General features: G+C 69.7%; 93 protein-coding genes and 4 pseudogenes (1 of these 97 running past the window's edge). 60 read left to right on the top strand and 37 right to left on the bottom strand.

All coding sequences use genetic code 11. The features are described from left to right. Positions 1-224 precede the first annotated feature (224 nt). Complete coding sequence (locus tag AAW14_RS21275) at positions 225-827, bottom strand: DUF2867 domain-containing protein (RefSeq protein WP_265565500.1); 603 nt, start codon at positions 825-827, stop codon at positions 225-227. Positions 828-925: 98 nt separating this feature from the next. Here AAW14_RS21275 and AAW14_RS21280 point away from each other — a divergent pair, with 98 nt between their 5' ends. Beyond that, the gene (locus AAW14_RS21280; RefSeq protein WP_265565501.1) at positions 926-1483 is read left to right on the top strand and encodes a TetR/AcrR family transcriptional regulator; all 558 of its coding nucleotides are present in this window, start codon (positions 926-928) and stop codon (positions 1481-1483) included. 599 nt (positions 1484-2082) lie between these two features. Here AAW14_RS21280 and AAW14_RS21285 read toward each other — a convergent pair. Then, positions 2083-2958, bottom strand: a pseudogene (locus tag AAW14_RS21285) (RNA repair domain-containing protein); the annotation flags it as partial. A gap of 377 nt (positions 2959-3335) precedes the next feature. Then, positions 3336-4055 (bottom strand): TetR/AcrR family transcriptional regulator, encoded by a 720-nt coding sequence (locus AAW14_RS21290; RefSeq protein WP_265565503.1) that lies wholly within the window; start codon positions 4053-4055, stop codon positions 3336-3338. A gap of 115 nt (positions 4056-4170) precedes the next feature. Between AAW14_RS21290 and AAW14_RS21295 the strand changes: the two genes are divergently transcribed. Then, entirely contained in the window at positions 4171-5385 is a 1215-nt protein-coding gene (locus AAW14_RS21295; RefSeq protein ID WP_265565504.1) for a saccharopine dehydrogenase family protein, read from the top strand. Positions 5386-5550: 165 nt separating this feature from the next. On the opposite strand, the gene AAW14_RS21300 is transcribed toward AAW14_RS21295, so the two are convergent. The 3 genes from AAW14_RS21300 to AAW14_RS21310 form a co-directional block, all read right to left on the bottom strand. After that, a complete protein-coding gene (locus AAW14_RS21300; RefSeq protein ID WP_265565505.1) occupies positions 5551-6669 on the bottom strand; it encodes a PP2C family protein-serine/threonine phosphatase in 1119 nt (372 codons plus the stop codon). Between the two features lie 425 nt (positions 6670-7094). Then, the gene (locus tag AAW14_RS21305; protein ID WP_265565506.1) at positions 7095-8297 is read right to left on the bottom strand and encodes a cytochrome P450 family protein; all 1203 of its coding nucleotides are present in this window, start codon (positions 8295-8297) and stop codon (positions 7095-7097) included. 495 nt (positions 8298-8792) lie between these two features. Further along, positions 8793-12113: a SpoIIE family protein phosphatase gene (locus tag AAW14_RS21310; protein ID WP_265565507.1), complete on the bottom strand. Its 3321-nt coding sequence runs from the start codon at positions 12111-12113 to the stop codon at positions 8793-8795. Between the two features lie 12 nt (positions 12114-12125). Here AAW14_RS21310 and AAW14_RS21315 point away from each other — a divergent pair, with 12 nt between their 5' ends. The 5 genes from AAW14_RS21315 to AAW14_RS21335 all read left to right on the top strand — a co-directional run bounded on the left by AAW14_RS21315 (position 12126) and on the right by AAW14_RS21335 (position 17613). After that, positions 12126-14636 (top strand): DUF4132 domain-containing protein, encoded by a 2511-nt coding sequence (locus AAW14_RS21315; RefSeq protein WP_265565605.1) that lies wholly within the window; start codon positions 12126-12128, stop codon positions 14634-14636. Beyond that, complete coding sequence (locus AAW14_RS21320; RefSeq protein WP_265565508.1) at positions 14636-15028, top strand: hypothetical protein; 393 nt, start codon at positions 14636-14638, stop codon at positions 15026-15028. Before AAW14_RS21315 ends, AAW14_RS21320 begins: the two co-directional genes overlap by 1 nt. A gap of 114 nt (positions 15029-15142) precedes the next feature. Further along, a complete protein-coding gene (locus AAW14_RS21325; RefSeq protein WP_265565509.1) occupies positions 15143-15316 on the top strand; it encodes a hypothetical protein in 174 nt (57 codons plus the stop codon). A 47-nt stretch (positions 15317-15363) separates the two neighbouring features. Next, complete coding sequence (sigJ, locus tag AAW14_RS21330) at positions 15364-16308, top strand: RNA polymerase sigma factor SigJ (protein WP_265565510.1); 945 nt, start codon at positions 15364-15366, stop codon at positions 16306-16308. Between the two features lie 93 nt (positions 16309-16401). Further along, the gene (locus tag AAW14_RS21335) at positions 16402-17613 is read left to right on the top strand and encodes an NAD(P)/FAD-dependent oxidoreductase (RefSeq protein WP_265565511.1); all 1212 of its coding nucleotides are present in this window, start codon (positions 16402-16404) and stop codon (positions 17611-17613) included. A gap of 266 nt (positions 17614-17879) precedes the next feature. Here AAW14_RS21335 and AAW14_RS21340 read toward each other — a convergent pair whose 3' ends face one another. The 7 genes from AAW14_RS21340 to AAW14_RS21370 form a co-directional block, all read right to left on the bottom strand. Next, positions 17880-19571 carry an LCP family protein gene (locus tag AAW14_RS21340; protein ID WP_265565512.1) on the bottom strand — a complete coding sequence of 564 codons (1692 nt, stop codon included), beginning with the start codon at positions 19569-19571 and terminating at the stop codon, positions 17880-17882. 255 nt (positions 19572-19826) lie between these two features. After that, positions 19827-20705 (bottom strand): STM4011 family radical SAM protein, encoded by an 879-nt coding sequence (locus AAW14_RS21345; protein ID WP_265565513.1) that lies wholly within the window; start codon positions 20703-20705, stop codon positions 19827-19829. A gap of 10 nt (positions 20706-20715) precedes the next feature. Further along, positions 20716-22074, bottom strand: coding sequence for an STM4012 family radical SAM protein (locus AAW14_RS21350; RefSeq protein ID WP_265565514.1), 1359 nt, complete (start codon positions 22072-22074; stop codon positions 20716-20718). After that, positions 22071-22877, bottom strand: coding sequence for an STM4013/SEN3800 family hydrolase (locus tag AAW14_RS21355; protein WP_265565606.1), 807 nt, complete (start codon positions 22875-22877; stop codon positions 22071-22073). The genes AAW14_RS21350 and AAW14_RS21355 overlap by 4 nt, the downstream gene beginning before the upstream one ends. 1 nt (position 22878) lies before the next feature. Next, positions 22879-24036, bottom strand: a complete 1158-nt coding sequence (locus tag AAW14_RS21360; RefSeq protein ID WP_265565515.1) for an STM4014 family protein — start codon at positions 24034-24036, stop codon at positions 22879-22881. Continuing rightward, a complete protein-coding gene (locus AAW14_RS21365; protein WP_265565516.1) occupies positions 24017-24982 on the bottom strand; it encodes an STM4015 family protein in 966 nt (321 codons plus the stop codon). The genes AAW14_RS21360 and AAW14_RS21365 overlap by 20 nt, the downstream gene beginning before the upstream one ends. A gap of 7 nt (positions 24983-24989) precedes the next feature. Next, positions 24990-25946 (bottom strand): STM4015 family protein, encoded by a 957-nt coding sequence (locus AAW14_RS21370; protein WP_265565517.1) that lies wholly within the window; start codon positions 25944-25946, stop codon positions 24990-24992. A gap of 174 nt (positions 25947-26120) precedes the next feature. Here AAW14_RS21370 and AAW14_RS21375 point away from each other — a divergent pair, with 174 nt between their 5' ends. Both AAW14_RS21375 and AAW14_RS21380 read left to right on the top strand, forming a co-directional pair. Continuing rightward, on the top strand, positions 26121-26447 hold the full coding sequence (locus AAW14_RS21375; RefSeq protein ID WP_265565518.1) for a hypothetical protein: 327 nt from the start codon (positions 26121-26123) through the stop codon (positions 26445-26447). Between the two features lie 32 nt (positions 26448-26479). Next, positions 26480-27511, top strand: a complete 1032-nt coding sequence (locus AAW14_RS21380; RefSeq protein ID WP_265565519.1) for a DUF6745 domain-containing protein — start codon at positions 26480-26482, stop codon at positions 27509-27511. Between the two features lie 626 nt (positions 27512-28137). On the opposite strand, the gene AAW14_RS21385 is transcribed toward AAW14_RS21380, so the two are convergent. Then, entirely contained in the window at positions 28138-28923 is a 786-nt protein-coding gene (locus AAW14_RS21385) for a hypothetical protein (protein ID WP_265565520.1), read from the bottom strand. A 571-nt stretch (positions 28924-29494) separates the two neighbouring features. Then, positions 29495-30289 (bottom strand): dienelactone hydrolase family protein, encoded by a 795-nt coding sequence (locus tag AAW14_RS21390; RefSeq protein WP_265565521.1) that lies wholly within the window; start codon positions 30287-30289, stop codon positions 29495-29497. Between the two features lie 129 nt (positions 30290-30418). Here AAW14_RS21390 and AAW14_RS21395 point away from each other — a divergent pair, with 129 nt between their 5' ends. Further along, positions 30419-31429 (top strand): GlxA family transcriptional regulator, encoded by a 1011-nt coding sequence (locus tag AAW14_RS21395; protein ID WP_265565522.1) that lies wholly within the window; start codon positions 30419-30421, stop codon positions 31427-31429. Positions 31430-31482: 53 nt separating this feature from the next. On the opposite strand, the gene AAW14_RS21400 is transcribed toward AAW14_RS21395, so the two are convergent. Continuing rightward, positions 31483-32382: an aminoglycoside phosphotransferase family protein gene (locus AAW14_RS21400; RefSeq protein WP_265565523.1), complete on the bottom strand. Its 900-nt coding sequence runs from the start codon at positions 32380-32382 to the stop codon at positions 31483-31485. A 193-nt stretch (positions 32383-32575) separates the two neighbouring features. Between AAW14_RS21400 and pflA the strand changes: the two are divergent. Next, positions 32576-33294 (top strand): annotated as a pseudogene (pflA, locus tag AAW14_RS21405) (pyruvate formate-lyase-activating protein). A 79-nt stretch (positions 33295-33373) separates the two neighbouring features. On the opposite strand, the gene AAW14_RS21410 reads toward pflA, so the two are convergent. Continuing rightward, on the bottom strand, positions 33374-33838 hold the full coding sequence (locus AAW14_RS21410; protein ID WP_265565524.1) for a pyridoxamine 5'-phosphate oxidase family protein: 465 nt from the start codon (positions 33836-33838) through the stop codon (positions 33374-33376). Between the two features lie 888 nt (positions 33839-34726). Between AAW14_RS21410 and AAW14_RS21415 the strand changes: the two genes are divergently transcribed. The 12 genes and pseudogenes from AAW14_RS21415 to AAW14_RS21475 all read left to right on the top strand — a co-directional run bounded on the left by AAW14_RS21415 (position 34727) and on the right by AAW14_RS21475 (position 49968). Next, positions 34727-36457, top strand: coding sequence for a GAF domain-containing protein (locus AAW14_RS21415; RefSeq protein ID WP_265565525.1), 1731 nt, complete (start codon positions 34727-34729; stop codon positions 36455-36457). Between the two features lie 526 nt (positions 36458-36983). Beyond that, positions 36984-37613 (top strand): hypothetical protein, encoded by a 630-nt coding sequence (locus AAW14_RS21420; RefSeq protein WP_265565526.1) that lies wholly within the window; start codon positions 36984-36986, stop codon positions 37611-37613. 155 nt (positions 37614-37768) lie between these two features. Continuing rightward, complete coding sequence (locus AAW14_RS21425; protein WP_265565527.1) at positions 37769-38677, top strand: universal stress protein; 909 nt, start codon at positions 37769-37771, stop codon at positions 38675-38677. A gap of 93 nt (positions 38678-38770) precedes the next feature. Next, positions 38771-38905: pseudogene (locus AAW14_RS21430) on the top strand (zinc-dependent alcohol dehydrogenase); the annotation flags it as partial. Between the two features lie 11 nt (positions 38906-38916). Next, positions 38917-39786 (top strand): universal stress protein, encoded by an 870-nt coding sequence (locus AAW14_RS21435; protein ID WP_265565528.1) that lies wholly within the window; start codon positions 38917-38919, stop codon positions 39784-39786. 319 nt (positions 39787-40105) lie between these two features. After that, entirely contained in the window at positions 40106-40837 is a 732-nt protein-coding gene (locus AAW14_RS21440; RefSeq protein WP_265565529.1) for a CBS domain-containing protein, read from the top strand. Between the two features lie 473 nt (positions 40838-41310). After that, the gene (locus AAW14_RS21450; RefSeq protein WP_265565530.1) at positions 41311-42213 is read left to right on the top strand and encodes a universal stress protein; all 903 of its coding nucleotides are present in this window, start codon (positions 41311-41313) and stop codon (positions 42211-42213) included. A gap of 14 nt (positions 42214-42227) precedes the next feature. Further along, entirely contained in the window at positions 42228-44912 is a 2685-nt protein-coding gene (gene ppdK / locus AAW14_RS21455; protein ID WP_265565531.1) for a pyruvate, phosphate dikinase, read from the top strand. Between the two features lie 313 nt (positions 44913-45225). Next, complete coding sequence (locus AAW14_RS21460) at positions 45226-46932, top strand: tetratricopeptide repeat protein (RefSeq protein WP_265565532.1); 1707 nt, start codon at positions 45226-45228, stop codon at positions 46930-46932. Positions 46933-47282: 350 nt separating this feature from the next. Continuing rightward, positions 47283-47636, top strand: coding sequence for a hypothetical protein (locus AAW14_RS21465; RefSeq protein WP_265565533.1), 354 nt, complete (start codon positions 47283-47285; stop codon positions 47634-47636). Then, positions 47636-48775: an MAB_1171c family putative transporter gene (locus AAW14_RS21470; RefSeq protein WP_265565534.1), complete on the top strand. Its 1140-nt coding sequence runs from the start codon at positions 47636-47638 to the stop codon at positions 48773-48775. Before AAW14_RS21465 ends, AAW14_RS21470 begins: the two co-directional genes overlap by 1 nt. Beyond that, a complete protein-coding gene (locus tag AAW14_RS21475) occupies positions 48772-49968 on the top strand; it encodes an amidohydrolase family protein (RefSeq protein WP_265565535.1) in 1197 nt (398 codons plus the stop codon). The genes AAW14_RS21470 and AAW14_RS21475 overlap by 4 nt, the downstream gene beginning before the upstream one ends. A gap of 127 nt (positions 49969-50095) precedes the next feature. Here AAW14_RS21475 and AAW14_RS21480 read toward each other — a convergent pair whose 3' ends face one another. The 3 genes from AAW14_RS21480 to AAW14_RS21490 all read right to left on the bottom strand — a co-directional run bounded on the left by AAW14_RS21480 (position 50096) and on the right by AAW14_RS21490 (position 53199). Next, a complete protein-coding gene (locus AAW14_RS21480) occupies positions 50096-51211 on the bottom strand; it encodes a methyltransferase (RefSeq protein WP_265565536.1) in 1116 nt (371 codons plus the stop codon). Between the two features lie 504 nt (positions 51212-51715). Then, positions 51716-52501, bottom strand: coding sequence for a YhjD/YihY/BrkB family envelope integrity protein (locus tag AAW14_RS21485; protein ID WP_265565537.1), 786 nt, complete (start codon positions 52499-52501; stop codon positions 51716-51718). Positions 52502-52800: 299 nt separating this feature from the next. After that, complete coding sequence (locus AAW14_RS21490) at positions 52801-53199, bottom strand: hypothetical protein (protein ID WP_265565538.1); 399 nt, start codon at positions 53197-53199, stop codon at positions 52801-52803. Between the two features lie 263 nt (positions 53200-53462). Between AAW14_RS21490 and AAW14_RS21495 the strand changes: the two genes are divergently transcribed. From AAW14_RS21495 to AAW14_RS21505, 3 genes are all read left to right on the top strand, one after another. Beyond that, on the top strand, positions 53463-55517 hold the full coding sequence (locus tag AAW14_RS21495; RefSeq protein WP_265565539.1) for an ATP-binding protein: 2055 nt from the start codon (positions 53463-53465) through the stop codon (positions 55515-55517). Positions 55518-55663: 146 nt separating this feature from the next. Continuing rightward, on the top strand, positions 55664-56011 hold the full coding sequence (locus AAW14_RS21500) for a CU044_2847 family protein (RefSeq protein ID WP_265565540.1): 348 nt from the start codon (positions 55664-55666) through the stop codon (positions 56009-56011). Next, positions 56004-60506: a trypsin-like peptidase domain-containing protein gene (locus AAW14_RS21505; RefSeq protein ID WP_265565541.1), complete on the top strand. Its 4503-nt coding sequence runs from the start codon at positions 56004-56006 to the stop codon at positions 60504-60506. Before AAW14_RS21500 ends, AAW14_RS21505 begins: the two co-directional genes overlap by 8 nt. On the opposite strand, the gene AAW14_RS21510 is transcribed toward AAW14_RS21505, so the two are convergent. Then, entirely contained in the window at positions 60472-60918 is a 447-nt protein-coding gene (locus tag AAW14_RS21510) for a sensor histidine kinase (RefSeq protein ID WP_322741089.1), read from the bottom strand. The genes AAW14_RS21505 and AAW14_RS21510 overlap by 35 nt on opposite strands. 123 nt (positions 60919-61041) lie before the next feature. Further along, a complete protein-coding gene (locus tag AAW14_RS21515) occupies positions 61042-61338 on the bottom strand; it encodes a hypothetical protein (protein ID WP_265565542.1) in 297 nt (98 codons plus the stop codon). Positions 61339-61728: 390 nt separating this feature from the next. Between AAW14_RS21515 and AAW14_RS21520 the strand changes: the two genes are divergently transcribed. Then, entirely contained in the window at positions 61729-63357 is a 1629-nt protein-coding gene (locus AAW14_RS21520) for an esterase-like activity of phytase family protein (RefSeq protein WP_265565543.1), read from the top strand. Positions 63358-63836: 479 nt separating this feature from the next. Then, positions 63837-64673 carry a PhzF family phenazine biosynthesis protein gene (locus tag AAW14_RS21525; RefSeq protein WP_265565607.1) on the top strand — a complete coding sequence of 279 codons (837 nt, stop codon included), beginning with the start codon at positions 63837-63839 and terminating at the stop codon, positions 64671-64673. Positions 64674-65166: 493 nt separating this feature from the next. Here the strand turns inward: AAW14_RS21525 and AAW14_RS21530 are convergent, their stop codons facing one another. Further along, positions 65167-65988: a thioesterase II family protein gene (locus AAW14_RS21530; RefSeq protein WP_265565544.1), complete on the bottom strand. Its 822-nt coding sequence runs from the start codon at positions 65986-65988 to the stop codon at positions 65167-65169. Between the two features lie 19 nt (positions 65989-66007). Next, complete coding sequence (locus AAW14_RS21535; protein ID WP_265565545.1) at positions 66008-66697, bottom strand: FadR/GntR family transcriptional regulator; 690 nt, start codon at positions 66695-66697, stop codon at positions 66008-66010. A 285-nt stretch (positions 66698-66982) separates the two neighbouring features. On the opposite strand from AAW14_RS21535, the gene leuA reads away from it, so the two are divergent. Beyond that, positions 66983-68695, top strand: coding sequence for a 2-isopropylmalate synthase (gene leuA / locus AAW14_RS21540; protein WP_265565608.1), 1713 nt, complete (start codon positions 66983-66985; stop codon positions 68693-68695). Further along, a complete protein-coding gene (locus tag AAW14_RS21545; RefSeq protein WP_265565546.1) occupies positions 68688-69488 on the top strand; it encodes an ABC transporter ATP-binding protein in 801 nt (266 codons plus the stop codon). The genes leuA and AAW14_RS21545 overlap by 8 nt, the downstream gene beginning before the upstream one ends. A gap of 475 nt (positions 69489-69963) precedes the next feature. Here AAW14_RS21545 and AAW14_RS21550 read toward each other — a convergent pair whose 3' ends face one another. Continuing rightward, the gene (locus tag AAW14_RS21550; protein WP_265565547.1) at positions 69964-70824 is read right to left on the bottom strand and encodes a hypothetical protein; all 861 of its coding nucleotides are present in this window, start codon (positions 70822-70824) and stop codon (positions 69964-69966) included. Between the two features lie 169 nt (positions 70825-70993). Here AAW14_RS21550 and AAW14_RS21555 point away from each other — a divergent pair, with 169 nt between their 5' ends. The 13 genes from AAW14_RS21555 to AAW14_RS21615 all read left to right on the top strand — a co-directional run bounded on the left by AAW14_RS21555 (position 70994) and on the right by AAW14_RS21615 (position 84416). Then, the gene (locus tag AAW14_RS21555; RefSeq protein ID WP_265565548.1) at positions 70994-72202 is read left to right on the top strand and encodes an MFS transporter; all 1209 of its coding nucleotides are present in this window, start codon (positions 70994-70996) and stop codon (positions 72200-72202) included. 137 nt (positions 72203-72339) lie between these two features. Further along, positions 72340-72711: a cupin domain-containing protein gene (locus tag AAW14_RS21560; RefSeq protein WP_265565549.1), complete on the top strand. Its 372-nt coding sequence runs from the start codon at positions 72340-72342 to the stop codon at positions 72709-72711. Positions 72712-72758: 47 nt separating this feature from the next. Continuing rightward, a complete protein-coding gene (locus AAW14_RS21565) occupies positions 72759-74309 on the top strand; it encodes an AMP-binding protein (RefSeq protein WP_265565550.1) in 1551 nt (516 codons plus the stop codon). Positions 74310-74311: 2 nt separating this feature from the next. Next, the gene (locus AAW14_RS21570) at positions 74312-74770 is read left to right on the top strand and encodes a hypothetical protein (protein ID WP_265565551.1); all 459 of its coding nucleotides are present in this window, start codon (positions 74312-74314) and stop codon (positions 74768-74770) included. Then, positions 74767-75918 (top strand): cytochrome P450, encoded by a 1152-nt coding sequence (locus AAW14_RS21575; RefSeq protein ID WP_265565552.1) that lies wholly within the window; start codon positions 74767-74769, stop codon positions 75916-75918. The genes AAW14_RS21570 and AAW14_RS21575 overlap by 4 nt, the downstream gene beginning before the upstream one ends. A gap of 37 nt (positions 75919-75955) precedes the next feature. Then, a complete protein-coding gene (locus AAW14_RS21580) occupies positions 75956-76204 on the top strand; it encodes an acyl carrier protein (protein ID WP_265565553.1) in 249 nt (82 codons plus the stop codon). Beyond that, the gene (locus tag AAW14_RS21585; RefSeq protein ID WP_265565554.1) at positions 76204-76944 is read left to right on the top strand and encodes an SDR family NAD(P)-dependent oxidoreductase; all 741 of its coding nucleotides are present in this window, start codon (positions 76204-76206) and stop codon (positions 76942-76944) included. Before AAW14_RS21580 ends, AAW14_RS21585 begins: the two co-directional genes overlap by 1 nt. Positions 76945-76970: 26 nt before the next feature. After that, positions 76971-77810: a hypothetical protein gene (locus AAW14_RS21590; RefSeq protein WP_265565555.1), complete on the top strand. Its 840-nt coding sequence runs from the start codon at positions 76971-76973 to the stop codon at positions 77808-77810. Between the two features lie 194 nt (positions 77811-78004). Continuing rightward, positions 78005-79363, top strand: a complete 1359-nt coding sequence (locus AAW14_RS21595) for an MFS transporter (protein WP_265565556.1) — start codon at positions 78005-78007, stop codon at positions 79361-79363. After that, entirely contained in the window at positions 79356-81449 is a 2094-nt protein-coding gene (locus AAW14_RS21600) for a molybdopterin oxidoreductase family protein (RefSeq protein WP_265565557.1), read from the top strand. The genes AAW14_RS21595 and AAW14_RS21600 overlap by 8 nt, the downstream gene beginning before the upstream one ends. Further along, positions 81446-82324: a (2Fe-2S)-binding protein gene (locus AAW14_RS21605; RefSeq protein WP_265565558.1), complete on the top strand. Its 879-nt coding sequence runs from the start codon at positions 81446-81448 to the stop codon at positions 82322-82324. Before AAW14_RS21600 ends, AAW14_RS21605 begins: the two co-directional genes overlap by 4 nt. After that, positions 82321-83517, top strand: coding sequence for an NAD(P)/FAD-dependent oxidoreductase (locus AAW14_RS21610; protein WP_265565559.1), 1197 nt, complete (start codon positions 82321-82323; stop codon positions 83515-83517). Before AAW14_RS21605 ends, AAW14_RS21610 begins: the two co-directional genes overlap by 4 nt. Before the next feature lie 14 nt (positions 83518-83531). Next, a complete protein-coding gene (locus AAW14_RS21615) occupies positions 83532-84416 on the top strand; it encodes a 2-hydroxy-3-oxopropionate reductase (protein WP_265565560.1) in 885 nt (294 codons plus the stop codon). 214 nt (positions 84417-84630) lie between these two features. On the opposite strand, the gene AAW14_RS21620 is transcribed toward AAW14_RS21615, so the two are convergent. Next, entirely contained in the window at positions 84631-84942 is a 312-nt protein-coding gene (locus AAW14_RS21620; RefSeq protein ID WP_265565561.1) for an AzlD domain-containing protein, read from the bottom strand. Next, positions 84939-85634 carry an AzlC family ABC transporter permease gene (locus AAW14_RS21625; protein ID WP_265565562.1) on the bottom strand — a complete coding sequence of 232 codons (696 nt, stop codon included), beginning with the start codon at positions 85632-85634 and terminating at the stop codon, positions 84939-84941. The genes AAW14_RS21620 and AAW14_RS21625 overlap by 4 nt, the downstream gene beginning before the upstream one ends. Before the next feature lie 164 nt (positions 85635-85798). Between AAW14_RS21625 and AAW14_RS21630 the strand changes: the two genes are divergently transcribed. The 5 genes from AAW14_RS21630 (at position 85799) to AAW14_RS21650 (ending at position 90862) form a co-directional block, all read left to right on the top strand. Continuing rightward, entirely contained in the window at positions 85799-86467 is a 669-nt protein-coding gene (locus AAW14_RS21630; protein WP_265565563.1) for a class I SAM-dependent methyltransferase, read from the top strand. Positions 86468-86520: 53 nt separating this feature from the next. Further along, positions 86521-87507 (top strand): pyridoxal-phosphate dependent enzyme, encoded by a 987-nt coding sequence (locus tag AAW14_RS21635; RefSeq protein WP_265565564.1) that lies wholly within the window; start codon positions 86521-86523, stop codon positions 87505-87507. Between the two features lie 63 nt (positions 87508-87570). Continuing rightward, positions 87571-89355, top strand: coding sequence for a hypothetical protein (locus tag AAW14_RS21640; RefSeq protein ID WP_265565565.1), 1785 nt, complete (start codon positions 87571-87573; stop codon positions 89353-89355). After that, complete coding sequence (locus tag AAW14_RS21645) at positions 89352-89822, top strand: DUF2000 domain-containing protein (protein ID WP_265565566.1); 471 nt, start codon at positions 89352-89354, stop codon at positions 89820-89822. The genes AAW14_RS21640 and AAW14_RS21645 overlap by 4 nt, the downstream gene beginning before the upstream one ends. Before the next feature lie 17 nt (positions 89823-89839). Beyond that, entirely contained in the window at positions 89840-90862 is a 1023-nt protein-coding gene (locus tag AAW14_RS21650) for a 2,3-diaminopropionate biosynthesis protein SbnB (protein ID WP_265565567.1), read from the top strand. Between the two features lie 17 nt (positions 90863-90879). Here AAW14_RS21650 and AAW14_RS21655 read toward each other — a convergent pair whose 3' ends face one another. Next, a complete protein-coding gene (locus AAW14_RS21655) occupies positions 90880-92106 on the bottom strand; it encodes an NAD(P)/FAD-dependent oxidoreductase (RefSeq protein WP_265565568.1) in 1227 nt (408 codons plus the stop codon). 385 nt (positions 92107-92491) lie between these two features. After that, complete coding sequence (locus tag AAW14_RS21660) at positions 92492-93565, bottom strand: aldose 1-epimerase family protein (RefSeq protein ID WP_265565569.1); 1074 nt, start codon at positions 93563-93565, stop codon at positions 92492-92494. A gap of 235 nt (positions 93566-93800) precedes the next feature. Between AAW14_RS21660 and AAW14_RS21665 the strand changes: the two genes are divergently transcribed. From AAW14_RS21665 to AAW14_RS21695, 7 genes are all read left to right on the top strand, one after another. Beyond that, entirely contained in the window at positions 93801-93923 is a 123-nt protein-coding gene (locus tag AAW14_RS21665; protein WP_265565570.1) for a hypothetical protein, read from the top strand. Between the two features lie 244 nt (positions 93924-94167). Then, positions 94168-95169, top strand: a complete 1002-nt coding sequence (locus tag AAW14_RS21670; protein WP_265565571.1) for a 3-oxoacyl-ACP synthase III family protein — start codon at positions 94168-94170, stop codon at positions 95167-95169. A gap of 3 nt (positions 95170-95172) precedes the next feature. Next, positions 95173-96090 carry a hypothetical protein gene (locus tag AAW14_RS21675; protein WP_265565572.1) on the top strand — a complete coding sequence of 306 codons (918 nt, stop codon included), beginning with the start codon at positions 95173-95175 and terminating at the stop codon, positions 96088-96090. Between the two features lie 10 nt (positions 96091-96100). Beyond that, positions 96101-98074 (top strand): fatty acid CoA ligase family protein, encoded by a 1974-nt coding sequence (locus AAW14_RS21680; protein WP_265565573.1) that lies wholly within the window; start codon positions 96101-96103, stop codon positions 98072-98074. Continuing rightward, positions 98071-99126: an NAD-dependent epimerase/dehydratase family protein gene (locus tag AAW14_RS21685; protein ID WP_265565574.1), complete on the top strand. Its 1056-nt coding sequence runs from the start codon at positions 98071-98073 to the stop codon at positions 99124-99126. Before AAW14_RS21680 ends, AAW14_RS21685 begins: the two co-directional genes overlap by 4 nt. Positions 99127-99176: 50 nt before the next feature. Next, on the top strand, positions 99177-102254 hold the full coding sequence (locus AAW14_RS21690) for a non-ribosomal peptide synthetase (RefSeq protein ID WP_265565575.1): 3078 nt from the start codon (positions 99177-99179) through the stop codon (positions 102252-102254). After that, positions 102251-102940 carry a formyltransferase family protein gene (locus AAW14_RS21695; RefSeq protein ID WP_265565576.1) on the top strand — a complete coding sequence of 230 codons (690 nt, stop codon included), beginning with the start codon at positions 102251-102253 and terminating at the stop codon, positions 102938-102940. Before AAW14_RS21690 ends, AAW14_RS21695 begins: the two co-directional genes overlap by 4 nt. Before the next feature lie 146 nt (positions 102941-103086). Here AAW14_RS21695 and AAW14_RS21700 read toward each other — a convergent pair. The 3 genes and pseudogenes from AAW14_RS21700 to AAW14_RS21710 form a co-directional block, all read right to left on the bottom strand. Further along, positions 103087-103434: pseudogene (locus tag AAW14_RS21700) on the bottom strand (zinc-binding dehydrogenase); the annotation flags it as partial. A 103-nt stretch (positions 103435-103537) separates the two neighbouring features. Beyond that, positions 103538-105127 carry a S8 family serine peptidase gene (locus tag AAW14_RS21705; RefSeq protein ID WP_265565577.1) on the bottom strand — a complete coding sequence of 530 codons (1590 nt, stop codon included), beginning with the start codon at positions 105125-105127 and terminating at the stop codon, positions 103538-103540. Positions 105128-105405: 278 nt separating this feature from the next. Then, positions 105406-105849 carry a hypothetical protein gene (locus AAW14_RS21710; RefSeq protein ID WP_265565578.1) on the bottom strand — a complete coding sequence of 148 codons (444 nt, stop codon included), beginning with the start codon at positions 105847-105849 and terminating at the stop codon, positions 105406-105408. 801 nt (positions 105850-106650) lie between these two features. Here AAW14_RS21710 and AAW14_RS21715 point away from each other — a divergent pair. After that, positions 106651-107097, top strand: a complete 447-nt coding sequence (locus AAW14_RS21715; RefSeq protein WP_265565579.1) for a hypothetical protein — start codon at positions 106651-106653, stop codon at positions 107095-107097. 116 nt (positions 107098-107213) lie between these two features. Here AAW14_RS21715 and AAW14_RS21720 read toward each other — a convergent pair whose 3' ends face one another. Then, complete coding sequence (locus tag AAW14_RS21720; protein WP_265565580.1) at positions 107214-107570, bottom strand: DoxX family protein; 357 nt, start codon at positions 107568-107570, stop codon at positions 107214-107216. A 105-nt stretch (positions 107571-107675) separates the two neighbouring features. Here AAW14_RS21720 and AAW14_RS21725 point away from each other — a divergent pair, with 105 nt between their 5' ends. Then, positions 107676-108299, top strand: coding sequence for a TetR/AcrR family transcriptional regulator (locus AAW14_RS21725; protein ID WP_265565581.1), 624 nt, complete (start codon positions 107676-107678; stop codon positions 108297-108299). Between the two features lie 66 nt (positions 108300-108365). Here the strand turns inward: AAW14_RS21725 and AAW14_RS21730 are convergent, their stop codons facing one another. Further along, the gene (locus AAW14_RS21730; RefSeq protein WP_265565582.1) at positions 108366-109172 is read right to left on the bottom strand and encodes an SDR family NAD(P)-dependent oxidoreductase; all 807 of its coding nucleotides are present in this window, start codon (positions 109170-109172) and stop codon (positions 108366-108368) included. Beyond that, on the bottom strand, positions 109165-109794 hold the full coding sequence (locus AAW14_RS21735) for a carboxymuconolactone decarboxylase family protein (protein WP_265565583.1): 630 nt from the start codon (positions 109792-109794) through the stop codon (positions 109165-109167). The genes AAW14_RS21730 and AAW14_RS21735 overlap by 8 nt, the downstream gene beginning before the upstream one ends. Positions 109795-110017: 223 nt before the next feature. Here AAW14_RS21735 and AAW14_RS21740 point away from each other — a divergent pair, with 223 nt between their 5' ends. Beyond that, on the top strand, positions 110018-111067 hold the full coding sequence (locus tag AAW14_RS21740; protein WP_322741090.1) for a PP2C family protein-serine/threonine phosphatase: 1050 nt from the start codon (positions 110018-110020) through the stop codon (positions 111065-111067). A 545-nt stretch (positions 111068-111612) separates the two neighbouring features. Next, on the top strand, positions 111613-112056 hold the full coding sequence (locus AAW14_RS21745) for an ATP-binding protein (RefSeq protein WP_265565585.1): 444 nt from the start codon (positions 111613-111615) through the stop codon (positions 112054-112056). 138 nt (positions 112057-112194) lie between these two features. Here the strand turns inward: AAW14_RS21745 and AAW14_RS21750 are convergent, their stop codons facing one another. Further along, a complete protein-coding gene (locus tag AAW14_RS21750; protein WP_265565586.1) occupies positions 112195-113079 on the bottom strand; it encodes an alkaline phosphatase family protein in 885 nt (294 codons plus the stop codon). A gap of 615 nt (positions 113080-113694) precedes the next feature. After that, positions 113695-114921: a S53 family peptidase gene (locus tag AAW14_RS21755; RefSeq protein WP_265565609.1), complete on the bottom strand. Its 1227-nt coding sequence runs from the start codon at positions 114919-114921 to the stop codon at positions 113695-113697. 274 nt (positions 114922-115195) lie between these two features. Between AAW14_RS21755 and AAW14_RS21760 the strand changes: the two genes are divergently transcribed. Continuing rightward, a protein-coding gene (locus AAW14_RS21760) for a TrmB family transcriptional regulator (RefSeq protein ID WP_265565587.1) crosses the window boundary here: on the top strand, positions 115196-115343 show its 5' portion. Its footprint extends 689 nt past the window's final position; only the first 148 of its 837 coding nucleotides appear in the window; its start codon is at positions 115196-115198; its stop codon lies beyond the right edge, outside the window.

A 115343-nucleotide genomic window follows, 5' to 3' on the forward strand; every position in this document is an offset into this window, starting at 1 on the left:
ATCCCCGGCGGGCGCACGACGACAGCTACGGCACCTCGCTGCGTTGTCGGATCGACCGAATACGCCCAGTATGAGGACGACCCTCCGCCTTGCGATGCACCGCATCTGACGCCGCGCGCTGATCCACCGGGGATTACGGGACAGCCCTTAGGCGGAGGTGCCGAGCTGAGGGGCGGCCGATTCGCGCTCCCCGAGGCGGCGGTTGCGCGCCGCGCTGGACCCGGTTATCCCGCGCTCCTTTCGTCGGCATTCGCCTGCCACGTACGTCCGATGGCTCGAAGCAGCGCCGGATACACCCCCAGGTACCGGAAGGGCTTGATAGCGGTCATGTATGCGACGCCGAACAGCCCGTTCGGCTTCACCAGGACGGCCATTTGGCCGCGATAGCCACCGGCCTTGTCCGGGACCCAGCCGATGTGCATCACCGCGTGCACGGTCCGGTTGGCCATTTCGGCCGCCCATTCGTCGTGCAGTTGGTAAACGGAGGTGAACGGACCCGAATGAACATCCGGCCCCCGGGGAGCGTCACGGAGATCCGCCGACAACCGGTCGCGCAGCGTCTGCACCCGGCTGCCTGTCCCGGTGCCGGCCTCATCCCAGCCGAGCAGCCCGCCGAGCTTCCAGCGAACCGCGAAGAGCAGGCGATACACGGGGGAGGAGATGGTGGCCCTGCCTCTCGCCCCATTCGCGATCTGGCGCACCAGGTGCGGGAAGTCGTCGGGACCGCCGGGTGTCGGGAGTGCCCACACATCCTCGATGCGGAAGTCACCGGCGATCTCGTGGATCCGCCAGGGGCGGGACGTGTGCTCGGTGCTGGGGAGTCTCATGAGCCAACCCCTTTCTATACGATGCCGTATAGAAACAAAGGCTAGCCCCACCTATACGGCACCGTATAGATGGGGGAGGCGTGAGGGGAGACACAACCATGGCCACGGCCCGCACGCCCCGCGGCAGGTGGATCGAGGAGGGACTGCGGGCGCTCACCGCCGGAGGCCCCGAGGCCGTCCGGATCGAGTCGCTGGCCCAGGCACTCGGCGTCAGCAAGGGCGGCTTCTACGGCTACTTCCGCAACCGAGACGCCCTGCTCACCGAGATGCTCGACACCTGGGAGCGCGAGGTCACCGACAACGTGATCGAGCAGGTAGAGAGCGGCGGAGGAGACGCCAGGGCCAAGCTGGAGCGGTTGTTCGCGATCGCCTCGTCGGACGAGGGGCCGGTGACAGGCATCACCGCCGAACTCGCCATCCGCGACTGGGCCCGGCGCGACGAGGCCGTAGCACAGCGGCTCCGGCGCGTCGACAACCGTCGCATGGACTACCTGCGTTCCCTGTTCGCGTCCTTCTGCCGCGACGAGGACGATATCGAGGTCCGCTGCATGCTCGCCTTCTCGGTGCGGGTTGGCCACCACTTCATTGCCGCCGACCACGGCTCACGCAGCCGTGCAGAAGTGATGGAGCTGACCCGCAGATGGCTCCTGAGGTAGCGCCTGTCGCCGACCCTGGCGAAGCTCGCTGCCGTAGGTGCTCTTGGCGGGAGAGCGGTCCGAAGTCCTTGGCTGACCGACGAACCGTTCCGCCTCGTGGTTCGTATGCCGTCGGTCGCCTGCGTGGTGCCGGCGGCGGTCACTACTCGGCCCACAGCTGTGCGGTATGGCTGGACTGCTTGATCACACAGTCCTCCCCCATGGGGGCCTGCCACACCTGGACCAGCAGGACCTCGGTCGGCTGGCTGTCATCCCGCGGGCCGCCGTCATAACGTTTACGGCCGACATCCGTATCCGGTAGCTGCCCGGGCCGGGCATCACCAGCTGCCGCGTCAGGTCCTCCCGGTCCCCGGTCGTGCCGAAGTCCAGCATCGGGGACTGCCAGGCGTGGTTCAGGATTCGACGCCGCAGCCGACGGGGCCGCGCAGCTGGTCGAGCTTCTGCGGGGTCAACGTCGCCGGGACGTTGATCACCTCGACGTAGAACGGGTCGTTCTCCAGGACACGCTGCCCGTTCAGCGACGCCTTGCGGTAGCTACCTCTTTGCCCACTTGGCCACCCTCACCTGTCGGTGATCTTGGAGAGCCATGCCGTGTCCTCCGGGCCCGGCTCTTCAAGGCCGAGAACGGGCAGCCAGCGGACCGCGCCCGACCGCAGGGCGACCGTGGCCCGTGGCTGCATCGGCCCGTCGCCCCTGCGTGAGAGCAGAACGAGTTCCCAGACCGTCGCCGTCATGGCGTCGAGCCGGGTGGCGCAGTCGGCGGTGACCCGCCGCGGATCCCGGGTCCGGCCCAGGGACAGATGGGGGGTGAAGTTCTTGGCGGGCCCACGGCAGCACGGGAACCGCTGCTGCAGTACGCGGTGCAGGTCCGCCCACGGCGCCTTGCCGGCCGCCGTCGGGTCGAGCCACACGGTGAAGTACGCCCTGTGCCGGAAGGTGCACACCCCGTCCAGCCGGGCGGTGAAGGGCGGCGCCCCGGCCGTCGCCGCGGCGAGCAGCGGGGCCGCCCGCTCGAAGTCGGACTCCGGTACGAAGCCGAAGAGCACATTGACGTGCGGCGGCCAGCGGTGGATCTGCGGATCGTAATCCCGGCGAATGTCCTGGATCGGCGGCCACAGCTCCGCCGGCGGGATCCAGGCCACCGCCGTGCGGGCCGTCGGGGACACGTCGAGGACGCCGACGGGCCCGCCCCCGCCGACGCTCCTGTCGAACCTCAGGTCCGCTTGCGGGTCACGCACCCGGCCGGCGCCCGACGCGTCGATGCGGTCCACACCCGTGGCCCGGTCCCAGACCACCTCGCCGTCCGCCTCGATGAACACCACCCGGTGCCATGGGATGTCGCCCCCGGGCACGAAGGAAGGCAGCGGGATGCGTTTGAAGGCATCCCCGCGCTGGCTGATCCCCAGCACGAACCTGGCCGGGTCGAACCGCGGGTCCCAGCGGACCCGGTGATAGATCTCGTCGCTGGTTCGCATCACGCCTCCTCTCCCGCCTTCACACCCTGTCTCCAGGGTGCCGCCCACCCCGTCCTCGACGGTTCTTCCGCTCGCACCGCGGCGCATCAGGTGCGGTGCGAGACGTTGCCGGGGTATGCCGAGGGGGGAGTCGTCTCGCCAGGAACTGCGATTCGGTGTGGGTAACGGGTGCAGCGGGCGACCGTTCGCGATCGGCGTGATCAGTCGTCGCCTCGAAGTGCCACTCATTGTCACGAAAGCGGTCGTGCAGCCCCCAGATCAACCGGATGCGCGATCCTGCGTGCTCGGCGGAAAGGGTCAGGTCACGCTCCTTGGCGAAGGGCGCAGAGCCGATGCCTTGATTCTGTCAGCCGCTGTAAGTGAGGGCTTGGTTTGGGTTATTCATTGGTCTTTGCGAGGGCCTGATGCTGCAGTTGGTGCGCGGCGTTGTCGAGGAGCATGTCCAGCGCGTCGGGGTAGGAGCTGGAGGCCATGCGAGCGGCGAGAAAGCCGGCGGTGGCGGCGATACCGGGGTGGGTCTTCGGAGGCAGGTGTGCGTAGGTGGTTCGCCACATGGCCTCATCCGCTCGGCGGCTCTGCGCCGGGAGGGCGGCGAACGCGGCGTCGAGGGCGGCGAAAGCCAGGCACTGATCGATGAATACGTGGTAGATCCTCGCGGCAGTCTCGTAGGAGAAGCCGGCTGAGAGCAGCAGGGAAAGGACGATCTCATCGGCGGCGATCTCATGGGGGCGGCCGCTTACCCGGCTGGCGGTCAGGACGGCGGCATGAGGGTGGGCCAGGTAGGCATGGTAGATACGCAAGCCCAAAAGGCGCAGGTCGGCGTACCAGTCGCCGGTCGTCTGCCAGTCCTGCAGGGCACGTGCGATGAGGGCGTCTCCGATGGCGAGGGTCAGGTCGTCCATGCTGCGGAAGTAGCGGTACACGGTGCTGGGGTCCGCGCCGAGTGCGGCGCCGAGTCTGCGGGCACTGAGTCCTTCGCGGCCGTGCTCGTGCAGCATGCGCAGTGCGGCCTCGACGATCATCTCTTCGGACAGGACGGTGCCTGCGCGGGTGCGGCGTCGCCGCCGGGGCTTCTCACCGATCATCTGTTTCGCCATCGCGCCTCTCCTCGAGCCCCAGACTTATGCCAACGCCCTTGACCTTACTCCGGAGGCGGCGGCTAGCGTCCCCGCACGAGCCGGAAAGACGGCACAGCACAAGAGGGAATGGAACATGCGTGTACTGCTTGTAGGGGCCGGTGGAGTAGGTGCCGCGATCGCCCGGATCGCCGCACGGCGGTCGTTCTTCGACCGCATGGTGGTTGCGGACCGGGACCTGGGGCGCGCCCGGGCAGCTGTGGAGGCCGTGGCCGACCCGCGCTTCACCATGGCCCAGGTCGATGCCTCCGACCAGGAGGCGGTGACCGCCCTGCTGGTCGGGCACGGCTGTGACGTCCTGCTGAACGCGACCGATCCCCGGTTCGTGATGCCCCTGTTCCAGGCGGCCCTCGCTGCGGGCACCCACTACGTGGACATGGCGATGTCGTTGTCCCGGCCTCATCCCGACCGGCCCTACCAGGAGTGCGGGGTGCGCCTGGGGGACGAGCAGTTCGAGCGGGACGATGCCTGGAAGGCATCCGGACGCCTTGCCCTGGTGGGGATGGGCGTAGAACCCGGGCTGTCGGACGTGTTCGCCCGTTACGCCGCCGAGGAGCTCTTCGACGAGATCGAGGAAATCGGCGTCCGCGACGGGGCCAACCTGCAGGTCGAAGGCTACGACTTCGCCCCGTCCTTCAGTATCTGGACGACCATCGAGGAATGCCTGAACCCGCCTGTGATCTACGAGTCTGATCGCGGCTGGTTCACCACCGCCCCGTTCAGTGAACCGGAGGTGTTCGACTTCCCCGAGGGCATCGGGCCGGTGGAGTGCGTGAACGTGGAGCACGAGGAGGTGTTGCTGATTCCTCGCTGGGTGCCCGCGCAGCGCGTCACCTTCAAGTACGGTCTGGGGAAGGAGTTCATCACCACCCTCGAGGTGCTGCGTCAGTTGGGCCTGGACCGCACCACCCCGGTGGAGGTGCCTGGCCCGAACGGCCCGGTCAGGGTCTCCCCGCGGGACGTCGTGGCCGCGTGCCTGCCCGACCCGGCCACGCTCGGTGAACTGATGCACGGCAAGACCTGCGCGGGGACCTGGGTCAAGGGCGTCAAGGACGGCAAGCCCCGCGAGGTGTACCTGTACCACGTGGTGGACAACCAGTGGTCCATGCGTGAGTACGGCAGCCAGGCCGTCGTGTGGCAGACCGCCATCAACCCGGTCGTCGCCCTGGAACTGCTCGCCGACGGCACCTGGAGCGGCAGCGGCGTCCTCGGCCCCGAGGCGCTGCCGCCACTGCCCTTCCTCAATCTCCTCACTGCATACGGCTCCCCGTGGGGCTGCCGCGAACAATAGCCCGGTGGCGCCGTGCCGTGACGGCACGGCGCCACGCACCGTCGGCAGATGCCGTGGAGGCCGATCCCCGCCGGTCGTGCGGAGCGAGGCCGCGGGTGACAGGGCGTCTCGAAGGTGCTGCCCGACCAGCCGCCCAGCAGTATGACATCCAGTTTCGGGACCCCGTCAGCGGTACGACACCGCTACCGCGGCGACGTCGTCGTCGAGGTGGCCTCCGCTGTAGGCAACCAGGTCCTGGCGCAGCCGGGTGAGCAGCGCTCCCGGGTCGGCGGTGGGCCACTGCCGGAGCCGGCGACTCAGGGGGTAGAACGTGCCGGCTTTGTCGCGAGTCTCGCTCACGCCGTCCGTGTACAGGAGCAGCAGGTCGCCCTTCTGGAACGGGACGGCATCGATCAGGTAGCCGTTGCCGATCAACCCGCCCAGCGCCAGGGGCGGCGAGGGGGCGGTGGCGTCGATCACCTGGACTTCGCCCCGGTGCAGCAGTATCGGCGGCGGATGGCCGCAGTTGACGAGCCTGACGGACCGCAGGTCGGACGGCACCTCGACCAGGACCGCGGTGGCGAAGCGCTCCTCGGACTCCTCGCCGGGGATGAGCTCGGAGTACCGAGTCAGTGCGAGTTCCAGCCGCGCGGCAACCTGGGCGAGGTCGGGGGCGTCGTAGGCGGCCTCCCGGAAGGCGCCGAGCGCGGCGGAGGCGACGCCCACCGCGGAGAGGCCCTTGCCTCGGACGTCCCCGACGATCAGCCGCACCCCGTGCGGGGTGAGCAGTGCCTCGTAGAAGTCGCCCCCGATCCGGGCCTCCGCCGCCGCGGCAACGTAGAGCACTCCGAGGTCGAGCGGGCCGAGGTGCTGCGGCATCGGTCGCAGCACCATCTGCTGCGCGGTCTCCGCGACGGTGCGAACCTGCGACAGGGTGCGTTCCCGCTCCTGCCGGGCGTGGCTGGCGTACGCTGCCGCCCCCGTGACCGAGGCAATCACCGCGATGGTGAACACCCGCACGGGGCTGCCGAACTCTCCGCTCGTCCAGGCGAGCAGCAGCTCCACGCAGCAGGCGACGATTCCGATGGCCACGGTGGCCGGCACCGACCAGACGGAGGCCGCCAGAGCAGGGGCGACCGAGAGCAGCCGGTAGAACTGCAGGTTGCGCGGGGAGAAGTGGTAGTCGGTGGAGACGTCCAGGGCCACCGCCAACACCAGGGTCACTACAGGGGCCCAGGACGCGAACCGGGACGGCCCACGCCGGGCCGTCTGCCGTTTCCGGATCCCCGAGAGAGGCCTGATCATTTCAGGTAGCGTAATTACCGCCCGGGTCCACAGAGGCGTGACGCGCCTATGGGGAGCAGCCTGCTGCGGGACGGCGATATTGCACACCCCCTCGGTCCAGTGAGGTCACACGACACGGTTGGCGCTTTTGCTTGGACCATCCGGGGGGTGCCGTTGCTGGGAACCTCATCCATCCTGGTGGGGGCAAGTGAGCGGGATCCAGGGGATCTTGGCGGCGCTCACTCGGTGCAGCGCTCCGGCGTGGTTGCCGCAGCCGCCGCGCGGCATTGCTTCTCCTGCTGCTTCGGGAGGTGTTGCACAGGTTCCGGCTGCTCGCGCGCCCAGACACGGTAATGCGATGGCACCGTGGCCTGATCGCACGTCGCCACGCGGCGCGCTCTCGGCCGAAGTGCCCGGGTCGGTTGCGAACATTCCTCGGGCGGAGGTCAGGACTTCCACCGGACCGGCAGCTGACGCGGGCCGCGGATGAGCATGCCGGTGCGCCAGGTCAGGGCGGCCGGGTGGGCGTCGAGGGCGAGGTCGGGGCAGCGTTCCAGCAGGGCACGGATCGCGATCCGAGCCTCCATGCGGGCGAGCGGCGCGCCGAGGCAGTAGTGGATGCCGTGGCCGAAGGCGACATGACCGTTGGCGGGCCGCCGGACGTCGAGACGGCCGGGGTCGGGGAAGCGCATCGGGTCGTGGTTTGCGTCCGCCAGGGCCACGAGGACCAGCTCACCACCGCCTGGGATGACCGTAGAGCCGATCTGGACCGGCTCGGTGGTGAACCTGTACGTCGGTGTCTCCACGGGCCCGTCGTAGCGCAGCATCTCCTCCACAGCGTTGTCAATGAGCGTCATGTCCTCGCGCAGTGCGGCGAGTTGGTCGGGATGGGTAAGCAGCGCCAAGACGCCGTTGGAGATCAGATTGACCGTGGTCTCATGCCCCGCGACCAGCAGCAGCCAGGCGGTTCCGCGCAGTTCGTCCGCAGAGAGCCGGTCGCCGTCCTCGTCGGTGGTGCGGATCAGGGCGCTAAGCAGGTCCTGGCCCGGCTCCAGGCGCTTGCGCTCCAGCAACTCGGTGAGATACGCGGTCACCTCCCTTGTCGCGGCCAGCCGCGCCCCCGGGTCGGGGTCGGTGAGGATGGTGCCGCTCCAGGCGCGGAAGGCGGCCCGGTCCAGCATCGGCACGCCGAGCAGCTCGCATATCACCGAGATCGGCAGTGGGAACGAGAGCGCCTCGACCAGTTCGGCCCGCCCTTCCGGAAGCGCGACCATCGCGTCGAGCAACTCGTCGGTGATCTGCCGCACGCGCGGTGCGAGCTGCTCGATCCGGCGTGGAGTGAACTCGCGGACGATCAGCTTGCGCAGCCGCTGATGGTCCGGCGGGTCGGAGTTGAGCATGTGCGGTCCCGCAGATGGACTGGGGATCGGAAAGGAGGGCGAGGCGTTCTTCCACTGCTTGGACAACCGAGGATCCACGAGCGCGGCGCGGCCGGCCTCGTACCCGACGACAAGCCAGGCCTCCGTACCCTCCGGAATCCGCACCTTGTGCACGGGTCCGCGTCGGCGTAACGCTGCGTAGACCGGATACGGATCGCGGACGAAGTCCTCGCCCATCGCCACCAGATCTATCACCTCGGCTGTCGCCATCGCCTGCCCCCGTCTCCTGATTCGCCCCGACGCTAGCAGTGGGCGGCGTTTCGGCGAAGGGCGCAACCAGCCGTACCGGCAGGGGAGAAGCCGGCACGGCGAAGGCGATAGCGGCGACCACCATGGCCCTGAAGACCACGGTGGCGTGGGGGACACTTTCGGGAACCGACCGTGCGCCTGGTGGATGGTGAACATTGGCTTTCTCGGCGGTCTCTTCATCATTCCCCCAACGCATCGGAGCCGAAGCCGTTGCCGTCACAAGGCGCGTGCTCCAAGGGAGTGCCTGTCGGAGCCGGCGTTGCGGCACTGCGGGTGCCGATGAACGGCGGCGGTGAACCCACGAGCGCAGGAGTGCAGGAGCGCCCGGGTGAGAACTGGCCGGAAGCACAGGGCCGCCTCCTTGCTCCTCACCGTCCGCGGTCACGGCGGGTGACTGCTGCCGCCGCCGGCGGGCGCGCGCTCCGACCGCACAGGGGCAGTAACCACGGGGCGTCGTCAGTGCCCCGCGGTGAAGTCGTGGTGGCGGTCGGCAGACGGTCTGCCCGAGGGGTCGCGGGGGCCGTGGCTGGAACCGTGCTCAGTGAGCAGCAGGGCGATGTCGTCGGCCCGGTAGGAGGAGCCGCGGGCCTGGTGCAGGAGCCGGTCGGCGAGTTCGTCCAGTGAGTCCGCGCGGGCGTGGGCCAGTGCCGCTCGCAGGCGGTCGATGCCCACGTCGATGTCGGTTCCGGGTTCCTCGACCAGGCCGTCGGTGTAGAGGGCGAGGACAGATCCCGGCGGGAGGGCGATACGGGTTTGGGTATAGGCGCTCGCGTGGTCCACTCCGAGAACCGGGCCGGCGTCGAGGTGAAGGGCATCGGTCGTGCCGTCGGGGCGGCGGAGCAGAGGCGGGGGGTGGCCTGCGGTGACGGCGTAGGCGTGCTGGCGGTGGGGTTCGAGGTGGATGTAGCAGCAACTGGCCAGCAGGTTGGAGTCGAGGTCGATGAGAGTGTCGTTGACGCCGGTCATCACGTCGCCGGGTGTATGGCCCGCGGCCGTGAACGCCCGGACCATGCTACGCAGTTGGGCCATCGTGGCCGCGGCGGCGATGCTGTGCCCCTCTACGTCGCCGATGACGAGGCAGGCTCCGCTCTCGGTGGGGATGACGTCGTACCAGTCGCCGCCGATGTCCATTTCGCTGGTGGCGGGCAGGTAGCGTGCGACGGTGCGGATGCCCGGGACCGTCGGCAGCCGGTGCGGAAGGAGCACCTGCTGAAGGCCGTGCGCTACGGCGAACTCCGAGTCGTACAGCCGTGCTCGTTCCAGAGCCTGGGCGACGAGGCCGGCGAGTGCGGTCAGGATGCCGCGGTCCTTTTCGGTGAAGTGATGGATGTCGTCGAAGCCGAGGACGCAGGTGCCGATGGGGCGGCCGGACGCGATCAGCGGTAGATACGCCCAGGAGTTCACCCGGCCCGTGGGGGTGCCAGGGTAGCCGCGGGACAGGTCCTGCTGGGACTCGATGAAGAGCGGAGCCCCGGATGTCAGGGTTTCCGTTCCGGGCAGGCGGGCGTGCAGTGGGACGCCCTGCAGCCAGTCGAGGAATTCTTCGTGGTGGCCGGTGTGATGGAGCAGCTGCATCGTTCCGTTGCGGACCACGTAGATCGCCATCTGCTGGCCTGCGAAGGCCGGCAGGAGCTGGTCGGAGACGACTTCGCAGACTTGCTGTGTGCTGACCGCCTCGGTCAGTGCGCTGCTGAGTTGCAGGACGTGGTAAATGACGCCCAGGCGCGCTGGTGCGGTGGCGGGGGCTGCAGTGGCCGGGGAGGCGGGGGCTGCAAGGTCCGACGGGGGACGGGCGGTGGGGACTACCCGGCCGGTCACCCCGTCCGCCTGAGGGTGCAGGGAGAAGTCGAGCCACTGGTCGGGCGGTCGGCTCGCCAGGAAGGAGGATGGTGTCTGCGAGATCACCGCGGACCGGTGCCGGTACTCGACGCTGGGGTCGGACAGCCATGGCAGCACCTCCCAGAGGACCCGGCCCAGTACCTCGTCGGCGGAAACGTTCAGCAGTTGCAGGGCGCTGTCGTTGGCGTAGGTGACCCGGCCGTCGGGCGTGAGGGAGAACAGCCCGTCCCGTAGTCGTGCGGCCGCTGCGACGGCCTCACCGCCGGCTTCGGCATCCACGACCGCGCCGACCAGGTGCGTGCGTGTGTGCGCCTCGTCGACCTCCGGTACGCGGCCCCACAGCTCGACCGTGCGGTACCTCTCGCCACCACCGCGGTGATCCCGTACGCGCAGGCGGCGGGCGATGATCTGACCCTCGCCGACTGCCTCCCGAACGCAGGCCCGAAAGGCGGCACGATCACCGGGGTGCAGGCACGACGCAAGCGTTTCCGTTCGTCCGTCGAAAGCACCGGGTTCGAGACCGAAGATCGCGCAGAGCCTGCCGTCCACACTGAGGGTTCCGGAGCTGAGGTTCCAGTCGAACAAGCCCACCTGCACTGCCGCTGCCGAGGGAGCCGGGGTCTCCACGGGGCCCGTCCCCGGGTCGCACTCCACGGGGTCACCTGTACGGGCGCGGAGTGTGGCCAGGCGGTTACCGAGCCGGCCGGCGACGCTCCGCAGGTGGCGACGCTGGGCCTTGGACAGCCCTTCGCCGCCCGCCGATGCCGACCACAGGATCGCCAGCGATCCGAAGGACTCCCCACCTGCGCGCACCGGCACCGAGCAGGAGCCGAAGGCATACGGCAGAGCCACAGAGAGCTGGGGGTACCGCCGCATCGTCTCCTCGGCGTTTGCCAGGTGCACCGTGCGTCCGGAGTTGTACGCCACGGCGACCGGGATGGGACTGCCCACCGGAATGAGCTCCCAGCCACCCAGCAGGGAGGGCGGTACCCCGTACGTCGCGGCGAGCACGAGCGACCGGCGGTCGCGAGAGCGGAGGAAGATGCTCCCCGCGTGCGCCCTCGATCCGTGGACGGCTTCCACGACGGCCGCAGCGAGCATGTCCTCACGCTCCGCCGCCTCGCCGCCGAAAACCCCGCGCATACGTCCAGTGTGCGCAGGTCGGCCCACCGGCGCCCAAGGCGGAAACCTCACGATGCACGTTCGATCATGTTGCGTCGCCGGTTGGTCTCCCGGTCGAATCCTGTTGGCCTGCCGCCGCGGCGGCCGCGGCCCGGCCGGTGCCGGGCCGACGGCGCCCCCGACCGGCAGCGCCGCTGTGATGCCCGCACCGAGGGCCGAGCCTCCGAGTGCGGCGAGGTCGTCGTCGGCGACGGAGTACGGCCACGGCTGGCCCTCGTCGTGGTCTCGAGGTGGGCGGGCCGTGCCGCGGCCGGCACTCCCCGTCGTGGAAGCCGGCCGGGTCGGGACTGGAGGGTGTGGCCGGGGATGACCAGGCCGCCTTCGGATGACCGGGCCGCCTTCGTAGGCGATGACCACGGCCTGGGCACGGCTGCTCAGCCCGAGTTTGACCATGGTGCGGTTGAGGTGGGTCTCGACCGTGGCCTCGCCGAGCACCAGCCGAGCGGCGTTCTCCGCGTTGGACATACCGGTGGCCACCAGGGCGAGGACCTGGCGCTCGCGGGGCGTGAGCATGCCGAGGTCGGCCTGCCGTTCGGTGAGGTTGTGCCGCAGGTACGCGTCGGCCCGGGTGCACGGACCGGCCGTTGGCGCGCCCCCGTCGTCGTTCGTGGTGTCGCCCATGGGAGGGGCGACGAGGGCCCGTTGGTCGTCGCGCGTCTCGTCCGAGGCGGACGTTCCCGGTCCAGGTGTGGCGGCCGATTGCGCCTCGGGCGTCGGGGTGCGCGAGTTGATCGTGTTGTCAGTCCCCTCTGCCATCATCCCGCCGTGATGTACGAAGCCTTGGTGGCCGAATCCCGTAGGAACGACTCGCTCGACGACGTGAGATCCGCCGCGCTCGACCGCGTCCGCTGGCTCGTCGACCTTTTGGAACGTCAGCGGACGGAGCCCCGTTGGGACGCCTCCGCGGCGTTGCGGGGACCGGAGGAATTCGAGCGAATCCATGCGATACGCGCAGCGAGCCAGGCCGAGATCGACGGGCGGCTCGCGGCCTGTTCGGAGGAGGAGGGCAGGGCGGCGGCCCTGTGCCTCGTGCTGGCCTCCCGCTTCGACAACACCGGATTCCGGCGGTACGACTCCGAGATCGGAACGGTGATCTCACGGGTGCACGGCTGGACGCCGGACGAGGTCGCGGTGATGCTGATCCACGTCACCGAGTTCCACATGGGCTTCTGGTCTGCGGGTTCCCTGGGGATGGCGCTGGATGCCGCCGAGCGGCTCGGCGCCGACGGCTGCCGAGCGGTCGCGCCCTGGCTGCGGCAAGCTCACGCGAAGCTCATGAGCGGCGATGCCCCTGCGCACCTGCGTGGACCGCTCGTCAAACGTCTCCGTGCGCTGCTCGCCGGCGTGGACGAGGCGCACATCCCCGAGGGGCTGATCCCGCCGTCCGCCCCCTGGGCCGCCGCGCTGCGCGACCGTGCGAACACATTGCCGACGCTGGAGCTGGCGGACTTCGTCCGGCACCTGTCGGGCCTGTCCGGTCCGCGTCCCACCCAGCGGTGGCGGCGGACATGCCTCGAACTCGCCGACTCTGCGTCGGCGCGGGACCTCGTGGCCGACGTTCTGCGGGCGTTGGCCGAGGACGATCCACTGTGCAGCAGGGAAAGTGGTGCGCACACCGGCTGGCTCCACGGCGAATACCACTACCACTACGTCGTCCACCAGAACGACGGGGACCTGGCGCGCGGCGTCGTCTGGGCGGCGGCGCTGACCGGCGGCCCGGCCACGGTGCAGCACCTCCGAGCGCTCGCTCTGCGGACCGGCGGCCCCGCAACCGGCGTGATGGAGGACCTCAAGCTCGCGGGCGCGGCGATCAACGCACTGGCCGAGACCGGCGATCCGGCCTCTCTTCAGGCCCTGTGGCGGCTGCAGTCCCGGATCAAGCACCGGGCACTGCGCAAGCAACTCGACACCGCCCTGGTGACGGCCGCCGGGAAGCAGGGCATCACGGCGGGGCAGCTCATCGAACGCAGCGTGCCGGACCACGGACTGGCGCCGGACGGCTCGCTGGAACGGAAGTTGGGCGGATACCGGGTACGCGTGGCGATCGAGGAAGCGGCGACCGTGCGGCTCACCTTCACGCGCCCCGACGGGGGGACGTCGCGCACGGCTCCGGCGGCAGTGAAGGACGGCTTCCCGGACGAGCTCCAGGAGTTGAAGGCCATGGCGAAGGAGGTGCGGGGGACACTGTCGGGTGAGCGGGCCCGCGTCGAGGCGCTGATGTCGGCCGGGCGGGAGTGGCCGTACGACGAGTGGTGCCGCTACTACCGCGACCATCCGGTCACCGGGGTTCTCGTCCGTGGCCTGATCTGGGAGTTCCAGGACGCGGACGGCGAGTGGCACGCGGTGGCACCGACGACCGAGCCACCCGGTCGGCCCGAGCGCGTCCGGTTGTGGCATCCGATCCGGGCGCAGGCGCACGACATCAGGGCGTGGCGGGAGCGGCTCGTCGCCTCGCGGCTGCGGCAGCCGTTCAAACAGGCCTTCCGGGAGATCTATCTGCTCACCCCGGCGGAAGAGGAGACCGGTGTCTACTCCAACCGGTTCGCGGCCCACATCGTCCACTACCGGCGGCTCTACGCGCTGTTCAAGGAGCGCGGCTGGCAGGCCAACTTCCTCGGCCGGTACGACGGCGGCTACGACGGGAAGGCACGGGCCGAGTTCGGTGACGGCCAGTGGCGGGCCTGCTTCCACCACGAGCCCGCCGCGGACGACGACGGCAGCTACGCGCCCGAACACGCCGCAACGGACCAGGTTCGCTTCGAGCGGCGGGACGGCCGGCGCTGGCGGGAGGCTCCGCTGCCGGAGGTGCCCCCGCTGGTGTTCAGCGAGGCGATGCGCGACGTGGACCTCTTCGTCGGCGTGACCTCGATCGCCGCCGATCCCGACTGGGCCGACCGGGGCGAGGACCGCCATGCCTTGTACTGGCGGACGGCCGCGTTCGGTGCGCTGACGGCGAGCGCCGAGGTCCGCCGCGAGGCGCTGGAACGGATTCTGCCGCGCCTGAAGATCGCCGGCCGGTGCTCGCTCGACGGCCGCTTCCTGGTGGTCCGCGGGGACTTGGGCACATACAAGATCCATCTGGGCTCGGCCAACATCCTTATGGAGCCCAACGACGCCTACCTGTGCATCGTCCCGTCACGCGGCAAGGGCGACGGCAGGGTCTTCCTGCCGTTCGAGGACGAACGGCTCTCCCTGATCCTCAGCAAGGCATTCATGCTCGCAGCCGACACCAAGATCACCGACGAGTCCATCCTCATACAGATCAAGCGAGGTGCCTGATGGCCACCGTGACGTTCCGGGACGAGACCGCGACGGGCAAGCCGGTCACCGAGTGGGAGGTCGCCGGGCTGCCGGAACGGATGACCGTACGGGAGCTGATCAGGCTCCGGGTCCGCGAGGAGGTCGCCCGGCACAACGCCCGCACGAGCGACCGCTTCGACGGCCTCGTCCGCCCCGACGACGCCGAAGCGGAACTGAACGGCTACCGGCTCCGCGAACCCCGCCGCATCGACTGGGAACACCAGGCCGAGATCGCCGAACGCGCCTTCCTGGCCAACGGGTTCTTCGTACTGGCCGGGGAGCACCAGGTCGAGGACCTCGACGAAGTCGTGGATCTCACCGCCGATTCCGACCTGGTCTTCATCAAGCTCGTCGCCCTTGTCGGCGGCTGAGGGACCGGCCGTTGCAGAGTCACTGCCCCATCCCCCGCTCACGAGCCATGAACCGGATGCGGCTCTCGGTGTCGGACACGAAATTCGCCGCGATACGGGCAGCCGAATGGCCAGATGCGGGTCGGCGCCGTCAGCCTCGGCGTGGTGCACCGGGACGAGAAGCCGTCGAACGTGATGCTCACCGCCGACGGCAGGGCCAGGACAGCGGACAAGCTCGGCCAGGCGGACATGGGCGAGGTGTGGCAGGCCCCCCCCCGGGGGTCCGTCTGCGGCCGGTGCAGCGGATGACCGCATTGCAGCGGCCGTCGCGCGCCGCGAGAGCTAGGATCCGGGCCATGGCGCTGACCATGAACGACGTGGACCGGTTCGAAGCCTCCAGGTCCCGCCTGGAGGCCATCGCATACCGCCTCCTCGGCTCCGCGAGCGAGGCCGAGGACGCCGTCCAGGAGACGTTCCTGCGCTGGCAGGCCGCCGACGTCGACCACATCGAGGTCCCCGAGGCATGGCTGACGAAGGTTCTCACCAACCTGTGCCTCAACCAGCTCACCTCGGCCCGCGCGCGGCGCGAGACCTATGTGGGCCAATGGCTGCCCGAGCCGCTGCTGGCCGGGGACCCGATGCTCGGCCCGGCCGACACCGCGGAACAGCGCGAATCGGTCTCGTACGCGGTTCTCGCCCTGCTGGAGCGCCTCTCCCCCAACGAGCGGGCGGTGTACGTGCTGCGGGAGGCCTTCGACTACCCGCATCGGGAGATCGCCGAGATCCTCGGCATCACCGAGGCCGCCAGCCAGCAGTTCTTCCACCGTGCCAAGGAGCACATCGCGCACGGCAAGGCCCGCACCGAGATCGACGAGGCCGCCGCCCGGCGGATCGTAGACGAGTTCCTCGCGGCCGCCACCAGCGGCCGGACCGAGCCGCTCGTGCGGCTGCTCACCCAGGACGCCATCGCGATCGGCGACGGCGGCGGGAAGGTCCCGGCCCGCGCCAAGGCGTTCGAAGGCGCCCTCGCGGTCGCGAAGTTCATGCGGGGTCTGTTCAAGCCCAGCAAGGCCAAGCGCGCCCTGGCCGGGGGCTCACCCGGGATCTACGCGACGACCGCCAACGGCGGTCCCGCCATCGTGGCGGTCGTCGACGGCCGGGTCGTCGGCGTCATGTGCCTGGAGGTCACCGCCGAGGGCATCGCCGCTTTTCGCAACCAGGTCAACCCCGACAAGCTCGAACGTGTGACCCGGCGATGGGCGGCCGCCGACCACGGCGAACCCCTGCTCAACGCCTTCTGACTCTGATGTGAGGTGCTTCACATCGCGTTGCTGTCAGGAAACGGCGGGCCGCCCGGTTCAAGTGGCGAATCCGCCCAAGACAGGAGCCAGGAAATGCAGCACCGCATCGTCGTCCTCGGAGCCGGATACACCGGAGCCATCGCCGCCGGGCGCCTCGCCAAGCGGCTGCGCCACGAAGATGTCGCCATCACCCTCGTCAACGCCGAGCCCGATTTCGTCGAGCGCGTCCGGATGCACCAGCTTGCGGTCGGCCAGGACCTCAAGCCCCGGCCCTTCAGCGAGATGTTCGCGGGCACCGGCGTCGAACTGAGGCTCGCGAAGGTCATCGGCGTCGACGTCGACCGCAGGACCGTCGCCGCCGTCGACGCGAACGGCGCCGAGGAACTGGAGGCCGAGGAGCTCGAATACGACATCCTCGTGTACGCCCTCGGCAGCGGCTGGAACGACCAGGGCGTTCCCGGCACCGCCGAGCACGCCCACGAGATCGCCAGTCGCCCCGGAGCGCTCCGGCTGCGCGAGCGCCTGGCCCGCCTGGACATCGGACAGCCCGTGGTCGTGGTCGGCGGCGGCCTCACCGGTTTGGAGGCCGCGACCGAGATCGCCGAGGCCCGCCCGGACCTCGACGTCGCCCTCGCCGCCCGCGGCGGTCTCGGTGACTGGCTCTCACCCAAAGGCCGCCGGCACCTACGGAAGGTCTTCGACAAGCTCGGCATCACCGTGCACGAGCACGCCGCCGTCACCGGCGTCGAGGCCGACCGCGTCGTCACCGCCGGCGGCGGATCCATCCCGGCCGCGGTCACCGTGTGGACCACCGGCTTCGCCGTCCACCCGATCGCCAAGGCCACCACCCTGGAGGTCACCGACACCGGCCGGATCGTGGTCGACGGGACCATGCGCTCGGTCTCGCACCCGGATGTGTACGCCATCGGCGACGCGGCCACGGCGATGGGCCCCGGCGACAAGCCGCTGCGGATGTCGTGCGCCTCGGGTACCCCCACCGCGTGGCAGGCCGCCGACGCCATCGCGGCGCGCCTGACTGGCGGGAAGCTCCCGAACGTGCCGCTCCGCTACTTCAACCAGTGCATCTCGCTCGGCCGCAAGGAAGGCGTGATTCAGTACGTCACCGCCGATGACCGCGCCGTCTGGGCGGCCCTGACAGGACGGCTCGCAGCCGTCTACAAGGAACTGGTCTGCAAAGGCGCGGCCTGGGGCGTTGCCAACCCGACGCTCGGGATGCCGACCCGGCGCCGCCGCGTCGTGCGGGAGCCGGCCCGGGCGGGCTCGGCGGTCAACGCGTCGGCCTGACTCGCACAGCGAAACGGGCGCCCCCGCATCGAGGGCGCCCGCTTGGCTGTCGGTCTACGCGGCGACGATCGCCGGGTGAAGGTCCACGGCGAGGGCTCCCGGGCGCCGACGGTGACCATGTCGTAGGAGCGGATGCCCCTGCTGGTCCGGCCGCCGCGAGGAAGGTGGCCGTCCCGTGGCGAGCGTCGTCCAGTGGCGATCTCCCGGAAGCGCGCCTGAGCCAAGGAGGCGTGCCGTGTTCCGATGGGCGGAGGCGGCCATCGGGTTCACGCGTCGGAATCGGGTTGGTCGGAGGCGGCGGCGTATGCGTCGGCCGGGGTCATGCCGACGCCGTTGACGGAGACGGTCCTGTAGGGGCTGACCTGGGCACAGGTCGTGGACTGGTCGGCGGTCTGGGCATGGGCGTTGGAGACGGCGGTGTGGGTGTCGGCGGGTGCGGGGGAGGAGGTGCTGTTCGGGTAGGCGGTGCCGCTGAGCCAGTCGCTGCCGATAACCAGGGTCAGGCCGCTGCTGCTGCCCTGCTTGAGGTGCGAGGCGGGCAGGCCGAGAGCGCGGGCCACGGCCTGGGCCTGCGGCTTCTGGCCTGTGCCGTAGGTGAGGGTGGTGGGTGCCGTGGCCGGGGCGTTGGCCGTGGTCGTACCTGAGCCGAAGCCCTTGTCGGTCAGGGCGGCGGCGATGACGGAGGCTCGACCACTGACACTGGTGCCGTTCTCGACCTTCACCGCGATCTGCGCGGTGTCGACCGCCGGCGCGGTGGCGGTGACGGACTTCTTGCCGGACGAGCCGGTCAGGGACTGGTCGTTGGCGATCGTGGCGAACAACGACTTGGCACCGGGGCCGACCACCAGTCGTTCTTTGTTGTTGGGGTCGGGAGCGGTCTGCATGGTGGTGAAGGTGATCTGCTTCGGAGGAACCTTGTTCACGTCGGATGCCAGTCCCACCAGTTTGCCGATGCTGCCGAGGCCGGTGTCCACCGTGAGCGCCTTGGTGGCCGCATCGGCGAGCCCGTAGACCGCGGTGGGGTCGGCCAAGGTGCCCGCGCTCTTGAACTTGCGGATCATCGAGCTGAGGAACATGTGCTGCGCGTAGGTGCGGCCCAGGTCACTGCCGTCGCCGAAGCCGTGCCGGGAGCGGACGAACTCCAGGGCCGCGACCCCCTTGAGGGTGTGGGTGCCCTTGGACAGCTTCAGGTGTGAGTACGTGTCGTACACGTTGGAGCTGACGCAGACCGACACCCCGCCCACGGCGTCCGACATGCTGACCACGCCGGAGAAGTCGAGCTTGACGAAGTGGTCGATCGGGATCCCGGTGAGCTGGTGAATGGTGGCCACCTGGCAGGCCGGGCCGTAGGACAGGGCGCTGTTGATCTGGCCGTAGTAGCCGGGCGTTGAGGTGCCGCTCGTGCTGTCCTTGCAGGCCGGAATGTCGGTCATGGTGTCGCGGGGGATGCTCATGACGGTGGCGTTGGAGCGGTCCGCGGCTATGTGCACCACCATCTCCACATCCGCGTTCCCCCAGCCGGACTGCACGCCGGTCTGGGAGCAGCCGCCGCCCAGCTGGCAGTCGGCCTTGCTGGTGCGGCCGTCCGATCCCATCACCAGAATGTTGATCGGCGTGCGGCCGAAGGCATCCGCCTTCTCGGTGCCGCCACGCCCGTCGAGCCCGACACTGAGGATGTTGCCGTTCAGGTGCTGGTAGAGCCACCACCCGCCCCCGACGGCGGCCAGGAGCACCACGGACAGGGAAATCCCGGCGATGCGCAGCGCTCGCCCGCCGCGCCGCACCGGCCGGCCGCGGCGCCGCGACTGTACGCGTCCGGACGAGCGGGAGGCCGCCCGTGTCGCTGCCCGGCCGCCTTGCGGGCGCTGCCCTGGCGCCTCGTCCGTACGCGGGCCGGGCACGCGGCCGGTGCGGCTGCGTGCGGCCTGGCCGGCGGAGCCGTCCCTCAGGTCACTCATCTTCCACTCCCACATACAGTCGGGCCCAGCAAACCCTCGGGCCCATGGCCAAGCGTGCGTGGCCGGATCCGTCAGGTGAAGTGGAGCGTCACTTCGATTGCGTAGTTGCGCAATCTAACAACTAACGGCAGGTTCATCACACGGCTGGGCTCGATTCACAGGGTGAGCAGTACAGGGCGAGCACAACAGGCTGAGCAAATGAGCCTGCCCTGCTGCAGCACCGGCACCGGCACCGGCACCGATCCGGGCCGTCCGCTACGGGACTGTCGGTATCGAGCGCCGAACCGCAGGCATCGCCGCTGGGATCCGCTCCAGGACTCCGCCCGCGAACACGTCGTACAGGGGCAGTGTCTCCAAGTGGACGTAGCCGATGTGACAGTCGCAGACGGCCAGCGGGCACGCGCGGGGGCGCAGCGCCCGCCGGTAGGAGCCGTCGTACAGGTTGCCCAGCTCCGACCGTACGAAGTGGCAGCGGCGCACCGTGCCCTCGCCGTCCACCGAGATGACGGACTCTCCCGTACGACAGGGCCGGCCCGCGCTGCGGTGTGGGTGGCGGCTGTAGGGGAAGAGCGGATCGAGGGCGGCCCACTGGTCGGCCTCGGCGTCGGTGTAGGTGTGACCCTCGGCGGCGTTGACCCACAGGTACACGTGGGTGGGGAGGTCGGCGCGCAGGCGGCGCGCGTACTCCAGGTGCTCGGGAAGTCCGACGACGCCGACGCTGTGGCGGACTCCGCGGGTGGCCAGGTCGTGGCATTTGGCCAGGAAGCGGTGGTACGGCGTCTGTCCGGGGTGGAAGGTGCACCACAGGGCGAGGGTGTCCCGGTCGACCGTGTCCAGCCAGTCCGTACGGCAACTGAGATTGGTCTGTATCGCCACCCGGTGGATGTGCGGCAGCCGGCTCAGTTCCGCGAGCGTACGCCGGTACCAGGAGCGCACCAGGCCCTCGCCCCACGGTGTGAACAGCAGGGAGAGCCGGTCGTTGTGCTGTGCGGTCGCCCAGGTGGCGAAGCGTTCCAGCGCTGCGCGGTCGGCGGCCAGTTGGGCGTGGCTGTCCCGGCGCTTGGCGAAGGGGCAGTAGGGGCAGTCGTAGTCGCACGATGCGAGCGGGCCGCGGTAGAGGATCGTCAGGTCCATGTGGGCTCCGTCACTTCGGTTCGTACGCGGCCATGCGCTCTCGCACGGCGGCGGAGAACAACTCGGGGCCCAGCGCGTCGGAGTGGGCCAGGCCCTCGGGGGAGAGGCGCAGCAGCTCCGTGCCGGCGGGGTCGTCCAGCCAGCCCCGGTCACGGAACCGCTCCAGCTCGGTGGCGAAGTCGTCGTGTGGCGCGGTGCCGAAGCGGGCCCGGTAGTCCGCGACGGGCATACCCTCGGCCTGCAGCAGTGACTGCAGCAGATGGCGGCGCCGGTCCTCGTCGGCGTTCATCTCCCAGCCGTAGTCCGCGTGGCGGAAGTCGTCGGTCGAGCGGGTGGTGTAGTCGTCGATGATCCCGCGTATGCGGTGCATGTCCACGGCGTAGTCGAAGGAGTAGTGCTGCGTGGAGGTGTACGAGCGGGCGCCGCAGCCGAGGCCGACCATGCCGTCGGTCTGGCACGCGTAGTCCTCTCCGCCGGTGGCGGGGGCGCCCGCGCGGCGGAACATGCGCATCGACACCTGCTCGTAGCCCCGCGCGAGCAGGTGGTCGCGGCCGTGGCGGTACAGCCGAAGCCGCTGTTCGTCCCACTCGGCTTCGCCGGGCAACCGGCCATGACGCCGGCCGAGACCGGTGAGGGGGCGCACGTAGAGGGGATAGAGGTACAGCTCCTCCGGCTGCCAGGCGAGGGAGGCGTCGAGGGAGTGAGTCCAGGACTCCTCGGTCTGGCCATCGATGCCGTAGATCAGGTCGATGTTGAGGACGGGGATGCCGACCTCGCGGATCCGGGCGAGGGCCGCCTCGATGTCCGCCCGGCGCTGCGGGCGTACGGCCGTCCGTGCCTCGGCGTCGACGAAGCTCTGCACGCCCAGGCTCAGCCGCGTCGTGCCACGGGCGGCCAGCACGGCCAGCCGGTCGGCGGTCGCCGTGGCGGGTGAAGCCTCCACCGACAGCGGTATCGCGGTCAGATCGGCGCCCAGCCCACGCTCGGCGAGATCGCACAGCCGCTCCAGCTCCGTGGCTTCGAGAAATGTCGGAGTGCCGCCGCCGAAGGCCGCGTTGGCGAACCGCGCCCCCTCTCCCAGAGCCTCGCGCGCCGCGGCCGCCTGACGCTCAAGCGCGTCCAGGTATGCGGTGGTCAGGCCGTCCGGCGCCCCGATCCGGGTGAAGAGATTGCAGAAGCCGCAGCGCACTTCGCAGAAGGGGATGTGGAAGTAGAGCGAGAGGGCGTCCTTCGGCTCGTCCGCCCACAGTTCGCGCAGGCGCGCGTGCTCTCGGTGCAGCGGGCGGTACGCGGTCTTGTGCGGATAGGCGTAGACGTACTGCTGGTACGGGCGCGCGGCGGGCGTGGTCGCTGCTTCGGTGATGGTCATCGGGCCTCGTCGACGAAGAAGTGAGCATAGGGGACGGTCCAGACGACGTCATGGCCGATGCGGTGGCCGCTGTAGCCGTCCTCGCCGTAGGCGGTGCCGTGGTCGGAGCAGACGATGGCGAAGCACGGACGGCGGCTGCCGGCGGCTGCCAGGAGCCGTCCCATGTGCCGGTCCACGTACTCCAGTGCCGCGGCGTGGGTGGCCCGCGTGTCGCCCGCCTCGCGGGTGGCCCCGGGGAGATGGAACCAGTTGGGCTGGTGCAGGGCCGACACGTTCACGAAGAGGAACAGACGCTGCTCGTGGGGTAGCCCGGCGACGACCTTCTCGGCGCGAGCCACCTGGTCCTCGAAGGACGTGGGGGAGGGTACCCCGAACTCCGGCTCCCAGTGGCTCTCCTGGAACATTCCGGGCAGGACGGAGCCCAGCGGTCCCTGCTTGTTGAAGAAGCCCACGCCGCCGATGCACACGGTGCGGTAGCCCACGGCTGCCAGACCCGAGACCAGGTCGGGTGTGTCGTAGACGAAGGTCCCGCCCGCCGTGGTCTCACTGCCCGCGAAGCGGGCGGCGAAGAGCCGCGGGTGCGGACCCGGCGTGGCCGGTGTCGGCAGGAAGCCCGCGAACATCGCCTGGTGGGAGGCGTAGGTGAAGCTGCCGGGGGCGTGCCGGCGTTCCCAGGCGCCGCCGGGCAGATGCCGGGCCAGGTTCGGGATGCGGCCGGCCGCCGCCAGCTCCTGGGCCACGTCGTAGCGGAGTGTGTCGAGCGTGACCAGCAGGAGGTCGTGGCTGCCCACGACCTTGTTCATGTCAAGCGGTGGTCTCACGGTGGTGCTCCTCGCGTTCCGTTCGCAGTACGGCGGCCGGTGCCGCGGCGACCTGCGCGGCGTAGGTGTCCAGGCCCTCGGCGCCGCTGCCGGGCAGGCCGGTCAGGCGGGGCAGCAGGTCCCCGAAGGCGTTCACCTCACCGACGGTGAAGCGGCGCCATCCGGCGGCCGGCAGGATGTCCACGCCGACGCACAACGTGCCCGGGAAGCACGCGGCTGCTCGCTCGGCCGTGTCCAGCACGTCGGCGAAGCTGCCTCCCGCGGCCCGGATCGCCTCGCGTGCCGCCTCGAGGTCGCCGCGGGCGCCGCCGAGGTGCAGATTCGTCATGGGATGCCGACTGGTCCGTACCACGGCATGGGTGGCGCGTCCTGCGATCACGACCACACGCAGATCGGCGGCCCGGCCCCCCTGGGAGGCCTTGGGCAGCCACCGCTCGACATGGATCCCGTCCGGAACCAGGGCGTCGACGAGGGCGGCCACCTCGGTTTCCGAGGTGTAGTCGCGCACCCGCAGGGAGTTGTACAGACGGCCGCCGGGAGTGGTTTCCACGGAAGTCGTCGCCTTGACCCGGCCGGGACCTGCCATCCCCAGTGCCATGACACCGGAGGCCGACGAGCCGTGTGCCGGCTTCACGAAGGCGCGCGAGATGCGGGCGGCCTTCAGCTGCTCCCTGAGCCCTTCCCAGCCATCGATCGGACCCGTCAGGGCCGGGGGGACGGGGACGCCCGCGGCGGTGAGCCGGGCATGGCAGCGCCGCTTGTCGAACATGACCGCGACATCCTCCGGGTCCGCGGACGTCGCCGCGCCCGCACGGTGCGCCGCGTCCGTCACCTCCCGGACCGCAGCGGTGAAACGGCGATGCCACAGAGCTGTTCCCTCGACCCGGGCGGGGTCGTCGATGTCCCGCAGCAGCCGGTCGACCTCAGCGTTCTCGCCGGGGGAGTCGATCCGTACCAACTCGCCCGGCGTGAAGGCGTATCGTCCGCGCAGCACGTCCCGCCATCCGAGCACGCGCGGTGCCGCGTGGCCCACCGCGCGCACGGCGTCGGCGAACATCCTCGTCCGCCGGTTCTCGGGGTTGCCGACGACGGCGAACCGAAGGCCGGCACCGGGCGCGGGATTACTCGGAGACGGCGACATAGCGCCACTCCTCGTCCCGCCAACGGTGCGCAGTCCGGTGGTCCGACACGTCCACCTCGGTCCCGGCGGAGCCGAAGGCCGTACGGATCCGGTCGGCCATGGACTCGCTCAGGAATTGATGGTGCAGGTCCAGCCGCTTGAGATGGGTCAGCGGCTGGCCGCGGAGCAGGGCTTCGGCACCGGTGTCGGTGAGGGTGCCCATCGACAGGCTCAGCGACTCCAACTGCGCCACCACCGGCGCCGAGGCCATCGCCGCCGCGATCTCGTCCTGCAACTCGCTGTCCTGAACGCCGAGATGGCGCAGCGCCGGGAAGCGTCCCCGAGCGAGGATCGGCGCGAGGTCGGACACCGTCGCGTCGCCGCCGTACTGGGAGACACCGAGCCATAGTTCCAGACGCTCCAGAGCGGGCAGTTCGCAGGCGCCGACCGCTCGCACCACCTGCCCGGGCAGACCACCCGACTCGAACCGCAGCACGCGCAGCGCGTCGTGGCGCACCGGGCGCAGCGACAGGGGCTCCTCGCCGAGCCCCTGGGAGTCTCCTCCGCGGACGCCGAACTCCTCCAGCAGAGGGAAGGTCTCCAGGACGGGGGTGACATCGGTGAGCTGCAGCCAGGAGATCTCGCACTCCTCGCCGGTGACGTCGGCGAGGAACAGAGCGCGCAGCGCCGGGAATCGCCGCGCGTCCGCCAGGATCAGATCCAGCGCCGGACGCAGCTCGCTGTACTCGTCCTCCCACCAGGGCCCGATGACGAGGGCCCGTACATCCGTGCTCGACACCCGGTCCACAAAGCTCCGCCACAGTTCGGCGAACGGCATCTCGCCGGCTTCGAAGCAGTCCAGCCGCCAGGCCACGCCGCCCGCAGCCGGAAGCGTCTCTTCACCCGGCTCGGGCAGGGTGAAGACGGGCAGCCCGTGAAAGGTGCCGAAGTGATCGGCGAAGGTCATGACGGCCTCATTCCGCGACGGCGGTGAAGCGGTGGACGACGTCGTCGTCCTCCCACCAATCGCCGGGCTCTGACAGGTCGATCTCGACACCGGACGGCTCCAGCGCCGCCCGTATCCGCTGAGCCACCGGCTCGGTGACGAAGTTGTGGTGCAGATCCAGCCGCGTCAGGTGAGTGAGCGGCTGGCCGCCGATCAGCGCCGCCACGCCCGCGTCGGTGAGCACTCCGAGAGACAGATCGAGCGACGTCAACTGGGCGACGACCGGGGCTCCGGCGGCAGCAGCGGCGATTTCGTCCTGGATCTCGCTGTTGCGCAGACCGAGATGGCGCAACGCCGGGAGGCGTCCTGCGGCCAGGATCGGCGCGAGGTCGGCGACCGTCGCATCGCCGCCGTACTCCTCCACGCCGAGCCACATGTCGAGGTACTCCAGCGCGGGGAGTTCGCTGGCGGCGACACCGCGCACGACCAGGCCGGGCAGGCCGCCTGCTTCGAAGCGGAGCGTGCGCAGGTGTTTGTGCCGGACCGCCGGGAAGCGCAGTCCGGTGCCGCCGCGTATCCCGAACTCCTCCAGCAGCGGATAGGCCTCGAGGACCGGCGTGACATCGGACTGCTCGATCCAGGAGATCTCCGCCTCCTCCATCTCCAGGTCCCCGATGAACACGGCCCGAAGCGCGGTCAGCCGGTCACGGGCGTCCACGAGACGCTGCACGATGCCGCTGGAGTCGTTGTCGTACGCCTCACCCCACTGACCCACGACGATCGCGCGGACACCGGCCGGGTCCACAGAGCCGAGGAAGCGGTCCCACAGGGCACCGAACTCCTCCCCCGAGGTGTGCCCGTAGGGATCGACGGCCAGCCGCCAGGCCACGGCGCCCGCCTCCGGCAGCTCCCGCCGCGCCGCGGGGTCGGGGAAGTCGAAGGCCGGGAGGCCGTGCAGTTCCTGCAGATGCTCGACGTGGGACATGGCGCTGGCCTCCTGAGACCCGAACACGGTGCGTTACTCGCGAAGTTCTACCAAGCCGCTCTGACATCGTCGGCGACGGGCCGGGCGGAGGCTGGTCCGGGGGGCGTTGTCAGACCCCCGGCGTAGCGTCGTGGACATCGATCGGTGGGGCGCCGACGGGGAAGGGAGACACACATGTACCGGCAGGGGGATGTCCTGATCGTGCCCGTGGCGGAGGCGGCCGTGCCGCTGGGCACGGACCGGCTGCCGCAACAGCCGCGGGACGCGCGGGGCAGGCTCGTGCTGGCTCTCGGCGAGGTCACCGGACACGCGCACGCGGTGGTCGGTCCGGGGACCTTGTTCCGGGAGGCCGGGCCGTTCGCAGCCTCCTACCTCCATCTCCCCGACGGTGGGCGGGTGGTGCATGAGGAGCACGCGGCGATACCGCTGCCCAAGGGCTGGTACCGCGTGGTGCGGCAGCGTGAGTACGTGCCCGGAGCAGTGCGCGTCGTGGCGGACTGAGACAGCGGGGGAGTGGAATGGTGAGGACGCCGATGGACACTGCACAGACGGACATGGTGGCGATGTGGCGCGAGGTGGCGGCGGGGGTCGGCCCCGCGGACCGCGCGGCTGCCGAGGAGGGCGTGCACCTGGCTTACCGGCTGGCGGGCCTGCCCGAGCCGGAGCGCATCGTCTGGGCGGGCTCGCCCAGGGAGGGCGCGGCACTGGCGGCACGGCTCACGGCGGAGGGCGCGGCCGGCCGCAGCGTCCGCGAGGCGGTTCGTACCCGGCCGTGGGCCGCTGCTCGGGAGCGTGTCCTCGACCGGCTCGGGCCTGCCGGCTGGGCCGAGCACTGGGCCCTGACGGGCGCTCAGCTGTGGGATGGCACGGTCATGCTGACCGAGCGCATAGGGACGGGCGTGGTGGAGTCGTCGACCGGTGCGGCAGGGGACGAGCGGGCCGTCCGGCTCGTGCTGCTCGACGCAGTCCTGGGCCAGCACGACGCGGCCTGGCTGGCAGCTTTCGATGGCCAGGACGGCGGGGGGACGCTCGACGGGATCGCCGCGGTGGCCCGCGCCGCCGGCTGGTGGTGGCCGTACGAGAAGACCGTGGTCGTCTGCGAACGCCCCGTGGAGCTGCACCGGGACGAGGCGGGCCGGCTCGATCGCGGGGACGGACCGGCGCTCGCCTTCCCCGACGGATTCGCACTGCACGCCTGGCGCGGTATGCCGGTCCCCGCCGAATTCCTCGAAGAACTCGCCGGGCTGACACCGCAGCGGATACGCGAGGAGGAGAACGCCGAACTGCGCCGCGTCATGCTGGAGTACTACGGCTACGACCGCTATCTGGAGGAGTCGGGGGCCGAACCCGTGCAGCGGGACGAGGCAGGTGTGCTGTGGCGTATCGAACTGGAGGGGGACGAACCGCTGGTGATGGTCGAGGTGGTCAACTCCACCCCGGAACCCGACGGCACCCACCGTACGTACTGGCTGCGCGTGCCGCCGCGGACCCGGACCGCGCGGGAGGGCGTCGCCTGGACCTTCGGACTGGAGGAGGCCGATTACGCGCCGCAGAGGGAGACCTGAGCCGACTCCATCATGTCCGCGCGAGGGGCCGAGACTGTCCTGGGTGCCACAGGCGCGGGGTGCCCGCCCCTGTGGCGCCCAGGTGGGCACGTGGACGGATCAAATCGAGGGCAGCAGTACCACTCCGCGTCCGCTCAGGCGGGCGTCTCTTTCAAGCGGTGAGTCGATCTGCAAGGTCGTGCCGCCCCCTGGATGCTGTGCGACGGACCGGTCAGAGTCGCCGGCAGGCCATATCGGCTCAGGCACCACGTGCGCAGACGGCTTCGGCGCGAGCTGCGCAGGCTCCGTGGAGACGCGGACCCGTAAGAGGTCCTCTGTCGTGAAGTGCATCCTCAGCACGGCTTCCGCCACGGCCGGCCCACGCTTCGGCCACAGCTGAATACATCGCCACGGTCCGGACGAAGCCTTCCGCACAACCGGGCCACGCGGCGCGGCAGCGCTCGACCGCTTCGGCCGGTTCTTCCTCGGCCGGCTCTGGGACGTCTACGCCCCAAAAGGCTCCATGGCCCGGCCGGAGGAAGAGGTGACCGCCGCCCGCCGTGGCCCACAGCACCGGCCGCTCGCGCTCCCCCTCTCCGGCGAGATTGCAACGTCCCGTTCGAGCGCCCCAGGGCCCGCTGCGGTCGTTACTGCAAGACACCGACCGCGCGTGCGACGATCAGCGCCAGGGTCAGCAGCGAGATCGTGGACTGCATCGACATCAGCAACTTCGCCCAGCGGGACAGCGGCATGGTGTCGGTGGGGCTGAAGGCAGTGGCGTTGGTGAGGGCGACATAGAGGTAGTCCATGTACTGCGGCTCCCAGTCTTCACTCGCGATGCCCTCCTGCTGCATCTGCGGGAAGAGGAAGTCCGGGTGCTGGTGCGTGCCCAGGGCGCGGGCCACCGGGCCGCCCCGGTCCCACTCCCAGTACCAGAGGCTGAAGGCAATGACGTTGGTGAGCCAGATGCCGCCGCCCGTCGTCAGAAGGGCCACGGCATTGGAGCCCTCGGTGCCGTGCAGCAGGTCCCGTACCAGTATGACGGCCGACCAGCCGTTGGCGAGGCTGACCGCGGCGGCCAGCAGCAGGCCCAGCGCGCGCAGCAGACGGGAGCGGTGCTCGATCCGCCGGTGCGGATGAGCCACCCACAGCGCCGCCATCATGACCAGCTCCAGCGCGGGCAGCAGCCAGTGCGGGTGGATGCTGAGTCGTTCCGGCAGCGCCCACTGCACCCAGACGGCGACCAGCAGCGCCGCCATCACGGCCCAGCGCTGCTCGCCCTGGGTACGCCGCTGCCACGCAGGAAGCTCGGACTCGGATGTCTGCTCGTCCGGAGCGAGCAGGCCCTCGATCCGTTCCAGGCGGATGTGCAGCATCTCGGTCCAGTGCTCGGGGCCGGGGCCCTGCGTGGGCGGGGTGTCATGGGTGGTCACGGAACCCATTGTCTCCAGGAGCTCTCCTGCCCGGCCCCCGGGGCCAGGTAGCAGCCGTCCGAACTGATCGGCCCGCAGCGCGGTGAACGTCTCCACCCACACCAGCTACGACCTGCCGCCCTGGCAGACGGTGTACCACTACTGGCGGCAGTGCGTGGCAAGGCGGCGTGACCCCCTACAACTGTTGACGCAGAATCCGTAGGGCGCATGGCCGCCACCCAAGTTGCGGCGCTCCTGTCGGTCCAGTCCCGGATCTGGCCGGGTCGGCACGAGCGCGGCATTATCTAAGGGCGAACCCGGGTGTGCGGCTTGTGCCAGTAGCGTTCAAGTTCCTGAGTGGGCCCGCCACTTCGCTGGGGTGTACGGTCACGGGCCGTCCGTCCAGCACCGCGGCGCCGCAGATCGTCAAGCCCCGCCCCGGGCGAACAGCAGCGTCGGACAGCCTCCGGCCGGGTGATCACATCCACACCCAGTTCCAGCAGAGGTGCGGCCTGTTGAGAGGAATCCTCCTTCAACTGCTGGGGAAGCGGCGGCACTCCGTCGCATTGCCAGGTGCCGGAGCGCCAAGGGCTCATGCCGGCCGCGGCCCGAGACGCTCGGCCAGAAAGGCGATGATCTCGTTCCGGGCCTGCATGGTGGGGTGGCCGTCCTGGTCGACGAGGTGTGCCGTGACGACGCTGTGGGCGCAACCGACGACGTCACGGAAGAAGGGCGGAGGGTTCCTGTTCGCCGTCTCGGCTTTGAGCACGCGGCCGTCGAATGCGTCCCCGAGCAGCGCTCGGTAGGCCGCGAACCGCTGGCCGGTGCACCACCTGTCGTTGTCGAAGCGGTAGGCGAGAACCTTCAATCTGTCTCGCGCCGCGCGTGCAGCCACGGCAGCAGCGTCTTCGTCGCTGATCTCGAGACCGCCGGGGTCGTCGAGCGGAAGCGACGGATGGTTGACCACCGGTGCGATGACGGCGGGTTCGAGCGCCATGGTCAAGGCGAAGTTGCCGGTGAAACACAGACCGACGGCGCCGACGCCGGGCCCGCCACGCTCGGCGTGCGCCAGGCGAGCGAGGCCTCGCAGCCATGTGACGACGGGGCTGGTGCCGCCACCGGCAAACGCTCGGAACTCGGCGCTGACGCACGCGCGTCGAACGACGGTCTCGCGTGCCTCGGCGAGCGGATAGGCGCCGTCGACGCCGAAAAGAGAAGGCAGGTACACGGAGAAGCCGGCATCACGCACCCACCGCGCGAACCGCGCGACGTCGGGGCTGATACCCGGCATCTCGGGCATGAGGATGACCGCCGGTCCTGACCCGGCAACGTACACGGTCTTTTCGACGTCATCGACGCCGATGGCTCTCCGTGAGAAGTCGTCCAAGGGGTCGCTCTGTCCTCGCATGATTGTCATGACCGACATGATGAGGACTGGCCGCCTTCCTGAGAAGCGGCGGCATCGCCACGTATCCCGGTAATATCGCCACCCGTTCAAAGGCGCCGGAGGGGCCCCATGAGTCCGCTGCGAGTTGGTGTGCTGGCCTACCCTGGCTGCTTCGCGTCGGAGGTATTCGGGGTTCCCGATCTCCTGGCAATGGCAACTCACGTCGCCGCGGCGCAAGGGTCGGTTCAGCCGGCCTACGAGGTATCGGTCATCTCACCCCGGCGGCGTGTGATCGCGTCCGGCGGCTCGGTCCTCGACGTCTCGGCGGTTCGCCCGGTGGACGTCCTGATCGTGCCGGGCTTCGAGCTTTCGCCCACGCTCGATCTCGCCGCGACACTCGCAAACCTGGGACCGGAAGTAGCGTCGATTCGATCGCAGGCGGCCTCGGGGACCGCCGTCGTATCAATCTGCGTGGGCGCCTTCCTGGTTGCTGAAGCCGGGCTGCTCGGCGGGCGCGAAGCGACCACGTCCTGGTTGTTCGCGGATCGGTTCGCCCGCCGCTACGCCGACGTGCGCCTCCGCCCGGAGAGCTTGGTCGTGACCGACCGGGGCGTGACGACCACAGCGGCCTTCAGCGCCATGTACGACTTCGCGCTGCAGTTCATCCGCGAGCACGACGGACCCCGCGTCGCCCGTAGCACCGCGCGTATCGCGCTTGTTGATGATGCACGTTCCACGCAGGCACCCTATGTCGACTCGGGGCTCATACCCGCTGTGGGCAGGGAGTTCTCGCTCAGCGTCAAGCGGTGGCTCGACCAGAACCTCGGTGCTCGCTATGACCTGGCCACCCTCGCCGAGAAGTTCCACGTAAGCACGAGAACCATGCTCCGTCGCTTCGGCGACGAAGCCGGCGAGACGCCACTCGCGTACCTGCAGACGGCCCGGGTGCGTCGAGCCGGGCACCTGCTGGAGACGACCGACAGGACCGTCGCAAGCATCGCCGCCGACGTCGGGTACCACGACCCTGGGGCGTTCAGCAGCATCTTTGCCAGACACACTGGCCAGCGGCCGAGGGAGTACCGCGCGATATTCCGTCGTCGCTGCGACCACCACGGGTCAACCCGACGAGCGGAGACGTGAGACCCTGTGCGGGCTCGGTGATTCATCGCTGCCGGCCAAGGGCCACGAGGGCCTCAGCCTTCTCCCAGCACCGACTGGATCACGTGCCGGGCGTTGTGCGCCATCGCCGGGTTCGTCCTTCGGTAGTACGGCAGCGCGATCAGCGCCTGCGAGAGCGTCCGCGCCCGGCCGCGGTTCCAGGTCGCGTCGTCCACGCCGAGCGCCTCGCGGAAGACCTCCCTCGCACCGGCCGGCAGCAGATTCCACGCCGGGAACAGATCGCAGGCCGGATCGCCCACCCCCGCGCACCCGAAGTCGATCACCGAGGTCAGCCTGCCGCCGTCCACCAGCAGGTTGCCCGGCATCAGATCGGCATGCAGCCACACAGGTGGCCCGTCCCAGCCCGGGGCCCGGAGCGCGTCCTTCCAGAGGGCGGCCGCGGCATTGCAGTCGACGCCCTCCTGCGGGATCCCGCGCAGTTCCTCGATCGCCGCCCGCGTCGACGCGTCGAGTGCGGCGACCGGCCCGCCGCGGTGGGCCTGCGGTGCCTCCGGCAGGGTGATGCTCCGCATCGCCGACACGAACTCGGCCAGATCGTCGGCCAGGAGCGTGGGCTCGCTCAGCGCCCCTGCCTCGGGGATTTCCCCGGCCAGCCATCGGTACACCGACCACGGCCAGGGATATCCGTCAGCCGGCTCGCCGGTCCCGAGTACCTCAGGGATGGCACAGGGCAGCCGCGGCGCGAGGCGGGGCAGCCACTCCTGCTCCATCGATACGTCCTTGGCTCCGCCCTTCACCAGCGGCAGCCGTACGACCATGCTGTCGCCAAGCCGGTACATGGCGTTGACCGTGCCGCCGGACGGAAACCGCTCCACCGTCAGCTCCGCCCACTGGGGGAACTGCCCGGCGATCAGCCGCCGTACGAGGTCGTCGTCGATGGGGTGCAGGCCGGGATGCATCTGCCCTGTGCTCATGGGGCGCCATCCGATCGCCGGACGGCGGCGGGCGTCAAGCACTTTTCGCGCTGGTAGGGCAGCCCGCCGTTACGTCCGCGATGGTCAGGTCATCGAGGTGCTCAGAGGACGGCGGGGCTGTGAGGAGGTCGATCTCGCCGTGCAGTTCCGACCGACCGGCCCTACTCCGAGGGGGCCGGACGGCGCGGGACGGGTGCCCGCAGGCCCTTCGTGCGCGTCCACGGGCGTGGACGGTCCCGGGACCCGGTTCGTACTGTTCGTCAGCGGCTGCCCGTTGCGCTGCCTGTACTGCGCCAACCCGGACACCTGGCGTCTGCGGGACGGGAAGGTGACACGCGTCGACGAGGTGATGGCGGAAATTGCGAAGTACCGGACGTTCGTCATCACGTCGGGCGGCGGAGTGACCATCACCGGTGGCGAGCCACTGCTCCAGCCCAGGTTCACCGGCGCGGTGCTGCGCCGCTGCAAGGACATGGGGCTGCATACGTCCCTGGACACCTCCGGCTTCCTGGGGCCCGAGCGGACGACTCGCTGCTGGCCGACACCGACTTGGTGCTGCTCGACATCAAGTCCTTCGACGCCGGCACCTATCGGCGGCTGACCGGTGGTGTCCTCGCTTCCACGCTCGGCTTCGCGACCCGGCTGGAGGCGCTGGGCGTCCCAGTGCGGATCCGCTACGTCCTGGTACCCGGCTGGACCGACGACCCGTCCGCTGTGGACGGCCTCGGCCGCTTCCTGGCAGGGCTGGGGAACGTGGACCAGGTTGACGTCCTGCCGTTCCACAAGCTCGGCGTCCACAAGTACGAAGGCCTGGGCATCGAATTTCCGCTGCGCGACACCCCTGTCCCCGACCCGGAACCGACGGAGCGGGTGCGCGAACAATTCCGAGAGCACGGTCTGAGGGCGATCTGAGCCGACCGACGGGCTGCCCACGGTCGGCTGCGTTCCCCGTCGTCACACACGTCGTGTTCCAGATGTCCCCACCGCTCAATCAGGCGTCGCGGGGATCGTCGTCGGCGGTGAGCCGAATGCCGGTGATCAGGTCGGGGCGGATGCGTACCGCGTAGTCCATGGTCCGGTCCACCCAGGGGCTGAGCAGTTTCCGGTAGAGGGCCAGTTCCTCCGGGTCGGTCACCAGGTGGGCGTAACCGGTCACCACAACGCTCCAACCGAGGTGCGTGTTCGGATCGATGGTGTCGGCCTCGTAGGCCACGACGACGCCCGGGTCCCCGGCCTGACGTGTGCGCGAGGTCAGAGCGCCGCCCTCCTGGGTGCGGATGACGATGTCACCGTTGTCAAGGACGTGATTGACCGGCCGGACGGTCGGCAGCGCCTGACGGGTGAAGACGACCCTCCCGAAGGACACGCTGCCCAGCAACTGCAGGGCTTCTTCGCTGTCCAGCTCGACGCTCCTGCGCGGCCCGGCGGGAACCGTCCGGACTTTGTCGATGGTCATGGCGACTTCCGTGATTGCTCGTTGCTCACTGCGGTGTGTCTCCGCCCGGCGCTGCGAGGCGGGAGTCACGGACAGTTCGGTCCGGTCATTGGAACGGCACCGGAGCTCCTCACACCAGGGCCGTTCGGCCCTTGTCCGCGTCCGGTCGGCCCGGGGAAGTTCCGTAGTAGGCCGCGCGCATGATGTCCTGCATGCCGTCGAGCATGGGTCTCCGCGGGTTCGCGGGCGCGCACGGGGGCCGTGGCATCGGATTCGGTTTTGTGACGGGTCATGGTGTGCGCCTCCGTTGAAGAGAGCCGCCGGGCTCGGCGGCGTTCCGACGTGAGCGGCACCGCGGGGGATCGGTGCCGCTCACGCCTCCACTCTGGCTCCGCCGCGCCTCAACTCCCAGGTGCCGATGGTCCCTCCCGGGAGCTGACCGGCACTGCTCGGGGCGGGCCGGGCGGACCGCCCGGAGAGGGGGTGGGCCGGGAGGCTCCGGTCAGGCCTGCTGTCGGCTCGGCCGCCGCGCCACGGAGGCAGTGCGGACGACCGCCGGGCGTCCTTGCGATGAACGGTCTTTCCACCTTGCCGCGCAGCCGGTCCCGCAGTCGGTCCGCGAGTCATGTCCTCCGCTCCTTCTGATCGTCGGGCAGCGGCTCAAGACTGCTGCCAGCACCGACCTTGGCCCAGGGCTGCAAGGCCCCAGGAGCAGGGCCAGGGGGCCACCCGAGGAGGGCCGGGGGCGAGGAGCGAGCGTCCGGGCCTGCCCGCTGAATACCGCTCGGTGTCCCTCTGCCTCTGGCCCCTGATCGCGATCTCATGCCGTCTCCTGGCCGGGGCCGATACCGTGGTCCCAGGCCAGAACGGTTGGCCGTCGGCGGGGTGAGGGGCTGGGAGGAAGCACTCGTGGATGGCTCCGAGGGCGCACAGGTACGACGACTGCCCCAGTTGCGGTTGGACGAGCTGCTCGAGGAGTTGCAGGCGCGTCTGGACGCCGCCCGTGGCACCCGGGACCGGGTGCACAGCCTGCTCGAGGCGGTCCTCTCGGTCGGCCGCGAGCTGGACTTGGAGCATGCCCTGCGCCGCATCGTGGAGGCCGCGGCGGTCCTGGTCGATGCCCAGTACGCGGCTCTGGGCGTGATCGGGCCGGACGGCGCACGGCTGTCGAAGTTCCTGACGGTCGGCGTCAGCGAGGAGCAGATCGCCCGGATCGGCCCCTACCCGGAGGGCCACGGCATCCTGGGCGAGCTGATCCGGCACCCCGAGCCGCTGCGGCTGGCCAAGCTCTCCGAGCACCCTGCCTCGTACGGCTTCCCACCCAACCACCCGCCGATGAACACCTTCCTCGGTGTCCCGATCCGAGTCCGCGACCAGGTGTTCGGCAACCTGTACCTGACCGAGAAGCGGGGCGGGGTGCCCTTCGACAAGGAGGACGTGTCGGTGACGGCGACGCTGGCCGTGGCGGCCGGCGTGGCGATCGACAATGCCCGCCTCTACGAGGAGTCCCGGCTGCGCGAGCGCTGGCTGCGGGCGAACGCGGAGATCACTCACAGCGTGATGTCGGGCAGCGAGCGTGGCGAGGCGCTGAACCTGATCGCCGAACGGGCCAGGGAGATCACGGGATCGGCACTGGCGGCAGTGGCGAGGCCCATGGAGCCGGTGGAGGAGACCGGGGCGCTCAGGGTGGAGATCGCCGTCGGGGTGGACGCGGACGCGCACCGGGGACTGGTGCTCCCCCTGCACGAGACCCTGATGGGGCTGGCCTTCGCCGGCGGCACCCCGGTCACCAGCGTGGACGTCACGCACGACGAGCGGATCTCTCCCGTGCCCCCGCGCTTCGAGGGTCTCGGCCCGGCCGTGGCCATCCCCATCGGGACGGGCGAGGGCGGTGTGCGGGGTGTGGTGCTGCTGGCGCGGGAAACAGGCCAGCCGGTGTTCACGACGAAGGAGAGCGAGACTCTGCAGGGCTTCGCCGCGCAGGCCGCGATTGCGATGGAACTGGCGGAGCGACGCCGGGACGCCGAGGAGATCGCGGTGCTCAAGGACCGCGACCGGATCGCCCGGGATCTGCATGACCTGGCGATCCAGCGGCTGTTCGCCACCGGCATGACCTTGCAGAGCGCGGGCCGCTTCATCGAGCACGCGGAAGCCGGCGAGCGGGTGCTGCGGGCGGTGGACGACCTGGACGAGACCATCAAGATCATCAGGTCGACCATCTTCGGTCTGCGGGCGCGTGAGGGCGCCGACGGTCCCGGCCTGCGGGCCCGTGCAGTGCGCGTGGCAGGCGAGGCGGCGCCGGTCCTGGGCTTTGCGCCCAGCCTGCGCATGGAGGGTCTGCTGGACACCAATGTGCCGAAGGATGTCGCCGACCATGTGGTTGCGGTCCTCTCCGAGTCCCTGACCAACATCGCCCGGCACGCGCACGCCGACCGTGCCGGGGTCGTGCTCGAAACCGACGGGCGCGAGGTGCTGCTCACGGTCTCCGACAACGGCATGGGCATCCCGCCGAAGGGCCGTCGCAGCGGCCTGCACAACATGGCTGAGCGGGCCCGAGAACTGGGCGGGAAGCTGGAGTTGACGAGTCCGGCCGACGGCGGCACGACGCTGAAATGGAGCGTGCCGATAGGGGAGAACTAGCGGGGCGCGCCGCGGACGCGCCGCGCCCCGCTGGTCGCCGTAGGCATTGCCTCGGCGTCCAGATGCCACAGGTGCGGTGAGAACCAGCCAGGAAGGTGCTGCCCGCGCTCGGTGTTCCGGTCGTCGCCCACGCCGACTTCAACCTCATCTCGTGTGTGAACCTGGACAGCTGGTCCGCCATCATGGCCGGGGCGGGGCCCGCCAGATGGCCGACGGGGCCGGGCGGGAGAGCGGATCCGCGCCGGGACCGGCACCAGCCGACGCCACGCCGAAAACCGTCCGCCCGAGCCGTCCCCCTGTGCCGCACCTCTCCGTCGGAGCCCGGCATCCACTGTCGCGCGATCACCCGTGAGGCCGGTCCTGCCTCCCGCCCGACGGCTCTCGCGCTTCTCCAACGGGCTCGCAGACGGGGACGTTCAGCCCAACGGAAGGAGCCCTTCGGCATCCGGTCAGACCCTGCGCAGCCGACGAAAGTGAGGGATGTCAAGACAACGGCGATCCACACATCCCCGAAGGGATCACCACCATGGCCGCACACGAGCACCCTCACCGGATCCAGGGCTTTCACCTGCCGGCCTTCCGTCGGCACCGGACCGCCTCCGCCTCCGACTCCGCCGTGTCACCACACCTCGACACGCACGCCGCACAGGCCCACGCCTTCGCGTCCCTGCGCATCCTCACCGGGTTCGTCTTCCTATGGGCGTTCCTGGACAAGACCTTCGGCTTCGGTTACGCGACAGCGTCCGGCAGGGGCTGGATCGACGGCGGGTCGCCGACCAAGGGTTTCCTCAGCTCCGTGGCCGCCGGCCCGATGGAGTCGACCTTCCACTCGTGGGCCGGTGACGCGTGGGCGGACTGGCTCTTCATGCTCGGGTTGCTCGGCATCGGAGTTGCCGTCATGACGGGTGTGGCGCTGAGGCTCGCGGCGGTGGCCGGTACGGCGATGATGACGCTGATGTGGCTGGCGGAGTGGCCGCCTGCCAAGCATCTGTCGGACGGGTCGCCGAGCATGTCGACGAATCCGTTCGCCGACTACCACGTGATCTACGCCGTCGCGCTGATCGCGTTGGCTGCCGCCGGCGCGGGTGCCACGTGGGGGCTGGGCGGGGTCTGGGCCCGGCTTCCGATCGTCCGCGACCACGCCTGGCTTCGCTGACCGCCCGCGGTGCGACGGGTCCGGGTCCTGGATCCCGTCGCACCGGCCCGCGCATGGGGTCGGTCTGCCCGGCAGGAGGACCAGCGGCCCTTGCCCCGAAGAATTCCCTGAACACGACGCCGGAATCGGGTCTCCCGATTCAGGAGGTGGAGATTATGCCCCGCACCATCACCGTGGGCCTCGACGGCTCGCCCGAGAGCCGGGTCGCTGCGGAATGGGCGGCTCGCGAGGCGGAGTTGTGCGGACTGCCGGTGAAGCTCGTCCACGTCTGGGAGCCGGTATCGGAGCCCATGGCGCAGGCTCCGATCCTGGGAGCCGAGACCCACCAGCACTGGACCGAGCGGGTCCCCCGCGAAGCGGCCGAGAGCCTGCGACTGCGCCATCCCGGTGTGGAGGTGACCACCGAGCAGCTGCCCGGCCGGCCCGGCGACATCCTGGCCGACGCGGCGAAGGATGCCGAACTGCTGGTCCTCGGCTCACGCGGGATGAGCGGCATCGGCGGGTTCATGGTCGGCTCGGTCGGACTCTCCGTCGTGGCCCACGCCGAGCGGCCGGTCGTCCTGGTCCGGGTTGGGAAGCAGGTGGCCGACGAGCATCGGATGGGCCCGGCCGGCATCCCGTCCGCGGCGACACCGTTCCGGCCTGTCGTGCTCGGCCTCGACACCGCCTCCCCGCACGAAGAGCTGATCGAGTTCGCGTTCGCCGCGGCCGCCCTCCGTGACATCACCCTGCGTGTCGTCCACGGCTGGAACCCCCCGCCCTGCTACGCCTACTGCGGACCCTCCGTGGACCTCGAACTCCGCGGCTCGCTCGCAGTGAGCGAGACCACCGCCGTGGCCGAGATCCTGCGTCCGTGGCGGCAGAGGTTCCCGGACGTCGAGGTCGTCGAGGAGTCCCGGTACGGCACCCCCGCTCAGCACCTGGTCGACGCCTCCCGGGAGGCTTCCCTGGTGGTCGTCGGCCGCCGGGTCCGCCACAGCCCGCTCGGCGCCCACATCGGGCCCGTCACCCATGCAGTCCTGCACCACGCCGCGGCGCCCGTCGCCGTCGTCCCGCACGACTGACCCCACTGTCGAGGAGCAGACATCATGAAGGCAGCAGTCGTACGAGCCTTCGGCGAACCCCTGGTCATCGAGGAACGCCCCGACCTCGAACCCGGCCCGCTGACCTGCGCCGGCGTCACCACGTACAAGGCACTGAAGGTCGCCGACGTCAACCCCGCCCAGCTTGCGGCGATTTCCGGTGTGGGCGGCCTCGGGCACCGCGCCGTCCTCTACGACCTCGGCGCGGGGCGGTGAGGACGATGGACCTCCCGATTGTCGTCGGCGTCGACGGCTCCGAACCCAGCATGCGGGCCGTGGACTGGGCGGCCGACGAGGCCGCCCTGCACGGGGTGCAGTTGCGGCTGGTGTATGCCTCGCTGTGGGAGCGGTACGAGGGCGTCTCCCTCGCGCAGGATCTCGGCAGGCCATCCGAGCAGGTGATGGCCGAGGACGTCGTCGCCACCGCCGAGGGGCGCGCCCGGCGCCGCCGGGCCGACGTGAAGGTCTTCACCGAGGTGCTGCCCGAGGAACCCGAGTACGCGTTGGTGCGGGAGAGCCGCACCGCCTCTGCGATGGTCCTGGGCTCGCGTGGTCGCAGCGGAATGGCCGAGGCGCTGCTCGGCTCCGTCAGTGTGACGGTGGCCGGGCACGCGCACTGCCCAGTGATTGTGCTGCGCGGCGGTCATGACAACCAGGTTCGCTCCGGGGCGGGCCACATCGTCCTGGGCGTCGGCGAGAAGCCGGCGGATTCGGCGGCGGCAGGCTTTGCCGTCGAGGAGGCCCAACGCCGAGGCGTTCCGCTTGAGGCCGTACGAGCCTGGCTCTGCCCAGCGCGCGAGAGCACCGACCACTCGCTGCTGGTCGGTGAGCCTGCCCGGCTGCACGAGGGGCAGGCAGTGGAGGCGCTGGAAGCGGCCTTGCGGGACGTCCCGGCCGACGTCGAGGTGCACCGGCGCGCCGTCGAGGGCCACGCCCGCCGGGTACTGCTGGATGCTTCGGCCGACGCGGACCTGCTCGTCGTGGGAGCCCGGCGGCACCAGGGCCACTTCGGGCTCCAACTCGGCCGCGTCGCCCATGCGGTGCTGCACCACTCCGCCTGCCCGGTCGCCGTCGTACCGCAGCGGACGTGAACGCCATGACCGGCTCAGCGGCTCGCCGCGTGATCCGGGACATGGTTCGGCCGGTCGCGCGGCGGCGCTCGTAGCCGGTCGCCGGAGGCCGGGACGTAAGCGTGCCGCCGTTGCGTCGGCCGGGCCCCGGCCCGGTGGTCCGTGCCACCGCCACGCACCACCCGATGGCTGATGCCCGCCTCCGCCATCACGCCCGGCCGACTTCAACCTCGTTCTCGCGACACCGGGAGGAGCCACCGTGCTCGACGCACGCGCACGCCTGCTGCCGCGCAGGCACCAGGACCCCTATCTGCGCCGACTGCGCTGAGGAGGAACAACCATGAAACACAACAAGGTCGGATCCGTGATGACCACGGATGTCATCCGCGCCGAGTACGGCACCCCTTTCAAGGAAGTCGCGCGGCTGCTCGCCGACCACCGGATCAGCGGACTGCCGGTCGTCGACGAGGACGGGAAGGTCATCGGCGTGATCTCCGAGACAGACCTGTTGGCCCGTCAGGCCGAGGCTCCCGACCCGTACGAGCCGAAGCGCCATTTCCGGTTCCCCGGGCTGACCCCCAGGTCCAGGAGGCAGGCCGCCAAGGCCAGGGCATGTACCGCCGGTCGGCTGATGACCGAGCCGCCCGTCACCGTGCACGCCGACGAGACCATCGCCGAGGCCGCCCGGACCATGGCACAGCGGCGCGTGGAGCGACTGCCCGTGCTGGACGAGGAGGACCGCCTCGTTGGCATCGTGACGCGGCGCGACCTGCTCCAGGTGTTCCTGCGACCCGACACGGAGCTCCGGGACGAGGTGATCGAGGAAGTGCTGGTGCGCACGCTGTGGCTGGTGGCCCGCGGCATCGACGTCTCCGTGGCGGAGGGCGTGGTCACCCTCGACGGACGCATGGGGCGCAGGAGCGAGACAGAGATCGCCGTCTCGATGACGAAGCAGATCGACGGTGTGGTTGCCGTCCTCGACAAGCTCACTTACCGGTTGGACGACTCCCGTCTCGAGCCCACGGGACGGGGGCCACAGGGTGTCGCCGAGGACTGGCTGCGGAGCCTGTGAGAGGAGACGGAGCGCCCAGAAGGACCGATGGCCGGGGCAAGGCCCGTCGAGCCCTTGGCGAGCGTCGCCCCATACGATGCCGTGGCGGTCGGAGGCGGAGCGTACGGCGGGCGCCGGCACGCGAACGCGTACCGCTTCGTGCGCCGCCACCGCCGAGCCTCGGCCGAGCGACCACTGAGGTTCTTCGGCGGCGGCTCGCTCGACGCTTCGGCCTCCCAGCGGGACATCGCGCCAGCGCCCGGCGTGAGGCGCGTCCTGGCACGACTCGACAACCGTGGAACCGGGAACCTTCGACGGAGTCCCACGCCCGCCCCTGATCCGGTGGGAGCCCTCCCGGCTCACCCGGTGTCGCGCAGCACGGGCGGGCGCGGGGGCCGAATGGACCTGAGGGAGACCGTGCGGCCCATATCCGCCGGGTCGACGTAGCAAGACGCTGGCAATGACAAGCAGACCGAGCTCAGGAGGTGCGTACCATGCTTCCACCCATCATCGTCGGAGTCGACGGATCGGCCGAGAGCCTCGCCGCCGTCGAGTGGGCCGCCCGCGAGGCGACACGCCGCGACCGACCACTGCGAATGGTGCACGCCTGGAACCGGCGTCCTCGCCGGCAGGACGACGAGCTCACGAACGCCGCGCAGCGGCATCTGGCGCGGCGCGTCCTGCGCAAGGCGGAGGAGCGTGTCAGCGGCGCCGTCCCCGGCGTCCGCCTCATCGACGAGCAGGTCGAGGGCCCGGCAACCGCGGCCTTACTGAAGGCGTCCGAGCAGGCCGAACTGCTGGTACTCGGCTCGCGCGGGCTGAGCGGCTTCACCGGATTCCTCGTCGGCTCGGTCGCCCTGGGGGCGGTCGCGAAGGCCACGTGTCCCGTCGTCCTCGTACGCGCGGGTGAGGAGGCCGAGGACGAGCACTTCCCGGCTGACGACGGCACCCCGTCCACCCGGACCGGCTACCGGGATGTGGTGTTGGGCATCGACCTCGACGATCCCTGCGACGAGGTGATCGAGTTCGCGTTCGAGGCGGCTCGGCTGCGGCACACCCGGCTGCAAGTCGTATACGCGTGGCAGGCACCCTCCGCGATCAGCCTCGGTCCCGGGGACATCGGTCTGGTCGACGAACCTCAGCAGGCCGAGGAGTGGCAGGAGTTCCTCTCCGCCGTCCTGCGCATGTGGCGCGACAAGTACCCCGAGACCGAGGTCCTTGAGACCGTCGTGGAGGGCAAAGCGTCCACCGCCCTCGTCCGGGCCGCTTCTGCGGCGAGCCTGCTCGTCGTCGGCCGTCGCCTGGCCGAGCGGCCGACGGTCCCGCGCCTCGGACCCGTCGCCCATGACGCGGCCCATCACGTCGGCTGCCCGCTGGCCGTCGTTCCCCACGAGTGAGAGGCCCGAGCGCGATGAGCAAACCGACGCGCTACGTGTACGAATTCGCCGAGGGCAGCCGGGAAATGGCCGACCTGCTCGGCGGCAAGGGCGCCGGCCTGGCCGAGATGACCCGCCTCGGGCTGCCGGTCCCGCCGGGCTTCACCGTCACGACCGAGGCCTGCAAGGTCTACCTGACGACGGGGGAGGAGCCGCCCGAACTCGGCATCGAGGAGGCCCGCGCTCTCGCCGTCCTGGAGCGGGCCATGGGCCGCACACTCGGCGCTCCGGACGATCCGCTCCTCGTGTCCGTACGGTCGGGGGCCCGGTTCTCCATGCCCGGGATGATGGAGACCGTCCTCGACATCGGACTGAACGACGCGTCGGTCACGGGGCTCGCCAAGGCGTCCGGACAGGAGCGGTTCGCCTGGGACTCCTACCGGCGACTCATCCAGATGTTCGGCCACACGGTGATGGGCGTCGAGGGCGACCTGTTCGAACAGGCCGTCGCCGAGCACAGGACGCAGCGCGGGACACGCGACGACCACGGACTCGACGCCGGCGAACTAGCCCACCTCACCGATGAGTTCAAATCGATCATCCGGCGGGAGACCGGAGAGGACTTCCCCCAGAACCCGGTCGACCAACTGCAGCGTGCCGTCCGCGCGGTCTTCGAATCCTGGAACGGCGAACGCGCCCGCCTCTATCGCCATCGCGAGCACATCCCCGACGACCTCGGTACCGCCGTCAACGTCCAGGCGATGGTCTTCGGCAACCTCGGCTCCGACTCCGGCACAGGCGTCGCGTTCACCCGCGACCCGTCCACCGGAGCCCGCGGCACCTACGGCGACTACCTGCCCGACGCACAGGGGGAGGACGTCGTCGCCGGCGTCCGCGACGCCGTACCCCTGGACGAACTCAAAGCCCTCGACCCCCGCTCGTACGTCGAACTCGGGGACCACCTGCGCACCCTGGAGAACCACTACCGAGACCTGTGCGACGTCGAGTTCACCATCGAGCGCGGTCGGCTGTGGATCCTGCAGACCCGAGTCGGCAAGCGCACCGCGGCGGCCGCCTTCCACATTGCCCACGACCTGCGCGAGGAGCAGACGATCGACGCTGACGAGGCGCTCGCCCGCGTGGACGGCGCCGCACTGACCCGGCTGATGTTCCCGCGCTTCGAAACCACTCCCGCCGACGTGCCCCTGGCACATGGTGTGCCCGCCTCGCCGGGCGCGGCGGTCGGTGTTGTCGTCTTCGATTCCGCCGAGGCGCAACGCCGCTCCGCGGCCGGGCAGGACACCATCCTCGTGCGCCGCGAGACGACCCCCGACGACCTGCCCGGCATGATCGCGGCTCAGGCCGTCCTCACCAGCCGTGGCGGCAAGACCAGCCACGCCGCCGTCGTCGCGCGCGGCATGGGCAGGGTGTGCGTGTGCGGTGCCGAGTCGCTCACCGTCGACCCTGCCGCCCGCCGCTTCACCACCGACGCGGGAGCCGTCGTACGCGAGGGCGACACCGTTTCCGTCGACGGAACCGCGGGCACCGTGCACCTCGGCGCGCTGCCGCTCACCGCGTCCGACGTGGGACGAGCGCTGGAGACCGGCGCGAGTACCGGGTCGCTGACCGAGGCCGTGCTGGACGCCCTCGCCCACGCGGACTCCGTACGCCGTCTCGAAGTGCGGGCCAACGCCGACACCCCGGAGGACGCCGCACGCGCCCGCAGGCTCGGCGCCCGGGGCATCGGCCTGTGCCGTACCGAGCACATGTTCCTGGGCGACCGCAGGACATTGGTCGAAGCGATGATTCTTGCCCGTGACGACACCGGGCGGGAGCGGGCCCTGGAGGCTCTTCTTCCGCTTCAGCGGGCGGACTTCATCGGCATCCTCGAGGCGATGGATGGGCTGCCGGTGACCATCCGGCTCATCGACCCGCCACTGCACGAGTTCCTGCCCGACCGCACGGAACTGGCCGTCCGCCTGGCCGGCGCCACCCACCCGGACGTCCACGACCGCGAACTGCTCGACACTGTCGAGCGCATGCACGAACAGAACCCGATGCTCGGTCTGCGCGGGGTGCGGCTCGGCCTCGCCGTGCCCGGCCTCATGGCCATGCAGGTCCGGGCGATCGCCGAGGCCGTTGTCCACCGTCTGCGCGAGGGCGGCCGACCGCGCGCCGAGATCATGATCCCCCTCGTCGGCACTGTCGAGGAGCTGCGGCTGGCCAGGGCCGAGGCGGAGCGCGTGCTGGCCGAGGTCGTGGCCGAGAGCGGCGAGTTCCTCGACTGCCCTGTCGGCACGATGATCGAACTGCCCCGCGCGGCGCTCACCGCCGGCCGCATCGCCGAGGCCGCCGACTTCTTCTCCTTCGGCACCAACGACCTGACCCAGACCACCTGGGGGCTGTCTCGCGACGACGCCGAGGCGTCCTTCTTTCCCCTGTACCTGGACAAGGGCATCTTCAGTGTCTCGCCCTTCGAGACAATCGACCAGGAGGGAGTCGGCAGGCTGGTGGAATGGGCCGTCGAGGCGGGCCGCGCCGTCAACTCCCGGCTCGAGACCGGGGTGTGCGGCGAGCACGGCGGCGACCCGGAGTCCATCCACTTCTTCCACCGGGCTGGCCTCGACTACGTCTCCTGCTCGCCCTTCCGTATTCCGGCCGCCCGTTTGGAGGCGGGGCGAGCGGCACTCGCGGACACCGCGACGAGCGACAGCAGGTGACGCGGGAGGGCACCACAACCGAGTCCACACGGCTGGTGCCGAGTGGGCTCGGTGAAGGGCTTCGAGGGCGACCGGGGCACCGGAGTGGTCGGCGGGGGCCCGAAGTGCCCACACCCGATGGAGCATCTGGTGCTCGTAGAGGCCGAAGAAGGCCTGACATGCCGCTGGAAGACCGGGAAAGACGCGCGTAAAACCGTATCGTTTCAGGTGAATAGGCATGTTTTTCACCGAGCCTCGCCAGGGCCGGGGCACCGGCTGTCGTCGTGTCTTCTCGTGACCGGGCCGGGTGGGCCGACGGCCTTCGGGAGTCCATGTGAACTACTACGACTACGACCTGGGCAGACACAGCCGGCGCGTGACGACGTCGTCCCCGGAGGCCCAGTCGTGGTTCGACCGCGGGTTGATCTGGGCGTACGCCTTCAACCACGAGGAGGCCGTCCGCTGTTTCGAAAGGGCGGCCGCGGCGGACCCCGACTGCGCCATGGCCGACTGGGGCGTGGCCTACGCCCTGGGCCCCAACTACAACAAGCCCTGGGGCTACTTCGACCAACAGGACCTGGCGCGGACGGTGGAGCGTGCGCACGCCGCCGTGCAGCGCGCGCACGCCAAGGCGGCGTCCGCCATCCCGGTGGAGCGAGCTCTCATCGAGGCGTTGCGCACCCGGTACCCGCAGCGGGAAGCCAAGGACGTCCAGGACTGCGCGATGTGGAACGTGGCCTACGCCGACAGCATGCGGGCCGTTCACCGGCTGGCGCCCGACGACCTCGACGTGGCGGCCCTGTACGCCGACGCCTTGATGAACGTGACGCCCTGGCAACTGTGGGACATCCGCACGGGGCGACCGGCCGCGGGGGCACACACGACGGAGGTCAGGGCTGTCCTCGAGCAGGCGATCGCGGCGCAGGCGGGCTCGCGGCATCCCGGACTGCTGCACCTGTACGTCCACCTGATGGAGATGTCCCCGACACCCGAGGCCGCCCTGCCTGTCGCCGACCTGCTGCGCGGCCTGGTGCCCGACGCCGGCCACTTGCAGCACATGCCGTCACATCTGGAAGTGCTCTGTGGCGACTACCGGCGGGTCCTTTCCGACAACGCCGCGGCGATCTCCGCCGACGAGAGGTTTCACGCGCGAGCCGGCGCGATGAACTTCTACACCCTGTACCGGTGTCACAACTACCATTTCAGGATCTACGGCGCGATGTTCCTGGGCCGCTTCCAGCCCGCGCTCGAAACAGCGGGGCGACTCGAGGCCTCCGTGCCCGAGGAACTGCTGCGCGTGGAAAGCCCGCCCATGGCCGACTGGCTGGAGGGCTTTCTCGCGATGCGCGTGCACGTCCTGATCCGCTTCGGCCGGTGGGACGACATCCTGCGTCTGCCCATGCCCGCCGACCCGGGGCTGTACTGCGTGAGCACCGCGATGCTGCACTACGCGCGCGGCGTCGCGCTCTCGGCCACCGGCAGGATCGCCGACGCCGAGACGGAACGCGCCCTCTTCCGGCGGGCGGTCGCCAGGGTCCCGCAGACACGCACGCTGTTCAACAACACCTGCTCGGACATTCTGACGATCGCCTCGGAGATGCTCGACGGCGAGCTGCACTACCGCAAGGGGGACTACGACGCGGCCTTCGCGGCGCTGCGCCGTTCGATCGATCTGGACGACAACCTCCCCTACGACGAACCGTGGGGGTGGATGCAGCCCACCCGTCACGCGTACGGCGCCCTGCTGCTGGAGCGGGGCCTGGTCACCGAGGCCGAGGAGGTCTACCGCGCCGACCTGGGGCTCGACGGCACGCTTCCCCGGCCGCAGCAGCACCCCAACAACATCTGGTCCCTGCGCGGATTCCACGAATGCCTCCTGCGGCTCGGCAGGGCCGGCGAGGCGCGCATCGTGGCTCAGCAGTTGAAGTTGGCAGCCGCGATGGCGGACGTACCGATCAGGGCGTCCTGCTTCTGCCGCCTGGAAACCGCCCAGGGCGACGGCTGCTGCCCTCCGCCGGACCGAGGTGCCTCATCCTGCTGACCGCTGGGGAGGACATCCCTTTTGAGTCAACATCACCGTGAGAACCACTCGTCCCTTGCAACCGGCAAGCCTGTTGACAACGATCGACCAAGGCAGGCGCAGCCACCACGTGGCCGCTCTCTGCGGCCACATTCTCCATGAGCGTGGAGAACGGTGCACCCACCGGACCTACAAGCGGAGACACGGTTTTGAACGAGCGAAGGTTACGGAAGCGCTGCAAGCGCTTCCTCAGGAACCTCGGTATAAATCCGCCGCTCGAGGTGCACGAACTCTGCAGGCTTCTGGGCGACGACCGCGGTCGTCCCATTCGCCTGGTCCCTTACACCCTGCCCGTACCGGGACCATTTGGGATGTGGATTGCCACGGACACCGTGGATTACATCGTCTACCAGAGGGAAACCAGCCCGTCGCACCAGGACCACATCATCCTGCACGAGGTCGGCCACATACTCGCTGACCACACGAGCGAGGCGTCCGGCTGCGAATTCCGGCAGATCCTGCCGCCCGACACGCCGCGCGGCACCATCAACCGGGCGTTGCGGCGCACCGCGTACGACGAGGAAAGCGAGTGCGAGGCCGAGCTGGTCGCGACCATCATCCTGGAGTGGTCATCCGTACTGAACCACGTCACCCCTCGCACCTCTGAGGACCCCGCCCTCGGTCCGCTGCGTTCCGCCCTCCACCCCCGCTGGGGGTGGATGTGATGTTCCAGATGCCCCTGATCGTCGTGCTGGGCATCGGGCTGCTGTGGAAGGGCGTCGATCTGGCACGCGCCCCGCACGACCGGGTGCTGCGCCTCCTCGTCGCCTGCCTGCTGTTGCTGCCGTCCGGTGAGGTTCTGAGCATTCCCGAGGTCAACACCGCCATCGACAAGGCCACGGCAGTGGGCGTCGGCAAGGTGGCGTTCAACGGGGTCTACATGCTCGGCCTGTTCGCCCTCAACCTTTTCTTCGCCTCCTCCATGCGCGGCACGGACGGCGCTTACCGCCGGTACCTGCGATTGCACACATGCCTTCTCGCCGGTGTCCTGATCGCTCTGGTCATCTCCATGATTGCCACACCTGCCGCGATGCGTGGTCACTCATTGGGCACCCCGTACATGGCCGAGCCAACCATCGCTTTGTTCTACATCATCGGCAACGCCTACTTCGTCCACGCCTATCTGGCCTCCGGACGGTGGGCCCTGCGCTACGCCCGGAAAGCCACCCAGCACCTCGGGTTCGGCTTGCGGATCATGGCCCTGGGACTCCTCGGACTCACCGTGACCTCGGTCGATCGGATGATCCTGGTGGTGCTGCGCATCCGCGAACCCGGGTCGCACGAGGCTTTCAACACCGTCAACTGGTCCATGTCCGACTGGGCCATGGGGATCACGGTCACCGGTATCTGCTATTCGGCCTCCGTGCAACTATTCACCCGGCTGCGGTCGATGGCACACCACCAGCGCATGTACCACGAGCTCACCCCCCTGTGGACGGCGCTGACCACCGCCTACCCAGAGCTCGTCCTGGACCGGCCGCCGGCCGGTCCCCGGTGGAGCCTTCTGCGTCAGGGCCGCACCTACGAGCAGCGGTTCTATCGGCGGCTCATCGAGTGCCGCGACGGACTGGTGTGCCTGAGCCCGTTTCTGACACGTGTCGCATCCGGTACCGATCTCGCCCATGCTCCGGCCGACCAACTCGCCCGGCACATCACCAAAGCACTGGCCCTGAAGCCAACAACGGAGTCCCCGCACATCGAGCTGTCCGCGGTCCGCGTCGCGGCACCCGCGGGCGGCGACCTCGAGGCCGACGCCCGTGAACTCATCGCCATATCCCAGGCCCTACACGAAAGGGAATCGTGAGCAAGGTACTGATCACCGCGGATCGCGTCATCGCCGGGCCCGCGGATCAGCTGATCGCTGACGGCGCGGTGCTCGTCGACTCCGGCTTCGTCGCCGCCGTCGGCACCGCCGCTGAGCTGGACGTATCGGTCGACGCACAGGTGCCCCGATTGAGCTGTCCCGGGGCGACGGTGATGCCCGGAATGACGGACTGCCACGTCCACCTCGCCTTCGACGAGGGTCCGGACATCATCAGCGCGGTGCTCGACGCCGGCCCCGGCGAGCTGTCCACCGCCATGGCCGCCCGCGCCCAGCGAATGCTGGCCGCCGGGGTCACCACCGTACGGGATCTCGGTGACCGTGACGGCCTCACCGTGGCGTTGCGCGCCTCGATCGGTTCCGGGACCATCGCAGGGCCTCGCATCGTCGCCGCGACCACACCGCTGACCTCACCCGGTGGCCATTGCGGCTTTCTGGGCGGTGAGGTGGCCACGGACGACGAAATCCGGGTACGGATCGCCCGTAACGCGGCGGCGGGCGCCGACCTGATCAAGGTCATGGCCTCGGGCGGCGCGCTCACCCCAGGCGGCCCACGCATGTGGGAGCCGCAGTTCACCTTTGCCCAACTTCGCCTGATCGTCCAGGAAGCCGCGCACCACGGTCTGGATGTGGCCGCTCACGCGCATGGCACCGAGACCATTTCCCAGTGTGTGGACGCCGGCGTCCGTACCATCGAGCACTGTTCCTGGCGTACTGCGGAGGGGATCGTCTACGACCCGGCAGTCACCGCCCGCATCGTCGACAACGACGTGGCCATCTGCCGTTGTATCTCCGGGGACTGGCAACTGTTCCTCAAACAAATGGGGCCCGAACGCGCGCAGGCGATGGTCGAGGTCACTCAGGAAATGCGGGGAGCCGGTGTCCGGTTCATCGCAGGCACCGACGCCGGTGTGCCAGGAGCACGGTTTGGTGACTACGTCGGTATGCTCGAATTCTTCGCCTCGCTCGGGTTCGGGAACACCGAGATCCTCAACATGGCCACCGTCGACGCCGCGCGTGCTCTCGGTCTCGCGGATACCGGTGTCGTGGCCCCCGGCATGCGCGCCGACCTCATCGTCATCGACGGAAACCCTTTGGCAGATTTGGGTGCCCTCCGCCGGATCCGACACGTCTTCGCGGCAGGCCGCCTTGCCATTCACCCTGACAGCGGCTGACCACAGTGGGGTGGATCGGCCCTCGTGGTCCGGACGCCCTGCCGGTACGCGGGTCCCGGCCGGTGCACCGGAGCCCCGGCACGCGGGGCGGGCGTGGCGCCGGACGCCTTGCCCGCCCCGGCCCCGGTCAGATGCGGGCGATCAGCAGGCCCGTCGAGGAGGACAGCGCCGTGGTCGCGGCGTGCCGCAGGCCCGCGGCGGCGAACAGCGCCGCGAACTCCGCCTCGGTGCGCTCCCGACCGGGGTGCAGCGCCATCATGATGGCGTCCCGCAGCTTCCCGTCGTGCGGTGTGTTGCCTTCCGGCACGATGGCCTCGACCACCATGACCCGGGCGTCGGGCGCCATCGCCCGCCGGATGGTGCGGAGCACCGCTACGCACTGCTCGTCGTCCCAGTCGTGCAGGATCATCGACAGCAGGTAGGCGTCCGCGCCCGGCGGCACGCTCTCGAAGAAGTTCCCGCCCACCAGATCGACCCGGTCGGCGACGCCGGCCGCCTCCAGCACGGCTTTTGCGCCCGTCACCACCGATGGCTGGTCCAGCAGGGTGGCCCGCAGCTCCGGGTAGCGGGGCAGGATCGTGGCGAGCAGATGCCCGTGCCCACCGCCGATGTCGACCACTCGCACGACGCCGGTCAGGTCGCAGCTCTCCAGGGTCGCGGCGTGGACACGCCGGGCCAGGATGCCCATCGAGTCGTTGAAGAGTTCGGCCTGGTCCGGGTGGGCGGCCAGGTGTGACCACCAGTCCGTGCCGTGCACGTGCGGGAACGCCGGACGGCCGGTGCGCACCGAGTACGACAGCGAGTTGATCGCCTGGAGTTTTTCGGGCATCCCCCAGAATCTGATCCAGGCCCGCACCGACCCGGGCACACCGGCGCGCAATGTCTGGGCCAGCGGGGTCAGGGCGAACACCCCCGGTTCCACCTCCTGAAAGACCTCCTGGCCTGCCAGCGCCCGCAGCACCCGGTGCAGCGACTGCGGGTGCGCCCCGCACCGGCGGGCGAGCTCCGGCACCGGCAGCGGCCCGTCGGCCAGCAGCTCCGCGATGTCGAACTCTGCTGCAACTGCGAGAAGTTGCATGACCAGGGCGCCGTGGAGCAGGTCCATCATCCGCTGCACCCGGCCGTCCGCCGACTCGGGAACCGCGGCTGGTGGGTTGCCCGGCTCCGCGCTCGGCGGGCGCTCGGCCGTGACCTCGCGGGCGTTCGCCGAGACATGCTCTTCTCGGACCTCGGGGTTCTGCACTTGGCTTCTCCTTGCTGTGCGTAGTGGCTGCTCATACCTCAGGTGGAATGCCGTAGAGCTGTTCGACGGCGGGCCGGGTGAGACGGTGCAGGGCCGGGGGCTCGATGTGGGTCTGCCACCAGTAGCAGGAGCCCGGCCGGCGGTGGTCGGGGCGGGAAAGAGGGATTCCCGGTCAGTCCCGAACGGGACGCCGGCTCCCGCCCCGACAGCCCCTGCTCACGAGGGGCCCGTCGGATCTCTCGAAGAACCACTCACACGACCTGTGCACCAGCGGTCTCCCCGGCCTGGACCGTGATCAACGGGCACAGCGTGATGGCCGAACGGCCGATGGACTCCGATTAGACCGAAAGCGGCATGTCACACACCATCACACCAAGGGGCGCCCGGCCGACGGATCGTCATCCGCGGTCGGGGAGCCGCAGTCGTACTGATCGCGCCCAGGGGGCCGCGGATCAGCCCAGGGGGCCACGGTCGTCTCGGAAACCCCGTGTGGCCCACCGGCCGTCACCGGGTCGGCTGGGAACGGCGTTCGCGGTACAGGCAGCCGACGACCGACCCGAGGTGGACGACCACGCCCACCGCCACCAGCCAGGACAGGATGACCATGACGACGCCGATGGGCCCATAGGTTTGCTCGTTGGCCGTGATCGACGTGGAGAAGTAGTGGGCCGAGAACACCCCCAAGCCCACCCAGCAGACAGCGGTGGCCAGGGCGGCGGGAAAAAGCGAGCGCCACGATGCCGCGCCGGCGAGAAGCAGTTTCATGCTCCACCACCAGAAGAATGTCGCCAGGACGAATCCCGCGAGGCTTTGGAGCACTGCCCCGCTGACCGCGCCGAGCCCCCTGCCGACCGCCGCCTGCAGGGCGGCGTAGGCCAGCAGGGCTGCCAGCCAATACATCTGGACCGGGGTGTCGCGCCAGCCCCGGCCGGGGACGTCGAACACCTTCTGGTACCAGCTCTGCAGGGTGCCCGCGACGGCCATGGCCCCGAGGACCAACAGGCAGGCGCTCGTCACCGTGAGCGTCCCCGACATCCGGCCGGGCTTGAAGAGGGTCCCCACGGCCCGTGCCGCCTCAGGGCTCAGACCGAGCCAGCCGACCACCAGCTCGGCGGTGTTGCTGCCCGCGGCAGCGGTGACGACCGTGAGGAACGGGAAGAAGCACAAGATCGCCAGCGCGGCCAGCTGGAAGGACTGGCCGAAGAAGTCGAGCGCGGTGAGCCGGTCCCACAGCCTGCCTGCCTGCTGCGTCCCCAGGCGTCTGGTGACCGCGCGCCCCTTCTGCTCCAAGGCCGACCCCCTCGCGCGCCGGCGCCCACGTCCTCGACACGCGCCCGTCGGCATCTTCCGGCTCGTCATGAACGCCAGTGAACCTTTTCCGCGGGGGCGCTGTGCGCAGGGCACGCGGAGCAGCGCGCGGACACTTGCCCCGGGTTGCCGGGGTGCCTTGCCGGGAATGACGGCCGATGTGCCCGGAACCGTACGGCTGTGGCGACGCCGAACACGCCCAGGCCGCCGAAACGGGCCCCGGCAGCCGGTCCGCGGGAGCGGAGCAGTCTGCCGGGGGAGCGCCTCGGCGCTGCTCGTCGTCAGGAGAACTCGCCGTCCGTCCGCAGCTGCAGCCGCACGTTGGTGTCGGTGGTGCCGTTGTTGGTGGCGCAGGCCACGTAGTAGCCCGGTCCCGGGAAGGTTCCCAGGCTGGTGCGCAGTTCGGCGGCCCAGGCGGTGACCAGGCCGGGGGAGCCCGTGCCGGGCACCGTGGAACCGTTGTACTGGATCTTGAACTTGGCGCCCTGCCCGGTGGCCTGGCCGTCCCCGCGCACCTGGTACGCGGCGTACTGCTGCACGCAGCGCTGGTCACCCGGGTGGAGCGTGCCGCCGTAGAACTGGCTGGCGGACGCCGGACCCGCCGTGGCGAGCAGCGTCATCGCACCGACGCCGGCCAGGCCAAGAGCGATGCCGATTCGAGTGATCTTCTTGTTGTTCATTGCCTCTCCCGCTGTCGTGTCCTCGGAGTCGCCGGCGTGTCGTGGGCGACCTGAACGTCTGTCAGATGCTTGGCAGGTGCATCTGTGTCCTGCGGAACGCCACTCACGGTAGGAGCAGGTACTGTCCGCCCGGCAGGCCGTTCTGCTCCCAAAGCACCTCCGGTTTCCGTCCGTTGTGTCCGCCGGACGTCGTTGACAGCGTGGGAGCGCCACCCGAAAAATTGAGGCGGGGGACAGGACGACAGCCACGCACTGGGGGCAGGGTGGCCGAGAGACCAGCCGACCGGTTCGCGCGGGCACGCACGCGCGGCTTCGTCGGCCGACGCCGCGAGACGGCGGCCTTCACCGACCTGCTGGCGGCCGGTGCCGGCGCGGTCGTCTTCGTGTACGGGCCCGGCGGCATCGGCAAGACGACCCTGCTGCACCACTTCGCCGACCTCGGCGCCGAGGCGGGCCGGAGCGTCACGCGCCTGCGGGCGGACGAACTGGGCACCGCCTTCGGCGGCGTTGAGGGGCTCGCCGACACACCCCGGGCGCTCGTCACGGTCGACGGTGTGGACGGCTCACGGGCATCGGACCGGCTGTTGCTGGAGCAACTGGTGGGACGCATCGGTGAGGACGCCGTGCTCGTACTGGCCGGCCGGGAGGCACCCCCGCTCGTCTGGCGCACCGACCCGGCGTGGCTGGGCCTGCTGCACACGATGCGGCTGGGTCCTCTGCCGGTCGACGACGGCGTGGAGTTGCTGCGTCTGCGAGGAGTCCCCGACGGCGACCACGAGCGCCTCCTCGACTTCACCCACGGCCATCCACTGGCCCTGGCCCTGGTGGCCGACGTACGCGCGCAGGGTGGTGTCGACCCCCTCTCTCCTGCCGCCTCGCCCGAAGTGGTCGGCGTCCTCCTCGACGCCCTGCTGGACACCGTACCCACACAGATGCACCGCCGGGCACTCGAGGCGTGCGCCCAGGTGCTCGTCACCACTGAACCGCTGCTGGCGGCACTTCTGCAGGTCCCGGACGCACGCGGGCTGTTCTACTGGCTGCGTGACCTGTCAGTGGTCGAGTACAACAGCCGCGGCATCCATCCGCACGACATGATCCGCGAGCTCCTCGATTCGGAGCTGCGCTGGCGTCACCCGGAGCAGCGCGTGGAACTGCGCCGCAGGGCGAGCTCCTACTACGAGGCGGTGTTCAGCGACGGGGGCACTGCCCGGCAACGCGCGGTGCTCACCGATTTCGCCTACCTCCACCGGGGCAACCCACTCGTCGGCCCGCTGCTCACCCATGTCGCCGCGGACTCCTCGCAAGCGCTGTACCTCGACATGCTCTCCATCGGCCCGGCCGCCGAGGAGGACGTGCCCGCGCTGCTCGCCATGGCCACGCAACATGAGGGCCCCGCCTCCGCGCGGCTTCTGGCCGCCTGGTGGGGACACCCGGCCGGCGCATGGCACACGGTGCGGGGCCCGGAAGCCGAGCCCGTCGGCTTCTGCACCGTGCTCACCCTGGGCACACAGCCGCCGGACGGTGCTCCTGCGGATCCGGCCGTCGAAGCAGCCTGCGACTTCCTGCGCGGTTCCGGAACGCTGCGCACACAAGAGAGCGCGCTGATGGTGCGTTCCTGGATGTCCCGGGACGACTACCAGGCCGTCTCCCCGGTCCAGACGCTCATCACGCTGCGCCTGACCCACCACTACCTGACCACCGACAGACCCGCACTGACCCTGCTCTCCTTCGCCGATCCCGAGTTCTGGACGGCCGGCTGCGCCTACGCCGACTTCACCCGGCTGCCGGAGGCCGACTTCTCGGTCGGGGGACGCCACCACGGCGTCTTCCTCCACGACTGGCGGCGCACCCCCGCTCTCACCTGGCTGGCCCTGCTCAGCGAACGCGAGTCGGCTGCGGATCCGCTGCGTATCCCGCCGCCGGACCCGGCCGGTCCTCCGCGGATCATCGAACGCGAGGAGTTCGCCGCGGGAGTCCGCGAGGCACTGCGCGGGTTCGGCCGCGCGGGAGGGATGCGGGACTGCGCCCTCCTGGGATCCCGCTTGGTGACGGCACGCGCCGGGGCGGAGGCAAACCCGCGCGACCGTGCGGAGGCGCTGCGCCAGGCCATCAGGGACGCCGCAGCGGTTCTGGCCGCCGCCCCGCACGACCGGCGCGCGCACCGGGCACTGCACCACACCTACATCCAGCCGGCCAGCACCCAGCAACGAGCCGCCGAGTTACTGGACCTGCCGATGACCACCTACCGACGGCACCTGAGCGCCGGGATCCAACGGCTCACGGAGGAGCTGTGGCAGCAGGAGGTCGACCTGCAGTGAGACCCGCACTTCTTCGGGCGGGCGGGGAGCGGCAGTCGTCGCCGCCCCACGGCGGCGAGCAGCTTCGTTGATCGCCATGTGCGCGCGGGCCCGCTCGGCTAGTGTCGTGTCCGCCGGAAGCCCGATGGCCAGGGGAGGGGCAGAGCGTGGCGACTATCGTCCGAATGGCTTTGGAGGACGGCGGCTCGGTCCTGGTCGAGGCACCGTCCGGGGCGGACGGCCCGGTGAAGGCCGGCCGACTCGGCGACGCCATCCAGGATCTGCCGTTGAGCCTGCAGGCCGCGCTGCGGCCGGTCACCGACACCGCCCGGACGGTGCTGCGCCAGCTTCGCGAGGCCGGCCCCGAGGAACTGGAGGTGGAGTTCGGCGTCGATCTGTCCTGCCAGGCAGGAGCACTGATCACCAGGGGCGAGGCCGCGTGCCATCTGAAGGTCAGGGCGACCTGGCGCCGGGTCCGAACCGAGGTGGACGACTCGGGAACTCCGGATGCCTGACACCGTGGAAGTTGCCCCTCCAGCACCTTCCAACGGCCTGCCCGCCGGGGTGGCCCAGATCCTTGACACCGGTGGCGTGGTGGTGGGGGCGGGTTTCCTCGTCGCGGAAGATGTCGTTGTCACCTGCGCCCACGTGGTGACCGCCGCCGGGACCGGTCCCGGCGGCACACTGCGGCTTGCCTTCCCCCACGCGCCCGGCACTCCCCGGCCGCAGGGGCGGGTGCTTTCCGAGCCATGGCGAGACCCCGCCGCCGAGGACGTCGCCGTCATCCGCCTGACGGAGGGCCCGACGGGCGTGACACCGCTGCCGCTGGGATCCGCCGAAGGCCGCAGGGGCCACCGCGTGCGCTCGTTCGGCTTTCCGGCCCAGGCGCCCAGCGGAGGTCACCACGGCTACGGCTCGGTCGGTGATCTGCTCCCCGCCGGTACCGGGGACGGCGTGGGCGGCGGCCTGCTGCTGCAGCTTGCGGATGCCAACGACCTGACCACCGGGTTCAGTGGAGCGCCGGTGGTGGACGAGCCGACCGGGCGTGTCATCGGCATGCTCACCTCCATCACCGCCCCCGACAGCCATCTGAAGGGCCTGGGAATCGCCTACGCCACCCCCACTCAGGTGCTGCGGGATGCCTGGCCGTATCTGGCCGTGGAGGACGACGTCTGCCCCTACCGCGAACTGGAACCGTTCACCAGCGAGCACGCCGCGTGGTTCCACGGGCGGGGGGCCGCCGTCGAGCGGGTGCTGGGGGCCTTGGCCGGGCAGCGCCGGGCGGTGCTGTTGCTCGGGCCGTCCGGGGCGGGCAAGTCCTCCTTGGCGCAAGCCGGCCTGCTGCCGGCGCTGGCCGAGGGCCGGTTGCCGGGCAGCGACCGGTGGCTGCCCGTCGTGGTACGCCCGGATCAGGACCTGCTGGCCGAGATCGAACGGGCCGGGCTTCCCGGTGCGGCCGATGACGGAATCATCGAGGCCGCGCAGCGCAGACTCGCCGCCGAGCCGGGCCACGAGCGTGTCCTGCTGGTCATCGACCAGTTGGAGGAACTTCTCACGCACACCATGGCGGACGACTCGCTCGGCGATCGCTGCCTGGCGGCCCTGCGGCAGATCACGGCGGCGATCGCCTCGCCCGGTGCGCTGAGCGTGCTCCTGGTCATGCGCGACGACTTCTACTCCAGGCTTGCCGCGCTCGCCCCCGAGTTGCTGGAAGCTGCGGAGCCGGGGCTGGTGAACATGCCCGCCACGCTGGACACCCACGACCTGCGCGCGATGATCACGCTGCCGGCCCGGTCGGTGGGCCTGCGTTTCGAGGAGGGGCTTGCCGACCGGATCGTCGCCGACGTCCTGGCAGGCGGGCCGGACGGCTCCGAGGCCCTGCGGGCACCGATCACTGTACTGCCACTACTGGAACTGACGCTGAGTCAGTTATGGCGGCGGCGTGTCGACGGATACCTCACGCACGACGGCTACCAGGCGATCGGTCGGGTCACAGGCAGCCTGACCGCTTGGTGCGACGACGCGGTCCGCACATTGCCCGCGGAACTGCGGCCCACCGCGCAGCGGATCCTGACCACGTTGGTGCGGCCCGCCGACGAGGCGCACGACATCCCCGCCGTCCGCCAGCAGGTCCCGGTGGCGACACTCCGCGAGCTGGCCGTCGACACGATCGCCGCGGCATCGTCCGACCAGCAGCTGAAGCGAGCCGATGAGGTCCTGGCGGCACTCACCCGGCACCGCATCGTCACCACCCGTGCGGTGCGCGTTCCAGGACACGGCGCGGACGATCCCGGCCGGCCGGTGGCGGAACTCATTCACGACGCACTCATCCGCGAATGGGGAACGCTACGAGCATGGGTCGCCAAGGACCGCCAGTTCCAGGAATGGCTGCGCCGCACGCGTGAACAGCACGAGTTGTGGACGCGGTCGGAGCGCCAGGGGGACCTGCTGGACGGGACGGATCTCGCCGAGGGCGTGTCCTGGTCCGCGCAGCGCGGGTTGCCCGCTGACATCGCCGTGTTCCTTGGCGTGTCGAGAGCCGCTGAAGCAAGGCGCCGCCGGGTGCGCCGTATCGGGGTGGCGCTGCTCACCGTCTTGGCGCTCATCGCCTCAGGCGCGGCAGTTGTCGCGTTGGTCGAGCGGAGCAACGCCGACGCACAGCGGCGCAGCGCCCTGGCCCGAACCCTTGCCGCCGAATCGCAGAGCATGCTCAAAGCCCAGCCCGGACTGGCCAAGCAACTCGCCATCGCTTCCTACCGGTTGGACCACGGGGTCGGTACGGCCGCGATGCTCACCGCACTCAGCGGTCCCGGGGTGTTCGACAGCCCCGACCCCGTAGTGGACCTGGCCGAGACGCATGACGGCCACACGCTGCTGATGTCCACGGGCACGGCGATCGCCGTCTGGAGCACTTCTCATGGCCGGATCAGCCGTATCACCGGTGTGACGGCGGGACCCCTGGCGGTCAGCCCGGACGGGCGAGTGCTGGCGGCAGGCACCTCGGGCGGCCGTAACGGCTCGGTACGGCTGTGGTCACTGGCCGACCCTGCCCACCCCGCCCCACTCGGCTCCCTTCCTGCCGGAGTGGGCCGTATCACCGCCGTCGCGATCAGCGCCGACGGCCGACTGCTCGCCGCGGGCGCCCCGGACGGTGCCATACGGCTCTGGGACATCTCCGCACCGGCCGGTGCCCGGCAACTCCCGTCGCTGACCGGCCATCGCGGTGGGGTCGACTCCCTGGCGTTCTCCCCGTCCCATCGGCTTCTGGCCAGCTCCGGCGGCGACCAGCGGGTGCGGCTGTGGAACCTGGCCGACCCCTCGCACGCGTCATCGCCCGTGGCCACGTTGGACAGCTCCAACGCGGAGGCGGACACCCAGTCGACATATCTGCCGGTGGTCCACCGGATCGCCTTCACCCCGGACGGTACGACCCTCGCCGGGCCGGGTGACGGCAACAACATCGCGATCCGGCTGTGGGGAGTGGGAGTCCCGTCCCGGCCGCGCCTGTTGGCCGCGGCCGGCGCCGATGCGGAGGGGACGGGTCCCACTGGCACCCAGTGCGGCAAGAACCTGCGGTCCATCGCCTTCAACGGCAGCGGACACGTCTTCGCCGCAGTGTGCAACGCGACGGGTGACGGATCCCTGACGTTGTGGCAGGCCCACGACATGGCGCACGTAGTGCCCGTGTACACCCTCCCGGGCGTGGACACGCAGCACAACGGCCCCGTACTGTTCGAGCCGCGCAGTAGTGTCCTGCTGCACGCGACCGGCAGTGGTGTGCAGCAGTGGGACGCCGGCAACCCCTATCAGCCGGGCGCCGACGGCAGCTACGGTCAAGTGCCGGACGGCTTCGAGGCCGATGCGGTGATCAGCGGCGGGCGCAGGCGGCTGCTCGCCGTCGTCGGCGGGGACTCCGGCCAGCTGATCGACCTTACCGGCAGGGACGGTCACCATGTGGTGAGGGACCTGCCTGGCGGCTACATCGGAGCATCGGCCGTCGCGTTCACCCCCGACGGCGGCGTCCTGGCCGACAGCGAACACGTCGACGTCGGCCACGACGCCAGGAAGCTGGTGCTGCGGCTGCGCAACACCAGGGAATCCAACGTCCCCGTGCTGGCCACCGTCGACAGCATCGACGAGGGCGTACACAGCATCGCCTTCAGCTCGGACGGCCGGATCATGGCCGTCGCCGACAACAACGACGACAGGAACAATCACTACACGGCCGGACCGTCGGTGAAGCTGTTCGACGTGAAGGACCCGGCTCACCCCCGGCAGATCGCCCGTCTGCCCGCCGACGCGTTCCACGTGGCGCTGTCCCCGGACGGCCGCCTGCTCACCGCGAACACCGCCGACTCGCTGCTGTCCTGGAACGTCTCCGACCCGCGCCATCCCCTCCCGCGGCCGGTACAGCGTCTGACCCCGGGCTCCGTGACATCGGCCAGTGCGTTCCGTCCTGACGGACAGTGGATCGCGGTCGGCGACAGCAGTGGGACGATCCGGCTGTGGAAGGTGGACCGCGACCAGATCTCGGGACCCCCTTCCATCATCCGCTCCCCGTCGTACCCGGGCTCCGCCCCCTCCTTCAGCCCCGACGGGCGCACCATCGCCTTCCCGGACAACGGGGACACCGGGAACTCCATCGGTCCCGAGGATCAGCGAGGGCATGTGGCCCTCTGGGACGTCAGTGATCCACACACCCCCGTGCCGCAGGGCGGCGTGGCCTACCAATCCTCGAACACGTTCACCGGGAGCGTCGCCTTCAGCCCCACCGGGCACTTTCTCGTCGCCACGATTTCCAGGTCGATCGATGTCTGGAGCACCGTCCCGGAAGACAACATGGTGACCCTGTGCACGGCCGTCGGCGATGTGATCACGCCCGAAGAGTGGGGACGCTACGTACCGAACGAGCCCTACACCCCGCCGTGTGAGCATCCCAATGTGCCCGAGACGATCGTGCCCGTCCCCACCGGCACTACGGGCGCCGAAACCCCCATCGGCGGCCTATGACGTGCGGGTTGCGCGAACGTTGTGGCGCACCGGCACCCGCCATCGCTGCGACGTGAACCGCACGGCACCCCATCTGCTGCGGCGAAAGCGGGCAATGCCCGGCGCGGCCGCCGAGAGGGGCTCGCGGCTGCCGGGCAGGACCCGTCACTCGGCCGGCTGCCGCTGCGGCGTCGACGGCAGGCACACGCGGAACAGCGCGCCCTCGCCCGGCGCGGTCTTGAAGCTCCACGGTGCCCTGGTGGGCCGTCGTCAGGGCGGAGACGATGGCCAGGCCCAGCCCTGCGCCGCCTTCCTGACGGCTGCGGGAGGCATCGACTCGGTAGAAGCGTTCGAAGACGCGGGCGGACTGCTCTGCAGTCAGCCCTGGTCCGGTGTCGGCCACTTTCCCTGACAGCGCCGGCTCACCGCGCACCGCGCCGATCCCTCCGAACCGCCCGGAAACGGACCGGATCGCACGGTGCGACCGGGTAGAGGACGGTACGGAATCCCAGAGAACTCCCAGCCGGTTCCCAGGAACTCCTCAACCCCATGCTGTTCAGTCGTGGGCCGAATCGGCACGCCCGCGTGGGTCGTTCCGCCGTCCCAGCGTCGACCACATCGAGGAGACACCGGCCATGGCCCGGACCCCCACCCGGCCGCCCGCCGTCCGAGCGGCGCTCCGGGCCGCCGCGTCGACCGCCGTCCTCGCGGTCGGCGCCACGCTGCTGACCGCCTGTTCCTCCACGAACTCGGTGAACGCAGCCCAGGGCGGGCCCTCGGCGTCCGCGTCGGCGGCCGGGCGGAACCAGCAGATGGCCGCATACCGCCAGTGCCTCTCCGAGCACGGCGTCAACCTTCCTGCCCGCCCCAGCGGGCGGCCGAGCGGCGCCGCGGGGGGTGGCGGCTTCGGAAGCGGCGGCGCCTCGGCCGACCCCACCCGCCAGAAGGCACTGCAGGCGTGCGCCGCGCTGCGTCCGCAGTTCAACGGACGCGGTGGGCGGGGCGGATTCGACGGCACCGCGATGAAGGCGTTCACCAGCTGCGCCGCCCGCCGCCCGCCGCCCGCCGCATGCACGGCCGAGGCCGGCTCACCTCCGTGTGGCGAGGGCCATGCCTGTTGGACAACTCTGCGTCACTTGATCAGCGGATCCCTGCAAGTCCCCCTTCGCGTAGGGGACATGTGCGCTCAGGAGACTAGCCGGTCGGGCGTCGCGCAGGCAGACGCACGGACTGGGAGGAACGAATGTCTCGTCTGAGGATGGCGACCGCCGCAGCCACCGCCGTGGTGCTGTCGCTGGCCGGCGGCGGTTCGGCGGGTGCTGTGGAGACGGCTCACCACGGCGGACGGCCGGGGCTCACGGCACGTCCCGATGCCTATGCCGTCCACGCCGGCCGGACCCTGACCGTGCGCGGACACGGTTTCCTGGGCAACGACTCGGGAAGACCGGTGACCCTCGTCTCGCACACCAAAACCGCTCACGGTTCCCTGACCGTGCATCAGGACGGTTCCTTCAGTTACACCCCGGACGCCGGTTTCAAGGGCAGCGACGCCTTCTCCTACAGCATCAGCGACGCGGTCCGCCTGTACCAGACCCATCTGCCGCCGCTCGCCACGATCGGCGCAGTGAAGGTCTCCGGCGGGGCCTTCGGTTCGTCGCTGTACCCGGTACCCGGCTCGAAGAACGACTTCTACGGGATCACCGACCGCGGCCCCAACGTGGACACTCCTGACGGCAGGAAGGCCCTGCCTCTTCCGGACTTCGACCCGACCATCGCCAAGATCCGCCTCGTCGGCACGAAGGCGGAGGTCCTGAGGACGATCCCGCTGCGTGCCGCCGACGGTACCCCGTACAACGGGCATGTCAGCACCGAGGCGAGCACCGGGGAGTCCCTGATCGACCTGGCCGGCCACGCGCTGCCTGCGTCACCGTACGGCTACGACCCCGAGGGCCTGGTCGCGCTGCCGAACGGCACCTTCTGGGTGTCCGACGAGTACGGGCCGTACGTCACGCACTTCTCCCGTGACGGACGGGCGATCGAGCGGCTGTCGCCCTTCGACGGCTCGCTCCCGGCCGAACTGGCCAACCGGGTACCGAACAAAGGCATGGAGGGTCTCACCATCACCCCCGACGGCAGCACGCTCGTCGGCATGATGCAGTCCGCACTGCAGGAGCCCGACCTGCCCGCCGGTGTCAAGACCAAGAACATCACCGCTCTGCGCATCGTGACGTACAACCTGCACACCCACGCCACGCACGAGTACGTCTACCTTCTCGACGACCCGAAGACGAACAGCGGTGCGGTCAGCGAAATCACCGCGCTCAGCAATACGGCCTTCCTGGTCGACGAGCGGGACGGCAAGACGGAGCCCGGCGCGTACAAGAAGCTCTTCAAGATCGACATCAGTGGCGCGACCGACGTCGGCCCCTCGGCCGACGTGCCGGGGAGCGTGTACGACGGGAGCAAGGGCGGGCTGCTCATCGGCGCGGACCACCGGACGGTCGACGCGTACGTCGGTCAGGACTCCACCGCCGCGGCCGAGGCCGCCCTCAAGGCGGCCGGCGTCACCCCGGTCACCAAGAGCACGTACCTCGACCTGGGCGCCCTGGTCACCGGTCTCGACCCGGCCGGCGGCTTCTTCGGCCACGACAAGATCGAGGGCGTCGCCACCACCGACGGCGGCCGCACGGTGGTCGTCAGCAACGACAGCGACTTCGGCGTCGACGGCGTCTCCAACGACGCGGCACCGTACGCCCTGCACCCCAAGCTCCTGCCCGACGGCCGACAGGACGACGGCGAGTACCTGGCCGTCGACACCACCAAGCTGCCCGCCGCGACCAGCACGGCCACGGTCACCATCACAGTGCGGTGACCGCGCCTCGTACCGGCGGCTGAGGACGGCAGGTCCCCAAGAGCCCCGGCTGCTCCCATCCGCCCCGAGCGTCGCCGACGGGCGGTCGATGAGTGCAGGTGGGCGGCATGATCGAGTCGCCGGGCGATGGGCCGGAGGAGTGGAAGGCCCGCTACCCCACGGGGTCAGTGTGAACTGCAACACACGACTGCGGGTCTTCCACTTCGTCTGGTGGAGGCGTAGGTTCCGATTACCCTGCGACAGCGCCTTTCGGGGCGTCGGCTCGCCAGTCCTGGGGAGGCGAGCCGCGCGGGGGCCAACTACATCGCTCGAACCTGGTCGGCTGGGTGAACTACGGCTACCGCCACTCCCGCTTCTCGTGACGTCTCGCGTACGAAGGTGCCTGTGGTGCTGGGCGGCGCGGCAGCGATGGCCGCCCTACGATGGCTCCCGTGCCTGATGCCACCGTCATGAACGGTAGTGGTCTGCCCGTCACGATCATGAGTGCGTGCCGGCGTGCAGGTCGCGGCGGCAGCCCGACCGCAGTGTTGGACGAGACGGCCCTCAGCAACGATGAACGCTGCATGGTGCCTGTTCTGACGGGAACGTCGCACGCCGTCTTCGTCTCGGCCGGGGGCGGAGGGTGCCACGTCCCCGAAGTGTCATTGCGCTTCTTCACCGCCACCGGGGAACTGCCGGCGTGCGGTCATGGGACTGTTGCGGCTTTGGCATTCCTGGCGGAACGAGAAGGGGGCAGGGATTTCCAGGCCACCGTCCGCACGGCGGGACGCACCTTCACCGGCCGGGTCACCCGGGTGAACGGCCAATACGAGGCCGCCTTCGAGCTGGGGCCTGTCGACGTGCGGGAGCCCGCTTCGGGGGACTCGGACCTCGTCCTCCACCCCTTGGGCGTCGCCGTGGACACGCTCGTTCCCGGGATCCGCGTCGCCACCCTGGGGCGGCCGCGGCTCCTCGTACCGGTGTCCACGCGGTCCGCTCTTGCCACCCTGGCCCCGGACTTCGACCGACTTCGTGCCGCCTGCGACCGCCTGGGGTTGCTGGGCTGCTACGTGTACTGCACGCCAACGGCCGAGGGCCGCACCACGGCCCGCATGTTCGCCCCGTCCATCGGCGTCCCTGAGGACGTCGCCAACGCCAACAGCACCGCCTGTCTCGCTGCCCATCTGGCCCGTGAGGGAAGGAGCGCCATCAGCGTCGACATGGGCGACGCCCTCGGCATCCCCTCCACCATCACCGCCGCCGCATGGTCGAGCGAAGCCGGTCCGCGGGTCCGTGTCGGGGGCACCGCAGCGGTTGTGCACGTCGTCCGCCTTTAGCACCGACCGGGCGAAAGACGTGGTCACAACCGCTCGTTGACGGCCGCAACGAGGACGGTCGCCGCGTAGCGGACTCCGAGTTCCGTATCTCGTGGCCAAGGCCCGGTGAGGCGGTACTACACCCGGTTTTGGCCGCCCCGGGGCGGCATCGGGGTGTACATCCTCGCTCGCACGGTCCAGCGGGGGCGCGCACGGCGTCGGCCAAGTGCCCGCCGGCGGTCGGATACGCGAGACATGGGGCATACCAGCGGAGGCGTCATGCGAACCCGTTCCACGCCGCCCTGCATCGCCATCACCCTTCTCCTTGCCATCGCCACCCTGCTGAGCGGCTGTGCAGGAGACCCGTCGGCCACGCCGGCTCGGGCGCCGCCGCTCGCGGGAGGTGCTGCGCTCAAGGAACCGGCGCAGATGGTGAGTCACAACGGCCAGCTACGGGTGGAACTCGTGGTGGAGAGGCGGAGGGTGGACCTGGGCGGCCACAAGCTGTGGGCCCTCACCCACAGTCGAAGTCGAGGTCGGACTCGAGGCCGAGTCCACTGTTCTTCCGCACGTCTGCGGGGAGGGCTCCGTGATTCCGCATGGCGGCGCGCAGGATGTCCGCGACGCGGGGGACATGTCCGTTGATGAAGAAGTGTCCGCCCGGGAAGGTGTGGAGGTGGAAAGCGGCTTGGGTGTGTCCGGCCCAGGCGTGCATGCCCTCGGAGTCGGTGAGGGGGTCGGCCGTGCCTTGCAGGGCGATGACGGGGCAGCGGATGGTGGAGCCGGGGGCCGGGCGGTAGCGGGCGTGGGCGGCGAGGTCCGCGCGGATGATGGGCAGGAACATCGTCCGCAGCGCCGGGTGCTCCAGGATCTCCGGCGCCTCCCCGCCCAGCTCTCGAACCAGCTCGACCACGGGTCGGTCCGGGTCATCTTGCGGCCCGTCGAGCGGCGGCAGTTGCTGCCGGGAAGGCGCAGGATGTCCTGAAGCGACGAGAATCATGCGGTGCTGATCGGGGATGCGCCGGATCGTCTCGTAGGCGATGGCCGCGCCCAGGCTGTGCCCGAACAGCAGCACCGGGCCCTCGCCGCACCAGGCCGGGAATGCTTCCGCCACCTCCTCGGCGAGCGCGTGGACGCTGGCGAAGCAGGGCTCGCGGTAGCGTTCGGCGCGGCCGGGGTAGTGCACGGCGGCGGTTTGGGCGCTTCCGGCCAGGCATGAGGCGAACTGCTTGTAGGAGGCCGGGGAGCCGCCGGAGTGTGGGAAGAACAGCACTTTCCACTCGGCGGTCATGGGGGTGGGATGCGGGTACGGCCGTATCAGGGCGGGCGCGCTCATGGCAACTCCGGCATCTGCGTCAGACGGCCTGGAGCCGGGTGAGGGTCTGCTGGAGCTCGGCCCGCAGAATGCTTCCCGCGGCTTCGGCGTCGCCACGCCGCACCGCGTCCACGAGCGCCGAGTGGACCTCCTCGCCGTGGTTGGAGTCGCCGGAGCGCAGGTCGGTGAGTTCGAGCAGATCGATCAAGCCGCGCCGCAACGACGGCACGAACTCCTCGAACAGCCCCGTCAGCAGCAGGTTGTGCGCGGCGGCGACGATTGCCGCGTGCAGGTTGATGTCCGCGTCCACGAACTCTGCGTTGCTGCCGGTGGCGGCGCGGCGCCGCTGCTGCATCGCCTCGTCCAGAGCGGCGATGTCATCGGGGGTGCGGCGCCTCGCGGCCAGTTGGGCGGCCTCGACCTCCAGCATGGCGCGGACTTCGTAGATCTCGGTGATGGCGGACTGCCGCAGCCGGGCAGGCCAGTCCTCACGTGGGGTGGTGGCGGTGACGAACACGCCTGCGCCCTGCCGGGCCTGGACCAGTCCTGCCCCGGCGAGGGCGCGGAGGGCCTCCCGCACGGTGGAGCGACCCACACCGAGGGTCCTGGCCAGGGTTGTCTCGCCTGGGAGTTTGGTCCCGACCGCCCATGTCCCGGCGGTGATCTCCTCACGGAGACGCTGGGTGGCCTGGTCGACAAGCGAGTTGGGGCGCAACGCGTCGAGTGTCATGGCGGGGGTCCGATTACCTCTCAGGTTGTCTGCGAAGCTGAGGTGTCGCTAGTGTAGCCGCCATGACGCTGCGTGGCTTCTTTCTTCTTCTCGGCTGCCGCTGCGGGGCCTGATTTCGACCGGCACCCCGCAGCGGAGGCTGCGGTGCGCGCCGGTCGGCCTCCTGATCGACCGTGAAGTAGAAGGGAAACCCCTGTGTCTGATTCTGCGTTCCCGACGGTGCGCACCCCTGCCGGACCGGTTCCGGCCGGCGCCCCGGTGTGGAACCCGCAGCGGCCCACCGCGATGCCGAACCACCGTTACCAGCCGGCGCACGAACGCGTCCAGGTCCCCCTGGCCGACGCCGACCGCGAGTGGCCCTCCCGAAGGATCACACAGGCCCCGCTGTGGGTGCCCGTGGACCTGCGGGACGGCAACCAGGCCCTGCCCGAGCCCATGGACACCCCCCGCAAGCGACGCATGTTCGACTTGCTCACCACGATGGGCTTCAAGGAGATCGAGGTCGCCTACCCGTCGGCGAGCCAGACCGATTTCGACTTCGTACGGCATCTGGCCACCAGTGGTGCCGTCCCCGAGGACACGACCGTCTCGGTGTTCACCCCGGCCCGCACCGAGCTGATCGACCGTACCCTCGACTCCGTGGTCGGGCTTCCCCGCGTCCTGGTGCACATGTACACCGCGTGCGCTCCCACATGGCGGAACGTCGTTCTGGGCCGCGACCGGATCGCGCTGAAGCACATGATCGTGGATGCCGCGACGCATCTGATGCGCCGGGCGGAGGAGAAGCTGGCCGGGGCGGACGTCAGGTTCGAGTTCTCCCCGGAGGTGTTCAACCTCACCGAGCCGGACTTCGCTCTGGACGTGTGCAACAGCATCACCGATCTGTGGGACGCCAGCCCGGACCGTCCGGTGGTGATCAACCTCCCCGCGACGGTGGAGATCTCCACGCCCAACGTGTACGCCGACCAGATCGAGTACATGTCCAAGCATCTGGAACGGCGCGACTCGGTGATCCTCTCGGTGCACCCGCACAACGACCGGGGCACCGGCGTGGCGTGCGCGGAACTCGCCGTGCTGGCCGGGGCGCAGCGGGTGGAGGGCTGTCTGTTCGGCAACGGCGAGCGCACCGGGAACGTGGACCTGGTCACGCTGGTCCTCAACCTCTACACGCAGGGCGTCGATCCAATGATCGACTTCTCCGACATCGACGCCATCAAGGAGGTCGTGGAGGAGTGCATCCGCATTCCCGTCCATGTCCGGCATCCGTACGCCGGGGCGCTCGTACACACCGCGTTCTCCGGCACCCACCAGGACGCCATCGCCAAGGGCCTTGTCCGCCACCGGCAGGACGCCGCCGACCTGGACATCCCCGAATCCGAGGCGCCGTGGAGCGTGCCGTACCTGCCGATCGACCCGGCGGACCTCGGGCGCACCTACGAGGAAGTGATCCGCGTCAACTCCCAGTCCGGCAAGGGTGGCATCGCGCACCTGCTGCACACCGGCTACGGCTTGGACCTGCCGGCCGCCATGCGCCCGGACTTCTACCGCGCGGTGCAGCAGGTCACTGACGGCACCGGTCATGAGCTCTCGACCGAGGACCTGTGGAAGCTGTACCACGCCACGTACCTCGACCCCGCGCATGACGGCCCGTATCAGCTGGACGGCTGGGACACGCGTCCCACCGGAGTCGGGGGCGAGCACGAGTTCACGGCGACTGTCGCCACGGCCGCCGGCCGCACACAGGTGCGCGGCACCGGCAACGGCCCTCTCGCCGCCCTCGCGGACGCGATGACGCAGGCCGGAATCACCGTGGACATCCTGACCTACAGTGAGCACGCCACGGCCGCCGGCCCCGACGCCACCGCCGCTGCGTACGCCCACTGCCGTGTGGGCGACCGCGAGGTGTGGGGCGCAGGCTGGGACACATCCATCCTGACCGCCTCGGTGCAGGCAGTGATGGCGGCCGTCAACCGCGCTCAGGGTGCGGCCCGTGGCTGACACCGTCGTCTTAAGCGCGGACGAGGTGGATGTCGTCCGCGACGGCAACCCGATCCTCCGTGGCGTCTCGCTGACCGTCGAGGCCGGGCAGCACTGGGCGCTTCTGGGCCCCAACGGGGCGGGAAAGTCCACGCTGCTGTCGCTGTTGGGGGCACGGCAGCACCCGACCCGCGGCGCCGTACACGTCCTCGGCCACACCCTCGGGCGCGTGGACATGCGCGAGTTGCATCGCTACGTTGGCCACGTCAATCCACGCCACCCGCTGCGGTCGCCGCTCACCGTGCGGCAGGTGGTCCTCACCGGGATCACCGGCAGCATCGAACCCCCGCCGCGCTGGAGCCCCAACTCCCAGCAGGAACAAGACGCTGACCAGCTCATCAAGCTGCTGGGACTCGGGCATCGCGGTACCGCGCGCTGGACAACCTTGTCGCAGGGGGAGCGCGGCCGGGCACTCATCGCTCGAGCGCTGCTGCCGCAGCCGCGCGTGCTGTTGCTCGACGAGCCCGCCACCGGCCTGGATCTGACCGGCCGCGAGCAGCTCATCGAACACCTGGAAGCACTGCCGGCCTCCTACCCGCAGCTGGCGACTGTCCTGGTCACCCACCACCTGGAGGAGCTGCCGCCGACCATCACTCATGCGGCGCTCCTGCGGGAAGGACGGTGTCTTGCCGCCGGACCGGCCCACCAGGTCCTGACCAGCGAAGGCGTCAGCGGCTGCTTTGACCATCCGGTCGATCTGGAGCACAGCGGCGGACGATGGGCCGTGCGTACGCGCCGTCGTGCGGCGCAGTAGAGTCCGCCTCCGCCTCAGAGCCATGTGCGTAGGCCCCCGGAAGCCGGAGGACTCCGGGGGCCGTTGCACCACATGGTCGTGTTGAACAGGCGGCGAGCAGTTGCGCAGGCGCTCGGCTGGGGTTTCCCGGTCGAGCGTTTTGCTTGGACCGCCGTTGAGTTCGGCGGCTCACGGCGGCCGTGCTCCGGACCCTGAGGGAAGAGGGCGGTGCCCCGTTCCTGCCAGGGCGTCGCGGTTCTGCTCAGGGCTCCACCGCCGGCCGACGCGTGGCCGACCGGCCACGCGCAGGGAGCGGGACGGAGCCGACGACCGCACCACCGGGCGCCGGGCCGGTGGTGCCGCCTTCTGCGTGCCGGACGCGCGACGGCCGTTACGTCGTTTGCCCGTCCGGATGTTGATCCCGACGCGTCCGCATGCCTCGGAACTCCTCAGGCCCTGGTCCACGAGCCGGAAGTGTCACCTGCTCGGTGCGCCATCAGGTGGTGAGGACCCCGGCGGCGTTCTCCACGGCCTGCTGCGCAGCGTCCCAGCCGCCGAAGTGATCCCCCAGAGCGTGCAGCCACCGCTCGAGCCCGAACCCCAGGCAGCTGGTGGAGGCTGCCGTTCCATCAGCCAGGGTGATGGAGCAGCGCTCCCCGAAGAACTTGTGGTGCGTGTTCACCGAGGCAATCGCCATACCGGCGTAGCGGTATTCGTGCTTGACCGTCACCACCCGCTGGAACGCCGCACGCTCCCCGGTTTGGTCGTAGAAGGGGTCGGAGGCGGCGTGCCGCTCCACCGGCAGTCCTATGGCCTTCGCCAACTGCTCGATGAACGAGCTGGACCGCTCCAGGTGAGCTGCTGTCTGCTCGGGCGTGCCTAAGGCGATGACCTCCCGCATGCGGAACGCCTTGAGACGCTTGAGGCCGTCGTAGTGGCTCTCGTTGCGGTAGCACTGCCCGAGCACTGTCACCAGCGCCCCGGCATCGCTGATCTGCCGTTCCTGGAAGTGCAGGTAGACCCCGTAACAGGCGCTGGACGGCAGCGCGAGAGCGGCCGGCAGCAGGTGGTACGGGTCCAGCGCCCCGTCGACGGCGTCACGGGTGAACTGGTCCGGTGTGGCTGCGTCCACGTTGAGGGACGAGGAGACCAGGGCGAGCTGCGGGAAGTTCTCGTAGACCCCCAGCCGGGCCAGGTCGGATATGGGCAGGAGCGGAGGCACTGTCAGCGGCGTGGCGGACATGGAGCGTGCCCAGTCGGTGTAGAGGCGGTCGAGGGTGTCGGCCAGGCGCGTGGGTGCGGGACCGAGCGCGGGCAGGCCGTCATGGGCGCGCACGCCGGACAGGGTGTCGGTCACGTGGTTCTCCTTTGTGCGGAAGGCGGCCGGTTCGTCACGGTCCTCGATCAACTCGACCGAAAAGTCGGTGCGTTGCCGCCTGCGGAGTTGATCGTTACTGTACCTGTCTGAGGACCTGAGAAGCGGAGGTGTTTTCCTCCGGAGCAGCATGGAGCTAGGAGACGAGCCTGTGAAACGAGGCCAACTGAGCTTTCTGACCAGTACGCACCTGGTCGACGACCTGTATCAGGGCGCCATCCCGGCTCTCCTGCCATTCCTGATGTCGCAGCGGCACTACTCGTACGCGGCTGTCTCCGGTCTCGCGTTCGCCGCGAACGGCCTGTCCAGCGTGGTGCAGCCCATTTTCGGCATCCTGGCCGACCGCAGCACCCGCACGTGGCTGGTGCCGACGGGCTTCTGTGTTGCAGCCGCCGGCGTCTCCACCGTGGGGCTCGTGCACTCCTACGCGCTGACGTGGGTTCTGTTCGCTCTGACCGGCATCGGCATTGCCGCCTACCATCCGCCCGCCACGAGCCACGCCCGGGCCGCCGGGGGCTCCTCCCAGAAGGCGATGAGCGTGTTCGCTGTCGGCGGCACCATCGGTGGTGCCATCGCCCCTCCCCTCGTCACCGTCGTAGTCGGCAGCGCGGGCCTGTCAGGCAGTTGGCTGCTCGCCGCCCCCGCCGCCGTCTGGGCGCTGCTGTGGGCCATCAAGGGCCCGTGGATGCGCTGGCGTGGCTACGAGCCCGTGCAGCCGCTCACCTCCGTCAAGCACAAGCAGGGTGCCGCCCTGCATGACGACTGGCGGTCGTTCGCGCGGCTCGGGGCAGTGATCCTCGGCTGGTCCATCCCCTTCGTGGCGATCAACTCCATGGTGGCGCTGCACGCCCAGAGGGACCTTCACCAGGCCGAGGCCGTCGGCGCCGCCGTGCTGACCCTGTATGTGGCTGCTCAGGCGATCGGCATGCTCGGTGGCGGCTGGATGGGCGACCGCTACGGCCGCATGGCCACCATCCGCTGGGGCTACGTGCTCTCCCTCCCGGCGCTGGCCGGTATCGCCTGGTCTCCGTCGCTGCCCGTTCTGGCGGTGTGCGCCGCGTGGTTCGGTGCGGCCATGTTCCTGCCGTTCGCGGCGCAGGTCACCCTTGCGCAGGACTACCTGCCCAACCGGCCCGGTACCGCCAGCGGCCTGGCGTTGGGCGTGGCGATTGCCGCGGGCGGCCTGTGCTCCCCGTTACTGGGATGGCTGGCGGACGCGCATGGTCTGCGGGCGGCGTTCTGGGTGCTGGTGGCGGTGTTCGTGGCGCCGGCGCTGCTGGCGTTCACGCTGCCGGAGCGACGTTTGGAAGCTCCGGAGCCGCACGAGGCTGCCGCTGTCGCCGAGAGCGCAGCCAGCTAGACAGACGTCAACTCCGTTGAATGTTCCGCTATTTGGACTGGGCTTGCCAAGGTGATCACCTCTCGCTGTAGCGTCAGACCATCACAGTATTTCGGCGTTTTGCTGGAAATGCGCGGATATAACCCATGGGGGGAACCATGAAGATCAACTGGGACGATCACGAGGTGCTGCCGGCTCAGGGCATCGCACTCTCACGCCGGTTCGCGTTCGGTCAGGAGATGTCCTGCCTGCGGGTGGAAGCCGGCCAGGAAGGCGACCTGAACCTGCCGCCGCACTGGCACACCAACGAGCAGTGGGTCGTCGTCACCGAGGGGTCCATCCGCTTCGTGTGCGAGGGCAAGGAGTACGAGCTGAACGCCGGCGACGTGGCCTACATACCGTCCGGCCAGAAGCACACCGCCACCTACGTCGGCCCGGAGGGCGCGGTGCTGCTGGAGTTCTCCGCGCCGCCGCGTCTGGACCTCGTTCCGGGGGCGCTCGTTCCGTCGTCCATGCGCTACGACGACTAACCCTCATCCCCGCGAACGGAGCGACGTAAAAGGGCGATCACAGGCACATGGAGACCAGCAGCATCTACGGGCCGCCTACGCAGCCCCGGACCATCCACGACGCGTTCTACCGCGTAGCGGCTCAGCACCCGCAGCGGGTCGCGGTCCGCACCGCAACCGACAGCATCACCTACGCAGAATTGGCCGCCGACTCCCGTCGCATCGCCGCGCAGCTGACTTCCCGTGGGATCGGCCTCGGCCACGTGGTGCCGGTGGTGGCCCGGCGCTCCGTGGAACTGCCCGCCGTGCTGCTGGGCATCCTGGCGACCGGTGCGGCCTACGGCATGCTCGACGTCCGCTGGCCGCCCCGCCGACTGCAACGGTTCCTGCGCCGCATGGACGCCCCTGTGGCCGTTGCGGATTCCGCCGGACTGGTCGGACTGACGGGCAGCGGCACTCGGCCGCTGACGGTGGACGAACTGCACCACACCCCGGCAGAGGACGGACCGCTGCCGCAGGTGGCACCCGAGGCGTGCGCCACGGTGTTCTGGACCTCCGGCAGCACCGGCACACCCAAGGCCGTACTGTCCCCACACCAGGCCACCACACGGCTGTTCACCACCCCGCCGTACCTGGACTACGGGAACGCCCCCGTGATGATCCACGCGGCAGCCGTGGCCTGGGACGCCTTCACCCTGGAGCTGTGGGGCATGCTCCTGCTCGGTGGCACGCTGATCGTGCATACGGCGGACGTGCTGCTGCCGGGTGACCTGCGCTCCTACATCCGCGACCTCGGCGCTACGCACCTGTTCCTCACGCCGTCGCTGGCGGACGTGATCGTCGCCGGGGACATCGACTGCGTCGCGGGGCTGCGGTGCCTGATGGTCGGTGGCGACAAGCCGACGCCCGCCACCTGTCAGAAACTGTACGCGGCCTACCCGGCCATGGAGTTGGTCAACGGCTACGGGCCGGTGGAGTCCTGCGTGTTCGCCACCACGCACCCCATCACTCCCGCTGACGCTCATGCTCCGCAGCCCATCCCGGCCGGGGGACCGGTGCCCGGCACCGGAGTGCACATCGTGGCGGACGGCTGCGTACTCCCACGCGGCCAGGTGGGCGAAGTCGCGCTCAGCGGCAGCGGCTTGGCGCTCGGCTACCTCGACGAACCCGAGCTGACGGACGCCGCGTTCCGCACCCTCACCGTCGACGGCCGGCAGTGCCGTGTCTACCTGACCGGCGACCACGGCCACATCGACGACCGGGGCACGTTGCACTTCGCCGGGCGCAGGGACGCACAGATCAAGGTTGCCGGGCACCGGATCGAACCCGCCGAGATCGAAACCGCCGCGCTGTCCCTCGGCTCCGGGCGCGCCGTGGCGCTGCCGCTCCCGGACGGAGCCGGAAACCCGCGCCTGGTCCTGTTCGCCGAGCCACCTGCGCCCGGACTGACCGAGACCGAACTGCACGTTCGGCTGAGGGAAACGCTTCCGGCGTACATGGTGCCCGCGCGGGTGCACGTGGTGCCAGAGATGCCGCTGCTGGACAACACCAAGATCGACAAGAGGGCGTTGGCGGAACGCTACGGCTACCCCGCCCAACCCCCACGGAAGGACCACTGACCGTGACCGCACCCACCCACGCCGAGACCAAGGTCTCCCTGGCACTGGACGCCATCCAGTCCAAGCGCCGCATAGAGCGCGTCATCGAGGCCGCCACCGCGCTCCTCGACCGCTCCACCACGCACCCCGAGCCCGCTGACCGCGCCACCGCTTTCTTCGAGTTGGTGCGCCGGAACATCACTCCCGAAATCGCCCTGGTCTACGGTGGACAGGCGCTCGGGACGGACGGCCTGGTCGGCGTCGCCGGAACGGAGGCCGTACCGCCGCTGCCCGAGAGCGGCAAGCGCGGAGAGCACGCCTTCCACGCCGGGCTTACCGGCGCCGGCGGCATCAGCGGCAGCGTGACCGCCTACTACACCCCGCCCGGCACCCTCGGCCTGACCGCGGAGGAGTGGCAGGCCGCGATGCGGTTACTGGTCGGCATTCTCGGCCTCGCGCTCGGGGGGACAGCCACTATATGACCGTCACGCCTGCTGCTCCGACCGCGCTGCTGGCAGAGCCGTACTGGTTCCGGCACCTGCCCACCGACCGTGATGTGCACCGTCTGGAAGATGGTGTCTACGCCGTCACGGGGAACGCGGCCGTACACGCCGCCCTGTCCCACCCGGCCATCCTCGCGGAGCACCCCCTCAAGGCGTCCGCGCGGGCGTTCGGCCCGAACGTGCTCGACGCCGACGGCCCCGAACACAAGGCGTTTCGCGCCCTGCTCGCGCCGGTGCTGTCGGCCGCGCGCATCGATGAGTACAAGCAGCAGCTGATGCCACGCCTGATCAACGCCCTGGTGGACGACCTTGCCGGGGTGGAGACCAATGACTTCTACGACACCTACGCGCACAAGATTCCCTACGGCATCGTCTGCACGATCCTCGGTATCGACCTCGGGTTGGAGCGCCGCTTCCACGCTCTGACCCGGCCGCTCGCGCGGCTGCTGGACTTCCCCACGGTGGAGACCGCCGAGACTCACGCCAACACCGCTGAGCTGCTGGGGATCATCGAGAAGCAGCGCGCCGCCCGGCACGGGGACGGTGCCTCCCTGCTGGACACGATCGAACGCACTCGTGACCGCAAGGGCATCAACCTGTCCGACAGCGAGGTCCGCTCCACGGCTCTGCTGTTCTTCATCGCGGGGACGGAGACGTCCAGCGCGTTCATCACCTCGCTGGTGTACTGCATGGGCCGGTTGATGTTCGGAATGGACGAACTCGCCGACCCGGCCGTGCGGGACGCCTTCGTCGAAGAGGTGCTGCGGCTGTTCCCCCCGGTGCAGACGGCCGTGCGGTTCGCCGGTGAGGACGTGGAGATCGCGGGCGAGACCATTCCTCGTCACTCCGCCGTGCTGACATCGATCGCCGGAGCCAACCGCGACCCGCGCATCTTCCCGCACCCCGACCGGTTCGAGGTGAGCCGCTCCCGCAAGCAGTCCATGCCGTTCGCGGCCGGAGCGCACTCCTGCCCCGGCTTCGCCCTCGCCAAGGCCGAGTTCTCCCTGCTGATCGAGGCGATCATCGGCAGGTTCTCCCGGATCACCGTCACCCGCGACCGGCGCCGCATGGACAGCCAGTCCTTCTCCCACCCGGTCGACTTCACCGTCCAGTTCACCACAACGTAAGGCCCCGCGCTCGCGGGGGTCACCCAAAGGAGCACCCATGGCGACGAAGATCGAGCAGCTGCGAACCTGGCTCACCGGCCTGCACGCGGAGCCGGTCACCATTGACGACGAGACCGACCTGATCGAGTCCGGGCTGGTGACGAGTCTGCAGTTCGTGCAGATGGTGATGGAGATCGAACGCATCCACGGCGACAAGCTGGAACCGGGCGTCATAACCATCGAGAAGATGCGAACACTGCAAGCCATTGACGAGGCCGTCTTCCAGCCGCAGACCCAGGCCGCCTGATGACGCAAGGAAGCCCCCGCATCGCGGTGGTCTCCGGCACTTCCTCCGGTATCGGCGCTGCCGTGGCCGAAGCATTCCTGGAGCGCGGCTACACCGTGGTCGGCCTGTCCCGGCGCGGCAATCCGGGCCTGGCAGAGCGTGGCGGCTACATCGACCGCAACGCCGACCTGCGGGATGCCACCGCCGTGGACCAGGCCATCGCCTCCGTACCGGGGGCGGCGGAGCACGGTGTGAAGGCCGTGGTGCTGAACGCCGGATACTCACCCGACCCCGTGGACCTGCCCAAGCTGCCGTGGGAGACCGTGGCGGACACCTACACCACCAACGTGGCCACGGCCCTCAACCTGGTGCAGGCCACTTGCCACCTGCTCAAACAGGCCGGTGGCGGCTCACTGACGTTCGTGGGCGCGAGCCTGGCCAACGGCTACAGGCCAGAACGTTTCGCCTACGCCGCCAGCAAGGCCGCCATGACCACCCTGATGCGGGCGTGTTCGGTGGAGTTCGCGGGCGACGGCATCGTCAGCAACGAGGTACGTCCCGGCCCCGTGGCCACCGCCATGACCATGGCCGGGCTGGACAGCGCGGTGAACGAGCAAGTCCTCCGCGCCATCAACAAGGGTTTCGACACAGACTGGCTCAAATCCCCCCGCACGGTGGCGGAGTGGATCGCCACGATCGCCGAGTTCCCCTCCAACGGGCCAACCGGCCAAGTCTTCAACTACAGCCGCAAAGTCCTCTGAACACACAGAAAGAGGGTCACATCCTCATGTCTGCAACCTTCGTCCACCCGTCCACCGAGCAGCTGCTCGACCTGTTCAACTGGGCATCCCCGGGCATGGTCGTCACCACCGCCACCGGTGAGGTCGTCATCGCCAACAAGGCTGCCACCGAACTGCTCGGCCCCAAGGCCGCCAAGGGTGCCGGCCTCCCGGCCGCGCTCGGCATCAACGACTACGCCGCTTATCACAAGCTCGGCAGGCCGGTGGAGAACATCGCTGCTGCCTTCAGCAACCCGAACTTCTCCTCCGGCTATGCCAACATCGGCTTCGGCCAGGTGGACGGCACCGACTACGCGTTCTGGGCGCTCCGGCCGGTCACTTCCCACCCGACCCCCGCCCCGCAGGACGGCCAGGGCGACACCACCGCGCAGGCGTGGATCAGCCAAGTGGACCGCCCGAGCGAGAAGTACGTCCCGGTCGGCGAGGACGCCGTGGCGCTGATCAAGGGCTACTACGACACCTGCCCGGTCGCCATCCACCTGATAGCCGAGGACGGCACCGTCGAACACGCCAACTGGAAGGACATCGAGATCGTCGGCGCGACCGACAACCCGGCCTCCTACGTCGGCAACCACATACGTCACATATACGCCGACCAGCCCGTGGTGGAGGACTTTCTGGGCCGGTGGGGTGAGGACGCACCGATCATCGACTTCCGCGCGGACTTCCTCGACCGCTCCAACGGCAACGAGCGCGTTCCGGTGGTGATCTTCTCCACCGCGAAGGTCGAGGACAGCAAGCTGATGAACACGCGCTGCTTCGTGTTCTCCGACTCGCACCCGCTGCGCGAGCGGGACAGGGTCAAGGCCCTGGACCTCAGCTTCTGACCCTCAGAGATCCGTCCAGTTGCTTCCCCGGCCGCACGCGCCCGGCGTGCCCGGTCGGTGTGCCCGGCCGGGGGAGCGCCCCGCAGCAGACAGCGCGGCCACCCGCTTCGCTGCTCCCCCGGTCCGCTGCGCCACGGCTCGGCCCCGGCAGCTTCCCCCGTGCCGGGGCCGGGTCCCTTACGAAAGGAGATGAGGTGAAGCGGCATCAAGGCTGGCTGACGGACTGGAACCCGGAAGACGAGGACGTCTGGGCTGCCGGAGGACACAAGGTAGCTCGCCGGAACCTGTTCTACTCCGTGGCCTCGGAGCACGTCGCGTTCTCGGTGTGGACGCTGTGGTCCGTGCTGGCCCTGTTCATGTCGCCCGAAAGCGGGCTGAACCTCGACCCCAGTCAGAAGTTCCTGCTCGTCACCACCCCGACCCTCGTGGGCGCGTTGCTGCGGCTGCCGTACAGCTACGCCGTGACCCGCATGGGAGGCCGGAACTGGACCGTGCTGGCCACCCTCGCGCTGCTCGTGCCGACGGCGCTCGCGACCTGGCTGATCCAGCAGCCCGGCACCCCGCTGTGGGCACTCGTCGCCGTGGCAGCCCTGGCCGGGATCGGCGGCGGCAACTTCGCCTCCTCCATGACCAACGTCACCGCGTTCTACCCCCAGCGGCACCAAGGCTGGGCGCTCGGCCTGAACGCCGGCGGCGGCAACCTGGGCGTGGCGGTGGTACAGCTGCTCGGCCTGGCCGTGGCGACACTCTACGGCGTCCGCCACCCTGCTTACATCGCATGCATCTACCTGCCGGTCATCGTCATCACGGCGGTGATGTGCGGCCGGTACATGGACAACGTGGCCGCCGTCCGCACGCCGCCCGGCGCACAGCGGGAAGCCGCCCGCACCGGGCACACCTGGCTGATCTCAGCCTTGTACGTGGGCACCTTCGGTTCCTTCATCGGCTACGGGTTCGCGTTCGGGCTGGTGCTGCAGAACCAGTTCGGCGCAACCCCGGTGCAGGCCGTCTCCTACACCTTCCTCGGGCCGCTGCTCGGCTCACTCACCCGCCCCCTCGGCGGCCGGCTCGCCGACCGGTGCGGAGCGGCCCGCGTCACGTTCTGGACGTTCCTGGCCATGGCCGCCGGAACCGGCGTCCTCGTCGTCGCCGCCACCTGGCAGCAATTCGGGCTGTTCGTTGCGGGGTTCGTCACGCTGTTCGTGCTCAGCGGCATCGGTAACGGCTCCACGTACAAGCTGATCCCGGTCGTCTTCGCCGCCAAGGCCGAACAAGAGGTCACCGCCGGGGCGGACGCATCCGAAGCGTTCGCCCGCCAGCGTCGCCTGGCCGGAGCGGTCATCGCCATCGCGGGAGCGGTCGGCGCGGTCGGCGGCGCGGCCATCAACTTTGCGTTCAAGCTCTCCTACAGCGGCCACCACGCCTCCGGTATCCCGGCGTTCTGCGCGTTCATCGGCTACTACGCCGCATGCATGTTGCTGCTGCGGGCCGTCTACCTGCGCAAGCCCACCGCGCAGCGGGCCGCGGCCGACCGGGAGCGAGCGCGTGTCTGACCTGCCCATACTCGCCGCGGAAACCGACACCCACTGCCCATATTGTGCGTTGCAGTGCGGCACCCGCCTGCAAGGTGACCGGGAGATCGGCGTCAAGGTGCAGCCGCTGGCGGGCTTTCCGGTGAATGCCGGCCGACTGTGCCAGAAGGGCTGGACCGCCCCGGAGCTGCTGCACACCCCCGACCGGCTCACCAGCCCGCTGCTGCGGCAGGGGGACCAACTGGTGCCGGTCGGCTGGGAGCAGGCCCTGGGCGTGGTTGCCCGTCGGCTCCGTACCCTGCGAGCCCAGCATGGTCCCGACGTGGTCGGGGTCTTCGGCGGTGGCGGCCTGACCAACGAGAAGGCGTACCTGCTGGGCAAGTTCGCTCGCGTGGCGCTGGGCACCAGCCAGATCGACTACAACGGCCGCTGGTGCATGTCGTCGGCGGCTGCCGCGGGGAACGCCGCGTTCGGCATCGACCGGGGCCTGCCGTTCCCCGTCACCGACCTGCAGGAGGCGCAGGTGGTGCTGCTGGCCGGCGCCAATCCTGCCGAGACGATGCCGCCGCTGATGCAGCACCTGGAGCGCGCGGATCTGATCGTGCTGGACCCGCGCCGCACACCCACCGCGCAGCGTGCCGCGCTGCACCTGCAACCCGTCCCCGGCACTGACCTCGCCCTGGCGCTGGGGCTGCTGCACGCCGTCCTCGAGGACGGGCCAGCGGACAAGAGCTACATCCAGCAGCGCACGCACGGCTTCCCGGAGGTGGCCGCCTCCGTGGGGGAGTGGTGGCCGGAGCGCACCGAGCAGGTCACCGGTGTTCCGGCCCATGACATCCGCCGTGCGGCACGGCTGCTGGCCCAGGCCGAGCGGGCCTACGTACTGACCGGGCGGGGCGTCGAACAGCAGTCCAAAGGCACTGACACCGCGCAGGCGTTCATCAACCTGGCGCTCGCGCTCGGGCTTCCCGGGCGCCCCGGCAGCGGCTACGGCTGCCTCACCGGCCAGGGCAACGGGCAAGGCGGACGGGAGCACGGTCAGAAGGCCGACCAGCTGGCCGGCTACCGCTCCATCACCGACCCGGAGGCCCGCGCGCATGTCGCCGCCGTGTGGGGCATCCGTCCACAGGAGCTCCCCGGCGCGGGCCGCAGCGCATTCGAGATGCTGGATGCCCTCGGCACCCCGGAGGGACCTCGCGCGCTGCTGGTGTTCGGCTCCAACCCCATCGTGTCCGCACCGCACTCCGCCCGGATCGAGGAGCGGTTGGCGGCACTGGACCTGCTGGTAGTGGCGGACTTCGTACTCTCGGAGACCGCCCAAGCGGCCGACGTGGTGCTGCCGGTCACCCAATGGGCCGAAGAAGACGGCACCCTTACCAACCTCGAGGGCCGCGTCCTGCGGCGACGCGCCCTGCTGCCGCCGCCACCTGGCGTCAGGAGCGACCTGGAGGTCATCCGCGACCTGGCCATCCGGCTCGGGCAGCCCCCGCACCGCTTCCCCGACTCGCCCGAGGCCGTCTTCGACGAGCTCCGCGCAGCCTCCGCCGGCGGCAGGGCCGACTACGCAGGAGTCACCTATGAGCGCCTGGAGGCCGGCGAAGCCCTGCACTGGCCCTGTCCCGCTGAGGACCATCCCGGCACGCCACGCCTGTTCACCGACCGGTTCGCGCACGCGGACGGCCGCGCGCGGTTCGTCCCGGTCACCTACCGCGAGGCCGCGGAAGACCTGAGCAATCAGTACCCGCTGTATGCCACGACGGGCCGGGTGCTGGCTCAGTATCAGACGGGCGCCCAGACGCGCCGCATCCGAGAACTCAACGACGCAGCGCCGCAGGCATTCGTCCAGGTGCACCCGGACACCGCCGCCCGCCACGGCCTCACCGACGACACACCGGCCCGCGTCACCTCCGCACGCGGCAGCCTGACCGCACCGGTCCGCACCGACCCCGCCATGCGGCTGGACACGGTGTTCGTGCCGTTCCACTACACGGGAGACGGCCGCGCCAACGCCCTCACCAATCCGGCAATCGACCCACGCAGCGGCATGCCGGAATTCAAAGTCGCCGCCGTCCGCCTAGAACCAGCAGAAGAGGAACCAGCAGCGTGACCGCCCCCCTTGATCCGGCCGCTCTCACGTGCACAACCGGCGCCGCAGGCGTCGTCCCCATCCGCACGGTTGAGGACTGCGCCACCCTCACACCCAAGGTCGCGCTGGTGCTGGGGGACGGCGCGCTCGCGGTGGAGGCCGCCAGCGCCCTCGCTACGCGCGGCGTGCGCACCGGCCTGGTCTGCACCGCCCCGCGGCCCCTGTACCACGCGCTGGGCGAGGTGGCGAGCCGCATGGTCACCGCCCACCTGGAAGACGCGGGCATCACCGTCCTGGGCGGCGCGCAGCCCACCCGTTGCTCCGACGGCGTGCTGCACCTTGCGGACGGCAGCGACCTGCCCGCCGACGCGCTCATCGTCGCCGGCCAAGCCACCGGGCCGGGCGAACAACTACGGCTGCGTAGCGCCTTGGTGGACGTCGCCGTCCTCGGAGAACCGGACGCGGCCGAGCATCCCGGCACCCGGCAGATCACTCTCACCGACCCCCGTCACCAGCGCTACGCCCAGCTCACCATCAACGACCACAAGATCATCGCGGGAGTCCTGGTGGGACTGCCGCAGGCCATCGCAACGCTCGGGCTGCTGCACCGACGCGGCCAGTACCTGCCTGCCGACCGCCTCGGGCTGCTGCTCGACCTGCCGCCGCGCCCATGCTCCACCGACACCGCGCCGCCGCTTCAGGACGCGGTGATCTGCCTGTGCAACAACGTCACTCGCCGCGCGCTCGCCGCCGCGTGGCGATCCGGTGCCCGTACCCAATCCGCGCTCGCCACAGCGACGCGGGCCGGCACCGGCTGCGGCGGCTGCGGTCCAGCGGTTCAGGAACTCTGCGGCATTTGGGCCGACGAACGTCAGGCACAGGAGGCGGCGGCATGATGCGCACGCTGATGATCGCCGGATATGGCATGGCCGGCCACCGCCTGGCCGAAGAAGTCCTGGCCCTTGATGCGGACGAGGAGTGGCGCATCGTCATCCTGGGAGAAGAGCTGTACCCCGCCTACGACCGCGTGTGCCTGTCCGGATACCTGGACGGTAGGAGCCGCGCCGACCTCATGCTCCCGGGGCGCGACTTCCTTCAGCATCCCCGGGCGCAGTTGTGGTTGGGCTGCCCGGCCGTGGGCGGAGATCCGGCGTCGCGGACCGTGCGGACCGCTGACGGCTCCTGCCTGACCTACGACGCGCTCGTCCTCGCCACGGGCTCACGCCCGTTCGTGCCGCCCGTGCCCGGCCACGACCTGCCCGGCTGTTTCGTGTACCGCACCTTCGACGACCTCGACGCCATCCGTGCCCACGCCCGGCCCGGCAGGAACGGCGTCGTGGTCGGCGGTGGCCTGCTCGGCCTGGAAGCCGCCAACGCCCTGCGGCTCCTCGGGATGACGCCACACGTGGTGGAGACCGGACCGCACCTGATGCCCGCGCAGCTGGACAGGGGAGCAGCCGCAGTGCTGCACCGGCACGTCACCGGCCTCGGCGTCGCGGTGCACTGCGGCACCGCCACCGTCAGCATCGACTCGCACCCAGCCAGGACCGTACGTTCCGTCACCCTGTCCAACGGCACGGTCATCGACACGCCGCTGGTCATCTTTGCTGCTGGGGTACGGCCCCGTGACGACCTTGCCACCGCTCTCGGCCTGGAGCGCGCGGACCGCGGCGGCTTCCTCACCGACAAGCTGTGCCGCACCAGCGCGCCGCAAGTGTGGGCTGTCGGGGACTGCGCGGCGGTGGGGGGCCGTTGCTACGGCCTGGTCGCCCCCGGCTATCGCATGGCCGGCAGCGTCGCCCGGCAGGTCCTCGGCCTGGAGGCGGAGCCACTGGAGGACATCGACACCTCCACCACGCTCAAGCTCCTCGGCATCAACGTCGCCACCTTCGGCGCCACCGGCCACCAGGGCGCCATGGAGGCTGCGTTCGCCGAGGACACCCGCTATGCCAAGGCCGTATTCGACGCCGATACGGGCGTGCTGCTCGGCGGGATCCTCGCCGGAAACACCGGCACCCCCACCACCCTCCAGCCCTTCATCGGCCGGCAGCCGCCCGCCGACCTGGAACAACTCCTCCTCCCTGCATAAGGAGCACCCCAACTATGAAGACGATCGCGCTCATTGGGCTGGGTACCATGGGCTCCCCGATGGCCGTCAACCTCGCCAAGGCCGGATACACCGTCCACGGCTACAACCGCACCTCCGGCAAATCCGGTCCCCTCCTCAGCGCAGGCGGCCGGGAGGCGCCTTCCCTCAGTGAGGCCGTCAAGGCTGCGGACGTGGTGATCACGATGCTGCCGGACGTCCCGGAGGTCGAGCAGGTCGCCTACGCCCCCGACGGCATCCTCGCGAACGCGCCGCGCGGCACCCTGTGGATCGACATGTCCACCATCGACCCCCAGGCCGCCGTCAACCTCGCGCAAGCCGCAACCGACCGCGGCATCCGCACCCTGGACGCCCCCGTCGCAGGAGGCGAGGTCGGCGCCGTCGAAGGCACCCTGTCGATCATGGTCGGAGGGGAGGCGGAGGACTTCGAGGACGCCCTACCCGTCTTCCGGGCGATGGCGCGCACGATCGTGCACTGTGGCGGCCACGGCATCGGCCAGACCGTCAAAGCCGCCAACCAGCTGATCGTCGCGGCCAACATCCAAGCCTGCGCCGAGGCCGTGGTCTTCCTGGAGAAGTCCGGCGTCGACCTGGAAGCCGCCCTCGATGTCCTCAACGGCGGCATGGCTGCGTCAACCGTGCTGACCCGGAAGAAGACCAACTTCCTCACCCGCGACTACGCCCCCAGCTTCGCCATGGCTCTGCACCACAAGGACATGGGCATCGCCACCCGCGCGGCCCGCGACGTCGGCGCGGCCATCCCCCTCGGCGCCACAGCCGCGCAGCTCATCGGGGCTGCCGTGGCCCGGGGTGACGGGAGCCTTGACCACAGCGCGCTGCTGCGGGGCGTGGAACTCCTCAGCGGCCACACCCAGCCGTAACGGAGAGCCGAGGATCGGCGTAGAGGTTGGGCTGAGGGCGTGATGTGCGGGTGATCCTGCAGCCGGGTCCGGACCCCGACCCGGACCCGGGTGGCGGAGGCTGACGTCAAACCCTGGTCAGGGACCGTCCTCACGCCCTTGGACCGGCGCCGCCGCCTGGTGGGCCAGGCGGTGTCCCCTGCGCCGCACAAGCCATGTCCCCGAACCGCGGGGTTCAGCCTGCCAGACCGCTCCAGCGGAGCACGGCGGCGGTGGCCGCCGCCAGTACGACCACGACCAAGAACGGTGCTCGCCGCCAGAGGGCCACGCCGGCCACTGCAAGAGCAATGGCCCGGGCGTCGACGACGATTCTGTGGTGCACCGTGAATGTCTCGATGGCGATGAGCGCGCCGAGCAGGGCCACGGGGACCGCCTGAGCGACCCGGTCGATGACAGGGTGACTCAGTGCCCGTTCCGGCACGAGGAGCCCCACCAATTTGAGGCAGAAGCACGCCGCTACCGCTATGCCGATCCATACCCAGCTCACGAGTTGACCTTCCTCCCATCCGAGGATTCGCCGGACACCCGCGCCTTTGCGTCCGGCCGGGGCGAGCGCTCTGCCGGAATCAGTAGAACCATCAAGGCCGCGGGGGCGGCGAGCACCACCGGGAGGCCTGATCCGGTCACAGTGGACGCACCCACCGCCACTACGCAGGACAGCAGGAAGACGAGTTGGTTTCCACGTTCGCGCAAACGAGGAGCCACGAGGGCCAGGAACGCGGCGGACGATGCCGCATCGAAGCCCAGGGACTTCGGATCGGTGAGCAGCGAGCCGGCCATCGCACCCGCGAAGGTTGCGAGGTTCCAGCACAGGAAGACCACCGTACCGGTTGACCAGTAGGCGAACCGCGCCGACGCCGGTGAGGCCCCTCCGATCGCCATGGCGGTACTTTCATCGCTGATCAGGTGGGCGGTCGGCAGGACCCCGGCTCCACGAGGCCGGAGCAGTTTGGCCAGGCTCACCCCATAGAAGAGGTTCCGGATACCCAAAAGGCAAGCGGTCGCGGCCGCCGCTGCCCCGGTCCCCCCGGAGGCCAGGACTCCAACGAGCGCAAGCTGGGACGAACCCCCGTACATCAGGAGCGACAGGGCCTGGGTCTGCCAGGCGCTGAGACCGGCCGATACCGCCATCGCCCCATACGACAACCCGTACGTGCCGACGGCGACGCCGATCCCCACGGCATTCCGCAGGACGGCTGCGCGTTCCCGTCCGCTCCCCGGCATACGCCGCTCAACCATTGCTGACCTTCCCCTAGTTGTTGCACCCAAGACTCCAAGAGGCCTAGCGCTTGGTCAAGTTGGATGCCTATGATGCCGCATCAGAGTCAACTGAAGGAGCTGAAATGACAAACGCAGCGACCTACGGCGAACTGCAGTACGGGTGGGAGAAGGCCTACCAGGAGCAAGAGGAGGGGCCGCTCTGGCAAGAAGACCCCATCCCGGTGATCGCGGACGCGGTCGAGGCGCTCCGCCGGCGTCAGGCTCGCACAGTGGTCGATCTCGGCTGCGGCGACGGCCGCAACCTGGCGGCAGTGACCGAGGCCGGTTTCAACGCGCTGGGTGTCGACATCGCTCCCACCGGCCTGGCACACGCCCGCCGCGTCATCAAGCAGCGTTCGTTCCTCATGCGGTCCGACGCGACGAGCCTGCCTCTCGTCGATGCGTCGGTGGACGCCGTCACGTGCTTCGACGTCTTCGGCCAGGTACAGGATCCGACCGACCTGATCAGTGAGGCACGGCGCATCATCGCGCCGGGAGGCGTGTTCATCACCAATGCCTTCACCCTGGAGGACGGCACATACGGCGAGGGAGAGGAGATAGCCCCGCACACCTTCGCCTACAAGGACACGCTCTTCCGCTACTACCCCGAGGACGAGATCCGCATCCTGTTCGCCGACTGGGACCTCCATGAACTCCGCCGGGTGTCCTGGGACGACCCGCCGCACGGTGACTTCAGGCCGTACCCCCACACCCACGACAACTGGGTGGTGTACGCGAGCCCGAAGAACTAGGGTCCTCCGAACTCGGCGGCACGCAGATCGGATACGTATTGGACTGCCCTGACATGCATGCCCGGCAATACCTCGACCGCTTCGAAACCCTGCTCGGCGTCACACCCGTGAAGACGCTCACCGTCGATGTCCTGGGAAGGCCGCGCAGCATCAACCTGAAGCTCGAAGGCCACAACATCACGGGCTCGATCAAGGCCCGCACAGCCTATGGCCTGGTGCGCGGCCTCGCGGAGGACGGGTTAATTCGCCCCGGCGTCAGGTTGATTGAGTCAACATCGGGCAATCTCGGCGTGGCGCTGGCGACCATGGCCCGCTATCTGGGGGTCGGATTCACGGCCGTGGTCGACCCGTTGATCACGACCGAGTGCCTCACGCGGCTGCGAGATCTCGGCGCGACCGTGGTCATGGTGGAGGATCCGGACCCGGCCGGCGGCTACCTGCTCTCTCGCCTCGCCAAGGTGAAGCAGATGGTTGCTCAGGATGACGCCTACGTATGGGTGGACCAGTACAACAACTGGCGAAATCCGGAAATTCACCGGCAGATGACGGGGCCGGAGATCCTTGGGCAGATGCCGACGCCTCCCGACGCTGTCTTCGCCGCGATCTCGACCGGCGGGACGTTTGCGGGGCTGAGTCGCTGCTTTCGCGCGAGGAGCCCGCAGACACGTATGATCGCAGTCGACATCAAAGGATCGGTCGCGTTCGGTGGCCGGCCTGGGAAGCGGCACCTTTCGGGTATCGGCGCGAGCCGTCGGTCCAGCTTCCTTGATCCCGGCCTGATCGACCATCTCGCCTTTGCCGGCGTAGGGGAATCCGCCTACTACTGCCGTGCCGTTCTACGCGACTCCGGGATCTATCTCGGGGGTTCGTCCGGTGCGGTCGTGGCCGCCTGTGTCCGGTACCTCGCGGAGCACCCGGAGATCCAGAACCCGCTGTGCGTCTGCGCCGACGGAGGTGAGAAGTACGAGAGCACGGTGTACAGCGATGCATGGCTGGAGGCGATCGACGAACGGGCCGCGCCTGCCGACGTGCCTGGCTAGCGCCTGCTCCCTGACGCAGGGTAGACACTGGACTGCCTCCCCACGAGGGATAAGGAGTACCAGTTGACGGGCACCACAACAGGAGACCTCTCGGATGTCTACGAAGCACTGGCGGCATACATAAGCGGAGGGCCGCGCCCCGGGTTCGCTCAAGTCGAGAAGCTGTCCGGGGTGAGACTGCAGACGGCGGACGAACACGATGTGGGTCGTCTCCTGCTGTTGGGGGCCTTGAGCGCCCGACTCGACGGCGGAGGCTCGATCGCCCGTGGGCTGCTCGAGGTCGCCCGCCGCTACGAGGATTCCTCGTTCCTCTACACCGGCCGTATCATCCCTCGGGTCAGGGAGATGATTGACATACTGGAATCCGCGGTCGACGGGCGCTCCTCGAGTGCTCTGACGGCGGTCGCCGACCACCTGAGTCAGGGATGGGCCGCCTACCGCTGCTCAATCTTTCCCGACGCATTTGCCAGACTCAGTCTCGAGCTGGGCCTGGAAAAGGAAGCGGACGCCTTCACGAAGACCTCGTTCACCTGCTGGCAGGATGGCCTGTTGGCAGCGGCCGCCAACCGTCCGAGCGAGGCCAGTGAGCACTTCCGGGACTCACTCGACCGGTACCGAACCTACTTGTACCACGCTGATGCCGCCTGGCTGTTCACCGACGTCATCATCACCGAACTCATAGCAGGGCGCGAAAGAGCCGCAGCGCAAATCTACGATGAACAGTTCCACTACGTCGAGGAGGTGCTCGCCCAGTACCCGGTTCCTGACAGCGGCGAACGTCACCTCTTTCAGATCGGTGATGTGCAAAGCGGCGGCTATCACACCTTCGTGGAGTCCGCCACGTTGCACCCTCAGGGGTTGACACAACAGGACCGGGAGGTGCTCCGGCGGTACGTTCGAACCAGCGATTTTCTTCTGAGGGCCTGCCGCTACCATTCCGAAGACGACTTCAACGCAGCCTTGGATCTTTTTTCCTTCGGGTGGACCGGCTTCCCGTCCTCTCCTTATCCACACATTCTGCAGCACGTCGCCGACCGCTACGGCAGCAGAAGCGCACCGTGGAACGTCTACCGGACCGCGTATGCGCGCTGGCACTCCATGCTTCGCCTGGGCCGGGCCATGCCGAAGTCCGCCACCCTCATCCAGGCCGCCGTGGAACTTCACGAGCGGCTCGTGTACGCGGGGATGGGAAAGCACGCCGCCATCGCGCTCCTCGACGCGGCGGTCGTGCACGGCCGACTGCACGGTACGGACAGCACCGCCGAGTGGATCAGCAGATACGTGGCCGACCTCAGACCGCAGATCCCGGACCTGTTGCGCGCGGCGGTCAACTACCTGCAGTCCGGGGAACGCAGCGGCGCCGACCACTTCCTCACTCCCTATATCGGCCGACGCTCACACCACACAGCACCGGACCTCATCTTCGCCGGCGCCTTCTGGCACCATCACGACCGACCCGCGCACACCGAGGTCGTCCTGTACGGCCGGCTCCTTACGATCGAGGGAGTTACCGTCTACGAGGACGCCCCCGAACCCCTGGTGGACATCCTCGACGTACTCGGCACGGAGTTCCGCCGCAGCCGACAGGAGCAACGCGATGTGCCGTTGCTTTCGGCGGCCGAGCTCTCCTCGCGCACGGGTCGTACCCCGGCCGCGCTGGCCCAGGCCGTAAGAAGGTTCCGCAACAGGGCACGGGAGAGGTTCCGGGAAGCCACTGACTGGAACCTCGATCCCGACACCGTGATCCAGGGGCGTCCCGGGTACCGGCTCAACCCGGCCACCGTAGAGCGCTTCTGCAGATATCCCGAACCCGAGTCCCCGCCCTGCGCCGAAAGGATCGCGCCATGAACACTCCGCACACCGCCGTCGTCGACCCGGCAGCCGTCGACTCACAACACAAGCTCGTGGTGGCCCTGAAGTCGAAGTTGCCCCCGGGGGTTGCGGCCAATGCGGTCGGCCACCTGTGCCTGGGGCTGTCCGTCAAGGCGGCGACCCAACGTCCGGAGCTTCTTCCGAAGATGTCCTTTCTCGCATTCACCGACGCGGACGGGGGCCTTCACTCCCCGGTCTCCGGGCTGTCCCTCGTGGTCCTGGAGGGGCGCCCGGCGTGGATCCGGCGACTGCGTGACGAGTCCGAAACCGCGGGGCTGCTCTACACCGACTTCACCGGAGAGATGACCGGTGGCACTTACGCCGACCAACTCGACCGGATGAAACAGACTCCGGAGCAACTTCTGGACTACTACGGCGTCGCCCTGTTCGGAACACGCGACGAACTGGACCCGCTCACCAAGAAGTTCTCCCTCCTCCGTTGATCTCAAGGAACCCAGGCATGAATATTTCAGATAAAATCGACCCCCGCGATCTGGCCGTTGTCCCGCAACGGGTCGTGGACAGGGCGCTCGAAGGTGCGCTCAAAGAGTGCAAGGCGATTGTCGAAAAGGTGTACGTCGACGCCGCCAACGATCAACTCGTCAATCCGGACAGCCTGTTCCTGCGTCCCGACATGGAAGGCAGGGAGCGTATTATCGCGCTCCCTGCCTATGTGCCAGGGGATGTTTCCGCCATGGGTGTGAAGTGGATATCCAGCTTCCCCGAGAACATCTCCCTCGACCTCCCCCGCGCCTCGGCACTGATCGTGCTCAATGACCTGCGTACCGGGTTCCCCGTCGCGGTGCTCGAAGGGGCTCGCATCAGCGCCTACCGGACTGCCCTCTCGGCCCTCGTAGGCGCGGAAACGCTGCTCGGCCGTGATCGCTCAGCGGCAAAGGTGGCCGTCGTGGGAACCGGTTACATCTCCCAGACCACGTTGCGGGTCATGGCGGACGAAGCCTGGAGCTTCGGATCACTGTCCGTCCATGACATCGATCCCTCCCGCGCCCGCGCGTTCGCTGACCGGGTTCCCGCCCACCTCGCTGCCGAGGTGTCCATGGCCGACGACGCGGGGCAGGCGGTCGCGGGTGCCGACCTGGTGCTGCTCGCAACCACAGCCACGGTTCCCCATATCGCAGACATTGGCGCGTCCAAGAGCGACGCGGTGGTTCTGCACATGTCGCTGCGCGATCTCACGCCCGAGGCGATGACCGGGGCCACCCAGGTGGTCGACCATGTGGCGCATGCACTCCGTGAGAAGACCTCACTCGCTCTGGCCGTCGATCAGGGGACAGTCCAGCAACAGGAGATACAGGTCATCGGGGATTTCCTGCAGGGCAGGGTCGAGCGTGATCGCGGCAGGCGGGCGATCTACTCGCCGTTCGGCCTGGGATCGCTGGACATCGCGGTCGCTCAGCTCGTCCTTGACCGATCGCGCGGTGCCGAGGACGTGACCGTCATCCCCGGCTTCTCCTCTTCCTGACAGTTCTCCGACGACGTTCAACTCCCCGGCCGCCCGGGCCGCGACGGCAGGAGGATGTCTTCGAGGTCGGCCGGCGGTCGGCGCCCGAGGAAGGGCTGCAGCGCCGCCCGGGAGCCGGTGTCCCCGGCGAGGATTCCACCGATCAGAACGCCGGTGTCAGGGTGAAGAAGCACTTTGGCGTAACGGGTGGGACCCTCGGCGAATACCATCTGCTTCCCGCCCTCAGCGCCGGGCCGGGAGGTGCCGAAGCTGGCGATGTTCACGCCGGGGAGACGCAGTGTGGTGAAGGTGTCCGCCGCGTTGAAAGGTTCAGCGTCGTGCCCGAGGAGTTGCCGGGCGACACTCGCAGCCATGCGATAGCCCGGCGCGACCAGCCCGTAGCAGCGGCCGTGCACTGCTGCGCATCCACCGACCGCCCAAATGCGGTCGTCAACGGTGCGGCAGTAGGCGTTCACGAGAACGCCTCCCTGCGGCGCACGTTCCAGTCCCAGGGCGGTGGCGAGATCGTCGCGTGGCCGCACCCCTGCCGCGAACACGACCAGCGGAGTGTCGATGACCGTGCCGTCGGAGAGGATGACCGAACGCACCGTCCTGTTGGGATGCGCGTCAACGGAGTCAACCGCCGTGCCGCAGTGCACCACCACACCGATGCGCGCGACGTGCTGTTGCAGTACACAGGCGGCGTCGGCATCCAGTTGGGCGGGCATCAAGTGCGGTGCCGTTTCCACGATGTGGGGTCGCATTCCCAGCGACCGTAACGCGTTGGCGGCTTCCAGACCGAGGAGGCCGCCGCCGACCACGACTCCGGCATGTCCGGGCCGGGCGGCGTCGCGGATCGCGTCCAGGTCGTCGAAGGTGCGGTACGCGAAGCATCCCGTCAGATCACGGCCGGGAACTGGCGGCACGAACGGACGAGACCCGGTGGCCAGTACGAGCGCGTCGTAACGCATCTCGGCGCCGTCGGCGGCACGCACGATGCGGGCAGCACGGCAGCCGCCGACGGCCGGGCAGCCCAGCCGGACCTCGACGGCGGGATGGTGCAGGAAATCCTCCCTGGCCAGGGCGAGGTCGTTCTTGCCCTTGCCGTCCAGGTAGGACGAAAGGCTGACCCGGTCATAGGCGGGCTGATCCTCTTCGGCAAGGATGATGATGCGCCACTGACTGTCCGCGTCGAGCGCCAGAACCGCTTCGGCGAGTCGGTGCCCCACCATGCCGTGCCCGACGATCACCAGAGTCCGGTCCACGTCGCCCCCTCCTGCGCCTCTCATCGCCAAGGAACTCGCGGCTTCGACCGCCGATGCAGCCATCGCCCGGCACGAGGTCGGCTTGTCGGGCCGCTGTCCATCCCGCCCAGGCCAGGGTCGACCGCGACGGACGGGCAGGGTGCACATAACCGATCGGTCGACATCTGAATGGCCTTCACCAAGGTTGCGCCTGGGCACTTCTCAGGTCCTCAGACAAGTACAGTAGCGAGCAACCCCCCAGGCGACAAGGCGCTTCTCCGGGCGCTCGTTCGGCAGCGCGACGCGCCCAGGGCGGGCACCCGACACGTGAGCTGTCCGCGTAGCACCGTGTTCTTGTGTCGGAGCACGAGCACGAGCACGAGCACGAGCACCAGCACCAGCAGCATCAGCCTGCGGCTCGGTCGAGGCGAGGGATCACGCCCCACTGTGCGCGGAATTCCCGGTCGGGATGAATGACACGCAGTCCGTAGCCGTTGTTGAAGCCATTCGATGCGCAGGTGTACGGCTCGATGGCCAGACCCTTTCGGCGGCGTGCCGGGTCGGGCAGCGTATCGCCGGTGTACACCTGCAGGAATTCGTGCTGCCGGTCGAGCCACACCGTGAGGGAGACCGGGGACTTCGGTGAGGTCATGTCCACGCGCGCCTCACCGCTGCCGTCGCGGGTCAGATCGGCGAATCCGGTGTCCATGACCGTGTGCCCGAGGCGCCGCGGATTCCGGAAGTCGAAGGGGGTGCCGGCCACGGGAACAGGCGGAGGGACAGGGATGCTGCGGTGATTGGTCCGGAAGTATGACCTGGCCGGCAGTGTGAGGACGATGTCGTCGATGAACTCCGTGCCAACCGTGAAATACGGATGCATTCCCACCCCGTAGGGGACGGGGCGGTTACTGAGGTTGCCGACCTCGTTGGTGACCGTGAGGCCCCGCTCGGTGAGTTCAAATGTCTGGCGCAAGCGCAGGGAGAACGGATAGCCCGGCTGGGCGTGCAGCGTCAGCCCCATCACGAGACGCGACGGATGGTGTTCCACCGTGCGCCAGTTCATCCACCGCGTGAGACCGTGGATGGCGTTCTGCTGGGCTGGTTCGCTCCATGGCAGTTCCTCGGTGACTCCCTCGAACACATACGTTCCATGATCGATCCTGTTGGGCCATGGAATGAGCAGTTGACCGTATGAGGCCCCCGTGGGATAGGAATCGGGGGGGAAGCCGTCCAGAAGTTCGCGTCCACCCGTCCGGTAAGACCTCAAGCCCGCGCCGAGCTCGGTGACCACCACCGTCTGGCGGGCCCGCGAGATCTCGTACTGCTCGCCGGACAGTCCACCGGCCCTTGAGCGGTCCGGAGCCGAGTGAGCGGAGGGCGTGGCCGAGGGCAGCAAGCCCAAACCCGCACAGGCCCCGGCTGCCAGCACCGTGCGACGGAGCGGCTCGGCTCCGTCGTTTCGGCCCTGTCGTGCGGTCATCCCGTTCCCTTATCGCCGCCTTGCGGGACGGCGATATTGCACACCTCCTGGGCTCAGTGTGCCGTCGCGCGCCGAGGTTGGCGCTTTCGTTTGGACCATCGGGGGGTGCCCCTGACTCTTTTCTCTTCCGTGAAGGAACGGGGTCATTGATTCGTTGGGGTTCAGGCTGTTTGGGGACGGGCCGGGGCGCAGCGAAGATCGCCGGGTACGCCCATGTCACCCCAGGCCGTCGTGGATGCAGACGTCCAAGTCGATCGCCGACGTGCAGAAGGCCGTCGCCGACGCCAACAAGCAGGTGCGGGCGGGCGCGTCGGCAGATGTTGGTCGCGTCTTCTCGGTGGCTCGATTCCGCCCGTGAGCTCCCACTCAGTGATCGTCATCACCACTCGTTACGCAAGGTTACGCGCCGTCGCTCACCTAGGGTCGATCTCGTCACTCGACGGTGACTCGCCTTCACCGCAGCAGCTGCGGAGTTGACCCCTGTCCGGCGGGCCGCGTGGTCCACACGCATCAAAAGTGGTCCACACGAATGAAAGAGGAAGAGGATGACATCCAACCGAAGTAGCCGTCTTGAAGCATTAGGAGCGTTCCTTCCTCCAACTGTGCAGTCGACCCCGGATCTCGTCGCCCAGGTCACCGGTGTCCCGGGGCTCGACCTTCAGGGGATCACCGGGGTGGCGGAACGCCGGGTCTACGACGCGCGGCCGGCGGCCCACGAGGATTCGTACGGGCTCGCGCTCAAGGCCGCCCGTGACTGCCTGGAAAAGTCCCGGTACGAAGCGGCGGATCTGGACGTGATCATCAACGCGTCGATCACACGCTTCAAGGACGGGTCGGACTTCTACTTCGAGCCGTCCTTCGCCCGGCAGCTGGCGGCCGAGCTCGGCGCCCGCTCCGCCATTCACTTCGACATATCCAACGCCTGCGCCGGGATGATGACCGGGGTGTACCTGCTGGACCGCATGGTCCGGGCCGGGATCGTACGCACCGGCATGGTGGTGAGCGGTGAGCAGAACACCCGGGTCGCCGAGACGGCGGCGGCGGAGATCACCGACTCGTACGACCCGCAGTTCGCGTCGCTTTCGGTGGGGGACGCCGCGGTCGCGGTGATCATCGATGAGTCACGGGACGAGGCGGACCGGATCCACTACGTGGACCTCATGACCTGCTCCGAGTACTCGCACCTGTGCCTCGGCATGCCGAGCGACAGGACCGAGGGCATAGCCCTCTACACGGACAACAAGCAGATGCACAAGCGGGACCGGCTGCGGCTGTGGCCCACGTTCCACGCAGATCTGCTGGCCAAGCACGGGCGCACCTTCGCGGACGAGGGTTTCGACTATGTCGTCCAGCACCAGGTGGGCACGCGGTTCGTGGAGTACGTCAACGCCATGGCCGCGACCGAGTTCGAAACGCCCATGCCGCAGTCGCTGTCCGTGGTCGAGGAGTTCGGCAACACGTCCTCCAACTCGCACTTCCTGGTGCTGCGCCAGCATCTGAGGGCCGGAACAGCGCGCCAGGGCCGCAAGTACCTGCTGGTGCCCGCCGCTTCCGGCGTCGTCACCGGGGCCCTGTCCGCCACGATCTCCAGCCTGGGTGTGTGACCGATGAGCATGGTTGTCAAGGCCGCCAGGACCGTCCGGCCGCTCCCGTCCGACGATGCCGCCTCCTCCGTCCGGCTGGCCTCCAGGGCGGCGCGGGACTGCCTGGCGGAAGCCGGGCTCTCGCCCGACTCGGTGGGCGTACTGATCAACGTCGGTGTCTACCGCGAGTCCAACACTTTCGAACCGGCCGTCGCCGCGCTGGTCCAGAAGGAGGTGGGCATCAATCTCGACTACCTGGCGAGCCCGATGCCCGTCGCCGGGTTCTCCTTCGATCTGATGAACGGCGCCTGCGGCGTCCTGAACGCCCTTCAGGTCGCCCACGCACTGCTGGAAACCGGCTCCACCGAGCGGGTGCTGATCACCGCGGCCGACGCGCACCCCGGCGGACGCGCGGCGGACGACGACGCCTATCCCTACGCCGACTTCGGCGGGGCACTTTTGCTCGAACGCGCCGCCGAGCCCGGATACGGGTTCGGTCCCGTCCTGCTGCGCAGCGGGGGCGGGCCGGCGGGTACCCGGGGCTATCTGAACACCGCGGCCATGGGGACCGGGGGCCGCGGCATGATCACCGTCGAGCGGGACACCGACCGGGTGGAGACGCTGCTCGGCCTGGCAGCCGACGCCGTGGACGAGTACGCCGCCGCGGAGCGGCTCGACCTGGACCGCACCCTGCTGCTGTGCACCAGGGCCGCGCCCGACTTCGCCGACCGGCTCACGCGGCGCCTCGGCCTGCACCCCGGGTCGGTTCTCGCGCCCACGGCCGAGGGCGCGGACGGCGAACCGCACACCGCCGCCCCGATCGCCGGATACCTGCGAGCCCGGCACGGCGGTCTGCCCGCGGGCAAGGACCACCTGCTGCTGGTCACCGCCGGAGCGGGTCCGAGCGCCGCCTGTGTGAGCTACCGGCCGCGGGACTGGTGACCGCCGCCCGATGACTGCTTTGAACGGATCCACCGATCTGAACGGTTCCACCGAGGGGCTCGCCACCCTGCTGGAGCGCAACGCGCGCCTCTTTCCCTCGAAGACGGCGATCATCCACCCGGACGGCCGTGAGCCGGACGGCAGGGTCCGCTACCGGGAACTGGCCTACGGCGTGCTCCAGGAGCAGGTCGAAGGCCTCGCGGCCGGGCTGGCGGACATCGGCATCACCCGAGGCACCCGTACGGTGCTGATGGCGGCGCCGGGGCCCGACCTGTTCGCGCTCGCCTTCGCACTGTTCCGGCTCGGCGCGGTTCCGGTGGTGGTCGACCCGGGCATGGGCGTGCGGCGGATGCTCCACTGCTACCGGGCGGTGGGCGCCGAGGCCTTCATCGGCCCGCCGGTCGCCCACGCGGTGCGGGTGCTCAGCCGTCGTACCTTCGCCCGTACCCGGATCACGGTGACGCTGGGGCGCCGCTGGTTCTGGGGCGGCCACACCCTGGAGAAGCTGCGCGGCACCGCGCCCGGAGACGGCAACGGTCACGTCACCGGCGACGACCTGATGATGATCGGATTCACCACCGGTTCCACGGGCCCGGCCAAGGGCGTGGAGTTCACCCACCGGATGGGCGTCGCCATGGCCCGTGAGCTGCAGTCCGCGCACGACCGCGGCCGCGACGACGTGTCCCTGATCACCCTGCCGCTGTTCGGGATGTTCGATCTGGTCTTCGGCTCCACCCTGGTCGTGGCCCCGGTGGCGCCCTCCAGGGTCGCCGACGCCGAGCCCGGCCCGCTGGTGGACGCGCTGGCCCGCTTCGACGTCACCACCATGTTCGCCTCCCCCGCCCTGCTGCGGGCCCTCGGTGCCCACCTGACACGGCAGCCGGCCGAACTGCCCGCGCTCCGTTGCGTGGTGTCCGGAGGCGCGCCCGTACCCGCCGAGGTGGTGGCCACGCTTCGCGCCGTACTGGACGAGAAGGCCAAGGTCCATGTGACCTATGGGGCCACGGAGGTGTTGCCCATCTCGTCCCTGGAGTCCGCCGAGATCATCGAGGATACGGCGGCGCTCGGCGCACTCGGCCTGGGTACCTGTGTGGGCCGCCGGCTTGCCGGTCTGGACCTGCGGATCATCGCGGTCACCGACGATCCGCTGCCCGACTTCGGGACCGCCCGGGCCCTGCCGGCCGGGGAGGTCGGCGAGATCGTCGTGACCGGGGACTCGGTGAGCCCGCGGTACCACCGCGACCCGGCCGCGGACGCGCTGCACAAGGTCCACGAGTACCGCGGAGACGTCGAGCCGGAGCGTGTCTGGCACCGCACCGGTGACCTCGGTTACCTGGACGGGCAAGGGCGGCTCTGGTTCTGCGGGCGCAAATCCCAGCGGGTGCGCACGGCGGACGCGGACCTGTACACCGTGTGCTGCGAGGGCGTGTTCAACGCCCACCCCCTGGTACGGCGCAGCGCATTGGTGGGCGTCGGACAGCGGCCCGTGGTCTGCGTGGAGACCGAGCCGGGCGTCGACGGGGAGCGGTGGCGGGCGATGCAGGGCGAGTTGCACACCCTGGCCGACGGCAGCCGGGCGACGACGGGACTGCGGGACTTCCTGCGCCATCCCGGTTTCCCGGTCGACGTCCGTCACAACGCGAAGATCAACCGCGAGGAACTGGCCCGCTGGGCCGGACGCCGGCTCGCCCCGGGGTCGGCCCCGCCGGGGTGGCGGGCACGCGCCCTGCGCGCCATACCGCTGGCGGGCTGGGCCTACCTGCTCTACGGCACCGTCCGGTCCTTCGACGCCGTACCGCTGGTGGCGCTGTGGTGGATCGACGCGTTCCTGAGCATCGTCGTGCACGCCGCCCAGGTCCCCAAGGCGCTGCCCCGAGGCAGGGCGGTCGGCCGCTCCACGGCCATGACGGTCTGGCTCACCATGATCTACGGGGCCACCTGGTGGCGACAGCTGCCCGCGGTCCGGACGGGGGTGACGCCATGAAAGTTCTGGTCACCGGAGCGTCCGGCTTTCTCGGCGGTCACCTTGTGGACGCCTGCATCCGCGAGGGCCATCACGTGAGAGCGCTCGTACGGCCCACCAGCGATGTGGCCCGTCTGCGTACCGTCCCGGGTGTGGACATGGTCCACGGGGATCTGCGCGACGCCGAGGCGCTGCGACGGGCCGCCGAGGGGGTGGACGTCGTCTTCCACAGCGCGGCCAGGGCCGTCGACCACGGCACCCGCGCCCAGTTCTGGGACGCCAACGTCGCCGGAACCCAGCGGCTGCTCGACGCCGCGTCCGGGGCGGGCGTGCGGCGGTTCGTGTTCGTCAGTAGCCCCAGCGCCCTGATGCGGAGGGACGAGGGCGACCGACTCGACATCGACGAGAGCACCCCGTACCCGGACCGCTGGCTGAACCTGTACTCCGAGACCAAGGCCGTGGCCGAGCAACGCGTACGAGCCGCGAACCGGCCCGGGTTCACCACGTGCGCGCTGCGCCCGCGCGGCATCTGGGGGCCGCGCGACCACTCCGGATTCCTGCCCAAGCTTCTTGCACGGATGCTGGACGGACGGCTGCCCGACCTCTCCGGCGGCAAGCGGGTGCTGGTGTCGCTGTGTCACTGCGACAACGCGGTCGACGCCTGTCTGCGTGCCGCCTTGGCCCCCGCGGACCGCGTCGGCGGCAACGCGTACTTCGTCGTGGACGCGGAGCGGACCGACCTGTGGGCCTTCCTCGCCCGCGTCGCCGAGATGTTCGGGGGCCGCCCGCCCACTCGTCGTGTCCCCGGGCCGGTCAGGGACGCACTTGTGGAGGCGGCGGAGCTGCTGTGGCGGCTGCCTCCGCTCGCGGCCAGGAGGGAGCCCCCGCTGAGCAGGTACTCGATGGCCCTGCTCACCCGTTCCGCGACGTACGACACGGGGGCGGCGGAGCGGGACTTCGGCTACGTACCGCGGATGAGCCAGGAGGCGGGACTGCGGCAGCTGGCCGACTGGGCCGCGTCGATCGGCGGGGCGGAAGAGTTCGTGCGGTCCGTACGCCGGGGGGCGAAATGAACACTGTCCGACGCGCGGGGCGCGAGACCCGATGGGCTTCCGGAAGAGATATGCGAGAGCGGATCGGTGATGTGAGGACCAGGGCCGAGGGCACGGACCACCAGGAGCGCTTCCGGCGTCCGGTGTCCCCCAACGAGTGGCTTTACCTGGCCTTCGAACGGCGCAAGGGGGCACCGTTCGTCATCCAGCTGGTCGTCGAGGGCCGCGGCACCATCGCGCCCGGCACGTTGCGGCGAGCCGTCGCCGACGCGTCCCGGGCGTGCCCCGGAGCGCGTCTGACGCTGTCCGGCCGGACGTGGGTGGACAGCGGCCGGGCTCCAGCCGTCCGGGAAGTGACGGATCTCGGCCAGGGACTGCGCGCGCCGCTCGATCCCGGCAAGGGCCGCAGCTGCGAGGTGATCGTGTCGGCGGGGGAGCCGACCACGCTCGTGTTCCGCGCGCACCACGCGGTCATGGACGGCCGTGGCCTGCTCTGCTGGGCCCTCGACGTCTTCCGCGCACTGCGCGGCGAGGAGCTCGTAGGGGCGACCTCCCCCTTGTACGACCTTTCCCTACTGGACGAGTTGACAGGTGCCGGTGGCGGTGCCGGTGCCGGTGGCGGTGCCTTACGCCGCAGACAGCGGCAGCAGGCGAAGTGGCCCTCCCCGCTCGGCGGCGCGCGCCGCCCGGACGCTCTTTTGCGGGCCTCCACGCGCGCCGGAGCCCACTGGGCCAGGCGTGCCCTCGACGGCGTCCATCACGACCTGGTGGCGAAGATCGCCGCGGCCGTCACCGATGTCTCCGGCGCCGCCGCTCGTGTGATGGTTCCGGTGGATCTGCGCAGGCATCGCCCCGGTCTGCGGGCGAGCGGCAACCTCACCCTGCCGGTCTTCCTGGAAGGCGGGCCGGGCCAGGGCTGGTCCGAGTGGCGGGAGAATCTCCTCGGGGCACTCCTCACCGGCGACGAACTCGCCGCCGGTGAGGAACGGCATGCCCTGCGGCTGCCGCGAGGCGCGCTGCACCTCCTCGGCAGCGCGGCGGGCACCGCCTCCTCCGCGCTCGGCCGCTTTCCCTGTACGGCTCTGGTCAGCCATCTCGGCCGCATAGAGCCGGAGGCCGTGCACGCACCGGGCTTCGAGGCGGGCACGGTGTACTCCCTGCCGGTCCAGGTGCCGCTCGTCCCCGTCTCGTTCACGACGCTCGAATTCGGCCGCCACACACAGCTGGTGGTGTCGGCCGGAGAGGGCCAGGACGTCGCCGATGCAGAGGTGCTGCTGGACGCCGTCTGCGAGACCCTGTCGCCCCCGCGGGACCGCCGGGTCAGCGGGGGCCGGGCACCACAATCGCAGGCCCCCGCCACCCTGACGTCCATGCTGCGGCACCAGGTCGGGCTGACCCCGGACGCGGTGGCGCTGACAGGCCCGGAAGGCCCGGTGAGCTACCTCGGACTCGACCGGCGTTCCGACGTGGTGGCGGCCGAGCTGCGTGCCCGGGGTATCGGGCCCGGGGCAGTCGTCGGGCTGCTCACCGAGCGCACCCCGGCGGCCATCGCCGGTCTGTGGGGGGTGCTCAAGGCGGGCGCGGCGTATCTGCCGCTGGATCCCGGGCACCCGAAGGCCCGTATCGCCGCCCTGCTGAACGACTCCGGCGCCGCCATCTGCCTGGCGAGCGCGGCGTACGAGGCCCTGCCCGGCGACGCCTGCCCGGTTGTCGTACTGGACGGACTGCCGGTGGAGGGCGCCGAACCCGCGGGCGAGATCGCGGCGCCCGACTCCGTCGCCTACGTGATCTACACCTCCGGTTCCACCGGCGTGCCCAAGGGGGTGCAGGTCGAGCACCGCGCGCTGGTGGCGTACGCGAGGTGGGCGGGGGAGCGCTACGGGATCGACGCGACGTCCCGCTTCGCCCTCTTCACCTCCCTTGCCTTCGACCTCACCGGCACGGCGATCTTCCTCCCGCTGCTGGCCGGGGGCAGCATCGCTCTCGTGCCTGGGGAAGTCGGCCACCGCACCCTCACGGAACTGCTGACCGGCCTCGGTGCGAACGCCCTCAAACTCACCCCGGCCCACCTTGATCTGATCATGTCCCTCGGTGCCGAGCCGGCGGGCTTCAGGTCCCTGGTCGTCGGCGGCGAGCAACTGCGGGGACCCGCGGCCGCGCAGGCGCACCGGCTGTTCGGACCCGGATGCCGGATCTTCAACGAGTACGGCCCCACCGAGGCGACCATCGGCTGCGTCGTCCACACCTTCGACCCGGAGCGGGACGGCGAGCGGGCCGCCGTACCCATCGGTCTGCCGGTCGACGGCACCGACGTCGTCCTGCTGGACGGGGACGGGAGCCCGGTCGGCCCCGGCGGGACCGGCGAACTCCATCTGGCCGGTGTCCAGCTCGCCCGCGGCTACCTCGGCCGACCCGAACTCGACCGCGAGCGGTTCGTCCGCCTCGCCGACGGCACCCGCGCCTACCGCACCGGCGACCTCGCCAGACTCGCCGACCACGGCGCCCTCGAGTTCCTCGGACGCACCGACGACCAGCTGTCCATCAGGGGGTTCCGGATCGAACCCGGGGAGGTCGAGGCCGCTTTGGAACGGCATCCCCAGGTGACCCGCGCGGTCGCCGCCGCCCGCCCCGGCCCGGTGCGCGAACCACTGCTCTGTGCCTGGGTGACGGTCACCGGCGGCAGCCGCACCGAGCCGGAGGCGCTGCGCGATCACGCGGCACGGCTGCTGCCGCCCCATCTCGTCCCCACCGCCGTACGCGTCGTGGACACCTTCCCGCTGACGGTCAATGGAAAGATCGACCGGACGGCCCTCCCGTCACCCTTCGAGGAGGACCGTCCGCCCGGAGTGGCTGCCTCCTCGGCATCGGACGGCGACCCGCTCACGACCGCCGTGGCGGCGATCTGGTCGCGCGTCCTGGGTGTCGCGGACCGCTCCATCGGGCCCGGCGACGCATTCCACCGACTCGGCGGCGACTCGCTGACGCTGCTGCTGATGCTGAGTGAGATCGCTGCCGACCTGGTCCACGAGGAGGGACAGCAGGCCTTCCAGACCGCGGTGCACGGCCTGCTCCGCGACGTCACCGTCGAGCGGGTGTGCGCCGCCGTCCGCAACGCCAACGCAGGACACAATCCCGGAGCCACCACATGATCTTCGTCGGCCGGGGCGCGCTCCTCCGGCGCGCCGTCGACTTCGCCCTCACCGTGGGCCATCGAGTCGATCTCGTATGCTCGGACGATCCCTCCGACGCCACGGCGGCACCTTTCCTGCACACCACCGACATCAACGCTCACCAGGAGCGTCTGCGGGCAGAGTGCACGGACGGAATCGTCTGGTCCATCAACAACCTGATGCTCTTCCGGACACCGCTGCTGGAGTCCGGCCTGCGGATCTACAACATCCACAACGGCCTTCTGCCCCAGCACCGTGGCCTGCCCTCCGCGGCAGTCCTCTTCGCCATCCTCCACGGCCACACCGAGTACGGCGCCACGCTGCACGAGGTCGACCAGGGCATCGACACCGGACGCGTCCTGGCGGAGCAGCGGTTCGGCATCGGTCCCGACGCCCGGTACCACCAGGTGCTGCTGCGCGGGGTCCAGAACTGCCACCAGCTCTTCGAACGCAGCCTTTCCGCAGTCGTCGCCGGATCACTGCCGCCTTCCGGCACCGCTCTTCCCAGGCCGGCCCACGACCCGCCTTCCGGGTACTACGGCCTGCGCGCGTTGCGCGATCTGGCCCGCTACAGCGACGACCCCGCCTACGCCCGTGCCACGGATCTGGGAGTCACCGCCGCGTTCGTCCCGGAGGTGGAGGCCGCGATCGCGCGGACCGTTTGAGCGAACCGTCTCAGTTCGGCGCTTGCACCACCACGACCATGGGTGCGGCACGCCTGGTACGTCGGGTCACGGAGTCGGGTACGGGCGTGGGGTGTTGCGGTCGCGGTCTCGACGGAGGGGGTCGCGCCGGGGGTGTTCGGTGCGGGTCAGGGGGTCAGGACGACCTTGCCCGTGACGGTGCCGGACTCCGCCAGGCGTAGTGCCTCCGAGGTCCTGGCGAGCGGCAGTTGGGCGGCGATGCGGGCGGTGACCTCGCCGCGGCGGACGGCGGCGAAGACCTCCCCGAGGTCGGACCGAAGCCGGGCGCGGAAGCGGTTCTTGCTCAGGGCCCGGCCGGCCCAGATGTTGTAGAAGGAGGCTCGGCGGCCGTTGGGCAGGCGGTTCCACAGCCAGGTGCGGGCGAGGATCTTCAATACGGGCCACTGCTTGGAGCCCGTGTCGTCGCGGGTGGAGGCGCTGCCGTAGGCGACGAGCGTGCCGCGCGGGGCGAGCAGATGTCAGGAGTATGGCAAGGCTGTCCGGACCCGCTGCGGCAAGCCGAACGGCACCCGTCCCTCGAGGCGGGCGCCGTTCCGTGGGCTTGCCGTGGCGGCGGCCCTAACCTGCCATGGACAGGGTGTAGGGAGACAAGGCCGGAGCGAGCTGAACTCCGGGGGCCAGGCTGAGTGCGACGAGAGCGTCGGGCAAGCCGCGTCCGACGTGTGCCGCCTCCACCGTGCCCGGGGCAGCCAGCTGGCGGCAGCTTGCCGCGATGATCTCGAACAAGTGCTGCACCCTGCCAGGTCCGCGAGGCAGCAGCTGACCGTGGAAATTCTCGTGGTGAGCGAGCACGAGAGCGGCCAGACCGGCGACGTGGGCCGAGGCCGCGCCGGTGCCGTCGAGGGCCGCGTATCCGCCCTGGGGCGCGCACGACAGGACCGCCACCCCGGGGGCGGCCGCGTCGACACCGGGGCCGTAGCAGCTGAACGGCGCGGCGAACAGCCCATCCGGTGTCAACTGCGGTCCCGAGTGGGTGGCTTGGGAGGTGTCCTGCGGGTACGACCCGAACAATCCCAGCGCGCCCACGGTGAACACGGTGGGGAGTGAGCCCGGGAAGGCGACCGGGCCGCCGGTGTCGCCCGCCGGGGCGACGCAGGCCATGCCCGCCGCGTAGGCATCGGCCAGTTTGCGTGAGACCAGCGCCGACGAGTACGGGGTCGCCACTCCGATGTGGGCGATGTCGACCTCGCGTTCGATGCAGTGGTCCAGGGCGGCAATGAGGTCGCTGAAATGCCCGTCGGGCATCACCTTGCAGACCTCGATCTCGGCATCGACCGCGATTCCGATGACGCCCTTGCCGGTGTCCGCCCCGGCGATGATGCCCGCCGCGTGCGTACCGCTGCCCACCATGTCGCGGGCCCAGTCCTCGTCCGTTCCGCGCACGAGATCGACCCCGGAACGCACCCTTTCCTTCAGATCCGGGTGCTCGGCATTGACCCCGGAACCGATGACCGCGATCTTGACGCCGAAGGCGCGGAACGTGGGGGGCAGCCGGTCCAGCCGCATGGCCTGCTGGCCCCAACCGTACTGCTGCCGCTGCTCCAGCTCCGGGTACACCTTGGCCAGCGGGGTGAGGGTGACGACGTTCTCCCGGGTCGCCGACAGGTCGGGGCGATGGATCCAGCGGTCCGCGTACCCGCCCTTGGGCCGGACGTAGAGGGACTGAATGGACTGTTCGGTTTCTGTCGCCAGTGTGATGGTGGCCATCCCGTCGGTCCCGGTGATGCCCTGGCCCGGCCATGTCGCCCCGATCAGGAATACCCCCGCGCCCGCCAGGGGTTCGCCGTCCGGGCCGCAGACGCGCACCGAGACGTCCATGGATTGGTCCAGCGGCATGACCAGCCCGGGATCGCGCAGCGGCAGAGTCCCCGCAGTCGGTGTGGCGGCGGGGCCGGTTCCGGACAGCGGCAGGTCCGGCTCGACGTGCACGTGAAGCGATCGCATCGCGGGCACCTGGGCCTCGGCGGCCTCGACGACCGCGATTTCCGGGCAGGCCGGGGGCAGACCGGCCGACTGGAGCTTCTGCGATGGCCGGATTTTGCGGGTCACTTTGACCTCGGGCATCCGGTCCAGCCGGTCACACAGGGCGTCCATACTGAGTTCGGGCACTCCCGGGGGGAGCAGATTCTGCGGCAGCGGTGCGACCATGTACCGCTCCCGGCGCGGCTGTACCGCGAGCGGTTCCTGTGTGCCCTTCTTGCGTGGCCCCGTTTCCTTGCCCTCGGGCCCTGGCCCACCCGCCTCCATGCCCTCGGATCTGCTCCCGCGGTTGTTTCCAGGCCTTTCCTTGACCATTACGTCCACCTTCACCACGCCTAGGTCGTACTTGTGCTCCTGATCCGGCGACGGGCAGTCAGCGCTTCCAAGGTGATGCGGTGTGCCCGGGATCGAGTCCGGGACACACCGCATCGCGCTCTGCCCAGAGGTCAGCCGATACCGAAGGGCTGACCCATCTGTCCGAAGCCGAAGCCCGGCTGCTGGTATTGCGGGAACTGCTGGCCGTACGGCTGCTGGCCGAACCCGCCGCCCCACTGCTGGCCCTGCTGGCTCTGCTGCAGGAGCGTCATGATCGCGGTCGGCAGCGCCTGCTGCACGGACTGCTCCACGGCGCTCCGGACACCCTGCTGCAGCGAGTGGTGCAACGCCACAGCCAGGTAGGGGTGCGCCTGATGGGCGATGCCCTGCTGCTGGAGCTGCTGCTGGACCTGCTGGATCTGCTGCAGCGTCTGCTGCATGCGCTGCGCGATCTGCTGGCTTGCCTGCTGGCATGCCTGCTGGATCGTTTGCTGGACGATCTGCGCGAGCTGCTGCGGGGCGCCGGTCTGCTGACCGAACTGTTGCATGGGTTGGGTACCGGTCATCACCGACATGAATACTCCATTCGATGGCACCACTGGGAAGCCGACATGCATGTCTATATCGGCCTTATCGGGTAAATCCGACGTCCTGAAACTAAGTTGGCGTCGCTTCGACCGCAATCGGGATGACCCCCGGCGGGAGGCACTCACGGTCGGACAGCCGACTGGAAAAGCACGTGGTTCGCCCGGCGGCACAGGGTTCGCAAAGGCGTCGTCGTGCCATGCGGCCGTCCGGGGGCAGGGGCTCGATCCGACGGGAATCGAGCCGCCAACCGAGTGAGCGCCATAGGCGGCCTGTGCCGCATGAGATCCGGAGCCGGGCGGTTGACCAGGTCGTTCGCTGGGCCTGGTCGGGATGACGAGGAAACTCGGTTCGGCCCGGTGGCCAGGACCCGGGCCACGTTACTCCCGGGTTCGAGCGCACTTGAAGTGACGGGACGTTCCCGGCTGCGCCGTCCCGCTACCGTGTGCGGCCGACGGTGCTCGGCCGTGCTGTCTCGGCAAGGTGCTTCTCTCTCTGCTGCCGCAAACGGGCTTGGCAAAGGCGGCGCACTGGTCAGGGCGGGGTGTGAGGCCGCGTGTCGGGCGGCCTTGGGGCCGCTCCACACGCCGGGGCCGTACGCCCTTTCCGAGGGCCTTCGGTTGGCGGATGGTGCCAAGTGACGGGCTGCCAGGGCGATTTGTGGCCTACAAGAGTGGCGCACCCAGGCCCCTGGGGGTGGCGACCGGACGCCCGAGATGATCGGCGGTGTGACCCGGGAACGCTACCTACCGCCCCCGACTGAAAGAACACGTTCGAAAGGGCAAGAAGAAATGAGTCTCTCCCGACTGGGCACGCGCATGGCGATGATCACCGCCGCCGTCGCGCTCGGTGCTCTCCCGTTCGCGGCTCCCGCCCCGGCCTTCGCCGCCTCGCACTCGGTCGGCCTGACCGTCGGACCCGTGCCGATCCCCCAAGTCCCGCTCTCCGCCTGCATCGACACGACCTGCGTGTCGACTCCGCCGCTCAACAGCGTCAAACTCACCACGACGGCAACCGTGAACGGCCTCGCACTCCCCGTCCTCACCGCGGCGTCCTGTCCCAACGGCGGGCAAGGAGCCGCGATCAGGGTTTCCAGCCTCACACCCACGACCGTCACCATCAGCGGATCGGTGACCGGTACCTCCTCCAGCGGCCCGGTGAACATTCCGCTGGGCCCCGTCACGGAAAGGATCACCCCCGGCACGCCCGGCGTCCTCGTCTCCGCCTGCACGACCTGACATCGGGCTGCGCATCTGGCCCGCGGCCTTGGCGTACCGCTCGGCGAACTCGTCCCACAAGGCCTGCCTGGCCGCTTGAAAACAGTGCCGGGTCTCGCCGAGCGAGACCCCGGCCTTCACCGCCGGGCGACGATGCTGATGACGAGGGACACGGCGGTGAGGGCGAGAACGCCGGAGGCCAGGGTCACTGCGGGGATCGGATCCCTGGCCCGCACATGTGTCAGGACGGCGCCGGACATCAGTGCGCACAGTCCCGCGAGGGACGCCATTTCGAGCGGACGGATCGCCTGCCCCACCAGGACGCCGAGGCCGCCGGAGGCTTCCAGCACGCCGATCGCCTTCCACCGCGACGGGGCCATGCCGAAGTGGTCGCGGTACTTCAGTGACCGGCTCAGTCCCACGACTTTGACACCCCCGGTGCAGACGAACAATGTGCCGAGGATCAGGTTCAGGATGGTGCGAACGGTGCTCACGGATCACCTTTCCAGGATGGGGACGAGCAGGCGCGGATGAGATACTGCGCGGTGATGACCGAGCCCACGACTGCAGCGGGACGCCCTCAAGGACGCCCTTCGACCATGCGCGACAACCAGCGGGAGGCCTCTCGGCGCAGGCTGCTGGACGCCGCGCTGGGGATCCTCGCCGAGGAGGGCTACCGCCACCTGACCGTGAAGGAGGTGGGGGAACGGGCGGGAGTCAGCCGGGGCATGGTCAACTACCACTTCGCTTCCAAAGCCGGGCTCATCGACGCGGTCGTGCGTGACATTCGCGAGGTCTTCGTGGACCAGCTGCGGGCATTGCCCGGATACGACCGGATGAGCGGGCTGGAGGCCGTCATGGCCAAGCTGGACCAGTACTTCGCGCGTCTGGCCGAGCCGGGCCCCGGTGTACGGGCACGCGCGCTGCTGGTCCTGTTGATCGAGGCGGTCGGCAGTCCGGAAGACATCTCGGGGGAGCGGCTGGCGGACCAACTCGACCTGGTCCGTACCGGCCTGGAGGAGGACATCCGGCGGGGGGTCGCGGACAGCAGCATCCGGCCGGACATCGATCCCCGCGCCCAGGCATTCCTGCTGGAGAGCCTTGCACGCGGAGTGCTGCTCCAGTACCAGTTGGACCCCTCCCGTGCGTCTCTCGCAGACATCGGCCGTGCCGCCCACGACATGGCGCTGGCGGCGCTCGCCCCGAGGGGGAAGGCCTCCTGATCCCGCCGGACGGGCCGCGCGGCAGGAGTCGGCCCAGGTGCGAACGGGAGGACCGGCGCACCGCGGTCAGACCGCACTCAACCCGCCGTCCACCACCAGCTGCTGGCCCGTGATGTAGGAGGCATGGTCGGAGAGCAGGAAGGTGACGGCCTGCGCCACCTCCCACGCGGTGCCCTGCCGAGCGAGCGGGATTCGCTCGAAGGAGGCGGTCCTGGAGGCCCGGCCCGCGGATGCCTGACGGCCCATCGGGGTGTCGATCAGGCCGGGGACGACCAGGTTGGCGCGGATGGCGCGTGGCGCGCCCTCCTTGGCGACGTGCCGGGTCAGACCGAACAGTCCGGCCTTGGAACTGTCGTAGGCCGGCGACCCGGTGGCGGCTCGAAGTCCCGCCAGCGATCCGATGAAGACGATCGCGCCGCCGTCGGCCATCGCAGGCAGCCCGTATCTGGCGGCGAGGAACGGCGCCCGCAGGTTGAGGGACAGGACGCGGTCCCAGTCCTCGGGGGAGGTGTCGGCCAGGCCCCTGCCCAGCCCGATGCCGACATTGACCACCAGCGCGTCCAGGCCGCCGAGCTCACGGACCGTCCCGGCCACCAGCGCGGCGGTCTGCTCGGCGTCGGTGGCATCAGCCACCAGGGCAGCACCGGCAGAGCCCTCGGCGGTGACGAGCCCGGCGGTCGCTTCCGCTGCTTCGGGCACCACATCGGCACAGGCCACGTCTGCTCCCTCGCGGGCCGCGAGGACGGAGATCGCGCGGCCGTTGCCGATGGGTGCTTCCGGATCGGCGTCCGGTCGCGTGCCGGCGCCGATCACCAGGAGCTTGCGACCTGACAGCCGACGGGCCGTGCGCCCCGGTTCGCTCTGCTCATCCATCGTTCTGGCTCCCTTCAGGGAAGCCGGCGTGCTCGAAGCCCGGTTCCAGTCGAACCCCGGCGGAGTTGAGGAAGAAGGCCACCAAGTGGTACTGGCCCACGAGTACGGTGATCTCGATGAGCGCGGCCTCGTCGTAGTGGGACGCGAGGGCCTGCCATGTGGCTTCGCACACCACGGCGTCGTGGTGCAACTGGTCGGCGGCTCGGAGCAGATGCCTCTCCAGGTCCGTCCATGCGCCCGCCTCCGGTCCCTGGACGATCCGCTGGAGGTCCTCCGTTGTGACACCTGCGGCCTTGGCCAGCGGCACGTGGCGTCCCCATTCGTAGGCAGCACGGGTGTTGTGTGCGGTGCGAAGGATCAGCAGCTCCCTGACCCTTGCCGGCAGCAGTCCGTTGCGCAGCAGCTGGCTGCCGAACGGCATGAACCGCTCGTAGAGGTCCGCATGGCGGGCCAGTGTGGTGAAGATGTTGGGCACCTGGCCTCCCGGGTCCCGGGGAGCGGTGCTGAGGAGCGCTGCGACCCGCGCGTCCCAGTGGTCCTCCGGTAGGGGTGCAAGGCGGGGGACTCCTTCGACTCCGTCAGCGCGTCGGGCATCGGATTCGTCGGTCGTGGCATCGTCCATGCCCTCACCCTAGAAACTGGCTGAACGTTTAGCAAGTGAATGCGCGCCGGGTAACCCGTACCCGCCGACGGCGGTGGGGCGATCAGTGGAGCATCGTGTGTCGACGAGGCAGGCTGTATCCATGCAGTCGCCCCTCCGCTCACGTCCTGGGCCGGGCGCGGGCGGTTACAGTCGCGTGCTCCCACTCGTACAGTGCGTACCGTTCGCGATCGCACTGTGCGTCGTGGGAATCGAGCTCTCTCCTGCGCACTTTCTGTATACCGGCCCCCTCCTCACCGCGACGCCGGCTCTGGCGGCGGTGACGATGGGGCCCAAGGGCACCATCTCGGCAGCGGCATTCGCGCTGGCCGTCAGCGTGGCCACCGCCACCTACAACCAGGCATGGGGAACCCAGCAGGTCTACACCAATCTTCTGGCTCTTCTTCTGGTGTCCGCCGCCGGCGTTGCGATGAGCGGCACCGTCTTCGCTCTCCGCCGGAAGGAACTCGACCAGGTCCGCCGGATCGCTGTCGCGGCGCAAGAGGTCATCCTGCGGCCTGTACCTGCCCGGCTGGGCCCGGTGAGGGCCGCCAGCATGTACCTTGCGGCCGAGACGGGCGCGCAGATCGGCGGTGATCTGTACGAAGCCGTACGCACCCGGTTCGGAGTCCGGTTGATCGTGGGGGACGTCCGGGGCAAGGGGCTGCCCGGCGTGCGCGCGGCCGCAGCCGTCCTGAGCGCCTTCCGGGAGGCCGTGCACTATGAGGACGACCTGGCGGAGGTGTTGAACCACTGCGCGGCCGCCCTACGCCGCGAGGGCGCGGTGCCCGGCGCGGTCGATCCGGAGGCTCAGGCGGAGAGTTTCGTCACGGTGGTCTTGGCTCAGGTTCCGGACAGACGTGTGGTCGAGGTGGTCAACCGCGGCCATCCACCTCCGCTGGTTCTGCGCCAAGGCAGGGTTCAGGCCCTGATGCCCACCTCACCACTGCCGCCGCTCGGCTTGGACGACCTCGTGGCGGACCTTCCTGTCAAAGCGGAGACCTATCCGTTCACACCCGGCGACCGTCTGCTGCTGCACACTGACGGCATCATCGAAGCCCGCAATCGCAACAACGACTTCTTCCCCCTTGCCGAGGCCATGGAAGCGGTGCACCCCTGCTCCCCGCAGGAGTTCCTTCAGCACTTGCACCAGGGGCTGATCCGCCACACCCAGGGTCGCCTGGCGGACGATGCCGCGATGATCCTGGTCGACCGGCTCGACGAAGAGTGCGGCACCGTCGACCATCCCCTCTGAGTACGGCAACCGGGCAACTTGGCATCAGGTCCTCGAGGTGTCCCCGCACCCGGCCCGGAAGCCGAAGGAGCTCTGGAGGCCAACGGCTGTGCACATCACGGCACTTTCGCCTCCCGCATCACATGGGCCGTCGGCGCTGCGATCCGTCTCCCGGCTTCCCTGTTTCATGGCGTCGCACGACCCCAGGGCCTTCCGGATGCGCCGCTTGTTCGCCATTACACCAAATCGTTCGGTAATGCCGACCCACATTCGTTGACCCCGACCGCCTCGGTCCGTAGCGTCCGGTATCGGGACATCACCCCATCAAGGGGCGATACCCGGCCCACCCCGGACCTGGGGCCGAAAGCAGGTCCACGGGCGTCCAGCAATGCCGGCACCCGACAGCTTCCTGTAGGAGGAGCGGTGGCGGACCAGCTAATGAACCCAGGGGCCTGCATGCCGGCGCCCGAGGGCCCCTGCGCCAGCCCGGCAGCACGGCGCGCCCCGCACACATGCGGCGCCGCGCGCCTCTTCGACCCGCCCCTGACGGCCGAGGCAGGAACTCAATGAGGACGGCCGTCCTCACCGGCGCCGAGGACGCCGAGGCGACATCCGTGAACGCGGACCATGTCCTTCCGGTCCCACACATCCTCGAGGCCGTCGCCGCCGTTCGCCGACGGGCGCACGCACTCCTGGCCGACTGGGAGCTGCCCACCGAGAACCTCGAAGTGGCGCTGCTGGTCATCTCCGAGCTGATCACGAACGCGATCGTCCACGCCCTGCCCCCGGCCATGCTCCGACTGCGCTGCAGCGCGAACGAAGGACGCCGCACCCTTCGCATCGAGGTCACGGACAGCGGACCCTCGCCCCAGGCGCGGCGACCGATCGGGGAGCTGGAGCAGGACGAACACGGCCGCGGAATCAGCATCGTCATGGCACTGTCGGCGAGCTGCGGCACCTATGCCCGCCGCGACCGGGTGACCCGCTGGGCCGACCTTCCCGTGACCTGACGGGGGCCCGACGGAAACAGCGGTGGGTCGGCGACCCACAGGCACACAGGTGCATCAGGTCCGCTGCCCTCCGAGAGGCAGCGGACCTGACTCTGTTTCACCGGTGTACGTCGGCTCGGCGTGAAGTCCGACCCAAGGTCAGTTCCAGATGCCGGTGATGTCGGAGGCGTTGGCCGCGGCACCCGCGTGGGTGGTCAGCCCTGCCAGGTCCTCGAGGGTGCGCAGCACGTTGTAGTGGTTGTACTGCGTCGAGGTCGAGCTGCCCGGCGCAACGTGCGCGCCGTAGAACACGGTGGCGATGTGGTTGCTGTGCGAGCTGTCGTCCTCGTCGAAGGTGACGGCCAGAACGCTGTTGTGCGTCTGGGCCCAGGTGGCGTATGCGCTGAGGTTGTTCTTCAGCCAGTTGTCGCCCGTCGCGATGGAGCAGTCGTGCATGTCGTTGCACAGGTTCGGGGTGACGAACGATTCCTTGGGAAGGGTGGTGTAGTCCGTCGGGAACTGAGTGAAGGTGTGGGCCGTGTTGAGCGGGACGTTGTTGAAGGCGAACCACGGGTTGTGCTTCCGGGCGTACTTGGTGGCGGAGTTGGTGCAGACCGTGGAGCCCTGGGAGGGCAGGCCCTCGTTGTAGCTGCCCCAGGTCTTGCCGGCGGCGATGAGCTCGGAACCGAGGTTCGCAGCACTGCTGAACTGCGGGGTGTAGCAGTTGTCGTTGGTGATGCCCTGGTTGTTGCCGGAGAACAGGTCCAGGTAGTTCGGCTGGCTCGGGTGGGTGATGGCGAACGAGTTGGTGAGGTTGGCGCCGCCCGCCTTCAGCGTGTTGTTGAGGTACGGGGCGCTCGAGCTGCCGATGACCTGCTCGTAGGCGTGGTTCTCGAAGACCACCACGACCACGTGGTCGGGGGCGGGGAGCGCGGCGGCCTGCGCGGCCGGGGCAGCGGCCCACATCCCGACCAGGGCGACGGGGAGGGTGGCGGCGAGGGAGAGCGTCCGATGGGAGCGCTTGATGCGGGAGAACAAAGACACGGTAGACCTCCTGTGTGAGCGGTGGATACGGCGTGGGAGGTTGTTGTCTACTGATCAGGCGCTTCTGTTCCGGCGACAGGAGACTAGGGCCGCCCTCTCGCGGCTTTCAGGTGACGAGAGAAGAAGAGACGTCAAACGCTTCTTGGCTGTCGGGGGCTCATCCGACCCTCGTGTTCACCTGCCTGAGGGTTGCCATGACACACCGGCACACGGCTTCAGTCCTTGCCGCCTTCTGGGCGGCGGCGACTGTTCGAGGTGACGGCCTCGTACCGGCGGCGCAAGTGGGCCTGTAGGGCGGCGTGGCGGAACACCACTCAGATCCCGTCGCTCCGAGCGCTTGCTTGGCCACGCATCATGGCAGGTTGATGACACTGCCTCGGTAGCCGCTCGGTCGCTCGGGCAAGCGCGGAAGGTTGTGCTTGGCGGAAGGCTGTTGCCTCGCAGCACTTCGCCCCGTCGGATGGCCGACGGGGCGAAGCTGACTGGGCAGGAGCGGAGTTGACCGACGGCAGAGTTGGCGACGGCTCCGGCCCAGTGCGTTGTCCTCAGCTCACTGACGGGTGTTCACGGCGCCGTCCTCTTGCTGCCGCTGAGCAGTGTGCTGTCCTTGTCTGTCTACTTGGTGAAGGCCGCGACACCGTTCGGGGTGCCCAGGCCTGTCGGGCCGTCGTAGCCCTTGCCCGCCTGGCACAGGTAGTTGCCGCAGGCCCCGTTGGTGCCGTCGGTGACGTCGTTCAGCTTGTCCGGGTGGGCGTACGGGTACGAGGCCGGAACGTCGTTCGCGCCAGGGGCGCCCGCGAGGGCGTAGACACCGGCGATGAACGGCGAGGACGCGCTGGTGCCGCCGTACACGTTCCAGCCGCTGGCCTGATAGCTGTCGTAGACGGCGAGGCCGGTGGCCGGGTCGGCGACGGCCGCGACGTCCGCAACGGTGCGCTTGGCGCAGCCGCTGTCCTTCTGCCAGGACGGCTTGGCGTCGAACTGCGAGCAGCCCGAGCCGGCTCCCTCGCCGCCGGCGGCAGTGCCCCAGACGGACTCGGAGTAGCCGCGCGTGCTGCTGTCCTTCTTGAGCGAGGTGCCCCCGACGGCGGTGACGTACTGCGATGAAGCCGGGTACTCGCTGCCGTAGCCGCTGTCGCCGGAGCTGACGGTGATGGCGACGCCGGGGTGTTTGAAGTACTTTTCGTCCGCGGACGTGTCGTTGGCTTCTTCGCCGCCGCCGTAGCTGTTGGAGATGTACTTGGCGCCCTGCTTGACCGCCTGGTTCACGGCCGCACCGAGGTCGTCCATGTTGGCGGACTTGGCCTCGACGAGCAGGATGTGGCACTGCGGGCAGGCTGCGCTGACCATGTCCACGTCGAGGGAGATCTCTCCTGCCCAACCGGCGTCGGGAGCCGGGTAGTTCGAGCCGCCGTCCTGGTCGGTCTTCTTGAAGCAGCCGTTGCTGGTGCTGCACTCGGGCAGGCCGTACTGGGACCGGTAGGTCGCCAGATCCTTCTCGGCGTTCGGGTCGTCGTTCGCGTCGACGATCGCGACGGTGGCGCCCTTGCCGCCTTCCTTGGGGAGGTTGTATGCGGCCTGCAGGTCGTTCGGTCCGAAGCCCTTGGGGGTGTCGTGGCGGCCGAGGGACTTCAGCGACTTGAGGTCGGTGCGGACAACCGCTTCGCACGCCATGTAGCCGGGTTTGCTCGGCTCCGAGCAGAGCCGGTGGGTGGACACTGTCGTGGCCGCAGGCGACGCCGTGGTCGTCGTCGCGAAGGCCGCCGACTGTGAAGCGGCGGCCAGGCCGCCGGTTATCAGAGCCGCTGCCGACAGCAGTGCCGGTGCACCGCGACGTATCAGGTTCCTTCTGCGATGAGAACGCAATGAAATGCCCTCCGTGGGGGGATGGATGGCTCCACGACGGCCATCGAGGCAGCGGTCATGTCGCGAACATGACAACTGCCCGATGTTGGGGCGCCGGAGTGGGCCGAGGTCCGGGCATGGTGCTCAGGTACTGCCACCCCGTTCAGTGGTGGCTACAGATAAAACTATTGACAGTTTGCCCAAGGGAACAGAGGGAGTTGGTAAAACCTTCCCCTCGACTTCGGGGCCCTGGCGTATACGTTGTGCCGCCATGGAGCTGGAAGAAGGACCCATCAACGACCTGATGTCGCTCGGCCTGGCCCAGTACGAGGCGCGGGTCTACCTGGCGCTCATCAGGCGTGATTCATACACGGCCACCGAGGTGGCCCGGGAAGCCGGCGTGCCGCGCCAGCGGGTCT

This window comes from Streptomyces hygroscopicus, from assembly GCF_026168105.1.
Taxonomy (GTDB): Bacteria; Actinomycetota; Actinomycetes; order Streptomycetales; family Streptomycetaceae; genus Streptomyces; species Streptomyces hygroscopicus_D.

Excerpts from the sequence above, each read along its gene's own strand:
- AAW14_RS21275 (WP_265565500.1), bottom strand. The coding sequence starts at position 827 with ATGAGACTCCCCAGCACCGAGCACACGTCCCGCCCCTGGCGGATCCAC.
- AAW14_RS21280 (WP_265565501.1), top strand. The coding sequence starts at position 926 with ATGGCCACGGCCCGCACGCCCCGCGGCAGGTGGATCGAGGAGGGACTG.
- AAW14_RS21290 (WP_265565503.1), bottom strand. The coding sequence starts at position 4,055 with ATGGCGAAACAGATGATCGGTGAGAAGCCCCGGCGGCGACGCCGCACC.
- AAW14_RS21295 (WP_265565504.1), top strand. The coding sequence starts at position 4,171 with ATGCGTGTACTGCTTGTAGGGGCCGGTGGAGTAGGTGCCGCGATCGCC.
- AAW14_RS21300 (WP_265565505.1), bottom strand. The coding sequence starts at position 6,669 with ATGATCAGGCCTCTCTCGGGGATCCGGAAACGGCAGACGGCCCGGCGT.
- AAW14_RS21305 (WP_265565506.1), bottom strand. The coding sequence starts at position 8,297 with ATGGCGACAGCCGAGGTGATAGATCTGGTGGCGATGGGCGAGGACTTC.
- AAW14_RS21310 (WP_265565507.1), bottom strand. The coding sequence starts at position 12,113 with ATGGCAGAGGGGACTGACAACACGATCAACTCGCGCACCCCGACGCCC.
- AAW14_RS21315 (WP_265565605.1), top strand. The coding sequence starts at position 12,126 with ATGTACGAAGCCTTGGTGGCCGAATCCCGTAGGAACGACTCGCTCGAC.
- AAW14_RS21320 (WP_265565508.1), top strand. The coding sequence starts at position 14,636 with ATGGCCACCGTGACGTTCCGGGACGAGACCGCGACGGGCAAGCCGGTC.
- AAW14_RS21325 (WP_265565509.1), top strand. The coding sequence starts at position 15,143 with ATGCGGGTCGGCGCCGTCAGCCTCGGCGTGGTGCACCGGGACGAGAAG.
- sigJ (WP_265565510.1), top strand. The coding sequence starts at position 15,364 with ATGGCGCTGACCATGAACGACGTGGACCGGTTCGAAGCCTCCAGGTCC.
- AAW14_RS21335 (WP_265565511.1), top strand. The coding sequence starts at position 16,402 with ATGCAGCACCGCATCGTCGTCCTCGGAGCCGGATACACCGGAGCCATC.
- AAW14_RS21340 (WP_265565512.1), bottom strand. The coding sequence starts at position 19,571 with ATGAGTGACCTGAGGGACGGCTCCGCCGGCCAGGCCGCACGCAGCCGC.
- AAW14_RS21345 (WP_265565513.1), bottom strand. The coding sequence starts at position 20,705 with ATGGACCTGACGATCCTCTACCGCGGCCCGCTCGCATCGTGCGACTAC.
- AAW14_RS21350 (WP_265565514.1), bottom strand. The coding sequence starts at position 22,074 with ATGACCATCACCGAAGCAGCGACCACGCCCGCCGCGCGCCCGTACCAG.
- AAW14_RS21355 (WP_265565606.1), bottom strand. The coding sequence starts at position 22,877 with ATGAACAAGGTCGTGGGCAGCCACGACCTCCTGCTGGTCACGCTCGAC.
- AAW14_RS21360 (WP_265565515.1), bottom strand. The coding sequence starts at position 24,036 with ATGTCGCCGTCTCCGAGTAATCCCGCGCCCGGTGCCGGCCTTCGGTTC.
- AAW14_RS21365 (WP_265565516.1), bottom strand. The coding sequence starts at position 24,982 with ATGACCTTCGCCGATCACTTCGGCACCTTTCACGGGCTGCCCGTCTTC.
- AAW14_RS21370 (WP_265565517.1), bottom strand. The coding sequence starts at position 25,946 with ATGTCCCACGTCGAGCATCTGCAGGAACTGCACGGCCTCCCGGCCTTC.
- AAW14_RS21375 (WP_265565518.1), top strand. The coding sequence starts at position 26,121 with ATGTACCGGCAGGGGGATGTCCTGATCGTGCCCGTGGCGGAGGCGGCC.
- AAW14_RS21380 (WP_265565519.1), top strand. The coding sequence starts at position 26,480 with ATGGACACTGCACAGACGGACATGGTGGCGATGTGGCGCGAGGTGGCG.
- AAW14_RS21395 (WP_265565522.1), top strand. The coding sequence starts at position 30,419 with ATGAGTCCGCTGCGAGTTGGTGTGCTGGCCTACCCTGGCTGCTTCGCG.
- AAW14_RS21400 (WP_265565523.1), bottom strand. The coding sequence starts at position 32,382 with ATGAGCACAGGGCAGATGCATCCCGGCCTGCACCCCATCGACGACGAC.
- AAW14_RS21410 (WP_265565524.1), bottom strand. The coding sequence starts at position 33,838 with ATGACCATCGACAAAGTCCGGACGGTTCCCGCCGGGCCGCGCAGGAGC.
- AAW14_RS21420 (WP_265565526.1), top strand. The coding sequence starts at position 36,984 with ATGGCCGCACACGAGCACCCTCACCGGATCCAGGGCTTTCACCTGCCG.
- AAW14_RS21425 (WP_265565527.1), top strand. The coding sequence starts at position 37,769 with ATGCCCCGCACCATCACCGTGGGCCTCGACGGCTCGCCCGAGAGCCGG.
- AAW14_RS21435 (WP_265565528.1), top strand. The coding sequence starts at position 38,917 with ATGGACCTCCCGATTGTCGTCGGCGTCGACGGCTCCGAACCCAGCATG.
- AAW14_RS21440 (WP_265565529.1), top strand. The coding sequence starts at position 40,106 with ATGAAACACAACAAGGTCGGATCCGTGATGACCACGGATGTCATCCGC.
- AAW14_RS21450 (WP_265565530.1), top strand. The coding sequence starts at position 41,311 with ATGCTTCCACCCATCATCGTCGGAGTCGACGGATCGGCCGAGAGCCTC.
- ppdK (WP_265565531.1), top strand. The coding sequence starts at position 42,228 with ATGAGCAAACCGACGCGCTACGTGTACGAATTCGCCGAGGGCAGCCGG.
- AAW14_RS21465 (WP_265565533.1), top strand. The coding sequence starts at position 47,283 with ATGTGGATTGCCACGGACACCGTGGATTACATCGTCTACCAGAGGGAA.
- AAW14_RS21470 (WP_265565534.1), top strand. The coding sequence starts at position 47,636 with ATGTTCCAGATGCCCCTGATCGTCGTGCTGGGCATCGGGCTGCTGTGG.
- AAW14_RS21490 (WP_265565538.1), bottom strand. The coding sequence starts at position 53,199 with ATGAACAACAAGAAGATCACTCGAATCGGCATCGCTCTTGGCCTGGCC.
- AAW14_RS21505 (WP_265565541.1), top strand. The coding sequence starts at position 56,004 with ATGCCTGACACCGTGGAAGTTGCCCCTCCAGCACCTTCCAACGGCCTG.
- AAW14_RS21520 (WP_265565543.1), top strand. The coding sequence starts at position 61,729 with ATGTCTCGTCTGAGGATGGCGACCGCCGCAGCCACCGCCGTGGTGCTG.
- AAW14_RS21525 (WP_265565607.1), top strand. The coding sequence starts at position 63,837 with ATGAGTGCGTGCCGGCGTGCAGGTCGCGGCGGCAGCCCGACCGCAGTG.
- AAW14_RS21530 (WP_265565544.1), bottom strand. The coding sequence starts at position 65,988 with ATGAGCGCGCCCGCCCTGATACGGCCGTACCCGCATCCCACCCCCATG.
- AAW14_RS21535 (WP_265565545.1), bottom strand. The coding sequence starts at position 66,697 with ATGACACTCGACGCGTTGCGCCCCAACTCGCTTGTCGACCAGGCCACC.
- leuA (WP_265565608.1), top strand. The coding sequence starts at position 66,983 with ATGCCGAACCACCGTTACCAGCCGGCGCACGAACGCGTCCAGGTCCCC.
- AAW14_RS21560 (WP_265565549.1), top strand. The coding sequence starts at position 72,340 with ATGAAGATCAACTGGGACGATCACGAGGTGCTGCCGGCTCAGGGCATC.
- AAW14_RS21565 (WP_265565550.1), top strand. The coding sequence starts at position 72,759 with ATGGAGACCAGCAGCATCTACGGGCCGCCTACGCAGCCCCGGACCATC.
- AAW14_RS21575 (WP_265565552.1), top strand. The coding sequence starts at position 74,767 with ATGACCGTCACGCCTGCTGCTCCGACCGCGCTGCTGGCAGAGCCGTAC.
- AAW14_RS21580 (WP_265565553.1), top strand. The coding sequence starts at position 75,956 with ATGGCGACGAAGATCGAGCAGCTGCGAACCTGGCTCACCGGCCTGCAC.
- AAW14_RS21585 (WP_265565554.1), top strand. The coding sequence starts at position 76,204 with ATGACGCAAGGAAGCCCCCGCATCGCGGTGGTCTCCGGCACTTCCTCC.
- AAW14_RS21590 (WP_265565555.1), top strand. The coding sequence starts at position 76,971 with ATGTCTGCAACCTTCGTCCACCCGTCCACCGAGCAGCTGCTCGACCTG.
- AAW14_RS21610 (WP_265565559.1), top strand. The coding sequence starts at position 82,321 with ATGATGCGCACGCTGATGATCGCCGGATATGGCATGGCCGGCCACCGC.
- AAW14_RS21615 (WP_265565560.1), top strand. The coding sequence starts at position 83,532 with ATGAAGACGATCGCGCTCATTGGGCTGGGTACCATGGGCTCCCCGATG.
- AAW14_RS21630 (WP_265565563.1), top strand. The coding sequence starts at position 85,799 with ATGACAAACGCAGCGACCTACGGCGAACTGCAGTACGGGTGGGAGAAG.
- AAW14_RS21635 (WP_265565564.1), top strand. The coding sequence starts at position 86,521 with ATGCATGCCCGGCAATACCTCGACCGCTTCGAAACCCTGCTCGGCGTC.
- AAW14_RS21645 (WP_265565566.1), top strand. The coding sequence starts at position 89,352 with ATGAACACTCCGCACACCGCCGTCGTCGACCCGGCAGCCGTCGACTCA.
- AAW14_RS21650 (WP_265565567.1), top strand. The coding sequence starts at position 89,840 with ATGAATATTTCAGATAAAATCGACCCCCGCGATCTGGCCGTTGTCCCG.
- AAW14_RS21660 (WP_265565569.1), bottom strand. The coding sequence starts at position 93,565 with ATGACCGCACGACAGGGCCGAAACGACGGAGCCGAGCCGCTCCGTCGC.
- AAW14_RS21665 (WP_265565570.1), top strand. The coding sequence starts at position 93,801 with ATGCAGACGTCCAAGTCGATCGCCGACGTGCAGAAGGCCGTCGCCGAC.
- AAW14_RS21675 (WP_265565572.1), top strand. The coding sequence starts at position 95,173 with ATGAGCATGGTTGTCAAGGCCGCCAGGACCGTCCGGCCGCTCCCGTCC.
- AAW14_RS21680 (WP_265565573.1), top strand. The coding sequence starts at position 96,101 with ATGACTGCTTTGAACGGATCCACCGATCTGAACGGTTCCACCGAGGGG.
- AAW14_RS21685 (WP_265565574.1), top strand. The coding sequence starts at position 98,071 with ATGAAAGTTCTGGTCACCGGAGCGTCCGGCTTTCTCGGCGGTCACCTT.
- AAW14_RS21690 (WP_265565575.1), top strand. The coding sequence starts at position 99,177 with ATGCGAGAGCGGATCGGTGATGTGAGGACCAGGGCCGAGGGCACGGAC.
- AAW14_RS21695 (WP_265565576.1), top strand. The coding sequence starts at position 102,251 with ATGATCTTCGTCGGCCGGGGCGCGCTCCTCCGGCGCGCCGTCGACTTC.
- AAW14_RS21705 (WP_265565577.1), bottom strand. The coding sequence starts at position 105,127 with ATGGTCGCACCGCTGCCGCAGAATCTGCTCCCCCCGGGAGTGCCCGAA.
- AAW14_RS21710 (WP_265565578.1), bottom strand. The coding sequence starts at position 105,849 with ATGTCGGTGATGACCGGTACCCAACCCATGCAACAGTTCGGTCAGCAG.
- AAW14_RS21715 (WP_265565579.1), top strand. The coding sequence starts at position 106,651 with ATGAGTCTCTCCCGACTGGGCACGCGCATGGCGATGATCACCGCCGCC.
- AAW14_RS21725 (WP_265565581.1), top strand. The coding sequence starts at position 107,676 with ATGCGCGACAACCAGCGGGAGGCCTCTCGGCGCAGGCTGCTGGACGCC.
- AAW14_RS21730 (WP_265565582.1), bottom strand. The coding sequence starts at position 109,172 with ATGGATGAGCAGAGCGAACCGGGGCGCACGGCCCGTCGGCTGTCAGGT.
- AAW14_RS21735 (WP_265565583.1), bottom strand. The coding sequence starts at position 109,794 with ATGGACGATGCCACGACCGACGAATCCGATGCCCGACGCGCTGACGGA.
- AAW14_RS21745 (WP_265565585.1), top strand. The coding sequence starts at position 111,613 with ATGAGGACGGCCGTCCTCACCGGCGCCGAGGACGCCGAGGCGACATCC.